The sequence below is a fragment of the Paeniglutamicibacter sp. GQ140 genome (genome assembly GCF_059759235.1).
The window spans coordinates 1-107,216 of the sequence record NZ_JCAXDW010000016.1; the positions used below are offsets into that span (position 1 = coordinate 1).

At 67.4% G+C, this 107,216-nt stretch carries 96 protein-coding genes, 1 tRNA gene and 1 riboswitch; of the genes, 47 read left to right on the forward strand and 50 right to left on the reverse strand.

Translation table 11 applies throughout. The features are described from left to right. Positions 1 to 65: 65 nt before the first annotated feature. Complete coding sequence (gene proC, locus AC6CHY_RS17885; RefSeq protein ID WP_498227646.1) at positions 66 to 926, reverse strand: pyrroline-5-carboxylate reductase; 861 nt, start codon at positions 924 to 926, stop codon at positions 66 to 68. Between the two features lie 113 nt (positions 927 to 1,039). Further along, the gene (locus AC6CHY_RS17890; RefSeq protein ID WP_498227647.1) at positions 1,040 to 1,651 is read right to left on the reverse strand and encodes a TetR/AcrR family transcriptional regulator; all 612 of its coding nucleotides are present in this window, start codon (positions 1,649 to 1,651) and stop codon (positions 1,040 to 1,042) included. Between the two features lie 150 nt (positions 1,652 to 1,801). Between AC6CHY_RS17890 and AC6CHY_RS17895 the strand changes: the two genes are divergently transcribed. From AC6CHY_RS17895 to AC6CHY_RS17910, 4 genes are read left to right on the forward strand one after another with little or no spacing between them, the layout of a single operon-like run. Continuing rightward, the gene (locus AC6CHY_RS17895; protein WP_498227649.1) at positions 1,802 to 3,139 is read left to right on the forward strand and encodes an ABC transporter substrate-binding protein; all 1,338 of its coding nucleotides are present in this window, start codon (positions 1,802 to 1,804) and stop codon (positions 3,137 to 3,139) included. Beyond that, positions 3,136 to 4,113 carry a carbohydrate ABC transporter permease gene (locus AC6CHY_RS17900; protein ID WP_498227651.1) on the forward strand — a complete coding sequence of 326 codons (978 nt, stop codon included), beginning with the start codon at positions 3,136 to 3,138 and terminating at the stop codon, positions 4,111 to 4,113. Before AC6CHY_RS17895 ends, AC6CHY_RS17900 begins: the two co-directional genes overlap by 4 nt. After that, a complete protein-coding gene (locus tag AC6CHY_RS17905; RefSeq protein WP_498227653.1) occupies positions 4,110 to 5,027 on the forward strand; it encodes a carbohydrate ABC transporter permease in 918 nt (305 codons plus the stop codon). The genes AC6CHY_RS17900 and AC6CHY_RS17905 overlap by 4 nt, the downstream gene beginning before the upstream one ends. Then, positions 5,027 to 8,131: a glycoside hydrolase family 2 TIM barrel-domain containing protein gene (locus AC6CHY_RS17910; RefSeq protein WP_498227655.1), complete on the forward strand. Its 3,105-nt coding sequence runs from the start codon at positions 5,027 to 5,029 to the stop codon at positions 8,129 to 8,131. Before AC6CHY_RS17905 ends, AC6CHY_RS17910 begins: the two co-directional genes overlap by 1 nt. Positions 8,132 to 8,403: 272 nt before the next feature. Here the strand turns inward: AC6CHY_RS17910 and AC6CHY_RS17915 are convergent, their stop codons facing one another. The 5 genes from AC6CHY_RS17915 to AC6CHY_RS17935 all read right to left on the reverse strand — a co-directional run bounded on the left by AC6CHY_RS17915 (position 8,404) and on the right by AC6CHY_RS17935 (position 15,585). Next, positions 8,404 to 9,243, reverse strand: a complete 840-nt coding sequence (locus AC6CHY_RS17915; RefSeq protein WP_217390265.1) for a sugar phosphate isomerase/epimerase family protein — start codon at positions 9,241 to 9,243, stop codon at positions 8,404 to 8,406. Positions 9,244 to 9,266: 23 nt separating this feature from the next. Beyond that, the gene (locus AC6CHY_RS17920) at positions 9,267 to 10,292 is read right to left on the reverse strand and encodes a Ppx/GppA family phosphatase (protein ID WP_217390263.1); all 1,026 of its coding nucleotides are present in this window, start codon (positions 10,290 to 10,292) and stop codon (positions 9,267 to 9,269) included. Between the two features lie 47 nt (positions 10,293 to 10,339). Then, positions 10,340 to 13,123: a type I DNA topoisomerase gene (topA, locus tag AC6CHY_RS17925; protein ID WP_217390260.1), complete on the reverse strand. Its 2,784-nt coding sequence runs from the start codon at positions 13,121 to 13,123 to the stop codon at positions 10,340 to 10,342. Between the two features lie 135 nt (positions 13,124 to 13,258). Then, positions 13,259 to 13,903 (reverse strand): ArsR/SmtB family transcription factor, encoded by a 645-nt coding sequence (locus tag AC6CHY_RS17930; RefSeq protein ID WP_217390258.1) that lies wholly within the window; start codon positions 13,901 to 13,903, stop codon positions 13,259 to 13,261. Between the two features lie 11 nt (positions 13,904 to 13,914). Beyond that, positions 13,915 to 15,585 carry a DUF7059 domain-containing protein gene (locus tag AC6CHY_RS17935; protein WP_217390256.1) on the reverse strand — a complete coding sequence of 557 codons (1,671 nt, stop codon included), beginning with the start codon at positions 15,583 to 15,585 and terminating at the stop codon, positions 13,915 to 13,917. On the opposite strand from AC6CHY_RS17935, the gene AC6CHY_RS17940 reads away from it, so the two are divergent. The 3 genes from AC6CHY_RS17940 to AC6CHY_RS17950 all read left to right on the forward strand — a co-directional run bounded on the left by AC6CHY_RS17940 (position 15,584) and on the right by AC6CHY_RS17950 (position 18,113). Beyond that, positions 15,584 to 16,168 carry a GNAT family N-acetyltransferase gene (locus AC6CHY_RS17940; protein WP_254456297.1) on the forward strand — a complete coding sequence of 195 codons (585 nt, stop codon included), beginning with the start codon at positions 15,584 to 15,586 and terminating at the stop codon, positions 16,166 to 16,168. The two genes, AC6CHY_RS17935 and AC6CHY_RS17940, sit on opposite strands and share 2 nt — an antisense overlap. Before the next feature lie 146 nt (positions 16,169 to 16,314). Then, positions 16,315 to 17,433, forward strand: a complete 1,119-nt coding sequence (locus AC6CHY_RS17945) for a hypothetical protein (protein ID WP_254456296.1) — start codon at positions 16,315 to 16,317, stop codon at positions 17,431 to 17,433. After that, a complete protein-coding gene (locus AC6CHY_RS17950) occupies positions 17,421 to 18,113 on the forward strand; it encodes an HNH endonuclease signature motif containing protein (protein ID WP_498227658.1) in 693 nt (230 codons plus the stop codon). The genes AC6CHY_RS17945 and AC6CHY_RS17950 overlap by 13 nt, the downstream gene beginning before the upstream one ends. A 120-nt stretch (positions 18,114 to 18,233) precedes the next feature. Here the strand turns inward: AC6CHY_RS17950 and trhO are convergent, their stop codons facing one another. Beyond that, positions 18,234 to 19,151 carry an oxygen-dependent tRNA uridine(34) hydroxylase TrhO gene (gene trhO / locus AC6CHY_RS17955; protein WP_217390356.1) on the reverse strand — a complete coding sequence of 306 codons (918 nt, stop codon included), beginning with the start codon at positions 19,149 to 19,151 and terminating at the stop codon, positions 18,234 to 18,236. 137 nt (positions 19,152 to 19,288) lie between these two features. Between trhO and AC6CHY_RS17960 the strand changes: the two genes are divergently transcribed. Both AC6CHY_RS17960 and AC6CHY_RS17965 read left to right on the forward strand, forming a co-directional pair. Next, on the forward strand, positions 19,289 to 19,957 hold the full coding sequence (locus tag AC6CHY_RS17960; protein ID WP_217390252.1) for a GNAT family N-acetyltransferase: 669 nt from the start codon (positions 19,289 to 19,291) through the stop codon (positions 19,955 to 19,957). A gap of 103 nt (positions 19,958 to 20,060) precedes the next feature. Further along, complete coding sequence (locus AC6CHY_RS17965; protein ID WP_498227661.1) at positions 20,061 to 22,406, forward strand: DEAD/DEAH box helicase; 2,346 nt, start codon at positions 20,061 to 20,063, stop codon at positions 22,404 to 22,406. A 35-nt stretch (positions 22,407 to 22,441) separates the two neighbouring features. Here AC6CHY_RS17965 and AC6CHY_RS17970 read toward each other — a convergent pair whose 3' ends face one another. The 7 genes from AC6CHY_RS17970 to AC6CHY_RS18000 form a co-directional block, all read right to left on the reverse strand. Then, positions 22,442 to 22,834 carry an Rv3654c family TadE-like protein gene (locus AC6CHY_RS17970; RefSeq protein WP_217390246.1) on the reverse strand — a complete coding sequence of 131 codons (393 nt, stop codon included), beginning with the start codon at positions 22,832 to 22,834 and terminating at the stop codon, positions 22,442 to 22,444. Beyond that, positions 22,831 to 23,175 carry a TadE family type IV pilus minor pilin gene (locus AC6CHY_RS17975; protein WP_217390244.1) on the reverse strand — a complete coding sequence of 115 codons (345 nt, stop codon included), beginning with the start codon at positions 23,173 to 23,175 and terminating at the stop codon, positions 22,831 to 22,833. Before AC6CHY_RS17975 ends, AC6CHY_RS17970 begins: the two co-directional genes overlap by 4 nt. 19 nt (positions 23,176 to 23,194) lie before the next feature. Next, the gene (locus tag AC6CHY_RS17980) at positions 23,195 to 23,416 is read right to left on the reverse strand and encodes a DUF4244 domain-containing protein (RefSeq protein ID WP_498227663.1); all 222 of its coding nucleotides are present in this window, start codon (positions 23,414 to 23,416) and stop codon (positions 23,195 to 23,197) included. Between the two features lie 219 nt (positions 23,417 to 23,635). Then, on the reverse strand, positions 23,636 to 24,181 hold the full coding sequence (locus tag AC6CHY_RS17985) for a type II secretion system F family protein (protein ID WP_498227665.1): 546 nt from the start codon (positions 24,179 to 24,181) through the stop codon (positions 23,636 to 23,638). Further along, complete coding sequence (locus AC6CHY_RS17990; RefSeq protein ID WP_217390238.1) at positions 24,178 to 24,891, reverse strand: type II secretion system F family protein; 714 nt, start codon at positions 24,889 to 24,891, stop codon at positions 24,178 to 24,180. The genes AC6CHY_RS17985 and AC6CHY_RS17990 overlap by 4 nt, the downstream gene beginning before the upstream one ends. Then, positions 24,885 to 26,135: a TadA family conjugal transfer-associated ATPase gene (locus AC6CHY_RS17995; protein WP_217390236.1), complete on the reverse strand. Its 1,251-nt coding sequence runs from the start codon at positions 26,133 to 26,135 to the stop codon at positions 24,885 to 24,887. The genes AC6CHY_RS17990 and AC6CHY_RS17995 overlap by 7 nt, the downstream gene beginning before the upstream one ends. Next, the gene (locus AC6CHY_RS18000) at positions 26,132 to 27,469 is read right to left on the reverse strand and encodes a CpaE-like family protein (RefSeq protein WP_498227668.1); all 1,338 of its coding nucleotides are present in this window, start codon (positions 27,467 to 27,469) and stop codon (positions 26,132 to 26,134) included. The genes AC6CHY_RS17995 and AC6CHY_RS18000 overlap by 4 nt, the downstream gene beginning before the upstream one ends. 152 nt (positions 27,470 to 27,621) lie before the next feature. Between AC6CHY_RS18000 and AC6CHY_RS18005 the strand changes: the two genes are divergently transcribed. Continuing rightward, positions 27,622 to 29,337, forward strand: a complete 1,716-nt coding sequence (locus AC6CHY_RS18005; RefSeq protein WP_498227670.1) for a bifunctional 3'-5' exonuclease/DNA polymerase — start codon at positions 27,622 to 27,624, stop codon at positions 29,335 to 29,337. Positions 29,338 to 29,370: 33 nt separating this feature from the next. Here AC6CHY_RS18005 and AC6CHY_RS18010 read toward each other — a convergent pair whose 3' ends face one another. The 3 genes from AC6CHY_RS18010 to AC6CHY_RS18020 are packed head-to-tail and all read right to left on the reverse strand — an operon-like array spanning position 29,371 to position 32,521. Continuing rightward, positions 29,371 to 30,087, reverse strand: coding sequence for an NUDIX hydrolase (locus AC6CHY_RS18010; protein WP_498227672.1), 717 nt, complete (start codon positions 30,085 to 30,087; stop codon positions 29,371 to 29,373). Next, the gene (gene nth, locus AC6CHY_RS18015) at positions 30,084 to 30,875 is read right to left on the reverse strand and encodes an endonuclease III (RefSeq protein WP_498227737.1); all 792 of its coding nucleotides are present in this window, start codon (positions 30,873 to 30,875) and stop codon (positions 30,084 to 30,086) included. Before nth ends, AC6CHY_RS18010 begins: the two co-directional genes overlap by 4 nt. Further along, complete coding sequence (locus AC6CHY_RS18020; RefSeq protein WP_498227674.1) at positions 30,872 to 32,521, reverse strand: hypothetical protein; 1,650 nt, start codon at positions 32,519 to 32,521, stop codon at positions 30,872 to 30,874. The genes nth and AC6CHY_RS18020 overlap by 4 nt, the downstream gene beginning before the upstream one ends. Before the next feature lie 392 nt (positions 32,522 to 32,913). Here AC6CHY_RS18020 and acs point away from each other — a divergent pair, with 392 nt between their 5' ends. The 3 genes from acs to AC6CHY_RS18035 all read left to right on the forward strand — a co-directional run bounded on the left by acs (position 32,914) and on the right by AC6CHY_RS18035 (position 36,515). Then, positions 32,914 to 34,899, forward strand: a complete 1,986-nt coding sequence (acs, locus tag AC6CHY_RS18025) for an acetate--CoA ligase (RefSeq protein WP_498227676.1) — start codon at positions 32,914 to 32,916, stop codon at positions 34,897 to 34,899. A 122-nt stretch (positions 34,900 to 35,021) separates the two neighbouring features. Then, positions 35,022 to 35,474 carry a type II 3-dehydroquinate dehydratase gene (aroQ, locus tag AC6CHY_RS18030; RefSeq protein WP_217390224.1) on the forward strand — a complete coding sequence of 151 codons (453 nt, stop codon included), beginning with the start codon at positions 35,022 to 35,024 and terminating at the stop codon, positions 35,472 to 35,474. Positions 35,475 to 35,513: 39 nt separating this feature from the next. After that, positions 35,514 to 36,515 carry a DUF2332 domain-containing protein gene (locus tag AC6CHY_RS18035; protein WP_498227678.1) on the forward strand — a complete coding sequence of 334 codons (1,002 nt, stop codon included), beginning with the start codon at positions 35,514 to 35,516 and terminating at the stop codon, positions 36,513 to 36,515. A 31-nt stretch (positions 36,516 to 36,546) separates the two neighbouring features. Here AC6CHY_RS18035 and AC6CHY_RS18040 read toward each other — a convergent pair whose 3' ends face one another. Beyond that, on the reverse strand, positions 36,547 to 37,731 hold the full coding sequence (locus AC6CHY_RS18040) for a MarP family serine protease (RefSeq protein WP_217390220.1): 1,185 nt from the start codon (positions 37,729 to 37,731) through the stop codon (positions 36,547 to 36,549). A 207-nt stretch (positions 37,732 to 37,938) separates the two neighbouring features. Between AC6CHY_RS18040 and AC6CHY_RS18045 the strand changes: the two genes are divergently transcribed. After that, positions 37,939 to 38,616 carry a Crp/Fnr family transcriptional regulator gene (locus AC6CHY_RS18045; RefSeq protein ID WP_217390218.1) on the forward strand — a complete coding sequence of 226 codons (678 nt, stop codon included), beginning with the start codon at positions 37,939 to 37,941 and terminating at the stop codon, positions 38,614 to 38,616. A 116-nt stretch (positions 38,617 to 38,732) separates the two neighbouring features. On the opposite strand, the gene AC6CHY_RS18050 is transcribed toward AC6CHY_RS18045, so the two are convergent. The 3 genes from AC6CHY_RS18050 to sp36 all read right to left on the reverse strand — a co-directional run bounded on the left by AC6CHY_RS18050 (position 38,733) and on the right by sp36 (position 40,359). After that, on the reverse strand, positions 38,733 to 39,608 hold the full coding sequence (locus tag AC6CHY_RS18050) for an NUDIX hydrolase (protein WP_254456319.1): 876 nt from the start codon (positions 39,606 to 39,608) through the stop codon (positions 38,733 to 38,735). 97 nt (positions 39,609 to 39,705) lie between these two features. Next, positions 39,706 to 40,182: a RidA family protein gene (locus AC6CHY_RS18055; protein ID WP_217390216.1), complete on the reverse strand. Its 477-nt coding sequence runs from the start codon at positions 40,180 to 40,182 to the stop codon at positions 39,706 to 39,708. 21 nt (positions 40,183 to 40,203) lie between these two features. Continuing rightward, complete coding sequence (gene sp36 / locus AC6CHY_RS18060; protein WP_181578252.1) at positions 40,204 to 40,359, reverse strand: Sp36 family protein; 156 nt, start codon at positions 40,357 to 40,359, stop codon at positions 40,204 to 40,206. 37 nt (positions 40,360 to 40,396) lie between these two features. Between sp36 and AC6CHY_RS18065 the strand changes: the two genes are divergently transcribed. The 4 genes from AC6CHY_RS18065 to AC6CHY_RS18080 all read left to right on the forward strand — a co-directional run bounded on the left by AC6CHY_RS18065 (position 40,397) and on the right by AC6CHY_RS18080 (position 47,416). Continuing rightward, positions 40,397 to 42,730, forward strand: a complete 2,334-nt coding sequence (locus AC6CHY_RS18065) for a transglycosylase domain-containing protein (protein ID WP_498227681.1) — start codon at positions 40,397 to 40,399, stop codon at positions 42,728 to 42,730. Continuing rightward, positions 42,723 to 43,688, forward strand: coding sequence for a metallophosphoesterase (locus tag AC6CHY_RS18070; protein ID WP_498227683.1), 966 nt, complete (start codon positions 42,723 to 42,725; stop codon positions 43,686 to 43,688). The genes AC6CHY_RS18065 and AC6CHY_RS18070 overlap by 8 nt, the downstream gene beginning before the upstream one ends. Positions 43,689 to 43,778: 90 nt before the next feature. Further along, positions 43,779 to 45,611: an ABC transporter ATP-binding protein gene (locus AC6CHY_RS18075; protein ID WP_498227685.1), complete on the forward strand. Its 1,833-nt coding sequence runs from the start codon at positions 43,779 to 43,781 to the stop codon at positions 45,609 to 45,611. Beyond that, positions 45,608 to 47,416, forward strand: a complete 1,809-nt coding sequence (locus AC6CHY_RS18080; protein WP_498227687.1) for an ABC transporter ATP-binding protein — start codon at positions 45,608 to 45,610, stop codon at positions 47,414 to 47,416. The genes AC6CHY_RS18075 and AC6CHY_RS18080 overlap by 4 nt, the downstream gene beginning before the upstream one ends. A gap of 108 nt (positions 47,417 to 47,524) precedes the next feature. Here the strand turns inward: AC6CHY_RS18080 and AC6CHY_RS18085 are convergent, their stop codons facing one another. Together AC6CHY_RS18085 and purD are read right to left on the reverse strand one after the other, a co-directional pair. After that, the gene (locus AC6CHY_RS18085; RefSeq protein ID WP_217390205.1) at positions 47,525 to 48,430 is read right to left on the reverse strand and encodes a phosphoribosylaminoimidazolesuccinocarboxamide synthase; all 906 of its coding nucleotides are present in this window, start codon (positions 48,428 to 48,430) and stop codon (positions 47,525 to 47,527) included. Then, complete coding sequence (purD, locus tag AC6CHY_RS18090; RefSeq protein ID WP_217390203.1) at positions 48,431 to 49,717, reverse strand: phosphoribosylamine--glycine ligase; 1,287 nt, start codon at positions 49,715 to 49,717, stop codon at positions 48,431 to 48,433. 153 nt (positions 49,718 to 49,870) lie between these two features. Between purD and AC6CHY_RS18095 the strand changes: the two genes are divergently transcribed. The 6 genes from AC6CHY_RS18095 to purM all read left to right on the forward strand — a co-directional run bounded on the left by AC6CHY_RS18095 (position 49,871) and on the right by purM (position 54,999). Beyond that, a complete protein-coding gene (locus AC6CHY_RS18095) occupies positions 49,871 to 50,491 on the forward strand; it encodes a class I SAM-dependent methyltransferase (RefSeq protein ID WP_498227690.1) in 621 nt (206 codons plus the stop codon). 5 nt (positions 50,492 to 50,496) lie between these two features. After that, positions 50,497 to 51,504, forward strand: a complete 1,008-nt coding sequence (locus AC6CHY_RS18100) for an asparaginase (RefSeq protein ID WP_498227692.1) — start codon at positions 50,497 to 50,499, stop codon at positions 51,502 to 51,504. A 6-nt stretch (positions 51,505 to 51,510) separates the two neighbouring features. Continuing rightward, positions 51,511 to 51,885: a sterol carrier family protein gene (locus AC6CHY_RS18105; RefSeq protein WP_498227694.1), complete on the forward strand. Its 375-nt coding sequence runs from the start codon at positions 51,511 to 51,513 to the stop codon at positions 51,883 to 51,885. A 13-nt stretch (positions 51,886 to 51,898) separates the two neighbouring features. Beyond that, a complete protein-coding gene (locus AC6CHY_RS18110; RefSeq protein WP_217390195.1) occupies positions 51,899 to 52,225 on the forward strand; it encodes a hypothetical protein in 327 nt (108 codons plus the stop codon). A gap of 62 nt (positions 52,226 to 52,287) precedes the next feature. Continuing rightward, positions 52,288 to 53,838 (forward strand): amidophosphoribosyltransferase, encoded by a 1,551-nt coding sequence (purF, locus tag AC6CHY_RS18115; protein WP_498227696.1) that lies wholly within the window; start codon positions 52,288 to 52,290, stop codon positions 53,836 to 53,838. Positions 53,839 to 53,856: 18 nt separating this feature from the next. Next, the gene (gene purM / locus AC6CHY_RS18120) at positions 53,857 to 54,999 is read left to right on the forward strand and encodes a phosphoribosylformylglycinamidine cyclo-ligase (RefSeq protein ID WP_498227698.1); all 1,143 of its coding nucleotides are present in this window, start codon (positions 53,857 to 53,859) and stop codon (positions 54,997 to 54,999) included. Positions 55,000 to 55,104: 105 nt separating this feature from the next. Here the strand turns inward: purM and AC6CHY_RS18125 are convergent, their stop codons facing one another. Together AC6CHY_RS18125 and AC6CHY_RS18130 are read right to left on the reverse strand one after the other, a co-directional pair. Beyond that, on the reverse strand, positions 55,105 to 56,058 hold the full coding sequence (locus AC6CHY_RS18125; protein ID WP_498227700.1) for a Sir2 family NAD-dependent protein deacetylase: 954 nt from the start codon (positions 56,056 to 56,058) through the stop codon (positions 55,105 to 55,107). A gap of 143 nt (positions 56,059 to 56,201) precedes the next feature. Continuing rightward, complete coding sequence (locus tag AC6CHY_RS18130; protein ID WP_217390190.1) at positions 56,202 to 56,429, reverse strand: DUF3073 domain-containing protein; 228 nt, start codon at positions 56,427 to 56,429, stop codon at positions 56,202 to 56,204. Positions 56,430 to 56,743: 314 nt separating this feature from the next. Here AC6CHY_RS18130 and AC6CHY_RS18135 point away from each other — a divergent pair, with 314 nt between their 5' ends. Next, a complete protein-coding gene (locus AC6CHY_RS18135; protein ID WP_498227702.1) occupies positions 56,744 to 57,220 on the forward strand; it encodes a hypothetical protein in 477 nt (158 codons plus the stop codon). 78 nt (positions 57,221 to 57,298) lie between these two features. Here AC6CHY_RS18135 and clpB read toward each other — a convergent pair whose 3' ends face one another. From clpB to AC6CHY_RS18155, 4 genes are all read right to left on the reverse strand, one after another. Continuing rightward, on the reverse strand, positions 57,299 to 59,890 hold the full coding sequence (gene clpB, locus AC6CHY_RS18140; RefSeq protein ID WP_217390186.1) for an ATP-dependent chaperone ClpB: 2,592 nt from the start codon (positions 59,888 to 59,890) through the stop codon (positions 57,299 to 57,301). Positions 59,891 to 60,052: 162 nt separating this feature from the next. Then, entirely contained in the window at positions 60,053 to 60,604 is a 552-nt protein-coding gene (locus tag AC6CHY_RS18145; RefSeq protein WP_498227704.1) for a YceI family protein, read from the reverse strand. A gap of 303 nt (positions 60,605 to 60,907) precedes the next feature. Further along, on the reverse strand, positions 60,908 to 61,375 hold the full coding sequence (locus tag AC6CHY_RS18150) for a VOC family protein (RefSeq protein ID WP_498227706.1): 468 nt from the start codon (positions 61,373 to 61,375) through the stop codon (positions 60,908 to 60,910). A 295-nt stretch (positions 61,376 to 61,670) separates the two neighbouring features. After that, complete coding sequence (locus tag AC6CHY_RS18155; RefSeq protein WP_217390181.1) at positions 61,671 to 62,078, reverse strand: YccF domain-containing protein; 408 nt, start codon at positions 62,076 to 62,078, stop codon at positions 61,671 to 61,673. Positions 62,079 to 62,367: 289 nt separating this feature from the next. Here AC6CHY_RS18155 and AC6CHY_RS18160 point away from each other — a divergent pair, with 289 nt between their 5' ends. Beyond that, positions 62,368 to 63,768: a polysaccharide deacetylase family protein gene (locus AC6CHY_RS18160; protein WP_498227708.1), complete on the forward strand. Its 1,401-nt coding sequence runs from the start codon at positions 62,368 to 62,370 to the stop codon at positions 63,766 to 63,768. Between the two features lie 20 nt (positions 63,769 to 63,788). Then, positions 63,789 to 64,646 carry a tRNA (guanosine(46)-N7)-methyltransferase TrmB gene (gene trmB, locus AC6CHY_RS18165; RefSeq protein WP_217390178.1) on the forward strand — a complete coding sequence of 286 codons (858 nt, stop codon included), beginning with the start codon at positions 63,789 to 63,791 and terminating at the stop codon, positions 64,644 to 64,646. A 54-nt stretch (positions 64,647 to 64,700) separates the two neighbouring features. On the opposite strand, the gene AC6CHY_RS18170 is transcribed toward trmB, so the two are convergent. The 8 genes from AC6CHY_RS18170 to AC6CHY_RS18205 form a co-directional block, all read right to left on the reverse strand. Further along, positions 64,701 to 65,603, reverse strand: coding sequence for an alpha/beta hydrolase (locus AC6CHY_RS18170; protein WP_217390176.1), 903 nt, complete (start codon positions 65,601 to 65,603; stop codon positions 64,701 to 64,703). Positions 65,604 to 65,639: 36 nt separating this feature from the next. Further along, entirely contained in the window at positions 65,640 to 66,071 is a 432-nt protein-coding gene (locus AC6CHY_RS18175) for a heat shock protein transcriptional repressor HspR (protein WP_217390174.1), read from the reverse strand. Positions 66,072 to 66,169: 98 nt separating this feature from the next. Beyond that, on the reverse strand, positions 66,170 to 67,132 hold the full coding sequence (locus tag AC6CHY_RS18180) for a DnaJ C-terminal domain-containing protein (protein ID WP_217390173.1): 963 nt from the start codon (positions 67,130 to 67,132) through the stop codon (positions 66,170 to 66,172). A 188-nt stretch (positions 67,133 to 67,320) separates the two neighbouring features. Continuing rightward, positions 67,321 to 67,881, reverse strand: a complete 561-nt coding sequence (locus tag AC6CHY_RS18185; protein ID WP_217390171.1) for a nucleotide exchange factor GrpE — start codon at positions 67,879 to 67,881, stop codon at positions 67,321 to 67,323. A 14-nt stretch (positions 67,882 to 67,895) separates the two neighbouring features. Next, entirely contained in the window at positions 67,896 to 69,752 is a 1,857-nt protein-coding gene (gene dnaK / locus AC6CHY_RS18190) for a molecular chaperone DnaK (protein WP_217390169.1), read from the reverse strand. Between the two features lie 341 nt (positions 69,753 to 70,093). Further along, on the reverse strand, positions 70,094 to 70,567 hold the full coding sequence (locus AC6CHY_RS18195; RefSeq protein WP_217390167.1) for a hypothetical protein: 474 nt from the start codon (positions 70,565 to 70,567) through the stop codon (positions 70,094 to 70,096). A gap of 302 nt (positions 70,568 to 70,869) precedes the next feature. Beyond that, positions 70,870 to 72,636, reverse strand: coding sequence for a DEAD/DEAH box helicase (locus tag AC6CHY_RS18200; protein ID WP_217390165.1), 1,767 nt, complete (start codon positions 72,634 to 72,636; stop codon positions 70,870 to 70,872). A 257-nt stretch (positions 72,637 to 72,893) separates the two neighbouring features. After that, complete coding sequence (locus AC6CHY_RS18205) at positions 72,894 to 74,990, reverse strand: MMPL family transporter (protein WP_498227739.1); 2,097 nt, start codon at positions 74,988 to 74,990, stop codon at positions 72,894 to 72,896. A 158-nt stretch (positions 74,991 to 75,148) separates the two neighbouring features. Between AC6CHY_RS18205 and AC6CHY_RS18210 the strand changes: the two genes are divergently transcribed. The 5 genes from AC6CHY_RS18210 to AC6CHY_RS18230 all read left to right on the forward strand — a co-directional run bounded on the left by AC6CHY_RS18210 (position 75,149) and on the right by AC6CHY_RS18230 (position 80,593). Beyond that, complete coding sequence (locus tag AC6CHY_RS18210; protein WP_498227712.1) at positions 75,149 to 75,613, forward strand: MarR family winged helix-turn-helix transcriptional regulator; 465 nt, start codon at positions 75,149 to 75,151, stop codon at positions 75,611 to 75,613. Between the two features lie 163 nt (positions 75,614 to 75,776). Continuing rightward, positions 75,777 to 77,267 carry a glycoside hydrolase family 1 protein gene (locus AC6CHY_RS18215; RefSeq protein ID WP_217390161.1) on the forward strand — a complete coding sequence of 497 codons (1,491 nt, stop codon included), beginning with the start codon at positions 75,777 to 75,779 and terminating at the stop codon, positions 77,265 to 77,267. A 52-nt stretch (positions 77,268 to 77,319) separates the two neighbouring features. Next, positions 77,320 to 77,940 carry a LysE family transporter gene (locus tag AC6CHY_RS18220; RefSeq protein ID WP_217390159.1) on the forward strand — a complete coding sequence of 207 codons (621 nt, stop codon included), beginning with the start codon at positions 77,320 to 77,322 and terminating at the stop codon, positions 77,938 to 77,940. Positions 77,941 to 78,051: 111 nt separating this feature from the next. Further along, positions 78,052 to 78,561 carry a low molecular weight protein-tyrosine-phosphatase gene (locus AC6CHY_RS18225; protein ID WP_217390152.1) on the forward strand — a complete coding sequence of 170 codons (510 nt, stop codon included), beginning with the start codon at positions 78,052 to 78,054 and terminating at the stop codon, positions 78,559 to 78,561. Then, entirely contained in the window at positions 78,551 to 80,593 is a 2,043-nt protein-coding gene (locus AC6CHY_RS18230; protein ID WP_498227715.1) for a chorismate-binding protein, read from the forward strand. The genes AC6CHY_RS18225 and AC6CHY_RS18230 overlap by 11 nt, the downstream gene beginning before the upstream one ends. Before the next feature lie 38 nt (positions 80,594 to 80,631). Here the strand turns inward: AC6CHY_RS18230 and AC6CHY_RS18235 are convergent, their stop codons facing one another. Both AC6CHY_RS18235 and cls read right to left on the reverse strand, forming a co-directional pair. Further along, positions 80,632 to 81,042 (reverse strand): hypothetical protein, encoded by a 411-nt coding sequence (locus AC6CHY_RS18235; protein WP_498227717.1) that lies wholly within the window; start codon positions 81,040 to 81,042, stop codon positions 80,632 to 80,634. Positions 81,043 to 81,393: 351 nt separating this feature from the next. Then, positions 81,394 to 82,884: a cardiolipin synthase gene (cls, locus tag AC6CHY_RS18240; RefSeq protein WP_217390148.1), complete on the reverse strand. Its 1,491-nt coding sequence runs from the start codon at positions 82,882 to 82,884 to the stop codon at positions 81,394 to 81,396. 100 nt (positions 82,885 to 82,984) lie between these two features. Between cls and AC6CHY_RS18245 the strand changes: the two genes are divergently transcribed. Both AC6CHY_RS18245 and AC6CHY_RS18250 read left to right on the forward strand, forming a co-directional pair. Then, positions 82,985 to 83,860 (forward strand): aminodeoxychorismate lyase, encoded by an 876-nt coding sequence (locus AC6CHY_RS18245; RefSeq protein WP_217390146.1) that lies wholly within the window; start codon positions 82,985 to 82,987, stop codon positions 83,858 to 83,860. Between the two features lie 57 nt (positions 83,861 to 83,917). Next, the gene (locus tag AC6CHY_RS18250) at positions 83,918 to 84,376 is read left to right on the forward strand and encodes an NUDIX domain-containing protein (protein WP_217390144.1); all 459 of its coding nucleotides are present in this window, start codon (positions 83,918 to 83,920) and stop codon (positions 84,374 to 84,376) included. 84 nt (positions 84,377 to 84,460) lie between these two features. On the opposite strand, the gene AC6CHY_RS18255 is transcribed toward AC6CHY_RS18250, so the two are convergent. Both AC6CHY_RS18255 and AC6CHY_RS18260 read right to left on the reverse strand, forming a co-directional pair. Further along, on the reverse strand, positions 84,461 to 86,815 hold the full coding sequence (locus AC6CHY_RS18255) for an ATP-binding cassette domain-containing protein (protein WP_498227741.1): 2,355 nt from the start codon (positions 86,813 to 86,815) through the stop codon (positions 84,461 to 84,463). A gap of 30 nt (positions 86,816 to 86,845) precedes the next feature. Then, positions 86,846 to 87,469, reverse strand: coding sequence for an ECF transporter S component (locus AC6CHY_RS18260; RefSeq protein WP_217390142.1), 624 nt, complete (start codon positions 87,467 to 87,469; stop codon positions 86,846 to 86,848). A 54-nt stretch (positions 87,470 to 87,523) separates the two neighbouring features. Beyond that, positions 87,524 to 87,645, reverse strand: a riboswitch (TPP riboswitch). A 71-nt stretch (positions 87,646 to 87,716) separates the two neighbouring features. On the opposite strand from AC6CHY_RS18260, the gene AC6CHY_RS18265 reads away from it, so the two are divergent. After that, a complete protein-coding gene (locus tag AC6CHY_RS18265) occupies positions 87,717 to 87,977 on the forward strand; it encodes a DUF4235 domain-containing protein (RefSeq protein ID WP_217390141.1) in 261 nt (86 codons plus the stop codon). A gap of 106 nt (positions 87,978 to 88,083) precedes the next feature. Here the strand turns inward: AC6CHY_RS18265 and mnhG are convergent, their stop codons facing one another. From mnhG to AC6CHY_RS18295, 6 genes are read right to left on the reverse strand one after another with little or no spacing between them, the layout of a single operon-like run. Continuing rightward, positions 88,084 to 88,491 (reverse strand): monovalent cation/H(+) antiporter subunit G, encoded by a 408-nt coding sequence (mnhG, locus tag AC6CHY_RS18270; protein WP_217390139.1) that lies wholly within the window; start codon positions 88,489 to 88,491, stop codon positions 88,084 to 88,086. Beyond that, positions 88,491 to 88,754 carry an MrpF/PhaF family protein gene (locus AC6CHY_RS18275; protein WP_217390137.1) on the reverse strand — a complete coding sequence of 88 codons (264 nt, stop codon included), beginning with the start codon at positions 88,752 to 88,754 and terminating at the stop codon, positions 88,491 to 88,493. Before AC6CHY_RS18275 ends, mnhG begins: the two co-directional genes overlap by 1 nt. Next, on the reverse strand, positions 88,751 to 89,365 hold the full coding sequence (locus AC6CHY_RS18280; protein ID WP_217390135.1) for a Na+/H+ antiporter subunit E: 615 nt from the start codon (positions 89,363 to 89,365) through the stop codon (positions 88,751 to 88,753). The genes AC6CHY_RS18275 and AC6CHY_RS18280 overlap by 4 nt, the downstream gene beginning before the upstream one ends. Next, positions 89,362 to 90,990 carry a Na+/H+ antiporter subunit D gene (locus AC6CHY_RS18285; RefSeq protein ID WP_498227721.1) on the reverse strand — a complete coding sequence of 543 codons (1,629 nt, stop codon included), beginning with the start codon at positions 90,988 to 90,990 and terminating at the stop codon, positions 89,362 to 89,364. The genes AC6CHY_RS18280 and AC6CHY_RS18285 overlap by 4 nt, the downstream gene beginning before the upstream one ends. Further along, positions 90,987 to 91,451: a Na(+)/H(+) antiporter subunit C gene (locus tag AC6CHY_RS18290; protein WP_498227723.1), complete on the reverse strand. Its 465-nt coding sequence runs from the start codon at positions 91,449 to 91,451 to the stop codon at positions 90,987 to 90,989. The genes AC6CHY_RS18285 and AC6CHY_RS18290 overlap by 4 nt, the downstream gene beginning before the upstream one ends. Beyond that, positions 91,448 to 94,435, reverse strand: a complete 2,988-nt coding sequence (locus tag AC6CHY_RS18295; protein WP_217390131.1) for a Na+/H+ antiporter subunit A — start codon at positions 94,433 to 94,435, stop codon at positions 91,448 to 91,450. Before AC6CHY_RS18295 ends, AC6CHY_RS18290 begins: the two co-directional genes overlap by 4 nt. A gap of 247 nt (positions 94,436 to 94,682) precedes the next feature. Here AC6CHY_RS18295 and AC6CHY_RS18300 point away from each other — a divergent pair, with 247 nt between their 5' ends. The 3 genes from AC6CHY_RS18300 (at position 94,683) to AC6CHY_RS18310 (ending at position 97,606) form a co-directional block, all read left to right on the forward strand. After that, positions 94,683 to 96,026 carry an MFS transporter gene (locus AC6CHY_RS18300; RefSeq protein ID WP_498227725.1) on the forward strand — a complete coding sequence of 448 codons (1,344 nt, stop codon included), beginning with the start codon at positions 94,683 to 94,685 and terminating at the stop codon, positions 96,024 to 96,026. Between the two features lie 26 nt (positions 96,027 to 96,052). Beyond that, positions 96,053 to 97,081, forward strand: a complete 1,029-nt coding sequence (locus AC6CHY_RS18305) for a malate dehydrogenase (protein WP_498227727.1) — start codon at positions 96,053 to 96,055, stop codon at positions 97,079 to 97,081. A gap of 117 nt (positions 97,082 to 97,198) precedes the next feature. Then, positions 97,199 to 97,606, forward strand: coding sequence for a GNAT family N-acetyltransferase (locus AC6CHY_RS18310; RefSeq protein ID WP_498227743.1), 408 nt, complete (start codon positions 97,199 to 97,201; stop codon positions 97,604 to 97,606). 85 nt (positions 97,607 to 97,691) lie between these two features. Here the strand turns inward: AC6CHY_RS18310 and dcd are convergent, their stop codons facing one another. Then, positions 97,692 to 98,273 carry a dCTP deaminase gene (gene dcd, locus AC6CHY_RS18315; protein WP_217390125.1) on the reverse strand — a complete coding sequence of 194 codons (582 nt, stop codon included), beginning with the start codon at positions 98,271 to 98,273 and terminating at the stop codon, positions 97,692 to 97,694. 176 nt (positions 98,274 to 98,449) lie between these two features. On the opposite strand from dcd, the gene AC6CHY_RS18320 reads away from it, so the two are divergent. Beyond that, on the forward strand, positions 98,450 to 99,283 hold the full coding sequence (locus AC6CHY_RS18320) for a M15 family metallopeptidase (RefSeq protein WP_498227729.1): 834 nt from the start codon (positions 98,450 to 98,452) through the stop codon (positions 99,281 to 99,283). 172 nt (positions 99,284 to 99,455) lie between these two features. Here AC6CHY_RS18320 and AC6CHY_RS18325 read toward each other — a convergent pair whose 3' ends face one another. Next, positions 99,456 to 101,162 carry a fumarate hydratase gene (locus AC6CHY_RS18325; RefSeq protein ID WP_217390121.1) on the reverse strand — a complete coding sequence of 569 codons (1,707 nt, stop codon included), beginning with the start codon at positions 101,160 to 101,162 and terminating at the stop codon, positions 99,456 to 99,458. A gap of 109 nt (positions 101,163 to 101,271) precedes the next feature. Between AC6CHY_RS18325 and AC6CHY_RS18330 the strand changes: the two genes are divergently transcribed. The 8 genes from AC6CHY_RS18330 to AC6CHY_RS18365 all read left to right on the forward strand — a co-directional run. Next, positions 101,272 to 101,775 carry an SseB family protein gene (locus AC6CHY_RS18330; protein ID WP_217390119.1) on the forward strand — a complete coding sequence of 168 codons (504 nt, stop codon included), beginning with the start codon at positions 101,272 to 101,274 and terminating at the stop codon, positions 101,773 to 101,775. Between the two features lie 61 nt (positions 101,776 to 101,836). Beyond that, entirely contained in the window at positions 101,837 to 102,319 is a 483-nt protein-coding gene (locus tag AC6CHY_RS18335) for a cation:proton antiporter regulatory subunit (RefSeq protein ID WP_217390117.1), read from the forward strand. A 17-nt stretch (positions 102,320 to 102,336) separates the two neighbouring features. Continuing rightward, positions 102,337 to 103,524, forward strand: a complete 1,188-nt coding sequence (locus AC6CHY_RS18340; protein WP_217390115.1) for a cation:proton antiporter — start codon at positions 102,337 to 102,339, stop codon at positions 103,522 to 103,524. 88 nt (positions 103,525 to 103,612) lie between these two features. Further along, a tRNA-Gly gene (locus AC6CHY_RS18345) sits at positions 103,613 to 103,683 on the forward strand. A 101-nt stretch (positions 103,684 to 103,784) separates the two neighbouring features. Beyond that, the gene (locus tag AC6CHY_RS18350) at positions 103,785 to 104,711 is read left to right on the forward strand and encodes an AEC family transporter (RefSeq protein WP_498227731.1); all 927 of its coding nucleotides are present in this window, start codon (positions 103,785 to 103,787) and stop codon (positions 104,709 to 104,711) included. A 187-nt stretch (positions 104,712 to 104,898) separates the two neighbouring features. Then, complete coding sequence (locus tag AC6CHY_RS18355) at positions 104,899 to 105,720, forward strand: amino acid ABC transporter substrate-binding protein (RefSeq protein ID WP_217390110.1); 822 nt, start codon at positions 104,899 to 104,901, stop codon at positions 105,718 to 105,720. A 66-nt stretch (positions 105,721 to 105,786) separates the two neighbouring features. Next, positions 105,787 to 106,452 (forward strand): amino acid ABC transporter permease, encoded by a 666-nt coding sequence (locus AC6CHY_RS18360; RefSeq protein WP_498227733.1) that lies wholly within the window; start codon positions 105,787 to 105,789, stop codon positions 106,450 to 106,452. After that, a partial coding sequence (locus AC6CHY_RS18365; protein WP_498227735.1) for an amino acid ABC transporter ATP-binding protein occupies positions 106,439 to 107,216 on the forward strand: 778 nt, incomplete at its 3' end. The genes AC6CHY_RS18360 and AC6CHY_RS18365, both read left to right, overlap by 14 nt.

Consider the following 107,216-nt stretch of genomic DNA (forward strand, 5'->3'; position numbering starts at 1 on the left):
GGGTCCTTGGGCAGCACGAAGTCCCCCCGCAGGCCGCCGGCCTTCCGGGGGGACTTCAGTGTTTGCTAGGCCAGTTCCCTGGTGATCGCCGCGGCGCGGGCGGCGGCGGCCGCGGCCCCGCGGGCGATGATGCCCGGCAGGCCCTCGGCGTCGAAGGTGGCGATGGCCTGTTCGGTGGTGCCCTTGGGGCTGGTCACGCCCTTGCGCAGCGCGGAGGGGTCGGCCTGCGCGTCGGCAAGCATCTTTCCAGCCCCGGCGACCGTGGCGCGGGCCAGGTCGGTGGCCAGCGCCGCATCCAGGCCCAGCTCCACCCCGGCGGCGGCCATGGCCTCGACCAGGTAGAACACGTAGGCGGGTCCGGAGCCGCTGACCGCGGAGACGGCGTCCTGCTGGGATTCGGGGACCACGTGCACCACGCCGGAACCGGCAAACAGGTCCACGACCGCGGCCAGCGCCGCCTCGGAGACGGTTTCCCCCGCGCTGAGGCCCACCGCGCCGGCGCCCACCTTCAGCGGCGTGTTGGGCATGGAGCGCACGACCGGCTGGCCCGGGGCCAGGTGCGCGGCGATCATCTCGATGGTGATGGCGGCGGCCACCGAGACCACCACGGCGGTGGGCTTGAGCACGTCCCTGATCTCGTCGCACAGGGCGGCGATCCCCACGGGCTTGACGCCCAGGAAGACGATGTCGGCGTCCCTGGCTGCCTTGACGTTCGACTCGGGGTCCTGCTCCCCGACCAGCACCGTGACACCGGTTTCGGTGCGCAGGGCCTGGGCCTTGTCGTCGCTGCGCAGGGTTGCCACGATCGCCTCGGGGCTGTAGCCGGTGGCAATGATGCCGCGCAGCACCGCCCCGTTCATGGATCCGGTGCCCAGGAAGGCAAGTCTGTTGGCTGGCAGGGAGGAAGTCGAAAGCACTGAAGTCATCTGCCCATTGTTCCACGGCTGCCCCTCCGCCAACCGGCGAACCGGGTTTCAGGGCCAACGAGGTCAGTCGCCTTCTCACGGTCACGTCAGTCGCTTCGTCGCGGCGTTCGGGCCTATTTGGGGAGGATGACCAGGTCCAGGTAGCTGCGCAGGGATGCCGCCATGTCGACGCTTTCGGGTGACAGCAGCCACTGGGTCTGGATGCCGTCCCAGAGGGCAACCAATGATGCCGCGGCGATTGCCGGCTCCACGCCGGGACGCAACCGCCCCTCCTCGGCCAGCTGGCTGAAGTCACGGGCATATTCCTGCCGCAGCTGCTCAAATCGCGCCGTGAAGTACGCGCGGCCCGGATGGCCTTCCGTGACCGATTCGGCGCAGAGCACCGTATACAACTCGATGACTCCTGGAATCCCCTCGTTGAAGCGGGCCTGGCGGATGACGCCGTCGGCGAGCGCCTCCTCCGGGTCGGGAGGCGTCATGCCATCCCCGGTAATCGAGTCGCGCCAATTGAGCACCGCCAGGAGCAGGTCGCTTTTCGACGGAAAATAATGCAAGAGGCTCGTCTGGCTCATGCCCACGCGGTCGGCCACGTCCTGAAGCGATCCTCCGCGGTACCCGTGGGCGGCGAACACGGCGTGGGCGGCCACAAGGATTGCCTGACGACGTTCGGCCGATTTCGCATAGGGCCCCCGCCGAGAGGACCGGCGCGGTTCGTTTGTGCTCATGGCTTGCCAGTGTACATGCGCGACGGCAGCACGAAACAAAATTCGAGTGAGTGCTCGAATTTTGTGTTAGCCTTTCCCTGTCAAAACCCGGCAGTGCCCCACCTCACATCCGGCGGCATCCCGACCACTACCCGACAAGGCAAAGGCATTATGGCCCGATTCACACGACGACAGCTCTTGGGCGCCGGTCTCGGCGCGGCAGCAGGACTGCTGACCGGCTGCGCAACCCCCGGCACGCGCCCCGTCAATTCCGGTCCGGTCCTGGCCCCGGCGGCAAGCGGCGAGCAGATCACCCTGACCTACTGGACCTGGCTCAAGGACGCCCAGAAGGTCGCCGACATCTGGAACGCCTCGCATCCTCGCGTCCAGGTGCAGACGGTCTGGATCCCGAGCGGTAACAGCGGCGGCTACCAGAAGCTGTATTCGGCCCTGGCCGCAGGTGGCGGGCCCGACCTCGGCCAGGTCGAAATGCGCTCCATTCCCGAGTTCATGCTGGTGAACGGGCTCGTCGACTTGGCTCGGTACGGAGCCAACGACTACGCCCGGCACTACGACCGGACGCTGTGGGGCCAGGTCGGCTTCGCCGGCGGCGTCTACGGCATCCCGCAGGACTCCGGGCCGATGGGGATGTTCCACCAGCCGGCCCTCCTTGAGCAGGTGGGCGGGACAATCCCGGGGACGTGGGACGAATGGGAGATGCTGGCCCGCGAGCTCCGCCGGAAGGACATCTATTTGGATTGCTTCCCGCTCAGCGACGCCTCGGTGTTCACGGCCTTTGCCGCACAGGCGGGTGCCGGTTGGCTTCGTGCAGATGACGAGGGCTGGGTCATCAACATGACCGATGACGCCACGATGAAGGTCGCACGCTTCTTCGACCGGGCAATCAACGACGACCTCGTCAACACGTCGTTCCGCCCCTACTCCCCCGGTTGGTTCGCGGCCGCGGCCGCGGGAACCATAGCCTCCGTCGCCACCGGTAGCTGGGGAGACTCGCTCATCGAAGGAGTCAGCGGCGGAAGCGGCAAATGGCGGGTCGCGCCCCTGCCCACCTGGGGTGGTTCGGGATTCGGTTCCAGCTACCTGGGCGGTTCGACTGCCGCCGTGCTGGCCAACTGCAAGTACCCCCGGGAGGCCCTCGAATTCGCGGTGTGGATGACATCTTCGAAGGAGGGCATCGATGCGGAGATCGACAACTGCGGCATCGGGTGGTCGCCGTCTCCGGACTACATCGGCACTTCCCGGCGGGCCCCTTCCGTGTTCTTCATGGACCAGCGCTACAACGAAGAGATCTTCGTGCCGGCAGCGCAGCAACAGAACCCGGATTGGTCGTGGTGGCCGATCACCCAGCAGTCATTTGAAATCCTCAGCGACGGCTTCCGGAAGAAGGCCTCGGGAACGAGCCTGGTCGACTCCGTGGTGTCGGCCGAGCAACAGATCATGGACGCGTTCAGGAACAAGGGCCTGGGCATTCGAAAGGAAACGGCATGACGACGACCTCCGGCACCGCCGCCAGCGGGCAGGGCCACGCAGCGCAGTCTTCGACCGGGCAAGCCGCCGCGGCGCGGACCCGCCGCACAGACCCGAAAACCGCAGCACGCGCGCCCTGGCTGCTGCTCGCACCGTTCCTGGTGCTCTTTGTGTTGACCTTCATTCTCCCGATCCTCGTCGCTGTCGTCTCGAGCTTCACCAAGGTGACCCGAAGCGGGCTGTTCGGGGAAGCGGGCGTGAGGAATGAATTTGCGGGGTTCGGCAACTATGCCCAGGCCCTGGGCGATGGCAGCTTCCTGGCTTCGATCGGTCGGATGGTGCTGTTCGGCATCGTCCAGGTGCCCATCATGATCGCCCTCTGTACGGTTCTCGCGCTCATACTCGAGTCGGCCTCGGCCAAGTGGCCGGGCTTTTTCCGGGCCGCCTACTTCCTGCCGTACGGCGTACCGGGGGTCATTGCCACCATCCTGTGGTCGTTCCTCTACGTTCCGGGGCTCAGCCCCCTGTTCGACATAGCGGCCCTCGTGGGGATGACGCCCGATTTCCTCGGGGCGAACACCGTCCTGTGGTCAATTGCGAACATTGTCACCTGGACCTATACGGGCTACAACATGCTCATCATCGTGGCCCAGCTCAAGGCCATACCGGTGGAACTGTACGAGGCCGCGAAAGTGGACGGTGCGTCCGCCCTGCGCGTGGCGCTCAACATCCAGCTGCCCCTGATCAAGCCGGCCCTTGTCCTCACCACGGTCTTTTCCATTATCGGGACCCTCCAGCTGTTCGCGGAGGCCGAGGTGCTGAAAAATGTCGCCCCCGCGATCGACAGCCAATACACCCCCAATCTCAGCGCCTATACGACGGCATTCGCCTACAACGACTACAACGCCGCTGCCGCGCAGGCCGTGCTCATCGCGGTGGCAGCATTCGCCCTGTCCTTCGCCTTCCTCAAATTCACGAACAGGAAGTCATCATGACCACAACCGTGACACCTCCCTCGATCAGCGAATCGACCGTCCGCACCTCCGCCGCGGGTCCCGACCGCTCGGCCGGGAAGCGGCGTTCCTCCACCATCGTCGTCACCGCACTGCTCCTGGTGGCGGCCCTGTATTTCCTCGTCCCCGTGTATTGGGTGTTCGTCGCGTCAACGAAATCGACCGGGGATCTCTTTTCCACCAACGGATTCTGGTTCGCGCCGACCTTCGCCCTGTGGGACAACCTCGCCCAAGTGCTTCGCTACGACGACGGCATCTTCCTCCGGTGGTTCCTGAACTCGGTGCTGTATGCCGGCGTCGGCGCGCTCCTGGCCACCTACTTCGCCGCCGCGGGCGGCTACGCCCTGGCGAAGTACGAGTTCCGCGGCCGGAACCTGGTCTTCGCGACCGTCCTGGGCGGGGTGCTGGTTCCGGGAACCGCCACCGCCCTGCCGCTCTTCCTGCTGTTTAGCCAACTCGGCCTGGCGAACACGTATTGGAGCGTGCTGCTGCCGTCGCTGGTCTCCCCCTTTGGCTTGTTTCTGTGCCGGATCTACTCGCAGGCCACCATCGATAACTCGCTCATGGAGGCCGCCCGGCTCGATGGCGCCGGCGAACTCCGGATCTTCCACACGATCGGACTGCGCGTGCTCACGCCCGCGCTTGTCACGGTCTTCCTCTTCCAGCTGGTGGGCATCTGGAACAATTACTTCCTGCCGCTGGTGATGCTTTCCGATTCCCGGCTCTACCCCATTACCCTCGGGCTGAACAACTGGCTGGGCCAGGTCGAGCGCTTGCCCGAATTCTACGAACTGACCACCGGCGGCGTCCTGCTGTCGCTCATCCCGCTCGGTATCGCCATGGTTGTCCTGCAGCGCCTGTGGCGCGGCGGACTCACAGAAGGAGCAGTCAAGTAATGTCACCATCCGATGCGTCCTACATCGTTGACCCCGGCCCCGGATCGGGCAGGCGTGCTGCGGCGCGGTCGTGGCTGCACAGCGACGCGCCCACCCAGTCGCTGAACGGCACCTGGCGGTTCCGTCTCCTCCCCGGCGCCCCCGGAACTCCCGGCGGACGCGGCGTGCTCCCGGCCGGCGAGGCCGTGGAGGACCTTGCCTGGGAAGCCTACGACGACTCGTCCTGGGACGAGATCCCGGTTCCGGCCCACTGGGTCCTGGAAGGCGGGGGCCGATACGGGCGCCCGATCTACACCAACGTCCAGTTCCCGTTCCCCACCGACCCGCCGTTCGTCCCCGATGAAAATCCCACCGGCGACTACCGGCGCAGCTTCGACCTTCCGGAGTCGTGGACCGGGGCCGAACGGATCCTGCTGAGGTTCGACGGCGTCGAATCGCGCTACAAGGTCTGGGTCAACGGGGAGCCCATCGGCGTCGGCACCGGAAGCCGGCTCGCCCAGGAATTCGACGTCACCGCAGCGGTGAGCCCCGGCCCCAACGTGCTGGCGGTGCGCGTGCACCAGTGGTCCGCGGGAAGCTATCTCGAAGACCAGGACCAGTGGTGGCTGCCGGGCATCTTCCGTGATGTGACCCTGCAGGCGCGGCCGGCCGGCGGCCTCGACGACGTCTGGCTGCGCACGGCCTTCAGCGGATCGGCCGATACCGGAGCCGGCACCATCGATCCCGAAATCACCGCAGGCAGCGGCGCCTTCCCGGTGACCCTCCTCGTGCCGGAACTGGGCGTGGACGTCACCTGGGACTCCGCGGCGGACGTCGCCCCGGTGGCGGTCGATGCCGTGGAACCGTGGTCTGCGGAGATCCCGCGGCTCTACGCTGCGACGGTGTCCAGCGCGGCGGAGACGGTGTCCCTGCGCCTGGGCTTCCGCACGGTTGAAATCGCGGGCGACCGCTTCCTGGTCAACGGCCGGCGCGTGGTGTTCCACGGCATGAACCGGCACGAGACCCACCCGGACCGGGGCCGGGTCTTCGACGAGGATTTTTCCCGCGAGGACCTGGCCCTCATGAAACGGTTCAACGTAAACGCCATCCGCACCAGCCACTACCCGCCGCATCCCCGGCTGCTGGACCTGGCGGACGAGATGGGCTTCTGGGTGGTGCTCGAGTGCGACCTCGAGACCCACGGCTTCCATGCCCAGGACTGGGTGGGCAACCCGAGCGACGATCCCGCTTGGCGCGAGGCGTTTGTGGACCGCATGGAGCGGGCAGTCGAACGCGACAAGAACCACCCCTCCATCGTCATGTGGTCCCTGGGCAACGAGGCCGGCACCGGTGCCAACCTCGCGGCCATGGCCGCGTGGGCCCATGCACGCGACGCCGGGCGCCCCGTTCACTACGAAGGCGACTACACCGGCTCCTACACGGACGTCTACTCGCGCATGTACGCCTCGGTGCCCGAGACCGAGGCCATCGGCCGGGAGGATTCCGGGGCGCTGCTGCTGGGCTGCTCCGCCGCCGAGTCGGCACGCCAGCGGAGCAAGCCCTTCATCCTCTGCGAGTATGTGCACGCCATGGGCAACGGCCCCGGCGCCATCGACCAGTACGAAGACCTTGTCGACCGCTATCCCCGGTTGCACGGGGGATTCGCCTGGGAATGGCGCGACCACGGCATCCGCACCCGGACCACGGACGGGACCGAGTTCTTCGCCTACGGCGGCGACTTCGGTGAGGAGATCCACGACGGCAACTTCGTCATGGACGGCATGGTCTTCTCCGATTCGACGCCGAGCCCGGGACTCTTCGAATACAAGCAGATCGTCTCACCCATCCGCCTGGGCCTCGGCACCGCAACGGCCGCCGGAATTGCGCCCGGCGCAGGCGCCATCATCACCGTCTCCAACTTGCGGCACACGGCCGACGCGTCCGACGTCGTGCTGCGGTGGCGGACCGAAGTAGACGGCGTGCGCGGCGAGTCCGGCGAACTGGCGGTGGCCGACGCCTCCGGCACGGCACTGCCCGCAGGAGGATCGATGCGGCTGGAACTGCCTGGATTCGCCGCCCCACTTCCGGGCGAGCACTGGCTCACGGTCGAGGCCGTGCTGCGCCAGGACACCGACTGGGCTCCCGCCGGGCACGTGGTCTCCGCGGCCCAGCTGGCTCTCGGCGCCCCGGCGGCACCGGTGAAGGTGCCGCGCACCCTGGCCCCGGCGGGAAGAACCCGTTCGGGGGTGGCAGCGACACTGGAGCTGGGAACCGCGTTCTTCGAGGAGGGGCGCCTCGTGTCGCTGGGCGGGTTGCCCGTGGCCGGTCCGCGGCTCGAGCTGTGGCGCGCCCCCACCGACAACGACGAAGGGGGCGAACGCGGCAGCTACGAAAAGGTCGACCCCTGGGGGAACAACGGAAACGGGGCACCGGCGCCGTCCTCGGCCGCGGTCTGGCGCAGGGCCGGCCTGGATCGCCTGGCTGCACGCGTCGAGCATGTCGCGGCGGACGCCGAAGGGGTTTTGGTGCGGACCCGCTATGCCGCGGCGGACCGCGCCGAATCCGTGACCGTGGAGGAGCAGTGGCGGCTGGCCGACGGCGCCCTGTGGCTGCGCCTGGACATCGCGCCCAGCGCCGATTGGGACATGGTATGGCCGCGCGTCGGGGTCAGGTTCGACCTGCCCCGCTCGGTCGACGGTGCCTCCTGGTTCGGCACCGGCCCCCGGGAATCCTATCCGGACAGCATGCACTCGGCACTGGTGGGGAGGTTTGCCGCGTCAATTGAGGATCTGGCCGTGCCCTACGCGAAGCCGCAGGAAAACGGCCACCGCAGTGCCGTCCGCTCCCTGGGGCTGGACAACGCCGGCGCACCGTGGCTGACGATCGACACCGTGGCGGATTCCCGCGGCCGCCTGCCCGGTTTCACCCTGGCACGCCACACCGCACAGGAGCTCGGCGCCGCGGCCCATCCCCACGAGTTGCCGCCGGGCAGGCACAGCTACCTCTACCTTGATGCGGCCCAGCACGGCCTGGGATCGAGGGCCTGCGGCCCGGATGTCTGGCCGGAGTACGCGCTGCGCCCCGAGGCCCGGACGCTGACGCTGCGGATCGGAGATGCCCGGTAACCTGCCAGCAGCCATCCATCCGACGCTGCCCGCCCAGACGGTGTTCCGTATTGACGGCTCGTTTGCATGGCATCGTGCCCGGCGGATACCCGGCCGTCCCGGTCCAGCTGGACGGTCGGTCCTCCGCCCCTTCATTCCCGGTGTGGCGTTCCAACGAGTACCGGGAATGGCGGGTATCACGGAAAGGATCCGAACGCGGGGTTATGGCGCGTCCCCGGATGGGCAACGGCTTCTCGACGGGCGCGGCCGGCCGGGTTGCGCGCGCGGTGCGGCTAGATCGAGTAGCGCCCGGATTCGGCGGCCTCGGTGGCAGGGGCAAGGTGCCGGCGGGCGAACTCGAGGGTCTCGCCCAGCCAGGTCTCCCGCTCCCCCGCGCCGCGGGCCTTGCGTGTGGAGACCTCCACCGCCACCACCCCGTCCCAGGCCGAGTCGCGCAGGTATTCGATGGCCTCAATGACCGGCTGCGTGCCGCGGCCGGGGACCAGGTGCTCGTCCTTGCCGTTGTTCATCCCGTCACACAGGTGCACGTGGCTGAGCCTGGAGCCGAGGTCGCGGAAGGCCACCGCGGAGTCCATGTCGGCGATCGCCGAGTGCGAGAAGTCCCAGGTGACGAACTCGTACGGCTCGGGGATCGGGTTCCAGTGCGGCAGGTACATCTTCGCCTCGCGTCCCCGCGCGCGCCACGGGTACATGTTCTCCACCGCGATCTTCACCCCGTACTCCTCCATGATGCGGCGGATGCCGGTGGCGAACTCGGTGGCATAGGTGCCCTGCCAGCGGAAGGGCGGGTGGGCGACCACGACGTCGCAGCCGACCTCCACGGCCATCGCGGCGGCGGACTCGATCTTGTTCCACGCGGTGCCCCAGACCTGCTGGGTCAGCAGCAGCGTGGGGGCGTGGATGGCCATGATGGGCTGCTCGTAGCGCTCGGCCAGCCGGTTCAGGGCCCGTGCATCCTGGGAGATCTGATTCCCGGTGACCAGCACCTCAACCCCGTCGTAGCCCAGGTCGTGGGACACGGCGAAGGCGTCGTGCACGTTCAGCGGGTAGACCGAGGCGCTGGACAGCGCGACGGGAATGGGGGCGTTGTTGTTGTTGCCTGACTCGACCATGGAACGTGCCCCTTGTCTTTGAGCTAAAGAACGTTGCCGCCGTGGGACATCGACATTGCCGAGGACTGGCCCAAAGCGACTTCTCCGACACCCACGCTACTACTGAGCGGGGCGGTGGAGTCAAAAAGTACGTGATCAAAGCGGCGCAGCATCAAACCCTCGCGCAGCGCCCACGGGCAGATGCGCAGGGACTTGACCTTCAGCGCGCTCATGGCCTCCAGGGCGACGATGGCCCCGGCCAGCAGCTGCGGGGCCCGGATGGCCGACACCCCCGGCAGCTCGGCGCGCTCTTCCCAGTTCATCGCGGTGAGCCTGTTGGTCCAGAGCTTCAGCGACTCGGCGCGCAGCACCCGCTTGACGTAGGGGCCCTCCGCGCTGGGAGCCGCCCCGGTGATCCTCGCCAGCGAGCGGAAGGTCTTGGAGGTTCCGGTGACCACGGTGGGCCTCCCGAACTCGGCCAGCTCCGCCACCGGCTCGGCGAGCACCTCGCGCACGTGGTTGCGCAGCGCCTTGACCTGTTTGATGGAGGGCGGATCCTCCGGCAGCCATTCGCGGGTCAGCCGCCCGGCCCCCAGCGGCACCGAGTGGGCGGTGGTGGGGAACTCGTCCACCCCCAGGGCGAGCTCGAAGGAGCCCCCTCCCATGTCCAGGTTCAGGATCCGGTCCGAGCTCCAGCCGAACCAGCGGCGCACCGCGTAGTAGGTCATCCCGGCCTCCTGCTCGCCGGTCAGCTCGGTGAGTTGGACACCGGTCTCGGCCACGACCCTCGCGAGCACTTCCTCGCCGTTGGCCGATTCGCGGATCGCCGAGGTGCAGAAGGCCAAAAGGTCTTCCGCATGGTGGTTGATCGCGAATTGCGCGGCCTCGTGCACGAAGTCCAGCAGCTCGGCCTGCCCGGCCTCGTTGATGGCCCCGTGCTCGTCGAGGTACGCGACGAGCGAGAGCGCCCGCTTGTGCGATGCAAAGGGCACCGGGCGGGCGCCCGGATATGCGTCGACCAGCAATAGGTGAACAGTGTTCGACCCGATATCCAGTACGCCCAGCCTCATGGTGTGTCCTTCACGCGCTTGTCGCTTGTCGCTTGCCGCCGCTGCGGCTACTTGCCGGTCTTCTTGGCCGCCGGCTTTTTGGCCGGCGCCTTCTTCGCGGGTGCCTTCTTGGCAGGCGCCTTGGCGGCGGTCTTGCGCTTGACCGGTCCGCGGGCCCGCTTGTCGGCCAGCAGCTCGATGGCCTTCTCCCGGGTCAGCTCCTCGAGCGTGGTGTCGCGCGGGATCGTGATGTTGGTGACCCCGTCGGTGATGTAGGCACCGAAGCGTCCCTCCTTCACCACGATGTTCTTCTCCGAGACCGGGTCAGGCCCGAACTCGGCCAGCGGCGGCACCGCCGCGCGGGCGCCGCGCTGCTTGGGCTGCGAGTAGATCTCCAGCGCCTCTTCGAGGGTGATCGTGAAGATCTCCTCCTCCGAACCGATGGAGCGCGAGTCGGTGCCCTTCTTCAGGTAGGGCCCGAAGCGGCCGTTCTGCACGGTGATCTCCACGCCCTCGGCATCCACCCCGAGCACGCGCGGCAGCGAGATCAGCCGCAGCGCCTCCTCGAGCGTGACGGACTCCACGGTCATCGACTTGAACAGCGAACCGGTGCGCGGCTTGGCCTTGACGGGCTTCTTCGGCGGCTTCGGCTTGCCGTTCTTGTAGTACTCGACCGGCATGGCGGCCAGTTCCTCGGCCGTGGGCTCCACGATGACCTCGGTGACGTAGGCGCCGTAGCGCCCGTCCTTGGCCACGATGGTGCGCCCGGTCTCCGGGTCGGTGCCGAGCACGTTTTCGCTTGGTCCCTGGTGTTCCATGAGCTCGATGGCCTTCTCGGCGGTGAGCTCGTCGGGGGCAAGGTCCTCGGGAACGTTGGCGCGCTGCGGGTCTGTGCCCTCCGGGGCGTCTGCCGGCAGCGGCTTTTCCAGGTAGGGGCCGAACTTGCCCACGCGCAGCACGATGCCCGGGGCGATGTCGATGGAGTTGATGGCGCGGGCGTCGATGTCGCCCAGGTTGTTGACCACCGATTCCAGGCCGGCCTCGCCGCTTTCCTTGGACCCGAAGTAGAAGTCCTTGAGCCAGGCGGTGCGGCCCTTCTGCCCGTGGGCGATCTCGTCGAGGTCGTCCTCCAGGCGCGCGGTGAAGTCGTAGTCGACGTACTTGCCGAAGTGTTCTTCCAACAAGCGCACCACGGAGAACGCGATCCAGCTCGGGACCAGGGCGCCGCCGCGCTTAGTGACGTAGCCGCGGTCCATGATGGTGGAGATGGTCGGGGCGAAGGTCGACGGGCGGCCGATCTCCCGGGCCTCCAGCTCGGCGACGATCGAGGCCTCGGTGTAGCGGGCCGGCGGGCTCGTGGTGTGGCCGATCGCGTCGATGCCGGTTCCCGCCAGCGGGTCGGCGACCTTCAGCTGCGGAAGCCTTGCCTCTTCGGCGGCCTCGGCTGCCTCTGCCTCGCGGGCGGCGTCGCGGCCCTCCTCGTAGGCGGCCATGAAGCCGCGGAAGGTGATCACGGTGCCGGAGGCGGAGAACTCCGCGACCTGCCCGGTGGTGGCTTCGCCGGCGAGCTTGATGGTCGCGGTGAAGCCCTTGGCGTCGGCCATCTGCGAGGCGACGGTGCGCTTCCAGATCAGCTCGTAGAGCTTGAATTCGTCGGCGGAGAGCTGGGCGCGGACGGTGGCCGGGCGGCGGAAGGAGTCCCCGGCCGGGCGGATGGCCTCGTGGGCCTCCTGCGCGTTGTCGCTCTTGCCCTTGTAGGCGCGCATCTTTGCGGGCACCGAGTCGGCGCCGTAGAGTTCGGCGGCCTGCTTGCGGGCGGCGTTCACTGCCTCGTTGGAGAGGAACACCGAGTCGGTACGCATGTAGGTGATGTAGCCGTTTTCATACAGGCGCTGGGCGACCTGCATGGTGGACTTCGAGCTCCAGCGCAGCTTGCGGGAAGCTTCCTGCTGCAGCGTCGAGGTGGTGAACGGCGCGGCCGGGCGGCGGGTGTAGGGCTTCTCGTCGACCGAGGTGACGGCGAAGTCGGTGTCCTTCAGGCCCTCTGCCAGGGCCGCTGCCTTGGCCTCGTCCAGGTGGGCCACGGCGCCGGACTTGGGCGTCTTCAGCTCTCCGCGGTCGGTGAAGTCGCGGCCGGTGGCAACGCGTGCCCCGTCGACGGAAGAGAGCTTGGCTCCGAAGCTTTCGCCGGCAGTGGTGGCAAAGGTGCCGGTCAAGTCCCAGTAGGAGGCGCTGCGGAAGGCCATGCGTTCGCGTTCGCGCTCGACGACCAGGCGGGTGGCCACCGACTGCACGCGGCCCGCGGACAGGCCGCGGGCCACCTTGCGCCACAGCACCGGGGAAATCTCGTAGCCGTAGAGGCGGTCGAGTACGCGGCGGGTTTCCTGGGCGTTGACCAGGTCGGTGTCCAGCTCGCGGATGTTCTCCATGGCACGGTTGATGCCCTCTTGGGTGATCTCCGTGAAGGCCATGCGGTAAACCGGGACCTTGGGCTTGAGCACCTCGAGCAGGTGCCACGCGATGGCTTCGCCTTCGCGGTCCGCATCGGTTGCGAGGTAGAGCGCGTCGGCGCCCTTGAGCTTGGCCTTGAGTTCGGCGACCCGCTTTTTCTTGTCCGGGTACACCACGTAGTAGGGGTCGAAGTCGTTCTCGACATCCACGGCAAACTTGCCGTAGGGGCCCTTTTTCATTTCCGCGGGCAGATCGGCGGGTTGCGCCAAATCGCGGATATGCCCCACCGAGGCGTCGACTTCAAAGCCCTCGCCCAAGTACTTGGCGATTGACTTGCTTTTTGCCGGAGACTCCACGATGACGAGTTTCATTCCGGTCTTTTCCTTGGCCTTGGCGGGCACAACACTCCTATTAGCAACCAGTGGTGCACCAAAGTGGGCGCACAGCACATTCCCTGCTCTAGGTTAGCCGTATTTTTACGCGCCACGGCAAGCGGCGACCCCAAGACGCGGTTTTCCGCTCCGGGCTACGGTGCTTCAGTGGGCTTGCTCGCCACGGATTTCGGGCAGGAAGGAAAGCATGTAGTAGAGCCTTTCACCGTCGACACCACGTTGCTCGGGTTCGGCCAGGGCTTCGTATTCGTAGAGCAGTCCATAGACCTTGGCGATGAACTCCTTGCGCTGTACCTCGGAGAGGAACACCACGCCGGTGGTCAGCACCGGCGCCCTGTCGGGCTCTGGCTCCTTGCCCACCTTGCGTTCTTTGTCACGGCGCGCGATTTCCGCCGAGAGCCGATCGCGGAACGCGTTGAGCTGCACGTTCAGGTAGGCGTTTTTCGCGCTGGTCGAATCCGAGAGCGAGCCCAGGACAAGCTGGCCGCCGGCGGCCTTCCACCGGCGTTCGCGTCCGTCGCCCTCGCTTGCCGCGCGGACCACGTAGCCATACTTTTCCAGGGCGCGCAGGTGATAGCTCATCGCGCTGGGCGTCAGGTCGCAGCGCGTGGCAAGCTCGGTTGCGGTACGCGTGGATTGCGAGGCAAAGAGTTCCTCGAGGACCGTCAAACGCGCCTCGTGTGCGAGCGCGCGAATGGCTTGCGGGTCGCTGATCGACACCGAGGTGACAGGCATCGGAGACAGGCCACTGCTGGTGGCGCTTGGTCCCGCGGAAGTGTTCTGGCTCATATGAAAAAACTTTAGCGGTTGTTTCGCATCTCCAAAAGGAAGCCACGCTTAATAAGCCGAACAACCCCTTCATGAAGCCGGGAAGAAAACTCCGGATCGCCGCCGCCGATCAGCGACTCCAGGGCACCGACTAGGGACGATACGCTCAAATCCCCGTCGCATGCGGACACGAAGCCGGCAAGGGCGGTATCCAATATTTCCGTTCGCCGCAAACCCGCCCCCTGGCGTAACAAGATCACCCCGGGGTGCTCGGCGCCGGGACGCTGGTGGCGTTCCTCGGTGACGTCCTCGGCCGCCACCAGGTGCAGCTCGCCCACCTCCGTGGCGGCCAGGTCGTCGGCCACCGCAATGTCCCGGGCCAGATACGGGCCGATCGGTTGTTCGATGGGGTATCCGATGGATTCGAAGAGCCTGCCGATGCCTGGGCCATCCGCGGCGGGCCGCCGCAGCCACACCATGCCGAAGCCGATGGCGGCGACGTTGCGGGAGGCAAAATCATCGAGGTAGGCGCCGTACTGCGCGGCGAAGGCCTCCGCATCGCGCCCCTGCGAGGCATCGCGCAGCCAGGTTTCGGCGTACCCGGTGGGGCTGACGACCTCGCGCTGGATGAACCAGGCCTCGGTGTCCCCGGTCAGCCAGGAGCGCGGCCCGGCGCTCCATTCGGGTTCTTCCTCAGGGTTGTCGGTGCCGGTGATTTCCCAGTTGGCGAGCATTTGCGCGGTGCCGCCGGGCTTCAGGATCCCGGGCAAGGTGCGCACGAGGGTTGCGACCAGGGAATCCCCTGGCATGCCGCCGTCGCGGTAGGTGAAGCGCTCGGAGTCGTCCTGGCCGGCCGTGCGCGGCGTGATGACGAAGGGCGGGTTGGAAACCACCAGGTCAAAGTGCTCCCCGGCCACGGGCTCGAGCAGGGAGCCCAGGCGCAGGTCGACACGGGCCGAAAGGTTCCCCGGGTCGATGTCCAGGGCACGGTGGTTCAGCAGCAGGTTGAAGCGGGTGAAGCCCAGCGCCCGGGCGGAGATGTCGGTGGCCACGACCCGTCGGGCGTGCGAGAGCAGATGGAAGGCCTGGATCCCGCAGCCGGTGCCCAGATCCAGGGCGCTCTCGACCTGCGGGCGGACCGTCGTCTGGGCAAGCGTCAGGGAAGCCTGCCCGATCCCCAACACGTGGTCGTGGCGCAGCACGCCGGGACGTTGGTGGGCGCCCAGGTCGCTGGCCACCCAGATCTCGCCGTCCGCATCCGAGGCGTGCGGGCGCAGGTCGATCCGTGCCCGGAGGCTCGCGCTTTCATCGGCATCCTCGACAAGTCCCAGCCGGCGCAGCCCCTCGATTCCCGTCTCGGGGAAGGCGGCGGCAAGCTCGGTCTCGCCGGACACGGCACCCAGCATGAATACCCCGACGATGGTGCCCAGCGCCGTGGGCTCGGGCTGCGCGGCGATGCGGCGCAGTGCCGGGATAAGCTGGTCGCGCATGAGCGCCTCGTGCGCGCTCTCCCCCAGGAACTCCGTGATCGCTTCGTGGACATATTCCGCCCGCCGCAAATCCCCGGCAAGTTGTTCAAGAATCCGGGCATCGTCGCTGCGCGGGGCATCGGGGACCTGGGAAAAGTTTTCGATGGAAGTCACGCTTCCCAGTCTAGCCACCGGGGGAAAACGGAGTTCCGCCCTGCCTATGATTGATTCCATGATCGAGGTCACCACCACTTACTTGCAGCAGCTCTCACCGGGCGATCTTCTCCCTTCTTCCCGCTCCCTGCCGCCCGGAGCACGGATCGAGCGGGTCGCGGCGATCACCCCGGAGTTCAGCAGGTTCCTGTACCGGGGCGTTGGCAGCGGCTGGAACTGGTCCGACCGGCTGTCCCTGACCCGCGCGGCGTGGGAGTCACTGATGCAAACCCCGGGCACCGAGACCCACGTCCTCTATGTCGACGGCGCGCCCGGCGGGTACGTCGAATTGGCCGGTCGCATCGAGGATTCCGGAACCGGGGTGGAAATCAGGTACTTCGGATTGTTCCCGCACTGCATCGGACGCGGACTTGGCGGTGTCCTGCTGACGGAGGGCATTGCTCGCGCGTGGGACCTTGACTCTCGGTTCGGGGGCTTTCCCCCGGTGAGCCGCGTCTGGGTGCACACCTGTTCGCTGGATGGTCCGGCCGCCATCCCCAACTATGAAGCCCGAGGGCTCCGGGTCTTCCGCACCGAGACCGAGCTGGTCGAGCCGGGCGACGGCGCCGCCGGACTTTGGCCCGAGGAATCCCTGGCCTCCTAGCGTCTCGCCCCGCCTGCCGTTCCTGGCTTGCCGGATAGTCCCGGTCTGGCTTCGCCGAGTCCGGTCTGAACGACGTCCGCGGTGTTATCCACAGTTCCCCGCATCGCCCGTCCGCATCGGTGGAATGCGGGTGCATGCTGGTGGGCATGGACACCACCGAGTTCATCGCACTGGCCGCGGGCACCCGCGGCGCCCCGGGACACCCCGTGTCACCGGACGATGAACTGCGCGCCCTGGTCCAGGCCCAGCAAATCACCCGCGAGCTGGCTCGGGCCGTCGCCACACACACCACCTCCCCGACCCGCGCCGCGCTGTTCGCCCGGGTGGCCGAGGACGAGCACCGCGCCGCCGCCCACACCAGGCTGCTGGCCGCCGACACCGCCCGGCGCACCCTGGCCCACGAACTGCCCGAGGACACCTTCGACGCCCTCGCGGCCATCCACCGCGACCCCTCCGGCTACCTCGCCGGCACCACGGCCCTGCCGCAGGACCCCCGCACGGTTCCGACCGGACGACCCGTCTTCCGCGACACCACCGAATTCCTTGCCGGCTTCCTGCACATCGGCTCTTTCGAGGCCCGCGAACGCGTCCACTCCATCGACCGGCTGCTGCCCGGCACCAACATCCACGGCCAACCCGTCCCGCCACGGTTCCCCGTCCTGGCCGGCGACCTCGCCAGCGGCGCCGCCGACCCCGGGCAGATCGGGGCCGCGGCCCGCAAGCTCGAGGCCCTCGCCCCCATCGTCGACGGGCACCCCGACGCCGCCATCCTCGCCGGGACTCTCGAGAACCGGGTCGCCGAGTCCGTACGCCGCGAGGATCCCCGCACCACCGCCAAGCTCCTGGCCGGGATCCAGACATCCCTCGAGAGGGGACCCGAGGACCTGCCCGAGGAGGTGCTGCGCACCCGGACCGGGCTCTTCCACCGCGGGACCACCGGCGGGCTGGGCGAGTTCCTGCTGCGTACCCTGCCGCGGGACACCGAGGCTCTGCTGGCCCTGTGCGCCAGCACCGACAACCCCCGGACCAAGGCCGGGGACCGCGATGGACTCCTGCAACAAGCCCTCGCCGCCAACTCCGTCACCGGCCCCAACGCCTCCAACGCCCAGTCGGCCACCAGCCCCGACGGCAACGGGCCGGCCGCCGGGTTCCCCGACTTCCTCACCGACCCCGCCACCGGCGCCCCGCTCACCGACCCAGAGCCGTCAGGAACCTCTCCCTGGACCCCGACGGAACCGGCTATCCCGCCACCTTGCCCAACGTAAACGGCACGAAGCATGCAGGGAACCCGAACGGTGCCCACAGGTCCGGGTCGCCCGATTCCGGCACCAACGCCACCGCCTACGGCGCCGACGGACTCACCCCGCCCCAACGCCACCTCCAGGGACTGATGAACCTCATCAGGGCCGCCGGGACACCCGCCACCGGGAAAAAGACCACCGGGCTGCCCTCCCCCAAGATCCTCGTCATCGCCACCCTCGACGAGCTCCGCGGACTGGCGGAAAGCCACGGCATCACCACCCACGGCCAACCACTCACCCCCGCCGAACTCCGACAGGCCCTGTGCACCGGAGGCATCCTCCCCCTGGTCATGGGCGGCAAGAGCCAAATCCTGGACCTCGGCCGCGAGGAACGCCTCTTCCCCGACTACATGCGCACCGCGATCATCGGCCTCTACGGCGGCTGCATCTTCCCCGGCTGCACAGTGCCCCCTGAACATTGCGAAATCGACCACGACGACGCATGGGCCAACGGCGGAACCACCAACATCCAAGACGGCCGACCCCTGTGTTCCGGGCACCACCATGCCCGGCACACCGGACTCATCGACGTGGTCCGCGATTCTGACGGGCTCTTCAGCGTCATCCTGCCCATCTTCATGGACCCCGAACAAAAACCGCGGCGCAACGCCCACTGGCGCACCCCTGCACCTCTCTTGTTCTAGTTCTCCGCCCCCGGGCACGAAAAAGGGCGATCCGTCCCAGCAAGAACCGGAGCGAACCGCCCGTGAGGCTTCGCGAACATTGGGTCATGAATCTGGCTGATTCCGAACCCTGGAAACGAGCTACTGCGCCTCGACAAGATCCTTTGCTTCGGCGACGCATTCGGGGCACTGACGCAGTTCGTCGTTGGCGGCACATTCCGCGCAGAAGAGTCGAAGGTTGCGGCAGGACAGGTTGGAGCAATTCTCGAATTTGTTCGTAGGGGCCGAGCAGCACACGCACTTCCCGATGGTCAGGGCATCTTCACTGAATTCCATGTGCATGCGCTTATCGAACACATACAGTGATCCTTCCCACAGACCCTTGTCTCCGTAGGTTTCCCCGTAGCGCACAATGCCGCCCTGCATCTGGTAGACCTCGGTGAAGCCGCGTTTGACCATGAGCGCCGAAAGCACTTCACAGCGGATTCCGCCGGTGCAGTATGTGACGATCGGCTGGTCCTTCATGTCGTCGTACTTGCCCGACTCGATCTCGGCAATGAAGTCATGGGTGGTTTCGACATCAGGCACGATCGCGTTCTTGAACTTGCCGATCTGGGCCTCGAAGGCGTTACGTCCGTCGAAGAACAGAACCTCTTGGCCAGCGGCCTTCTTGGTTTCGACGAGCTCGTGCAGGGCTTCGGGCTTCAGGTGAATTCCGCCGCCCACCACGCCGTTTTCATCAACTTCCAATTCGCCGGGGGCGCCAAAGGAAACAACTTCCTCGCGGACCTTGACCGATATCCGGGGGAAGTCCTCGGCCGAACCCTCCGACCACTTGATGTCCATTTTCTTGAACGCCGGATATTCCCGGGTGGCCTTCACATACGCCTTGACGTCCTTGATCGAACCCCCGACCGTACCGTTGATGCCGTGGCTGGAGATGATGATGCGACCGCGCAGGCCCCACCTCTCCAGCAGGGCTCGCTGCCAGAGGCGCACGACCTCTGGGTCGGCTAGCGGGGTAAAGGCGTAATACAAGACAATTCGGTTCTGCGACACGCTATTAAGGGTATGGCCTAGAATCCACGTGGAGCGCATGAAGTGGCAACCATCACCGGGTGAACGCTGTGTTTCAAGGTTGCAACAGTTCGCCTAAATGCACGGCATGTAGGCAGTTCACGGGGTAGGGTCGGAATATGGGATCTTCTGCAAGCGATGAATTAATTGGTACATGGGTTACGGGCTGGGCTGGTGCAAGAGGCTACGAGAGCAGGCACGAGGGCCGGGTCCATGCCGCCCTGCGCCATGACACCTCGGGTGACTGGGAGTATGTCATTTACGAGCCCTCCAATGAGGAATTGGTGGCCGTTGCCGAGACCCTGCACAAGCACCCCAAGCGTCGACTGACGGCGTTCGCCGACGAAACCACTTCGCTGATCGATGCTGCCAACGCAGCCGGACTCAAGGTACTCAATGCCGATGAGGTCCTGATGGTCACGGAGATGAGCGGCCACGATGTCGAAGAGCCCCGCCCCTACGACGGATTCTCTTTCCAGATCGAACGCGACCAGACCCACGCCTACGTCTCCATCCACCCGGACGAGGATCCCCAAGTCGTGGCCGCCAGCGGTCACGTGTCCGCGGTGAACGGCTACGCCATCTTTGACCGCATCATCACGGCTCCGGATTTCCGCCGCCGTGGCCTGGGCAGCCTGACCATGCGCGCACTGGTCTCCCTGGCCTTGGAACACGATGTCGAGGAAGGGCTGCTGATCGCCAGCATCGACGGGCAACAGCTCTACAAATCCCTCGGTTGGACCGATCTGGGCAACGTCGTACTCTTTGAAGGACGTCAAGAGGCCTAGTCTGCCCCTGCGCCTCGGGAGTGGTGGGCCTCGCTGATGCGAGGCCCACCACTTTCTTTGTGCCCTGGCAACCAGACGTCCCGGGTGATGCCACAATGAAGCAGTGAACGCTTACTCGGAACAGATCGGCCTGCTCGGCCACGGGCCAACACCCCAGGCGCTGCTCCATTCCAGGACCATCGAAGCCAGGGAAGCACTGGCGGGCCCGTGGCCAGACTGGGTGCACCCAGAAGTGCGGACCGCTTTTGAACGCACCGGGGTGGCAACCCCCTGGCTTCACCAGGTGCAGGCCGCCAACCTCGCCCACGAGGGCCATCACACCATCGTCGCGACCGGCACCGCCTCGGGCAAGTCATTGGCTTACCAGCTTCCGTCCCTCAACGCGATCCACACCTCCTCCTTGGAGCACCAGGCCAGCCTCGTCCCGAACGATGCCACGGTGCTCTATCTGGCACCAACCAAGGCATTGGCCGCCGACCAACTCAAGGCCATCGAGGGCTACCGCCTGCCCAGCGTGCGGGCCGCCGCCTACGACGGGGACACCGAGGTCTCGGCGCGGCGCTGGATCCGGGACCACTCGAATTTCATCCTTTCGAACCCCGACATGCTGCATTTCGGGATCCTGCCCAACCACACCTGGTGGGCCCGGGTGTTGCGCCGGCTCAAGTACGTCGTCATCGACGAGGCACATTCATACCGCGGGGTTTTCGGTTCAAACATCGCCAATCTGCTGCGCCGACTTCGCCGGATCTGCGCACACTACGGGGCCGACCCGGTGTTCATCGGCGCCTCGGCAACCAGCGCGGATCCGGCGGCATCATTTTCCCGACTCATCGGTACCGCGGCCCACGAGGTGACCAACGACTTCTCCCCCAAGGGCTCTGTGACCATTGCCCTGTGGGAACCGCCGCTGACGGAGCTGCACGGGGAAAACGGTGCACCGACACGCCGCACTGTCATCGCCGAAACCTCAAACCTGCTGGCCAACCTCGTGTGTTCCCAGGTGCGGACCCTGGCGTTCATCAAGTCCCGCCGCGGCGCAGAGACCATCGCCACGATCACCCGCTCCATGGTGGACCAAGTCCACCCCTCGCTTCCCGACCGGGTGGCAGCGTACCGATCCGGGTACCTGCCCGCCGAGCGCCGGGAACTCGAAAACGCGCTGCGCAACGGGACCCTGCTCGGGGTGGCCTCGACCTCCGCCCTGGAGCTCGGCATTGACGTGGCGGGACTCGACGCCGTGCTGGTGGCCGGCTGGCCCGGGACGCGCGCCTCCTTCTTCCAGCAAATCGGCAGGGCCGGACGCGCCGGCCAGGACTCGCTCGCCGTGCTGGTGGCCAGCGACGACCCCCTGGACACCTACCTGGTCAACCACCCCGAAGCCATTTTCGAGGCCGGCGTCGAGGCCACGGTCTTTGACCCGGAAAACCCCTACGTCCTCTCGGGCCATCTGTGTGCAGCCGCCGAAGAGCTCCCGCTGCGCGTCGAAGACCTTGCAGCCTTCGGACCCACCGCGCAGGGCCTGCTCGAATCCTTGGTGCAGCGCGGATTCCTGCGCCGCCGTCCGGCCGGCTGGTTCTGGACGCACCCCGAGCATGCCGCTTCCATGGTGAACCTGCGTGCCGATGGCGGCGGGCCGGTAAGCATCATCGAAACCGACACCGGCGCGCTGCTGGGCACCATGGACTCTCCGCAAACGCACTACCAGGCCCACAACGGCGCTATCTATGTGCACCAGGGTGCCACCTACGTGGTCGACGAGCTCAACGAAACGGACCACTGCGTCATGGTCACCCGGGCCAACCCCGACTTCTACACCCAGGCCCGGGACATCACCACCGTAGAGGTCATCGAGACCGACCGCTCCGAGGCTTGGGGGCCGATAGCCGCGAATTTCGGGGACGTGGTGGTGACCACCCAGGTGGTTTCCTTCCAGCGCAAGTCGGTCATGAGCAACGAGATCCTTTCCGAGGAGCCACTCGAATTGGAGGCCCGGGACCTTCACACCAAGTCAGTGTGGTTCACCATCCCGGAAAAAAGGTTGTTGGCCGCCGGGATCACCCCCGAGGAGTTCCCGGGCTCCCTGCATGCGGCAGAACATGCCGCGATCGGGCTGCTTCCCCTGGTGGCTTCCAGCGACCGGTGGGACATCGGAGGGGTGTCCACCGCCCTGCACATGGACACCGGGATGCCGACGATTTTCGTCTACGACGGGCACCCCGGCGGCGCCGGTTTTGCCGAGCGCGGCTTCGACAGAGCCCGCACCTGGCTTGGCGCCACACGGGACGCAATCGCCGCCTGCGAATGTGCCACCGGGTGCCCCTCTTGCGTGCAGTCCCCCAAGTGCGGAAACAAGAACAACCCGCTGGACAAGGCCGGTGCCGTTCGCCTCCTCACGGCCATCCTTCAGGAAGCCCAACGGGCGGCCGGGCCTGTCCGAAAGGGATAGGCCCGCACCGCCCGCGGTGGTTCGCCGACGCAGGTTCAGGGCCCGCGCCAGGGTTGCGGCGGCGGTCCGGCCCGTGCCACCGATTTGGCGCGGGTCACCGGCGGCAGCCAGCCCACCGGCGAGACCGCCACATGAACTGCCACCGTCACGATTTCCCCACCGGGTCCCTGCCGCGAACAGCTGGTCAGGGTGGCAGCATTGGCCGTTGCGGTGCTGGCCGCGACACCGCACGGATCCCCCGGCAGCAGCCGGCGGGCGGCGTCTGCCGCTGCAAGGGCCGCCAGGTCAGCGGCCGTGCCTGCCTTCGCGGCGGCCTGGGCAACGGCCGTGAACATCAGCACCACCACCAATGCCAGCGCGGCCACGCACACCACGGACAGCATGAGTACCGTCCCGCTGCCGCGTTCACCGCGCCGGGCCAGGCTCATGGTTGTTGCTCCGTGCGGGCGCGGGCTTCGGCGCGCAGCTGGACCTCGCCAAGCAGCGGCAGATCCACCCCGGAACGAACCACCACATGGCCGTAGCCGCCGCCTTGGCCACAGCTGACGCTGATCCGGCCCCCGGCAATGCGGTGGGCGGTGCCGACGGCCTCACCGGGATCGGAACCGCGCGCCAGTTCCCTGGCCGCGGCGCTGGCCGCCTGCTGAATACGCACCTGCTCACCTCCCACGGCCCCGGCCCCGGCGACCACGGCCAGCAGGATGGCCACGGCCGGCAGCAGCACGGCCACCTCGGCCGTGCTGCTGCCGGCCTGCGAATTCCTGGCCACGGCGTCTACCCCTTTTCGCCTAGAAGGTGAGGGCCTGGCGGATCAGGCCCATCAGCAGTCCCCGTACATCCCCGCTGGAGAGGATGCTCACCAGCAGTCCGGCGAATGCCACGGCGGCCAGGGCGACGATGGCGAATTCGGCGGTGGTGCTGCCTTCCTCGTCGTTGAGCGCGCCGGGTGTCGGCTCGGCGCGGTCTTGCAGGTCGATGTGGCCCGGGGCGGGGGCGATGTAGTTGTCCATGGTGTTGTCCTTTGCTTGTGCTTGGAGTTCTGGTTGCTCCTGGAGGGGGACGGGACTGGCCGCGAGCCCTGAAGTTGGACCGTGGCGGCTCCCGATTCGAGTGTGGGCTTTTGTTCACGGGCCCCGGGAGGGGTCGTGGCCCCGCTGGGGATAAAAGTGGTCGGCGGGGCAGGTCGCCCGGGAAAAGGGCCTGGCCTCGGTGCGGGAAAGAGCCGGCCACTAGAATTGCGGCATCAGGGAGATCACCACCGGCACCACTCCCAGGGCGATGAACGCCGGAAGCGCACACAATCCCAGCGGGACCACCAGCTTGATCCCGAACTCCGCACCGCGCGCCTCCGCCTCCCGCACGCCGCGTTTGCGCGTGGCGGCAGCGGTGGAGCGCAGCAGTGCCGCCGCCGGGGCGCCGGAGAGCTGGGTGAAGCGCAGGGACTGTTCGAGCTCGCCGACCGGCCCGGTGCCCTGTCCCCAGGCCCTCTCCCACCCGACGTTCAGGTCCAGGGCACGCGAGACACGCAACAGCGAGCCGTACCCCGGGACGTTGGTGCCGATGATCTGCAGCACTGCCCGGATCGGGAGCCCCGATTCCAGCAGCGTGGCACACATTTCAAGCACCAGCGGCACTGGTTCCGCGGGCGCCTCCGGGTGCTTCCGGGCAACTGCCGACCTCCTTCCGCGCGGCGGAGCCGAGACACTGACGGGTGCGGTAAAGCCGACCCACACCGCGACCCCGGCCAGCAGCACCGCGACCATGGTCCCGATCACGAGGGCACCTTGTCGGAGATGGCGCGCAGCATCCGCGCGCACCAAAAGCGGTTCCCCAGCCAGAGGCACACCCCGCAAACCAGCGCCACCCTGCCCACTGAATGCGTTGTGAGCACCGCCAGCGGGTTGATGCCCAGCAATTGGCCCAGTCCCAGCCCGATCCCGGGCAGGTAGGTCAGCAGCCTGCTCGTTGCACGCGGTCCGGAGAGCGCGGCATCGAGGGCACGGTGCATGTCTGCGGCGGTCTCGGCCTCCTCGGCCAGCGTGTCAAGCAGGTCCGCGAGCGCTGCGCCCGATTCCTCGCTGACGGCAAAGCACCAGGCCAGGCGCTTCCATAGCCGCCCGTGACTCGCGTTGGCATCCGCGTGTGCCGCCAGTCCCTCCTGCAGGGTTCCGCCGGTGCGCCATTGGGCCAGGGCCCTGGTGCACCCGGTGTGGATGTCGGCTGCCGTGCGGGTGGAACCCGTGGCCCAGATGGTTGCCAGCAACCCGAAGGCAGCTGCCGGGCCGGTGCCGGCGCGCAGCATGGCGGCGAGTTGGCGAACCAGCTTGGCATAGTCCTCGGCGTCGGTGGCCGGGTTTGCCCGCTGGCGGCGCACCCGCTCCGGGCGGCCACCCCCGGCCGGGAGCGTGAGGGTGGGATTTCCGGGCGCCAGCCACAGCCAGGTCGCAGCCCCCAGAAGGACAACCGCACCGGCGAGGATCACCATGGGCTTTCCTCCCCCGCTGCCTTCAGCCGTGTCCTGAACCAGTCAAGGGCTTCGGGGTCGCCGTCCCCCGTTCCGGTTTCCCGGATCATGCGCACGGAAAGCATCCCGGCCTCGGTGAGGACCACCCGGCCCAACTGAACCGGCCTGCGGACGCCGGTGGCAGGATCCCGCCAGACGTGGATGAGCACGTCCAGGGCGCTGGCCGCCTGCAGCGCGGTGGCGGCCGCGTCCATGGATGCAAGCGCCCCCATGGCTGCCAGCCGGGCGGGGACAGCAGTGACGCTGTTGGCATGCACCGTGCCCGCCGCCCCCTCGTGCCCGGTGTTCATCGCGCCGAGGAACTCACGCACCTCCGCTCCCCGGCATTCGCCGACCACCAAGCGGTCCGGGCGCATGCGCAGCGCCTGGCGAACCAGGGTGTCCATCCCGATTTCGCCGGCTCCCTCCACGTTCCCGCCGCGGCTTTGCAGTCCCACCAGGTGCGGGTGCGCCGGTGCGAGTTCTTGGGAGTCCTCGACCACGATGATCCGCTCGTCGCCCGGGACCCGGGCAAGCATGGCGGCAAGCAGCGTGGTCTTCCCTGCCCCGGTGCCCCCGGACACCAGGAAGTTCAGCTTCGCGGCCACGATAGCACCCAGCGCGGCCAGCCAGCCGGGGTCGTCGACGAGTCTCTCCAGCCGCTGGTTGCGGTTGCCCTTGATGCGGATGGACAGCAGCGGGCCGCCGGTGGAGATCGGGGGCAGCACCGCGTGGATGCGGTAGTTGCCCAGCGAGACATCGACGAAGGGCTGGGCGTCGTCCAGACGCCGTCCGCCCGCGGCGGCCAGCCGCACCGCCAGGGCGCGGATTTGTTCGGGGTTGGTGAAGGCGAGTTCCGCAGCGTGCAGCCCGGCGCTTCCGTCCACCCAGACCTGTCCTCCGGCGTCGATGAGGATGTCGGTGGTCCCGGGGACCTGGGCGAGGCGTTCGAGGATCCCCAGCCCGTGGATGTCGTCGCTGAGGCTGCGCAGCATCTCGGTGCTGCTCGCCGCGCCCATGACGCGCCCCGAGGCCCGCACCGCCGAGGCCAGGTCCACCTCGCTGAGCCCGCCGCCCTGCCCCATCGCCCGCAGCCTCACCTCCTCCAGGACCCGGGCGGGGGCGGCCGGTTCCTGTGCCCGGGCCGGCGGCCTGGCTTCCCAGCGCCTCCGCCCCCGTCGCACGTTCCCGGGCAACGGCCCCGGCGACTGCTCTGGCCCGCTCATGCCGCCTGACCCGTTTCCGATTCCGATTCCTGATGCCGGCCGTTGCCCTGTCCCAGCGCCGCCACGTTGCGTCGCAATGAGCGGCGGACCAACACGTTCATCAGCGAACCGTCCGCGGCACCGCGGGCGATGGCACGGCGGGGCGCGAAATACCCGCCGAGCTCGATTCCCGCCCGTTGCGCCAACAAGCGGGTGTCGATCCCGGCGGCGAGCCTGCCCGTGAGGATCAGCCGCCAGTCCCCCGCCCGTTCCCCCAGCCGTCGTCCGGTCCCGGCCCCCGCGTTGCCGGACCTGGCCGCGAGCAACAGCAGCCGGGTGTCCGCCAGCGCCGCCATGGACGCGGGGACACCGGTGACGTGCCCCGCGTCGATGACGATGTGCTCGTAGATGCGCCGTGATGCGGCCAGCACCTCGGCCAGCAGTGCCTCGGACGGCACGAAGCACCCGGGGTTCCGCACCCAGGACAGCACCGCGGTGCCCTGGGACAGCGGCAGGATCTCGGCCAACTGGCCCGGGGAGAGCTGGCCGCGGGAATTTTCCAGGTCCTCCCAGCCCAGACCGTCAGGTTCCCGCGCCTTGAGCACCGGCCACAGCCCGGCAGAATGCGGGTCCGCGTCCAGCAGCAGGGTGCGGGATCCCTCCAGCGTCGAGGTGGCGGCAAGCAGGGCGGCGAAGGTGCTGGTCCCGGCCCCGCCGCCTGCCCCGGCCACGAGCGTGAGGTGGGCGCGTCCGGAGTGCAGCCCCAGCTCCCCCAGGTATTCACCGAGCCAGGCCGCCGCCGCGGGCAACACCGCCACGCGGGCCCCGGGGCAGGTGGCGGCCGCGCGCCAGAGCACGTCCTGGTGTTCCTCGGCCCCGACAAGGATGAGCGTGGAGGCAGCCAGGAGGGAGCCGATTTCCGCCACGGCGTCCTGGCCCACCAGGATCACCTCGTCGCGGTAGGCCGCGGCCTGTTCCACGTCCCGGCAGGGCAGCAGTTGGACCCCTGCCCCCACCGCTATCGAGGCCAGCACCTGGGCCAGTTCCACGTCGCGGCTAAGCAGGATGCAGCGGGCAAGTTCCGCCGGCCTGGACCCCGCACGAACACCCGGGACATCGGCGGAAACCGCGCGCTTCGCCTCGACGACTCCCGGTTCCCGGACCGGTTCCCGCCCGGGTAGCGGTTCCGTCGTCTCGGCGGATTCCGGCGCCGGGCCCGGCAACCGCTCCGGCACCGGGGCAGGCCCCGTCGCCCGGACATCCTGCCTCACGCGGGCGGCCCGCAGTGCCGGAAGCTGCAGGGTACGCTGGCCCGCCGCCGGCAGCCGGGCCACAAATCGCATCTCGTCGTTCATGCCTTCCAGCGTGGTGCCCGGGCGGTTCTTCGGTGAAGTCCCCCGGATGCAGGCGGAGGACAACCACGCGGGAGCCCGGTCGCCCGATGTGCGGGAAAGCGGGACAGGCCGCGCCGGCGGCGGGGCCGGGGAAGAAACTGCGAGAATGGAGCATGCAGCAATTTGCGGTAGTGGCCTCCCACTCCATGTCCCAGCCCGAGTCCGAAGCCGGTTCGGCCACTGCCGTGGTGCAGCTCGTCGATGCCGCGGGCACAGCCCTGCTGCCCCCGGTGCAGGTGTACGGCAATTCCCTGCCGGCCGTGGTGGCGGAGCTGGAGGCCGCCAGGAAGCCGCGCTGGGTCTTCGACTCGGTGCATTCCTGGTATCCGGGGCTGCTGGCCGCCGGGGTGCATATCGAGCGGGTCCACGACCTGGGCCTGGTCCGCGCGATCCTGCGCAATGCGCCCTATGCGGTGCCGGGTGGCTACCTCGAGTCCATCCGCAGCCAGGCTGATCCCTCCGCCGCGGCGCCCGCGCACCTGCTTCCCCCGGCGCGGGTCTCCGAGAACCAGGGAGAGCTGTTTTCCGAGCCGAAGGACCAGTCCGGGGCGCTGGAAAACCTGCTGGCCGAGTTCCTCGCCCAGCGCGCCTGTGTGCCTGACACCGAGCGCGGTGCGAGGCTGGGCCTGTTGCTGGCCGCCGAGTCGGCCGGCGCGCTCATCGGCGCCGAAATGACCCATGCGGGGGTGCCGTGGGACGTGGCGGAGCACCACCGGCTGCTCGCCGAGGCACTGGGCCCGCCGGTTCCGGCCGGGGTGCGCCCGCCGCGGATGGAGGAACTTGCCGCCGAACTGCGCCGGCTGCTCGATGCCCCGACGCTGAACCCCGATTCCCCGGCCGAGCTGCTCAAGGCCATGAACCGCGCGGGCATTGCGGTGTCAAACACCCGCGCCTGGGAACTGACGGAGATCAAGCACCCGGTCATCGAGCCGTTGCTGGCGTACAAGAAGGTCGCCCGGCTGGCCAACGCCAACGGCTACGCGTGGGTGGACCGCTGGGTGCATGACGGGCGCTTCCGCCCCGAGTACATCGTCGGCGGGGTGGTCACCGGGCGCTGGGCCTCCCACGGCGGCGGGGCGCTGCAGATCCCGCACCAGGTGCGCTCGGCGGTGCGCGCGGATCCCGGCAAGGTGCTGGTGGTCGCGGACGCCGCGCAGCTGGAGCCGCGGATCCTCGCCGCCCTGTCCCGCGACGAGGCGCTGGCCGCCGCGGCCCGTGGCCGGGACCTCTACAAGGGCATTGCCGATGCCGGGTTCGGCGGGGACCGGGCCCACGCGAAGATCGCGATGCTCGGGGCGATGTACGGGGCGACGACCGGGGAATCGGGCCGGCTGATGCCCAAGCTCAAGGCCACCTACCCGCGGGCCGTGGGACTGGTGGAGTGGGCGGCGGCGCAGGGGGAAGCAGGCGCTGCCGTCGCCTCGTTCCTGGGCCGCGGCACCCCGCCGGCGCCCGCGCAGTGGCTCAAGGCCAGGTCGCGGGCCTCCTCCGAGGCCGAACAGCGGGCCGTGGAGGCCGAGGGGCGTTCGCGGGGCAGGTTCACCCGCAACTTCATCGTCCAGGGCACCGCGGCGGAGTGGGCGCTGTGCTGGATGGGCGAGCTGCGCCGGCGGCTGAACGCTGGCCGGGAGGCGGGGGTCGATGCCGGGGCGCTGGTGTTCTTCCTGCACGATGAGATCATGCTCCACGTCCCGGCCGCGCAGGCCGACACCGCGGTGGCGCTGGTGCACGAGGCGGCCCGGGCCGCCTCCGCCCTGCTCTTCGGGCAGATCCCGGTGGACTTCCCTGTCACCGCGGTCGTCGTGGATTCCTACGACCAGGCCAAGTAGCGCCCGGGTCCGCCGGCGCCGGGCCGGGCTGCGTCAGGTCGCGCGCCGGTCGCCGACGGCCACCTGCACCTCGCGGCCCGCGTCCCAGGGCAGCGTCCAGCCCAGCTCGTTGAAGATCCGATCCAACAGGATGCCGGTGAAGCCCCAGATGAATCCGCCCGCCACGTCGAAGGCGGGGGCGCAGAAGCGCTGCCCGTCGCGCTCCACGACCGCCGAGACCCGGTTGGCGGGGTCCAGCAGGTCGGCCACCGGGGCGCGGAAGACGGTGGAGGACTCGGCGGTGTCCACCACGAACACCTCCGAGGGCGCGTGCCACCAGCCGATGACGGGGGTGACGATGAAGTTGGTGATGGGCAGCTCCGCGTCGGGCAGCACCCCGAGGATCTCCACGCCGTCCGGGTCCAGCCCGGTTTCCTCGCGGGCCTCGCGCAGCGCCGCGGCGATCGCGTCCTCGTCCTCCGGGTCCACCTTGCCGCCGGGGAAGGCGACCTGGCCGGCATGCTTGCGCAGCGTGTCGGCGCGGGTCACGAAGAGCACGTCAAGGTCCTCGTGGACGGAGGCCACGTCGGTGGCCGCCGGAACGTCGTCGAGCCGGCCGAAGAGGATCAGCACCGCCGCGTGCCGGGCGCTGGCCGGGTCCAGCGGGTTGAAGACCCAGCTCTCGGGCATCTTGGTCGCCAGTTCCGGGCCCCGGCCGGCAAGGTGCGCCTTGGCCTCGATCATGGCCAATAGTTCGCTGCGTACGCTCATGCTTCCAGACCATACCCCTCGGCGCGCAGCTCGCGGCGCGTGGCCCCGGCGCGCATCTTCTCCAGCAGTTCCCCGCGCCCGGGCGCCAGCTCGTACTTGAGCAGCTTGGCGGCCTTCACCTCGTCGGTCTCGCCCTCCCCGTAGGAGGGGCAGAGGGTGGCCAGCGGGCAGGCGCCGCAGGCCGGCTTGCGGGCGTGGCAGACGCGGCGGCCGTGGAAGACCACGCGGTGGCTGAGCATCGTCCAGTCCTTCGGCTCGAAGAGCGCACCGACCTCGTGCTCGATCTTCACCGGGTCGGTTTCCCTGCTCCACCCGAAGCGGCGGGCCAGGCGCATGAAGTGCGTGTCGACGGTGATGCCCGGGACCCCGAAGGCGTTCCCCAGGACCACGTTGGCGGTCTTGCGCCCGACCCCGGCCAGGGTCACCAGGTCCTCGAGCCGCCCGGGTACCACCCCGTCGTACTCGTCGACGATGCGCGTGGACAGCGCCAGCAGCGAGGTCGCCTTGGCCCGGAAGAAGCCGGTGGGCCGGATCAGCTCCTGCAGGGCCTCTGGCTCCGCCTGGCTCATGGCCAGCGGGTCCGGGTACGCGGCAAAGAGCGCCGGGGTGATCGCGTTGACCCGCACATCGGTGGTTTGGGCCGAGAGCACGGTGGCCACCAGCAGCTCGAAGGCGTTGGTGAAGTCGAGCTCAGCGACGGCATACGGGTAGGCCTGCGCCAGGACCCGGTTGATCTTGCGGGCCCGGCGCTTGCGCCCCAGCGGGCTCTCTTCGCTGTGCACGCCTATTTTTCCGGGAACTGCAGGTCGTCCAGGTTGCGCAGCACGGCCGGCCGCCCGTCGGCGAGGTTGATGAGGTATTCGGTGCCGCGGTCCTCCAGGCACAGGATCCAGGTCCCCGGGTTCAGCGTGGAAAGCATCGTGCCGTTGCCCGGGTGGAAGACCGGGCGCGGGTGGTTCAGCGCAAACCAGAAGCTGGCCGCCTCTTCCTCGTGGCCGTCCTGCCCGTGCGCCTCGGCCTTGGCCCCGAAGGAGGATTCCGACTCGGCCTTGGCGCGTTCGACGGCCGCCTGGTGCGCGGCGATGTCAGCCCGCGACAGGGCGGCGGTTGCCTTGATGTCGGTGCCTGCCCGCGGCGTGGCCATGGTGGCCGGGTGCGCGGAATCCTGCGTGCGGTCATCCGGTGCCGGGGCGTCGACATCCGCGGCCTCGGGCGACCCGAGCTCGGGATCCGGAGTGGATTCGGCGGCGGCGTCGACGTTGCCGGCCCGATCCGCCGCGGGCTTCGCGGCGTCCCCGGACCTCGGGGATCGGCCCGGCGCCGAGGATTCCCCTTCGGCGGAAGAGGACGGGGATTCCTGGGCAGGTGCCGGGGTCGACGGCACCGAGCCGGCGTAGGCAGCTTCGGCAGCGGTGCGCGGCTTGGCAGCGGATTCCGGTTCGGACTCCGCTGCATCGGCCGCATCGGCGACCGACTTCCATTCCGTGAGCGGATGCGCCGCGTCCGCCGCGTCCTGGTTGCCGTGGGAGGTCGCGCTTCCGGCCCCCCGGGCGTCCGGCGTCGCGGCTGGGGCCGCGTCCGCGCCCGCTCCGGGTGCCTCGGTGTTCACCCCTGTCGGGGCCGCGTGCTCGGCGCCCCGGGCATCGGGGGTGCCGGAGGCATTGGTTCCCGGTTCCCGGCGCAGCGCAGCTGCGGGGGAAGAATTGTGGGCCGCTCCAGCACCCGCGGCTGCGGCACCGGCACCGGCGGCGGGAGCCGCTGCGGAGGCAGTTTCCCGGCGGCCCTCGGGCTTGCCGGTCACCGGGGTGGCGGGCCGGCCGGCCGATGCGCTGCCGGCGCCACCGGCACTGCTGGCGCCAAAGCCCTCGGATTCCGCATCGGAATCGGCATCGGTTCCGACGGCCTGCGCCGCCGAGGTCTTGGTGGCCCATGCCACCGGGTGCACGTCGGACCCAAGCACCGAGTCGCCGCCGGAGACGAAGTCGCGGCGGAAGATCCCCAGGTAGGTGGCAAGCGTGGTGCCGGCAATCATTGCCAACGCGCCGACCAGCCCGATCAGGTATGCCGGCGACATGGAGGCCACGTAGGAGTTGAAGAAGTAGGCGGCGGCGAACAGCGCCACCACCGACCCGGCCTGGTCCAGGCTCAGCGAGGCAATGCGGACCCGGGTGCGGCCGGTAAGCCGGCGCCACAGGAATCCGGCGGCGATGCCGAGGGGCAACAGCAGCGCGACGAAGAGGTGGAAGGGCAGGCCCGGGAAGATCCACATGTTCACCGAGACGGCCTTGGTCCACGGAATCGGAACCAGCGATCCGACGAGCACCAACAGCCCGCCGACCACGACGAGGGCGTCGCGCATCGTCAGCGGCCCGACGACCGGCTTGAGCGCGTGTCCGGGCTGCGAACCCTGTGCCTTTGAGTGCACCTTATCCATGTGAAGACCCCGCTTCTGCTATGTGTTGCATTCTGTCCCTGCACCGGCAACCGGCATGCGATACCCGCAGCGCCCGTGTATCGGGCGGCCGGTGTCCGGGTTCCGCGGGAATGGCAACGGCTACTGACAACCCTATCCGCGCGACGGTGCCGCTGGCACGTTTTGCCACCCCGGGTCGCTTTTCGCGTTGTCCCGGCCGGTCGGCGCCACATTCGCGGCCGACCCTGCCCCGGGCCCCACACCAGCAACCACTGATCGCGCACGGGGCGCCGCTCGGCGCACAATCACCACCCTCCACTGTCATACTTGTGACGGGCCACACCCCAGCCCTCCGTGCGGCTGTAACCTGAATCACAAGACCCATTTGTTTGTTATTGGAAGGACCGAAACCCGTGTCGGATACCCACACCCCCACGCTTGACAACCTCTCCCATGAAACCCGCGCCTTCGCCCCGAGCGCGGAATTCGTGGCCAACGCCATCGGGAAGCCGGAACAATACGCGGCGGCCCGGGCGGACCGCCTGGGATATTGGGCCGACACCGCCCGGGATGTCCTTTCCTGGGACACCGACTTCACGCAGGTCCTGGACTGGTCGCAGGCCCCGGTGGCAAAGTGGTTCGCCGACGGCAAGGTCAACGCCGCCTACAACGCACTTGACCGCCACGTCGAAAACGGGCTCGGCGACCGCGTCGCCATCCACTTCGAGGGCGAACCGGGCGACACCCGCACCTACACCTACGCGCAGCTCACCACGGCCGTGAAGCAGGCCGCCAACGCCTTCGAGTCCCTCGGCGTGGCCAAGGGCGACCGCGTGGCCGTCTACCTGCCGATGATCCCGGAGGCAGTGATCACGATGCTGGCCTGCGCCCGCATCGGCGCGATCCACTCGGTGGTCTTCGGCGGCTTCTCCGCCGACGCGCTGCGCAGCCGCATCGACGACGCCGAGGCCAAGCTCGTGGTCACCGCCGACGGCACCTGGCGCCGCGGGAAGCCCTCGGCGCTCAAGCCGGCCGTCGACGAGGCGCTGGCCAAGGAGGGCCATACCGTCCAAAACGTGCTCGTGGTCAAGCGGAACGGCCAGGACGTCGCCTGGAACGATTCACTGGACAAGTGGTGGTCCGAGGTCGTGGACACCGCCGACGTCGAGCACACCGCCGTGGGCCACGAGGCCGAGCACCCGCTCTTCGTGCTCTACACCTCCGGCACCACCGGCAAGCCCAAGGGCATCATCCACACCACCGGCGGCTACCTGGTCCAGGCCGCCGCCACCCACCGCGACACCTTCGACCTGCACCCCGAGTCCGACGTCTTCTGGTGCACCGCCGACATCGGCTGGGTCACCGGCCACTCCTACGTCACCTACGCCCCGCTGATCAACGGCGCCACCCAGGTCATGTACGAGGGCACCCCGGATTCCCCGCACCAGGGCCGCTGGTGGGAAATCATCGAAAAGTACGGCGTCACCATCCTGTACACCGCCCCCACCGCGATCCGCACCTTCATGAAGTGGGGCCGGCAGATCCCGGACTCCTACGACCTGTCCTCGCTGCGCGTGCTCGGCTCGGTGGGCGAACCCATCAACCCCGAGGCGTGGATGTGGTACCGCGACGTCATCGGCACCAACAACGGCAAGAACGGGGAACGCAAGGAACACCCGACCCCGATCGTGGACACCTGGTGGCAGACCGAGACCGGCGCGCACATGATCGCCCCGCTGCCCGGCGTCACCGCCACCAAGCCCGGCTCCGCGCAGACACCGGTCCCGGGCATCACCGTGGACGTGGTCGACGAGGCGGGCGAATCGGTGGGCAACGGCGAGGGCGGCTTCCTGGTCATCCGCGACCCGTGGCCGGGGATGCTGCGCGGCATCTGGGGCGACATGGACCGCTACAAGGAGACCTACTGGTCCCGCTTCGAGGGCATGTACTTCGCCGGCGACGGCGCGAAGAAGGACGATGACGGGGACATCTGGCTGCTGGGACGGGTGGACGACGTCATGAACGTCTCCGGGCACCGGCTGTCCACCACCGAGATCGAGTCCTCGCTGGTCGCCCACCCGTACGTGGCCGAGGCCGCGGTGGTCGGGGCGAAGGACGAGACCACCGGCGAGGCAGTGGTCGCGTTCGTGATCCTGCAGATCGAGCCGGAGGCCGGCGAGGACGTGGTGGCCACGCTGCGGGCCCACGTCGGCAAGGACATCGGCCCGATCGCCAAGCCGCGCCACATCCTGGTGGTCCCCGAGCTGCCCAAGACCCGCTCGGGCAAGATCATGCGCCGCCTGCTCAAGGACGTCGCCGAGGGCCGCGAGGTCGGCGACGCCACTACGCTGGCGGACAACACCGTGATGACGCAGATCGCCGATTCGATGCGCAAGTAGCGCTCCGGCGGCAACCACCGGCGGGCGGGGGAAGGCTTCGTGCCCTCCCCCGCCCGAGTCATTTAACGCCAAACCGGCTTGCCGCCTCTTCCCGCACGGCCCCGCCTGCATAAGGTGGAGACATGAGTGAAAAAACACCCGCGCGCATCCTGGTCCTCAACGGCCCGAACCTGAACCTTCTGGGCACCCGCGAACCGGAGGTCTACGGCCACGAAACGCTGGCCGATGTCGAGGAACTCTGCCGCACCGCCGCCGCGGGGGCGGGCTACGAGGTGGAGTTCCTGCAGTCCAACCACGAAGGCGTGCTCCTGGACGCGATCCACGCCGCCCGCGGCCAGGTCGCGGGCATCGTGTTCAACCCCGGCGCGTTCACCCACACCTCCGTCGCCCTGGCCGACGCCATTTCCGGGGTCCAGCTGCCGGTGGTCGAGGTGCACATCTCCAATGTGCACCGCCGCGAGGCCTTCCGCCACCATTCCTACATTTCCCCGGTTGCCGCCTCCATCATTGTGGGCGCGGGCGTCAATGGGTATGTTTTGGGCATCCAGCAACTCATCCACCTCGCCGGGAAGTAGCCCCGCCGGCGGGCATAAACCCTTAAGGGGGCAGTGACGATGGGGACCGAAGCCACACCCGACGTCGGCGTCGCCGAGCTGTACCTGGAATATGCGCACCGCTGGTTCACCGGGAACAGCGAGCTGTACCGGCAATGGGCCGAAGGCGTCGCCGAGAGCGCAACACTGCCGGAACTCATTGCCGGGCTGCCCGCCCCCAAGCGGCAGCCAAACCTGGTCTTTGCCGCGGCACGCTTCCACGGCTGCCCGGACGAGCCGTTTGGGTTCCTGGAGCGCTACCTCCGCACGCACTGGCCGGCGATCCGCTCAATCATCATGGGCCACGCCACGCAGACCAACGAGGCAGGTCGCTGCGCCACGTTGCTGCCAGCCCTGGCCATGGTGGCCGCCCAGGAACAGCGCCCCCTGGCGTTGATCGAGGTCGGCCCCTCGGCGGGCCTGTGCCTGCTGCCCGACCTCTACTCCTACTCCTACGACGGGGCCCCTGCGCTCGGCACCGGCTCCCCGTTGCTGCGCTGCTCCACCACCGGAAATCCCCCGCTCCCGCGGGCGCTGCCCGACATCGCCTGGCGGTCCGGGGTCGACCTGAACCCGCTTGACGGCACTGACCCGGACACCGTGGCGTGGCTGCGGGCGCTGGTCTGGCCGGGACAGGAGGAGCGGCTCGCGCAGCTGGACGCCGCCCTGGCGACCCTGGCCGCGCTGAAGTCCGGCATCCTGGAAGGGGTTGCCGGGCCGCCGCTGCTGCTGGCCGGGGACCTGAACGAACGCGTTGCCGATTTGGTGGATGCGGCCCCGAGACACGCGGTTCCCGTGGTCATGCATTCGGCGGTGCTCGCCTACCTGGACGAGGCGCGGCGCTCCGCCTTTGCGCAGACGATCGCCTCGCTGGGCTGCCGCTGGATTTCCAACGAGTCGTTCTTCATGGATGCCTCGAACCAAACCCGCGGGGGCACCGACGCGAACCGCTTCATCCTGTCGCTGGACGGCGTTCCGCTGGCCCGCACCGGCCAGCACGGCGCGCAGCTCGACTGGCTTTGAGCCGACGCCACCGCCGCCGGCCCGACGGCTTCTAGTGCGGCGAGCAGGCTCCGGTCGGAACCGAATCCCGGGAGCGTTCGGACTTCTCCAGCGCGGCATCGATCTCCTCGAGGGCCAGGGCGTAGCCGACGTCGGCGCCTCCCTTGGCCTTGGCAAAGACCATGCCAACCACGCGGCCCCGGGAATCGAGCATGGGCCCTCCGGAGTTGCCCTGCTCGACCTTGGCGGCCAGCTGGTAGATCCGCAACGGGGTGGGTTCGGCGCCGTAGATGTTCTGGATCGATACGGTGCTCAAGGATTCGACCACCGCTCCCAGGGCGCGGAACGACCCGCCGCCGGGGTAGCCCAGGAATGCGGCGGTGTCGCCGCGGCCAAGGTCGGTGCCGCGCTCCAGCGGCTCCAGGCCAAGTCCGCCAACCTCGAGGACGGCAATGTCCGCGACCGAGTCGAAGTACACGACGCTTCCGGAGAGCACGCGGCCATCCTGCGTTGTCACGGACGGCTCGGTGATGCCGGCAACCACGTGCGCGTTGGTCATCACGCGGTCCGGTGCGAAGACAAAGCCGGAACCGGACTGGTTGACACCGCAGGCGTAGGCGGTGCCAATGATCTTGACGACGGACCCCGCGGCCGCCTCGATCCCGCTCCCAAGGTCCTCCGCCTCGGGAACCTCGACGGCGACCTTGGGGGCGAATGGTTCGAAGAGCTCGGGAAGGGTTTGGCCCATGACCTGGGCGCGTGCCTGGGTGACGAAATTGGTGATCGGTTTCGGGGTCCAGGCCTGGATCGTGGTCAGGACCCGTGAATCGGCGACTTGCTGGGAAACCCAGGGCACGCCCATGGTCGCGGCGGAGAGGGCGATCGCGGAGATCACCAGGGCGGCCATGACGGTGTTGGCAACGCCGCCCAGCAGCCTATCAAAGGACTTCAGGACAGGGAAGTTCAGCCATAAGCGGATTCTGGATCCGATGGCCATGCCGATGCCCTGGCCAATCAGAATAAAGATCAGCCCGGCGGCCACAATCCAGAAGATTCGCCATCCCGGGTTGGTCACCCACGTCGATACCAGCGGGATTCCGTAGAAGGCCGCGGTTCCGCCGGCCAGGAAACCGACGATCGCGCCGAGCGTTACAAAGAAGCCTTTACGCAGGCCAGAAGCCAAAAAGCTGATCAATGAGATGATGAGCAGCAGGTCCAACCATGTCAATCCCAACATTCAGTTTGGACTCCCGCCCTTCATACCGTGTTGACCGGCCCAAATGCGGCCCAAAACACTATTCGATGCCCCGAGTCTAGTCGGGGCAACGGTTCGATGCCCGCGATTCTAACCACATTTAGCCCGATTTGGCGTGTGGAAGCTGTCACATGGGCAAACCGTACGGCACAATTAGATGAGCGCTAACGACAGTTGACAGGAGATTTTATGGACATCGAGGTACTGCGCCGAGCACCACTCTTCGCTTCATTGAGCGACGAGGTGTTCTCTGCACTGACTGAAGAACTATCCGAAGTGGATCTGTCCCGTGGCGCCTCGGTGTTCCGCGAGGGCGACCAGGGCGACCAGCTCTACTTCATCGTTTCGGGCAAGATCAAGCTGGGGCGCACCTCCACGGACGGTCGTGAAAACCTCATTGCCGTTCTCGGCCCGGGCGAATTGTTCGGCGAAATGGCCTTGTTCGACCCAAGCCCGCGCAACGCCACCGCCACCGCCGTCTCCGAGACGCGTCTGGCCGGCCTGCGCCACGAAAACCTGCGCAAGGTCATCCTGACCAGCCCGGAGGTTTCGGTCCAGTTGCTGCAGGCCCTGGCCTCGCGCCTGCGCCGCACCAACGAGTCGCTGGCCGACCTGGTCTTCTCTGATGTTCCGGGCCGTGTCGCCAAGGCGCTGCTGGACCTGGCCGACCGTTTCGGTCGCCCGGCCACCGACGGCATCCTGGTTGCCCACGAACTGACGCAGGAAGAATTGGCCCAGCTGGTGGGCGCCTCGCGCGAAACCGTGAACAAGGCCCTGGCCGAGTTCGTGCAGCGCGGTTGGCTGCGTCTTGAGGCACGCGCCGTCGTGATCCTGGACATCCAGCGTCTGCGCCAGCGTTCCCGCTAAAGCGCAACCGTGCACGAACGGGTGTGGCGGGGTTCCCCTCAGGGGGAACCCCGCCACAGCTGTATTAGGCCCGGGGTGCCGTTCGAGGGCGTGGCCCGAGGCGACGGGAAGGCTGATTAGCGGCCGCGGCCCAGGCCGCCGCCCTCGGCGGCGGTCGTGGTGGTCACGTCGAGATAGAACTTCCCGCCCACCTGGACGAGTTCGGGGTGGTAGCTTTTCAGTTCCCGACGCACCGAGAGGTAGGCGACGGCGCCGCGGGCGGAGGCCATCTTTTCCAGGAAGACCTCCACCGCCGGCGTTGTGATCATGCTCAAAGGCAGGCCCTGGGTGTCCGGTGCCCCCGCCTCGTCTCCCAATGCCGTGGTGGTGCGTTGTTCGATGACCTCGCCGGCCACCTTCCAGGCAGCCCAGACGCCCTTGCCGCGCAGGAGCGAGGGCTCCTGGCGCACCGGCAGTGCGGCGGCAAAGTAGCGGGTGTCGAAGCGGCGCAACGCGAAGTTTGGGGAGATCCAGTGCGACAGCGGGCGCAGCAGATCCGTGCGCAGGCCCAGCCCGCGCTTCATCAGCACGTCCTTCAGGGACTTGTCCTGCCCTGCGACGGCCTCGCGCACGGCCATCCAGTCTTCACTGTCGCAGTTTTCGACCACCGACAACTCGTCGGTGCCGGCCAGCAGCACGCCTGTTTCCTCGAATAGTTCCCGGATGGCGCACACGATGTGCGCCCTGACCAGTCGTTGGTCAAGGATACCCAGGCGCTTTGACCATTCGGCCAGGCTGGGTCCGTACCAAGGTATTTCATTTTCATCGTCGTCTTCGAGGCTGCCCCCGGGGAATGCGACACTCCCGAGCGGCGAACCGCCGGGACGATATCCAAGGTAAGTTTCGACACCTTTTGGGGAGTCGCGAATCAGCACCACCGAGGAGGCCGGGCGCGTCGCCCGCGGGGTGCGGCTTCCGTAGGAAACCCAATTTTCCGCCGCGTCATATTGCATCGGCGGAAGGTCAAAAAGTCGGCGCAGCAGCCCCGTGGACGGATTGCGTGGCTTCGCCACGGGATTCTCGTTCACGGGGCCACCGGTTTCGGAGTTGTTACGCAAACTCGACAATCAGTTCAACCTCGACCGGCGCGTCCAGCGGCAGTGCGGCAACTCCGACGGCCGAACGGGCGTGCAGGCCCTTGTCGCCAAGCACGGCCCCGAGGAATTCGGAGGCACCGTTGATGACGGCAGGCTGGCCGGTGAAGGACGGGTCGGAGGCCACGAAGCCCACGACCTTCACGACGCGGACAATGCGGTCCAGGTCGCCAATGACGCCCTTGATGGCGGCCAGTGCGTTCAGCGCGCAGGCCTGGGCCTGGCCCGCCGCGGCCTCGGCGGAAACAGCCGCCCCGACCTTGCCGGTGACTGTGAGTTCCCCGTTAATAAAAGGCAGCTGACCCGAGGTGTAGACGAGGTTGCCGGTGATGGTGGCCGGCACGTAGGCGGCCACCGGGGCTGCGACGGCGGGCAGTGCGTGGCCGAGCTCGGCCAGGCGTGCCTCAATCGCTGAAGAAGTCTGTTGTTGCATGGGTTTTTCTCGTTTCTCTACTTAGGCCTTGGGACGCTTGAGGTAAGCGACCGGTGCATTTCCATTGGGGCCGGGAACGACGGCTACAAGCTCCCAGCCGTCGTCTCCCCACTGGTCCAGGATCTGCTTCGTGGCGTGAATAATGAGCGGCAAAGTGGCGTACTCCCATTTGGTCATAACCGATACGTTAGCGCGTCCTTGTAAACTAGTGGGTATGGCAGCTAAAAAGTCCCCGTTTTTTGATACGGCTACCACCCTCGGCAAGATCGTTGCCTTCTTTGGGGTGAGCGCCTTGAGTGGCGTCCTTGCGGCAGGGCTCATGGTCCCGATTGCGTCCCTTGCCGGCAGCAGTGCAAACGCCGGCAGCGAGATTTTCGACGCCTTGCCGGCAAGCTTCAAGGGCGAGCCGATTGCGCAGCCCTCGAAGATCCTGGCCAAGGACGGTTCGACGATTGCGACGTTCTACTCGGAAAACCGGCAACCGGTCAAGCTGAAGAACATTTCCAAGGTCATGCAGAAGGCGATCATTTCCATCGAGGATGAGCGCTTTTACGAGCACAACGGGGTCGACGTGCGCGGCATCGCCCGCGCGGCGGTGAACAACTTCACTTCCTCGTCCCAGCAAGGCGCCTCCACGCTGACCCAGCAGTACGTGAACAACCTGCTGGTCAATGCCGACGTCGTCAACGGCGTGGATCGCTCGGAGATGACGATTTCCGGCTCCAAGGACATTGCCGACAAGGCCCGCGAGGCGAAGCTCGCCATCTCCATCGAAAAGGAGATGAGCAAGGACGAGATCCTCGAGGGGTACCTGAACCTCGTGCTCTTCTCCGGGCGCAACTACGGCATCCAGGCCGCGGCCCAGCGCTTCTACTCGGTGGACGCCAAGGACCTGAACCTGCAGCAGGCAGCGATGCTCGCCGGCATGGTCCAGCTGCCCAACGCCTACAACCCGGAGAAGTACCCGGAACGTAGCCTCAAGCGTCGCAACACCGTGCTGGCTGCCATGCTTCGCACCGGTGCCATCGACAAGAAGGCCTACGACAAGGCCGTGAAGTCCCCGCTGGGTGTCAAGCCGAACGAGGTCAAGTCCGGCTGCATCGCCGCCGATTCGGCCGCCTACTTCTGCGACTACGTCACCAAGCTGATCACCACGGATGAGGCATACGGCAAGACCAAGAAGGACCGCGAGAACCTGTTGTACCGCGGCGGCCTGACGATCAAGACCACGCTGGACCCGCGCCTGCAAAAGGAAGCGGAAAAGCAGTCGAAGGCGATGATCCCCGCCGACGACAAGTCGAACATCGGCGCCGCCATCGTGACGGTTGAACCGGGTACCGGCAACATCCTGGCCATGGGCCAGAACAAGACCTATTCCCCGGCCAAGGGCAAGGAATTCACGGAGTACAACTTCGCCGTGGAATCCGCGCTCGGCGGGGCCGGCGGCTTCCAGGGCGGCTCGACCATGAAGCCGTACACCACCATGGCGTGGCTTGAGGCCGGTCGCAACATGTGGGACCGGGTCAGCGCACCCAACAAGAAGAACTACCCTGCCTCATTCCGGTGGAAGGCCTCCTGCCTCCCCCGCGGTTACACCACTGCCGACGACGGCAAGGGCGGCGGCTGGTCGCCGGCCAACGCCGTGACGGGCTACCCGTCCTCGATGACCGTTGACTACGGCCTGTTCAACTCCGTGAACACCGCCACCGTGACCGAGGCCTCTAAGCTGGACCTGTGCGCCATTGCCGAGGGCACCGAACGCCTGGGCCTGATCGACTACGACAACTACTTCGACCTGTCCACCGGCAAGAAGACCACCAGGGCGCAGCCGATTTCCCCGATCAACCCGTCGTTCGTGATCGGTTCCGCACGGATCACCCCGCTGGCGCAGGCCACCGCGTTCGCAACGTGGGCCAACAACGGCGAGTTCTGCGAGAACCGGGCGCTGACCTCGGTCACCGATGCCACCGGCACCGCGTACAAGGTCAAGCCGGTCGCCTGCGAGCAGGCGGTCAGCCCGCAGGTCGTCGCCGACATGAACGGCACCATGACGAAGATCGCCAAGCAGAAGGTGACCAAGGGCGCCATCGGCTACCCGATCGCCGGCAAGACCGGTACCAACAACGATGCCAACTCGACCTGGTTCGTGGGCTACACCACCGGCATGGCCTCCGCGGCATGGGTCGGTCGCTGGGACGAGAACCGCAGCAAGTCCACCCGGGACGTCGAAATCGACGGGATCAGCCGCCGCTGGGTCGACTCCGGCACGTGGGCCTCACCCCTGTGGACCAACTACATGAAGAAGGTCGGGGACCTCTACCCGGCCGAGTCCTTCGGCAAGGCCAAGTCCGCTCCCAAGCCGCCGGCCCCAAAGAAGGTCGAAAAGGAAGAAGAGGACGAATCGGATTCGGCGAGCTCCGAGTCAACGGAGCCCAAGGAAACCGAAAAGCCCAAGGAAACGGAAGCCCCGAAGGCAACCGCGACCCCCAAGCCGAAGGGGAACAGCGGAGACACGCCAAACCCTCCGAAGAAGACCGAAGATGACTAGTTCCTTCGGGATTTCTTCCGCGCTGCCCGAAGCGGTCTCACGCACTGTGCGTGGGGCCGCTTTGGCGGCTGGTGCGGCGGCCGCCGGTGCCGGAATCGCCTTTGGCTACGGATTGGGCCAGACCACGCGCTTCGGCGTGCGCGAGGAATCGCTGGCATTGCTGCCCCCGGGTTCCTCCCCGATCCGGATGCTCCACCTTTCGGACATCCACATGGTTCCGGGCCAGGAACTCAAGCGCCGCTGGCTGGCCTCGCTGGCGGACCTGGAACCGGACCTGGTCATCAACACCGGTGACAACCTGGGCCACATGGACGGGTTGGATGCACTGCTTGAGGCGCTGGGTCCCCTCATGGCGTTCCCCGGGGCCTTCGTGCCCGGGTCGAATTGCTACTTCGGGCCCAAGCCCAAGAACCCCTTCCGCTACCTCGGCAAGCGCGCTGACACGCCGCGCAACTCCCCCCGCTACCAGTTGCCCTGGCAAACAATGCACCGCGCCTTCGGGTCTGCGGGCTGGGTCAACCTGACCAACAGGAACCATTCCATGGCGGTGAAGGGCACGCGCCTGGACTTCACGGGCGTGGACGACCCGCACCTGGACCTGGATCGCTTTGCCGGCTGGCCGGCCGGCTCCGCCAGCTCCGGCGCCGCCCCCCACCTTCGCATCGCGCTCACCCACGCCCCGTACCAGCGCGTCCTGGACAGGTTCACGGAGGCGGGCACCGACCTGATCCTGGCCGGGCACACCCATGGCGGCCAGGTCTGCATCCCGGGCTACGGCGCCCTGGTGACCAATTGCGACCTGCCGACATGGCGGGCGAGCGGGCTCACGCAGTGGGACTTCGCGGGCAAGAGCACGCCGCTGAACGTGTCCGCGGGCATCGGGACATCGCGCTTCGCGCCGGTGCGGATCGCCTGCCCGCCGGAGGCCATCCTGCTCACGCTTACCGCGCAGGGCTAGGGGCGCCGCATCCGATTGAAGAATCCCAACCCCACACTGTAGGGTATTCGCAGAAGCGAAACCATGCGCGGGGATAGGGGTCGGACACCGGTGGCAGTACAACAAGGACACGCCCCCGCGGCGGGAACTCCCTCCCTGGGCAGGACCCTGGCCCGGCTGATTCCCTTCGTCAAGCCCATCCTGCCCCGATTGTTCTTCGGGTTCCTGTGCGCACTGGCCGCCGGCGTCGTCGCCCTGACCATCCCGCAGGTGCTGGCCTGGCTGGTCAACAACGTGCTGCACCCCGAGGGCAGGAGCTCCGAGGTTTGGCTGGCCGTCGGGCTGGTCGCCGCGCTCGGCGCCCTCGAGGCGCTGCTGGTGTTCCTGCGCCGGCAGTTCGTGATCACCCCCGCCGCCCGGCTGGAAACCCAGCTGCGGGTGCGCCTGTACGGCCACCTGCAACAACTCCCCGTGGCATTCCACGAACGCTGGGGCTCCGGCCAGCTGCTCTCGCGGTCCATGGCGGACCTAAGCCTGCTGCGCCGCTGGCTCGCCTTCGGCGCGATGATGCTGGTGGTTTCCACGGTCACCGTGATCGTCGGCCTGACCCTGATGTTCAACTCCAGCTGGGTGCTGGGCACCATCTACCTGGCCGGCGCCATCCCCATCACCATCAAGGCGTTCAAGTTCCGCACCAACTACCGTGCGGCGAGCCGGTTGAGCCAGGACCAGGCCGGGGACCTGGCCACGGCCGTGGAGGAATCGGTCCACGGCATCCGCGTGATCAAGGCCTTTGGCCGCGGCCGCCACATGTACGACGGCTTCAACTCGCGCGCCGAGCAATTGCGCGACACCGAGGTTTCCAAGGCCCGGACCCTGGCCGGCTTCATCCTCTTCGTGGTGGCCATCCCCGAGACCACCCTGGGCCTGGGCCTGGTGGCGGGCCTGTGGCTCACCTCCCAGGGCGAGCTGAGCGTCGGCGCGCTCGTTGCCTTCTTCGCCACCGCCACGGTGCTGGCGGGCCCGGTCGAGAACATGGGCATGCTCATGGGCATGACGCTGACGACCAAGACCGCCCTGGACCGGCACTTCGAGGTCATGGACACGCAGAACACCATCACCTCCCCCGCCTCGCCGGTGTCCCCGCGGGACCCGCGCGGCGACCTGGAATTGCGCGACGTCGCCTTCCGCTTCCCCGACACCCCCGACTCCGCCGCGCCCACCCTGCGCGGCATCAACCTGCACGTTCGCCCCGGGGAAACCATGGCGCTGGTCGGGATGACCGGCACCGGCAAGTCGACCCTGCTTCAGCTGGTCCCCCGGCTCTACGACGCCACCGGCGGGCAGGTGCTCATCGACGGGGTGGATGTGCGCGAGCGCGACCTGGTCGAGCTGCGCCGCGACGTCGCCGTCGCGTTCGAGGACACCATCCTGTTCTCCTCCTCGATCCGCGACAACGTGCTGCTCGGCGCCCCCGAGCTGGAGGGCCCGGAACTTGACGCCCTGCTGGATGACGCCATCGACACCGCGCAGGCCGGATTCGCCCGCACGCTGCCGCAGGGCCTGGACACCGTCATCGGCGAGGAGGGGCTGTCCCTCTCCGGCGGCCAGCGCCAGCGCATCGCCCTGGCCCGGGCGATCGCCGCGCGGCCGCGCGTGCTGGTGCTCGACGACCCGCTCTCCGCCCTGGACGTGCGCACCGAGAAAGCCGTGACGCAGCGGCTGCGCAGCACGCTGGCCGGGACCACCACGCTGATCGTGGCCCACCGGCCCTCCACCGTTGCCCTGGCCGACCGCGTCGCGCTGCTCAAGGACGGGGCCATCGACGACGTCGGCACGCACTCGGACTTGCTGGCACGCAACGAGCACTACCGCTACGTCATCGCCAGCCTCGAGGACGAGGAATCCGACCTGATCCCAAGGCAAGGCGGTCCACTAGCATGAGCCCGAACATCGGCGTTGCCAACGAGGACGCCATCACGCTCTCCAGGGAGGAACGCAAGCGCGTGCGCGCCCGCTCCTGGAAGCTGCTGGCCACCCTGGCACGCAGCCAGAAGCGGATGCTGGTGCTGACCGTGGTCCTGGTGGTCGTCTCCAATGCAGCCCGCGTCGCCTTCCCGCTGATCATCGCCTGGGCCATCGACTGGGGCCTGCCGCAGGTCACCGCGGGCAACTGGGCGGCCCTGGGCATCACCGGAGGCGCCTACGTGCTCTCGGCGATCGCCGCCGGCACCCTGCTGGGCTGGTACATCCTGTGCACCGCCAAGATCTCCCAGGCGATGCTGCTGGACTTGCGGCTGCGCGTCTTCCGGCACACCCAGCGCCTGAGCCTGGAATTCCACGAGAACTACACCTCCGGGCGCATCATCTCCCGCCAGACCTCCGATCTGGAGACGCTGCGGGAACTGCTCGACCAGGGCATCTCCGAGCTGGCCTCGGCGGCGGTCTTCGTGCTCTTCACCCTGGTCTCCATCTTCGTGCTCGACTGGCGCTCGGGCCTGGTGGTCGTCATCGCGGCGGTGCCCATCTGGCTGCTCTTCGGCTGGTACCAGAAGCGCTCCGAACTCGTCTACCGCGAGTCGCGCGTGGTCTCGGCCCGGGTCATCGGCTCCTTCGTGGAAACCATGACCGGCATCCGCGCCGTGAAGGCCTTCCGCAAGGAGCGCGCCAACGACGCTGGCTACGCGCAGGTCGCCGGCGAATACCGCGACAACTCGATCCGCTCCATCAACCTCTTCGGGGTGCTGCAGCCGTCCCTGGTGCTCATCGGCAACCTGTCGGTGGCTGCGGTGCTGGCCTGGGGCGGGTTCCGCATCCTGGACGGCGAGCTGGGCGTGGGCGTGCTGGTGGCGCTGCTGCTGGCCACCAAGCGCGTGTTCCAGCCGGTGGAGAACATTGCGATGTTCTACCAGTCCCTGCAGTCCGCCACCGCGGCGCTGGAAAAGGTCTCCGGGCTGCTCGAGGAGGAACCCACCGTCGTGGAGCCGGCCAAGCCGCGGCCGCTGGAGCAGGTCGCCGGCGCGCTGGAGTTCACCGACGCGGTCTTTGGCTACGGCGACGGCCCGGTCGTCATGGACAGGTTCGACCTGTCCATTCCCGCGGGGCAGACGGTTGCCGTGGTCGGGCAGACCGGTGCCGGCAAGTCCACCCTGGCCAAGCTGATTGCCAGGTTCTACGACCTGCGCTCCGGTTCGCTGACGCTCGATTCGGTGCCCATCGCGGAAATCGCCAACAACGACCTGCGCCGGCACGTGGTCATGGTGACCCAGGAGGCCTTCCTGTTCTCCGGAACCGTCGCCGAGAACATCTCCCTGGGCAAGCCCGGGGCCAGCATCGAGGAGATCATCCTGGCCTCCCGGGCCGTGGGCGCCCACGAATTCATCACCGCGCTGCCCGAGGGCTACGACACCGACGTGAACAAGCGCGGCGGGCGCGTCTCCTCGGGCCAGCGCCAGCTGATCTCCTTCGCCCGGGCGTTCCTGGCCGACCCCGCGGTGCTGATCCTTGACGAGGCGACCAGCTCGCTGGACATCCCCTCCGAACGCGCCGTGCAGCGCGGGCTGCAGACGCTGCTGGGAAACCGCACCGCGCTGATCATCGCGCACCGGCTTTCCACGGTGCAGATCGCGGACCGGGTGCTGGTGGTCCATGACGGAAGGATCGTCGAGGACGGTTCCCCGGCCGAGCTCATCGGCTCCGCGGGCCGCTTCGCCGCCCTGCACAAGGCCTGGCGCGACTCACTGGTCTGATCCCCGCCGAACCCCGGGCGGTACGGCGGCAACGGGACAACGACAACGGCCCCGGAATTCCCCCTCCCGGAGGAGAAGGAATTCCGGGGCCGTTTCCCGCCTGACGGATCAGGCGCTGAAGGCCAGCCCTGTCAGGCGCTCGTAGGCATCGATGTAGCGGGCGCGGGTGCGCTCCACGATCTCCGCCGGCAGCGCCGGCGGTTCCTGGCCGGAGTCCTTGTCCCAGCCCGAGTCCTCGGAGGTGAGCCAGTCGCGGACGAACTGCTTGTCGAAGGACGGCTGCGCCTTCCCGGGCTCGTAGGTCGTCGCATCCCAGAAGCGCGAGGAATCCGGGGTGAGCACCTCGTCGCCCAGGGTGATCTCGCCGTTGGCCGGGTCGATCCCGAACTCGACCTTGGTGTCGGCCAGGATGATGCCGCGGGTGCGGGCGATCTCCTCGGCGCGCGTGTACAGGGCCAGGGTCGCGTCGCGCAGGTCGGCGGCCTGCTGCCCGCCGATGCGGGCGGCGGTCTCCTCGAAGGTGATGTTCTCGTCGTGCTCCCCGACCTCGGCCTTGGCCGAGGGGGTGAAGATCGCCGGTTCCAGCTTGGAGCCGTCCACCATGCCCGCCGGAAGCGGCAGCGCGCACACGGTCTGGCGGTCCTTGTACTCGGCCAGGCCGGAGCCGGTGAGGTAGCCGCGGGCGATGCATTCGATCGGGAACATGTCCAGCTTCTTGCAGACCATGGCCCGGCCCGCGACGGCCTCGGGCACGTCGGTGGAGATGACGTGGTTGGGGAATTGTGAGAGCTTCTCGAACCACCAAAGGCTCAGCTGCGTCAGCACCTTGCCCTTGTCCGGGATCTCGGATTCCAGCACGAAGTCAAAGGCGCTGATCCTGTCGCTGGCAACGACCAGCACGCGGTCGGTCTCCTCGAAGCTGGAGCCCGCCGGGACATAGAGGTCGCGGACCTTGCCCGAGTAGTGGTGCGTCCAACCCGGCAGAACCAGGGTTTCGGTTTGCAGGCCTGACATTTAGTGTGTTCCTTCCGAGACGCTGATCTGGCCGTTGGCGGCCTTCAGCGCAATATCCGTGCGGTGCTGGGCGCCGTCCCAGGAGATGGCTGCCACGCCGGCATAGGCCTTCTCGCGGGCGGCATGGAGGTCGGCGCCCAGGCCAACGACCGCCAGCACGCGGCCGCCGTCGACGACGACCTCGCCCGCGTCGTTGCTGGTGGTTCCGGCGTGCAGCACCGAGACGTCCTCGATGGCCTCGGCGGCGTCAATGCCCTGGATTGCAGCACCCTTGACGGGCGACTCCGGGTAGTTCTCCGCGGCCATGACCACGCCGACGGCGGTCTCGGGGCGCCAATGCAGTTGCTCGGCATCGTCGAGTTCACCCTTGGCGGCCGCCATCAGCAGCCCGCCCAGCGGGGTCTTCAGCCGCGCGAGCACCGCCTGGGTCTCGGGGTCGCCGAAGCGTGCGTTGAACTCGATGACGCGGATCCCGCGGGTGGTGATGGCCAGGCCGCAGTAGAGCACCCCGGTGAAGGGGGTGCCGCGGTGTTCCATGTCGCGCAGCGTCGGGTAGGCGACGCGTTCCATGACCTCGTCCACAAAGCCGGCGGGCAGCCACTGCAGCGGCGAGTAGGCGCCCATGCCGCCGGTGTTCGGGCCCTCGTCGCCGTCGAAGATGCGCTTGAAGTCCTGGGCGGGGGCCAGCGGGACGGCGTGGGTGCCGTCGCAGATGACGAAGAGGGAGACCTCCGGCCCGTCGAGGAACTCCTCGATGACCACGGTGCCGCCTGCCTCGAAGCAGGTCTCGGCGTGGGCCAGGGCCTCGGAGCGGTCGGAGGTGACCACGACTCCCTTGCCGGCTGCCAGGCCGTCGTCCTTGACCACATACGGGGCGCCGAAGGCGTCAAGCGCCTCGGCCGCCTCGGCGGCGTTGGTTGCCACCCTGGCCATCGCGGTGGGCACTTCCGCCTCGGCCATGACGGTCTTGGCGAAGGCCTTGGAGGCCTCCAGCTGGGCCGCTGCCTTGGTGGGACCAAAGACGGGGATCTCGGCGGCGATCAGGGCGTCCGCCACACCTGCCGCCAGGGGTGCCTCGGGGCCGACCACAACCAGGTCCGAACCCAGTTCCCGGGCCAGTGCCACCACAGCTGCGGGGTCCTGGGCATCGATGGGGTGGGTGGTGACATCACGCGAAATCCCGGCATTGCCGGGTGCGCAATGCAGGTCGGTGACGTAGGGATCCGAAGCCAAAGCGCGGATCAGTGCATGTTCGCGGCCGCCGGGGCCAATAACCAGTACCTTCACGAGGCTTAAGCCTACCGGTTCCGGCCCCGACGGCGTCCACCGGAGTCACGGGACCGACGTATTCGCGGCAACGTCGCACGCCGGCCTCCCTCCCATGCCGGCAGTCGGCGTCCGGTCCCCCGGCCGCGGCGCGCTGCGCCTATGCTCATGTACATGGAGAAGGAAACCTTGTGGCAGCGGCAGGCCCGCCAGGACCCGAAGCAGGCCAGGAACTACATCGACCGCTTTGCGCAGCTGCGCGAATCCGGGGCGGACCTTGACGGCGAGGCGCGGTTCGTCGACGCGATGCTCCCGCGCGCCGCGCGCGTGCTCGATGCCGGCTGCGGAACCGGGAGGGTGGGCGGTGCACTGGCGGCGCGCGGCCACCAGGTCACCGGGGTCGACCTGGATGCCGAGCTTCTGGCCGCAGCCCGGGCCGACTTCCCCGGTTCCCGCTGGCTGCAGGGAAACCTGGCATCGTTGGATTTGCGCACGTCCTCCGGTGCCCGCGAGACATTCGACGTCGTCGTCTCCCCGGGAAACGTCCTGGCCTTCGTGGCCCCGGGCACCGCCGGTGAGGTGCTCAAGGCCCTGGCCGACCACCTGGCACCCGGGGGCCGCCTGGTGGTGGGCTTCTCGCTGCTCAGGGACTACGCCCTGACTGACCTCGAGGCCGATGCGGCAGCGGCCGGGCTGGATATCAGTTCCCGCTTCTCCACCTGGGACATGCGGCCGCTGGGCCGGGACTCGGACTTCGTCGTTGCGCTGCTGCAACGCGCCCAGAGCGTAAACTAGCTCACATGCCCGAAACCTTGATTGCCTCCGAAACCGTTGACCTTGTGGTGCTCGAGCGCAACGGCTTCGTGGAATCCCGACACCGCGGCTGCGCCGTGGTCGTCGACGCCGCGGGCGAGGTGCTCACCGCGCTGGGAAACCCCAACACCCTGCTGTACCCGCGCTCCGCGCTCAAGCCCTTCCAGGCACTTGCCTCCATGCAGTGCGGGGTCCCGTTGCGTGGCGCCCAGGTGGCCCTGGCCGCGGCCAGCCACGTGGGTAGCACCGAACACACCGACGTTGTTGAATCCATGCTGGCCAAGGCCGGGCTGAGCGAAGCGGACCTGATGTGCCCCGCCTCCTGGCCCGCACATGCCCCAACACGCACCGAAAGGGTGCGGGCCGGGCTCCAGGAGTCCGCCCTGTCGTTCAATTGCTCGGGGAAGCACGCCGCATTCCTGTGGGCCTGCACCGAAAACGGCTGGGACACCAAGACCTACCTCTCCCCCGACCACCCGCTGCAGCAACGGGTCATCGAGGTCATCGAGGAATACGCCGGGGAAAAGATCGCACACCTGGGCGTGGACGGATGCGGGGCGCCGGTCCCGGTGATCTCCCTGGCCGGCCTTGCCCGCGCGGCATCCAAGCTGGCGCAGGCCCCGGGCAACAAGCACGCAGATGCGCGGGCTGCAACCATCGCCACCGCGATGCTGGACTACCCGTGGGCGGTCCAGGGCCATGGCCTGCCCAACTCCGTGGTGATGGAGGACCTGGGCGTCATTGCCAAGCTCGGCGCCGAGGGCGTGCTGATGCTCGCGGCCCCCAACGGCACGGCGGTGGCCGTGAAGATACAGGACGGTTCGGGCCGCGGCAGCGATTTGCTGGGCCTGACCCTGCTGGCCAACGCCGGCGCCATTTCCACCGGCCAGCTCTCCGATGTGCTGGCCAAGCTCACCAGGCCGATGCTCGGCGGCGGCGCCCCGGTGGGTTCAGTGCGCCTGCCGGCGCAAGTGCTGGACCTGCTGGATTCCTGAGTCCCCATGGCCATCAAGCGACGCATCGACCCGGCCGAAGGTTCCCGCGCCCTCGCCCGGTGGAGCGAGGCCGACGAGGCGGGAGCCGCCAAGCTGCCGCGCCCCCTCATCGCCCTGGCGGTGCGCTACGCGCTCGAGGAACTTGCCAGCCGCGCCGAGGGCAACTCGGTGGAGGTACGCGTTCCGCCGTTCGGGGTGACCCAATGCATTCCCGGCCCGCGGCACACCCGGGGAACTCCCCCGAACGTCATTGAGCTGCCGGCCCAGCTCTGGCTGGCGCTGGCCACCGGCAAGATGGACTGGGAGACGGCCCTGGCCACCGGAAAGGTCACGGCCTCCGGGCTGCGTGCCGACCTGTCGGCCGAACTGCCCCTGGTTTAGTACCCTAGAGGGTATGGAATCCAGCCAGAACCCCGCCAATCCAACCCCCGCCGACAAGCCCAGCGCAGAGGTCGAGGTGGAGGTGTATGCGGCACCCAGGTTCTGGCCGTTTGTGGGCGTCGGGGCCCTCGTCGGCGTCGTCGTCGCCTTCATTTCCGCGTTCACGGGCGAGGAATCGGCCGACTTCTCCCGCGGCTCGATTGCCGGATTCCTGGCGGTCGGTTTTGCGTTCTTCGGCGTTCTGCTCGCCGGCATCGTATATCTGGTTGTGGATCGCATCACACGCAAAAAGGCACGTCGCGCGCTTGCGGTGCCCATGGGTGACCCAGAACACCGGTAGAACCATGCTTGTGGGGCACTTCACGCCGCATCGGCACCCCGGCTCGTGAGAGAATATTTCTTATGGCGCGTGGTGACGGAAACCTAAATCATGATCTTTTGCCCGACGAGAAGGGCCCGCAGGATGAATGCGGTGTCTTCGGTGTTTGGGCTCCCGGCGAAGAAGTGGCGAAACTGACCTATTACGGTCTGTATGCGCTTCAGCATCGCGGGCAGGAATCGGCCGGATTGGCCACGAGTGACGGACAGCGGATCAATGTCTACAAGGACATGGGTCTGGTCTCCCAGGTGTTCGACGAGAACACCCTCAATTCCATGCCCGGGCACCTGGCCATTGGCCACTGCCGCTACTCGACCACCGGGGCAAGCCACTGGGCCAACGCCCAGCCGACCCTGGGCCCCACCGCGGCGGGCACCGTCGCGCTGGCCCACAACGGCAACCTGACCAACTCGGCCGAGCTGATGGACATGGTCAACGACCTCCACGCCGAGTCGGAGGAAAAGGTCCGCGGCGAAATCGCCCAGGGCAACACCACCGACACCGCACTGGTCACCGCGCTGCTCAACGGCACCGAGGGCGAATCGCTGGAGGAGTCGGCCCTGCGCCTGCTGCCCAAGCTCAGTGGCGCCTTCTGTTTCGTCTTCATGGACGAGCACACCCTTTACGCGGCCCGCGACACCTACGGTGTGCGCCCGCTGGTCCTCGGCCGCCTCGAGCGCGGATGGGTCGTGGCCTCCGAGCAGGCCGCACTGGCCACCGTGGGCGCCAGCTTCATCCGCGAGATCGAACCGGGCGAATTCATCGCCATCGACGAGGACGGCGTGCGTTCCCAGCGCTTCGGCGAGGCCACCCCGAAGGGCTGCGTCTTCGAGTACGTCTACCTGGCCCGCCCGGACGCAGCCATCAACGGCCGCTCGGTGTACGAGTCCCGCGTGGAAATGGGCCGCCAGCTGGCCCGCGAAAACGCCGCCGAGGCCGACATCGTCATCCCGGTCCCCGAATCCGGGACCCCCGCCGCCATTGGCTACGCCGAGGAGTCGGGCATTCCCTTTGCCCACGGCTTCGTGAAGAACGCCTACGTGGGACGCACCTTCATCCAGCCCTCGCAGACGCTGCGCCAGCTGGGCATCAAGCTCAAGCTCAATGCCCTGGTGCCGGTCATCAAGGGGAAGCGCGTCGTGGTCGTGGACGACTCCATCGTGCGCGGCAACACCCAGCGCGCCGTGGTGCGCATGCTGCGCGAGGCCGGCGCCGCCGAGGTCCACGTGAAGATCTCCTCCCCGCCGGTGAAATGGCCCTGCTTCTACGGCATCGACTTCGCCACCCGTGCCGAGCTCGTGGCCAACGGGGCGGCAGTGGACGAGATCGGCAAGTCCATCGGCGCCGACTCGCTGGCCTACATTTCCGAGGACGGCATGATCGATGCCACCGAGCAGCCGCGCGAACGCCTGTGCACCGCATGCTTCACCGGGGACTACCCGATTGCCCTGCCGGGTTCGGACCGTATCGGCAAGAACCTGCTTGAACGAAGCAACCAGGCGGGATGTGAGCCGGGCCCGGATGCCGAATTCGAGTCGGCACTCACCGCCGCAGACAAAACACCGCGCAACTAAGTAAAGGACACATCAGAGATGACAAGTGCCACCCCTGAGAATTCCGGAATCACCTATGCTTCGGCCGGTGTCGATGTCGAGGCCGGTGACCGCGCCGTTGAGTTGATGAAGGGCGCCATCAAGGCCACCCACAACGCCAACGTCCTGGGCGGGGTGGGCGGCTTCGCAGGCCTCTACGACGCCTCGAAGTTCCTTTCCTACAAGAAGCCCCTGCTGGCCACCTCTACCGACGGCGTGGGCACCAAGGTCGCCATCGCCCAGGCCATGGACATCCACCACACCATCGGCCACGACCTGGTCGGCATGGTCGTCGATGACATCGTCGTGGTGGGTGCCGAGCCGCTGTTCATGACCGACTACATTGCCTGCGGCAAGGTCGTACCCGAGCGCATCGCGGACATCGTCCGCGGCATCGCCGAGGGCTGCCAGATCGCCGGCACCGCGCTGGTCGGCGGGGAAACCGCCGAGCACCCGGGCCTGCTGGGCGAACACGAATACGATGTCGCGGGTGCCGCCACCGGCATCGTCGAGGCCGACGGCCTGCTGGGCCCCGAGCGGGTCAAGGACGGGGACGTCATCATCGGCATGGCCGCCTCCGGCATCCACTCCAACGGCTACTCGCTGGTCCGCAGCGTCGTGGCGCACGCCGGCTGGGCGCTCGACCGCCACGTGCCGGAATTCGGCCGCACCCTGGGCGAGGAACTGCTGGAGCCGACCCGCATCTACACCATGGACTGCCTGGACCTGATCCGCGCGTTCAACGTCAACGGAGCCATCGACATCCACGGCTTCAGCCACGTCACCGGCGGCGGCCTGGCAGCCAACCTGGCGCGCGTGCTGCCGCAGGGCCTGATGGCCACCGTGGAGCGCTCCACCTGGGCCCTTCCGCCGGTCTTCAAGGTCGTCGCCGAGCTCGGCGCGGTGCCGCAGCCGGACCTGGAGCGCACGCTGAACCTGGGCGTGGGCATGGTCGCCATCGTCGACGCCTCGGTCGCCGACGCGGCCCTCGCCCGCCTGAACGCCCGCGGCATGACCTCGTGGGTCATGGGCAAGGTCGGATCCGTCACCGACGAGGCCAAGGCCTCCGGACTGGACTACGTCCAGGGCGCCAAGGGCGTCGACGGCGGCGCGGTGCTGATGCGCGGCAACTTCGCCGGCTAGCTTCCGCCGGGATTAACAGCGTGAAGGACCGTACCCATGGGGTGCGGTCCTTCACTGGTTTAACTCCGCCGGCAGGATTCAATCCAGGCAAACGGGGGCCCGCTGCTACATGGGCCGGCGCACGGCCCCGTCGACCGGAGCCTCCAGGATGGCCAGGGCCTCGGCGATGTTGCTTCGCCACCGGTAGTCGGCCTTGGCATCCCCCCGGGTGGGGCCGCCGTTGATCAGCCCGACCGGCTTGCCCGCGCTGCGGGCATCCAGGAGCAGCTTGTAGCCACTCATGACCGCCAGCGAGGAGCCGATCACCAACAGCGAGGTGGAGCGGGACTCGAGCTCCTTGAGCCGCACCTTGCGCTCGGGAGGGACGTTCTCGCCGAAGTAGACCACGTTGGGCTTCAGTTTCTGCGATCCGCAGACCAGGCAGCCGACCATGTGGAAATCGGCCACGTGGGCCTCATCCAGGGATACGTCGCCGTCGGGGTTCACCAGTGACGGGTCCAGGTCGATGCGTTCAAGGTATCCGGGATTTGCCTCGTGCAGCCTCGCGTCGAGGCTCTGCCGGTTTTCCAGGGCGCCGCAGTCCAGGCAGCTGATCTGTTCCAGGTCACCATGCAGGGCGATGACATTGAGCGACCCGGCAGAGACGTGCAGCCCGTCGACATTCTGCGTGACGATCCCGCTGATCTTTCCCGTGGCCTCCCAGCGGGCCAGGCTGCGGTGGATAGGGTTCGGCGACGCCATGGCCATGTGCCTCCAACCCACGAAGCTGCGGGCCCAATAGCGGTGCCGGGCGCTGGGCTCGTGCAGGAATTCCTGGTAGGTCATCGGCCGGTGGCGCAACAGCGAACCCTTGGGTCCGCGGTAGTCGGGGATTCCCGAATCGGTGGAGACCCCGGCGCCCGTGAGCACCAGCACGGAGCCGTTCTCCAGCATCCGGCGGATGCCGGCGGAGGCAATGGCCGAATCCTGCAGCGGGGCATTTTCCCCGACCACGCGTTCGATTGAACGAATGGCCGCGCGGTGCGCCATCTGGATTCCGAGCCGTCCCTCGTGGAGCATCGGCGTCTACCTCGTTTTCCCGGGCATGGCAAAGGCCGCGGTCACCAACGCATCTTCTGCGTGGTGGCCACGGCTGCCGTTTTCACGTACTGGAAAAACCATAACCGCCGGTTTCCCGGCGGTCACTTCAGGGAGTCGGCGCATCAGCTGATGCGCCGTTGGTCGTCCTCGTCGTCATCGTCTGCGTACTTGTCTTCGTAATCCGAATAATCGGATTCGTAAGGTACGTCGACAGGGCTTGGTATCGAGGTGCTATGACCACGACTCTTCCCAAGCTCGCGTTCCAAGGCGGACAAATCAGTGGCCGGGGAGAAATACTTCATGTCCCTGGCCTGTCGTGTCGCTTTTGCCTTCTGACGGCCGCGCCCCATGGCGTGACCCCCTTTTTTCAGTAGATCTGGAGGTGGTCCACCTGTGTCAGGTGGAGGCCCCAGAATATGTGACTAATTCTTTCGTATTTCAAGGTTAACATGATTCGGCGGCGAGTGCCTGCCCGGAACCACCGTTCCGCCGGTAGAGTATTATTTTGTCCACCAAGTCGACTGCCAACCGCCCGGGAGCTTGCTTGCCTGATCCGCCACTGCCAGAGCCGAGGCCCGCGCTTCCGGCTCTTAGTGCCAAGTCACAGACGCGTTCGTGGTGGCGTGCCCCGGCATTTTGGGCCCTGATCGGGGCACTGGGAATCATGCTGATTGTCATCTATGGCGCCGGCAGGTTTTTCGCCCCGGACACGGCACCGGCGCCCACCACCGAGGTGAGCCGAAACGCATCGCCCGGGCTGGACGGAATCATTGCAACCGACGTCCCGGCCGACCAGTTGAGGGTCGGCGATTGCCTCCAGGGATTCACCGGCCCGCTGCAGACCTCGACCGTGGTGACCTGCCAAACAGCCCACAACGCCCAGCTCATCGGGACCTTCGCGATCGACGGGGAGACCTACCCCGGACCGGACGGAATCCTCGACCGCTCCGAGGAACTGTGCAAGTCGGTCCCGCTGGACCCGGCAGCTCCGCTGGACACCGGCTGGTCGTATCACTTCTCCCGCCCTTCCGAGTCGACCTGGGCGACCGGGGACCGGCTGGTGGCCTGCTTCCTGGCGCTGAACGAGGGAAGCGTGCGCCAGTCCATGCTTCCTGCCGAAACCGCCGCGCTGAACACCTGACGCCGGCCTCGGACACGGCGCTGCCGGCACCCGCAGCCGTGGTGGCGGCCCCGGGTGCCGGCAGGTTCCGCACCGGTGCTATCCCCGGCGCGAGGTGATGTTGAGCCCGTCGGCGGACTCGTTGACGCCAACCACCACCGTGTCCCCGTCCTGGATGGTTCCGGCCAGGAGCTCGCGCGCCAACCGATCCCCGATCTCGCGCTGCACCAGGCGGCGCAGCGGACGGGCGCCGAACGCCGGATCGAATCCGGTGAAGGCCAGCCAGTCGCGGGCGTCCTCGTCCACCTCGAGGGCCAGCCGGCGAGAGGCCAGCCGCCGGGCCAGGGCCTCGACCTGCAGGGCCACGATGGATCCCAGTTCCTCCAGGGAGAGCGCGTCGAACATGATCACGTCGTCCAGCCGGTTCAGGAACTCGGGCTTGAACGAGGCATTGACGAGGTTCATCACGGCCTCGCGCTTCGTGTCCTCCGCCAGCGTCTGGTCGACCATGAACTGGGACCCGAGGTTCGAGGTCATGATCAGGATGACGTTGCGGAAGTCAACGGTGCGGCCCTGCCCGTCGGTGAGGCGCCCGTCGTCCAGGACCTGCAGCAGGATGTCGAAGACCTCCGGATGGGCCTTTTCGACCTCGTCGAGCAGCACCACCGAGTAGGGACGGCGTCGCACCGCCTCGGTGAGCTGACCGCCCTCCTCGTAGCCGACGTATCCCGGCGGGGCGCCAACCAGGCGGGCCACGGTGTGCTTCTCCGAGTACTCGCTCATGTCGATGCGCACCATGGCACGCTCGTCGTCGAAGAGGAAATCGGCCAGGGCCTTGGCCAGCTCGGTCTTGCCCACGCCCGTGGGGCCCAGGAACAGGAAGGAACCTGTCGGGCGGTCCGGATCCGAGATCCCGGCCCGCGCACGGCGCACCGCGTCGGACACCGAGACGACGGCCTTGCGTTGGCCGATGAGCCGGCTGCCCAGGAACTCTTCCATGTGCAGCAGCTTCTGGCTTTCACCCTGCAGCATGCGGCCGGCGGGGATGCCGGTCCAGGCGGAGATGACCTCGGCAATGTCGTCGGCGGTGACTTCCTCGGCCACCATCAGCTCCTTGGCATCGCCTGCCTCCTCGGCCTGGTCGGCGTCGGCCATCTCCTTTTCAAGGGCCGGGATCTCCCCGTAGAGCAGGCGCGAGGCACCCTCGAGATCGCCCTCGCGCTGCATCTTCTCGGCGCGCGAGCGCAACTCGTCCAGGCGCACCTTGAGGTCGCCCACGCGGTTCAGTCCGGCCTTCTCCGATTCCCAGCGCGCATTGAGCGCATCGAGCTCTTCCTTCTTGTCGGCCATGTCGGCGCGCAGCGCCTCCAGGCGCTCGCGGGACCCCGGGTCGGTTTCACCCGCCAGGGCGAGTTCCTCCATGGTCAGGCGGTCCACCGAGCGGCGCAGGGCATCGATTTCCTCGGGGGCCGAGTCGATTTCCATGCGCAGCCGGCTCGCGGCCTCGTCGACGAGGTCGATGGCCTTGTCCGGCAGCTGTCGCCCGGCGATGTAACGGTCGGACAGGCCCGCGGCGGCCACCAGCGCCGAGTCGGCAATCGTCACCTTGTGGTGGGCCTCGTAGCGCTGCTTGAGCCCGCGCAGGATCGCGATGGTGTCATCGACGCTCGGCTCCCCCACATACACCTGGGCGAAGCGGCGCTCCAGCGCCGGGTCCTTCTCGATGTTCTGGCGGTATTCGTCCAGCGTGGTGGCGCCGATCAGGCGCAGCTCGCCGCGGGCCAGCATGGGCTTGAGCATGTTGCCGGCGTCCATTGCGCCGTCGGACGCGCCGGCACCCACGACGGTATGGATCTCGTCGATGAAGGTGACGATCTGCCCGTCGGATGCCTTGATCTCCTCCAGGACGGCCTTGAGCCGCTCCTCGAACTCGCCGCGGTACTTGGCGCCGGCAACCATGGAAGCCAGGTCCAAGGCGATCAGCGTCTTGCCGCGCAGGGACTCGGGCACGTCGCCTGCGACCATGCGCTGGGCCAGGCCCTCGACCACCGCGGTCTTGCCCACACCGGGTTCGCCGATGAGCACCGGGTTGTTCTTGGTGCGGCGGGAAAGCACCTGGACGACGCGGCGGATCTCGGCGTCTCGCCCGATGACGGGATCGAGCTTGCCGGAACGCGCGATGGCGGTCATGTCGGTGCCGAACTTCTCCAGGGCCTGGAAGGTGTTTTCGGGATCCGGGTTGTTGACCTTGCGGTCTCCGCGGATCGTGGGCAGAGCGGCATCCAGGGCCTGACGGGTGGCACCGGCCTCGCGCAGTGCCTTCCCGGCCGCGCCGGTGTCCTCGCTCAACCCCAGCAGTAAGTGCTCGGTGGAGACGTAGTCGTCCCCCAGCGCCGCCGCCGCCTGCTGGGCACCCGTGATGGCCTGCAGGATGCCGCGGGAATACTGGGCCTGCGCGACGCTGCTCCCCGACGAGGTTGGCAGGGCCTTGATGGCGGCGCTGGCCAGGACCGAGACCTGGTCCGGGTCGATACCGGCGGCCTTGAGCAATGCCACGGCCACCGATTCGCGTTGATCAACGAGCGCCTTGAGCAAATGCGCCGGTTCCACCTGCGGGTTTCCCGCGGTGGAGGCGTTCATTCCCGACGCGGAGAGGGCTTCCTGGCTTTTGGTCGTCAATTTGGTGTCCACGCTCGTCCTTTCGTTGTTGGCTAATCACTCAAACTTGAGTCTACCTCACTCAACTATGCGTGCATGAAAATTATTCCTCCGTACACAACGCAGCGCCGGCAACTCCCGGAGGGTCGCCGGCGCTCTGCCTTGCGGATCGGTCACGGGCACCTTCCGCCCGGCCTAGGTGTCCTTGATGGCCGAGATCTCGAATTCGAGCAACACCCGCTCGGACACCAGGACCCCGCCGGAATCGAGCGCCTTGTTCCAGCTAACGCCGTACTCGCGGCGATCAATGCGGCGGCTGCCCTCAAAGCCCGCGCGCAGGTTCCCGAACGGATCGGTCTCGACTCCGGTAAATTCCATGGGCACGGCAATCTCCCGGGTGGTGTCCTTGATGGTCAGCTCGCCGTTGACGATGAAGCTGTTCTCGTCCACCTGGTCGATGCGCGTCGAGCGGAAGACGATGTCGGGGTATTTTGGCGCATCGAAGAAGTCGTTGGTGCGCAAGTGCTGGTCGCGGTCCGCATTGCGCGTGTCCACGCTGGCCACTTTCACCGTCATCTCAACGCTGCTCTTGCCGACATCCTCAGGGTCGACGTGGATGCTTCCCTCCACCTCGTTGAAGGCGCCGCGCACCTTCGTCACCATCGCATGGCGGGCGTTAAAGCCGATGCGGGTGTGCCCGGGATCAAATCTCCACGTCCCCGCGTAGGCTGGATCGAGCTGGGTCATCATTCCCCCTCGGGTGCAGTACGAGTCGCCTAGTCCCCCCGGCTGATGCTTACACTACCAATGCATTGGCCAGCAGTCTCCAGTAGCACCTGATGATTTTTGGTGCATTTGCAGCTCATTCCCGGCAGCCCGGCAACCGGCGGCGTTGCCGCGGCCCCATGTGGCAGGCCATAGCTCCATCCAGGCATTACACGGCCGTGCGAGGTCGCCGCGACACGCTTCGGAAAGGACACCGACTGAGATACCCGGGGCGAGCTATTGAACGGGATGACCGTCGGCTCCACCGACTCGACGCATGCGCGGCTATCCCCTGGCGGCGGCTTCAAGGACTGCGATATCCAGCTTCTTCATGGGCATGAATGCCTCGGTCACGCGACGGGAAACCTCCGGATCTGGATCGCCGAGCAATTCGACCATGCGCACCGGAACCACCTGCCAGGACACGCCAAAGCGGTCTTTCAGCCATCCGCACTGGCTTTCCTCTCCCCCGGCGGTGAGCTTGTCCCAGAAGTAGTCGACCTCAACCTGGTCCTCGCACATGATCTGGAACGAGATGGCCTCGTTGAACTTGAACAGGGGCCCGCCGTTCAGGGCAACGAAAGGGCGCCCGTCGAGATTGAATTCCACGGTGAGCGGCTCGTTCGTCGGGTTCCCCTCCGTGTCCAGGTCGAGTTGGGAGACAATTCGGGAATTCGGAAAAATTCCTGTGTAGAACCGGGCTGCTTCCAGCCCCTGTCCGTCAAACCACAGGCAGTTAATCAGGTCTTTCATAAGGTGGCCTCATCCGGTAGGCGTTTGGCATTGACTCCGACACCCAAAGACTAGAAATCGCTCGGCCAAGATGCAAGGTTTCGATGAGACCCAACAAAAGGGCCTTGCCGGCAGGCAGGGAATGGCGGGTATCTTCCATATGGGGCACCACCCCTGTTTCACGGGCGCTTTGGATGAGGCATTGCCCCGGATGACGCGGGCACCTTGACGGCAATGCGGGCGGCACGGATATTCGGGGTGAAAACCCGCCGTCCCATGGCAGTGGACCTCGGCAATGGCAGGCCGCGCGATCGGCCTAGCGTGACATTGGCATGTATTGGCTGCTCGGAACGATTTCCTTGCCCAGCGGCATGAGGGAAATCGGGATCATCTTCAGGTTGGCGAGGCCCAGCGGGATGCCCACGATGCTCACGAACATGGGGATTGCGGTCAGCACATGGCCGATGGCGATCCAGATGCCGGCCACCAGGACCCAGATGACATTTCCTATGGTTGAAAACGCACCTACTCTGCCGCGGTCCACCACGGTGCGCCCGAACGGCCAGAGCGCGTAAAGGGCAATGCGGAATGATGCAATTCCGAAGGGGATCGTGACAATGAGCAGGCAGCAAATGATGCCGGCCAGTACATAACCGGCGGCCAGCCAGATGCCGCCAAAAACAAGCCAGATGACGTTCAGGACCACGGAGAGAGTGTTTCGCATACCTCAAGTCTCTCCCACGGACCGGGGGCGCACCATGGGGTATCACCCTGAGCGAGCCCCCAGATGTTTGATAACGCTTTCTAACGATTCGTGCAGAAGCCCCCGGGGATTCGATTGGCGCACGCCAAACGGGCAAGATTATTGGATGCCGTCTGCGTTAGGTCAAAAATCTTCACTGCTCATCTCCGGAATCCTCTGCACCGTTTTCCTGGCAGGCTGCGCACCGATACCCGGATCGCCCCAATTCCCGTCGGCCCCGTCTCACGATTCCGGCGCCGCTTCTTCCGCGATGGACCGCCAGAACACCGACTCGCTGCCAATTTCGCTGGTGCCTGATTTGGAGGTTGTGGCGCAATCCGACGAACACCGGCGCATCTACACAAGGCATTTCGAGGTGCCCTCGGTCCCGGAGGCAACCCGGGTTCAGCGAGAACTGGTGAAGGACGAAGTCGAAGCCTTCAAGGGCGCAAACGTTCCAGACGTATCCACCGGCACTTTCCCCGTGGCGGAACTGAATTTGCGCAGCCACCTCACTGCCCTTTCCGGCCAGGTAATGGCCATCAGGGTCAATACCTACGAGTCATCGGGCACCGGCGGCGGGACGAGATACCTGACGCAGTGGTTCGCTCTGGGCGGCCCACGCGTCCTGGGAACCAGGGACCTGTTCGACAGCGACGATGACTGGGCGGAATTCAAGGAATTCGTTCTCCAGGCCGCGACCAGCGACACACTGGTCCTCACCGGGAGCCTCCGCGAGCTGGACGATTCCCTGCTGGACTCGGTGAACTTTGATGCGCAGGGCAACGCGTTGGTTGAGTTCGACGACAACAGTCTGGGCGCGGGCACCATCGGTCCCGTCACCGTGACGGTTGCGGCCGAACAGGTCTCGGCCCTGCTCTCGGACTTCGGCGCGTTGGCCCGCACCGCGTCGATGTCCCCGAGCCCACGGATCCAGCCGGGCCAATCGCAGGACGCCGTTGCACCCGAGGCCGGACGCTCCCGGTCCCAAGAGCCCGGCCCTCCATCGTCACGACGCGGCATCGACTGCCGGACGGAAAAATGTGTTGCCCTGACATTTGACGACGGACCGGGCCCGAAGACCGGGGCATTGCTCGATTCCCTGCGGCGGGGGGACGCGCCCTCCACGTTCTTTGTCACCGGCCCCAATGCCATGCTCCGCCCTGACATGCTGCAGCGCATGGCGTCCGAGGGACACGAGATCGGCAACCACACCTGGAACCACCGTTCGCTTACCTCACTGTCCTCGGCCCAGATCAGGAGTGAGATTGACCGCACCAACGACATGATCTCCCGGGCCGTCAACCAGCCGGCGACGTTGATGCGCCCTCCCTTCGGTGCGCACAATTCCATTAGCGACAGGCTGGCCAGCACCCCGGTCATCCTGTGGGACGTCGACACCTTGGACTGGAAGCACCGCAACACCGAAAAAGTGGTGGACGCCGCGATTAAGCAGACCAGGCCGGGGTCGATCGTGCTGATGCACGACATCCACCCCAGCACCGTCGCCGCCGTGCCGAGGATCCTTTCGGGCCTGAAGGACAAGGGATACACCTTTGTCACCGTCACCGAGCTCATGGGGCCCGCAGGTCTCGAGGCCGGGGAATCCTATGCCCACGCGCCGCGGCCGGCGAAGCCGGACAACTGGGAGACAGGGAAAGCCGGACGCTGAAGTTCGCTAACCTTAACTGCATGAGCCTTCCCCCAGAGCGCAAGATGCCGATTAGCGGCCGCGCCGTCGACGACCTCAGCTTTTACCAATCCGAACCCGTGTCTTTTGTTCGCCGCGGGAGCCGCTTGCACGGTCGTCGCGCCGACGCCTGGGAGCGGACGGCCAGCAAGTACATTATCGATCCCCCGCGGGACCGGACCGACACCTCGGTGGGCGAAGGCTTCACCTTCGATCCCCAGGAGATCTACGGCCGCCGGGCACCGCTGATCGTTGAGATCGGCTCGGGGCTGGGCGAGGCCATGGCCTTTGCCGCCAGCCGGAACCGTGAGACGGATTTCCTCGCGGTGGAGGTGTACCGACCCGGGCTGGCAGCGCTGATGGTGCGCGTGGAAAACAACGAACTGACCAACGTGCGCGCGGTGCAGGCAAACGCACCGGAGGCCCTGGACTCCATGCTCCCGGCAGGCTCCGCCTCCGAGATCTGGATCTTCTTCTCCGATCCGTGGCACAAGATCCGCCATCACAAGCGCCGGCTCATCAAGGACACGTTCCTGCCCAAGCTTGAACGAGTCCTGGAGCCCGGTGGGGTTGTTCGACTGGCCACCGACTGGTCCAACTACGCGGAGCAGATGCGCGATGTCTTTGACGCGTCACCCGCATTCACCAACCTGCACCCGGGCGAGCTGTCCGGCGAGGACAGCAATCTCACCAAGGTTCGCCGCCTGGGCCTGGAAAAAGACGACAAGGACCCGGGATTCATCGACGAACTCGGTGGCTGGGCACCGCGCTTCGAGGGCCGCACCCTGACCAGCTTCGAGGGCAAGGCGCTGAAAGCCGGACGCCTGATCTTTGACCTGGCGTACCGCAAGGCCCTGTAGGCACAACGATCGGCGGGGCGGTGTCGGGCCAGGGCACGGCGCCGCCCCGGGCCATTAAGGCAGGGGCGGCTGTCCGGTGGTGATCAGCGCAAGGTTGCGCAGCGAAAGCGTGCCGGGGTCCCGGTAGCCCCACGCCGGGGACAAGACATCGTCCCGGAACCGGGAGGTGTTGTGGCCCGTGGCCGCATGCAGTCCCAGCGCCGGTTCCGCGCCGACATTGAACCCGTGGCCGGAAAGCAGTTTGCGTCCGGAGAGCGTGCGACCGATCCACGCCAGGCAATCCCCCGCGGCGATGGCCTCGTAGATGTTCGGCTCCGGCACGTTGAGCCGGCCCGGCTCCCGGGAGACGTGCCGGGGAATCCCGGCCGAGCCGATCATGGCCAGCGCCTGCGCCCGGAGGCCGTACCCGGATTCCGCATCAAGCACCTGCGCTGCCAGCGTCGCCGCATAGGAGTGGGCCTCCACGGCCAGGTGGGGATTGTCGGGTCGCAGTCGGGCGAACGTGGCCAGGTCGTGCGCCAGCCGGTGCATGCCGCGCCGCGCGGCATGGTTCAGCAGGGCGCCTGCAAGGTTCGGGGTCCGATACCCCAGCCAGGCGACCACGGCGGGGTCGGGGACGCCGACCTTCCGCTGCTCCAGGTACAGCTGCCCGGCCTCGCGCACGCTGCCCCACAGGGCATTGCGGGCCCGGATCCCGGTCCCGGAGAGCTGGAACGTGACGTGGGTGGCGGTGTCCAGGTCGCCGACGGCTATGGCTGCCAGCGGCTCACGGGCGGAAAGGTCGAGGTAGAGCAATCGGCGGGCTGGGATGGCCGGATCCATGGAGCCGGGGCGCAGCGCATGTGCGGTGCCGTCCAGGCCCTGGCGGTGGGTCCTGCCCAGCCTGCCGCGGATTGCACACAATGCCTCGAAGCGGTCGTGTGCCTCGGCGGCGAGCCGGGCGTAGCCCTCACCCATGGGTCTTGATGCTTCCACGTGGGGGGTTCACGGCGGCTATTTGCCCCGCGGCTTCCACACCACCACGGCCTGGCTGCGGCCGCGCGGTCGTTGGCCCCGGGCCAGGGACACCACATCGCCGGTGCTGCCGGCGGCAAAGACTCGTCCGAGCCCGGCGGCCTGGTGGGCGCTGCGCAGGGCGAAGACCTCGTTGCTCAGTTCCCCGACCCGGGAACGCAGCGCGGCGACCTGGTTTTCCAGAGCCAGGATGCGCTTGATGCCCTCCAGGGAGACCCCGTCCTTGGACAGCCGCTGGATTTCACGTAGCAGCTCCACGTCGTGTTCCGAGTACCTGCGCTGCTTGCCGCCTTGGCGCGAGGGCGAGACCAGACCCAGGCGGTCATATTGGCGCAGCGTCTGGGGGTGCATGTCGGCCAGATCGGCTGCCACTGAAATGACGAAGATCGGCCTTAGTCGGTCATTGCCCATGATCCCTGCCTTTCAATCGTTTTCATCCACCGTAGCCAACTTCTTGGTAAGCCGAAGCGCCCCGTGCCGCTGGTGGGCGGCACGGGGCGTCACGGTGATTAGAGCGTTGCGCGCGCGAGCAGTCCCTCGCGCGGGTTCTCTGCCTTGGTTGCCTCCGCGAACGCCTCGACGGCCGCCTTGGCTTCCTTGGAGAGGTTCTGCGGAACCACCACGTCCAGGGTTACCAGCAGGTCACCCGTGGCCTTGGAGGTTTTCACGCCGCGTCCCTTCAGGCGCAGGGTGCGGCCATGTGAGGAGCCGGCCGGGACCTTCAGCTTGACGCTCTCGCCGGTCAGCGTGGGAACCTCGATCTGCCCGCCGAGGGCTGCCTCGTCAAAAGTCACCGGCACATGGATCCGGATGTTGTTGTCCTCGCGGATGAAGAACGGGTGCGGCTTGACGCTGACCTTGACGATCAGGTCCCCGGCGCCGGCGGCACCGGGCGCACCCTTCCCGCGGACGCGGACCGATTGCCCGTCCTTGATCCCTGCCGGAATCCGCACGTCGATGACCTCGCCGTTGGCCTCGCGCAGGCCGATGGTGGTTCCCTTCATGGAACCGGCGAAGGAGATCGTGGTGCTGGCTGTCCGGTCGGCGCCCTTGCGCGGTGTCTGCTGGCCAAAGCCGCCGAAACCGCCGCCCCCGAAGAGGTCTGCAAAATCCGGTGGCATCTGGCTGCCGCCGCCGCGGCGAGAGCCCCCGGTGTTGAAAAGGTTGGAGAAGACATCCTCGAAGCCGCCGTTGTCCGGTGCTCCGCCGTGACCGCCGGCACTGAACCGGGCCCCCGAGCCCATGGCGCGGATGGCGTCATACTGCTGGCGGTCCTCCGGGTCCGAAAGCACCGAATGTGCCTCGGTGATGTCCTTGAACCTTCGCTCGGACTCGGAATCGCCGGAGTTGGTGTCCGGGTGGTACTTGCGCGCCATCTTCCGGTACGCCTTCTTGATGTCCGCGTCGCTGGCGTCCTTGGAGACGCCAAGAATGGCGTAGAAATCTTTGTCGACCCAGTCCTGGCTTGCCACCGGGCGCCTCCTTTGCTGTAAAAATCCTTGTGGCTCACCCGCCGATCTGTCGTGGCGGGGAGAAATCCGTGATGTGGTGTCCACCAAGTATGCGGCGGATCGCCGGTTCCATCACTGGAAACGCTGCGAGCCGCCGCACCTTGGTGGGGGTGCGGCACCTGCATTTCTGCAGGTGCCGCCGTTGGTGACTATTCCCCGAGGGAGACGATCACCTGGGCCGCGCGGAGGATGCGCTCACCCTTCTTGAACCCCGGGCGCAGGACCTGCGCCACGTGGTCCGCCGGGATCTCGGCGTGCGGCTGCTGGATCAGTGCCTCATGCACGTTCGGGTCGAACTCCACGCCGGCCTCGTTGATGCGCTGAAGGCCGAGGCCCTCGAGCACCGCGTCGAGCTTGTTCGCGATCGAGGCGAACGGCCCGTCGACCAGGTCGCCGTGCAGGCGGGCCGCGTCGATGTCATCGAGGACCGGCAGCAGGTTGGTGATGACCGACTGGACGGCGACCTCGCGCGCCACGTCCCGGTCGCGCTCGACGCGCTTGCGGTAGTTGACGTATTCGGCCTGCAGGCGCAACAGGTCGTCGCGCAATTCGGCTTCCTTGTCGCTGACCGGGGTTTCTTCCCCGGCCTCGCTGCCTGCCTCGTTGAGGATGGCTTCGGCCTGGCTCAACGCGTCACCCGAGTCGTGGGCTTCGTCAACGGGAGTGACCTCTTCCTTGGAGGCACCCTCGTCGTGAGTTTCCTCTGACATGGTCGATGCGCCCCTTACTTCTTGACGTTTTCGTCGTCTTCGTCGATGACCTCGGCGTCGACGATGTCTTCGTCGGCGTTCGGTGCCTCGGCGTCGTCGGCCGCTGCTGCGCCCTCGGACTGCGCCTGCGAGTAGATTGCCTCGCCCAGCTTGGTCTGCGATGCCTGCAGCTTCTCGAACGCGGCCTTGACCTCGTCGTCGTTGTCCTGCTTCTCCAGGGCTGCCTTTAGCGCGTCGACGTCGGCCTGGACCTCGGTCTTGACCTCCTCGGGCAGCTTGTCGGCGTTGTCCTTGATGAGCTTGTCGACCGAGTAGGCGGACTGCTCGGCGGCGTTGCGGGTTTCGGCTGCCTCGCGGCGGGCCTTGTCCTCGGAGGCGTGCTCCTCGGCTTCACGGACCATGCGCTCGATGTCGTCCTTGGACAGAGCGGTGCCGCCGGTGATGGTCATCGACTGCTCAACCCCGGTGCCCTTGTCCTTGGCCGAAACGTGGACGATGCCGTTGGCGTCGATGTCGAAGGTGACCTCGACCTGCGGGATGCCGCGCGGCGCCGGGGCGATGCCAGTCAGCTCGAAGGTGCCCAGCGGCTTGTTGTCGCGGGTGAACTCGCGCTCGCCCTGGAAGACCTGGATGGAAACCGAGGGCTGGTTGTCCTCGGCGGTGGTGAAGGTCTCCGAGCGCTTGGTCGGGATGGCCGTGTTGCGCTCGATCAGCTTGGTCATCACACCGCCCTTGGTCTCGATGCCCAGGGACAGCGGGGTGACGTCGATGAGCAGCACGTCCTTGCGCTCGCCCTTCAGCACGCCGGCCTGCAGTGCAGCGCCCACGGCGACGACCTCGTCCGGGTTCACGCCCTTGTTGGCGTCCTTGCCGGCCAGTTCTTTGACCAGGTCGACTACTGCGGGCATGCGGGTGGAGCCGCCGACGAGGATCACGTGTGCGATGTCCGCGACCTTCACGCCGGCTTCGGCGATGACGTCCTTGAACGGCTTGCGGGTGCGCTCGAGCAGGTCGTTGGTCAGTTCCTGGAACTTGGCGCGGGAAAGGTGCTCGTCCAGGTGGACCGGGCCGTCGGCGGTGACCGAGAGGTACTGCAGGGAGATGTTGGTGGAGGTGGCCGAGGAGAGTTCCTTCTTGGCCTGCTCCGCTGCTTCCTTCAGGCGCTGCAGGGCGATCTTGTCCTTGGACAGGTCGGCGCCCTTCTGCTTGGCCTGGGCCAGCAGCCAGTCAACGACGCGCTGGTCCCAGTCGTCGCCGCCGAGGCGGTTGTCGCCCGAGGTGGCGCGCACCTGGATGGTGGAGAAGTCGTCCTCGTCCTTGCCGACTTCCAGCAGGGAGACGTCGAAGGTTCCGCCGCCGAGGTCGAAGACCAGGATGAGCTCGTCTTCCTTGCCCTTGTCCAGGCCGTAGGCCAGGGCCGCTGCGGTCGGCTCGTTGACGATGCGCAGGACGTTCAGGCCAGCGATCTCGCCGGCCTCCTTCGTGGCCTGGCGCTCGGCGTCGTTGAAGTAGGCCGGAACGGTGATGACCGCGTCGGTGACCTTTTCGCCCAGGTAGGACTCGGCGTCGGTCTTGAGCTTCATCAGGGTACGTGCGGAGATTTCCTGCGCGGTGTACTTCTTGTCGTCGATGGCGACCGACCAGTCGGTGCCCATGTGGCGCTTGACCGAGGCGATGGTGCGATCGATGTTGTTCACGGCCTGGCGCTTGGCGATGTCGCCAACCAGGACCTCGCCGCTCTTGGCGAAGGCGACGACGGACGGGGTGGTGCGGTTGCCTTCGGCGTTTGCGATGACGGTGGGCTCGCCACCTTCGAGGACGGATACAACGGAGTTGGTGGTTCCGAGGTCAATACCTACGGCACGTGACATGGGGTGCTCCTTCATTACCTTGGGAAAATGAACCAACGTCCAAACCGGATTCAACCGGTTGAGCGTTCTGGACTCAAGTTTACTCGGCGGCAAATCGATGTCAATTCAAAGTTGAGTGGATATGGCTCAACTTTGCAAGAGAAGCGCTGATTGATGTCCGAAAAGCAGGAAAGTTCCCCGGAATTACGGGGAACTTGGAGTTTTCTGTGAAAGCCGTTCGCTGATAGAGATCGGCCGGTTCGGGCCTCATACTCCGCCGTGCCCCCCTCGAGGCGCCGGTCCCGTGCGGGTATCGGCACCCGTGGTCGCCGGGGGCCCTCGACACCCCCGCGGCGGGCGGGTCAGCCGCCCAGGACCAGGTCCACTCCCAGGAAGGCGAGCAAGCCGAAGGTGGCGCCCCACAGGATGATGGAAATGATTTGCCAGAAGACGACTTTCTCCTTGGCGGCGCCGAAGGACACCAGCGCGGCGGAGGTGATCTGGCTGGGCAGGATGGTCTGCCCCAGGAGGCTGACGCCGGCGATGCCGTACTTCTCAAAGGCCGCGCGCAGCTTTACGTACTTCAGCGACGGGACCTCCCGTTCCCTGGCGATCTTCCGGCGCACGAGGTGGGCTCCGTTGACCAGCAGGAGCATGGAAGCAACGTTGCCCACGATCGCTGCGAGGATGGCGATCACCGGGTTAATGCCGATGACAACGCCGAGCGCCGCGCCGAAGTAGGACTCGATGAACGGAACGGCAGCCGCCAGCATCACGGCCAGCCACTGCAGGGCGGGAGGAAAATTGGACGTGAACTCCTGCAGTGATTCAATCAAGGCTGTCTCCAAGGTCGTGGGTGTAGTTGCCGCGCGTGCGGGCGTCCTCGGCGACAGGTAATTCGAGTCTTTCGGATCCTGCCGCGCTGATTCCCCAAGGTTATTGGACAGTCCCGCCGCCCCCGCGGATCCTAGGGATGATCTCCCGGGAACCGCAACCCGCCGGATTCAGACGAAGGGATGAAGCCGAAGGGATCCCCCTCATCCCTTAAAGCAGGCTGGGCCCGGGCCCACAACATTCGTTGTGAACCCGGACCCAGCCAATGGCTCAAGCCCTGCCGCGCGCGGCGGCGGGAATGGCCTTAGAAGTTGCGGCCGTTCGAGGCCGGCGACGAGGCGCGGCGCTGACCGCGTCCACGGCCTGCCCCGGTTGCTGCCTCGACCTTGGAAGCTCCCAGCGCTTCGGCGATGGTGTTGCCGCCGCGGGGGCGGGAACCGGCGCCGGAACCCTGGCGCTGGCCCGAGTTGTTGCGGGCCGCTGCCGAACCGCGGTTGGGTACTGCGCTGCGGCGGGCCACGTCGCGGTCGTCCTGGCGCACGTCGGTGCGGCGGTCGGCACGGTTGTCGGTGCGGCGTTCGCCACCGCGCGGAGCCGAGGCGCCGGCACCGCGGTTGTCGTTGCGGCGTTCCCCGCCACGGCCACCGGCAGCGGCGTAGCCACGGCCCTCGCCGCGGTTCTCGGTGCGGCGCTCTCCGCCGCGTCCGGCCGGGGCGTTGCCGCCACGGTTCTCGGTGCGACGCTCGCCGCGGTTTTCCTCGCGGCGCTGTCCCTCGCCTCCGGCGCTCTTGGCGGTGCCGCGGCCGCCGCGGCGGCGGCCGCGGCCGCCTGCTGCGTCCGAGTCGTTCAAGGTGTCCTTGCGGACGGTGGCGGTGCTGCGCAGCTGCGGTGCAACGTACGCAACCGGCTCGGCCCGCTCGCCGACGACGTCGGAAACGACCTGTGCGTTCGGGGTGACCTTGACCATCGGCACCTTCAGGCCCGCGGCCTTGAGCAGCGACTTCACGTCGCCCTGCTGGTCCGGGGTGGCGATGGTGACAACGGTGCCATCCGAACCGGCACGGGCGGTGCGGCCCGAGCGGTGCAGGTAGGCCTTGTGCTCTGCCGGCGGGTCGATGTGGACGACGAGCTCGACGCCGTCGACGTGCACGCCGCGGGCGGCGACGTCGGTGGCCACCAGCACGCGGGCGTCCCCGGCCGAGAACGCGGCCAGGTTGCGGTCGCGGGCGTTCTGGCTCAGGTTGCCGTGCAGGTCGACGGTCGGGATGCCGCACTTGGACAGCCACACGGCCATCTTCTTGGCGTGGTGCTTGGTGCGCATGAACATGATGCGGCGCCCGGCGCCCGAGGCCAGGGTGCGGACCAGTTCCTTCTTGTCGTCGTTGGACACCAGGAACACGTGGTGCTCCATGGTGTTCACGGCGGCGGTCGGGGCGTCGACCGAGTGAACGGTCGGGTTCTCGAGGTAGCGCTGGACAAGCTTGTCCACGCCGTTGTCGAGGGTGGCGGAGAAGAGCATGTGCTGGATGCCGCGGGGGGCCTGGTCCAGGATGCGCTTGACGACCGGCAGGAAGCCGAGGTCGGCCATGTGGTCGGCCTCGTCCAGCACGGAGATTTCCACGCGGGACAGGTCGGCGACGCGCTGCTTGAGCAGGTCCTCGAGGCGACCCGGGCAGGCGATGAGGATGTCAACGCCGGCGTTCAGGTCTTTTTCCTGGCGCAGCTGCGAGACGCCGCCGAAGACGACGGCCACGCGCAGGTCCACGGCCTTGGCCAGCGGCTCAACGACCTTGGCGATCTGGGTGGCCAGTTCGCGGGTGGGTGCCATGATCAGGGCACGCGGGAAGCGGGCCTTGCGCGGCTTGGGGTTGGCGGCCAGGCGGGCGACCACCGGAAGGGAGAAGGCAAGGGTCTTGCCCGAGCCGGTCTGGCCGCGGCCGAGCACGTCTCCGCCGTTCAGGGTGGTGGGAAGGGTGGCTTCCTGGATGGGGAATGCGCTCTCGATTCCCTGCGACGCGAGGACGTCGGCGAAGGTTGCGGGCACGCCAAGGGAAGTGAATGAAGGACTCACGTGGTACTTTCTCTCAAAGCTTCGCACGACGGTTTCGGCGCGCGTGGTCGCCGAAGAAAGAGAGAGCCAAGATGGCGCTAGGCGCACATCGACCGGCCGCAAGTGTCTCCCGCGAGGGGAAACGGATCAGGCGGCGGATCGGGAAATCCAGTCTGTCGACGCATAGACCCTCGGATTGCAAGCAGAGTGCTCGCACCTTACCGATCTACAAGTATCCAGCTTAGCAGTACCCGGCCCGCCGCCGAACGAGAGATCCGTTACCTTGTGCGTCCCAGCTTGCTTGGCCACCAAACCTTCGGGCCGATGTCGCGGACCAGCGCCGGAACCAGCAGGGACCGCACGACCAGGGTGTCGAGCAGCACGCCGAACGCCACGATGAAGCCCAGCTGCACCAGGAACATGATGGGGATGATGCCCAGGGCCGCGAAGGTGGCTGCCAGCACCACGCCCGCGGAGGTGATCACCCCTCCGGTGACGGCCAGACCGCGCAGGACCCCCGAACGCGTCCCGTGGTCCAGGGATTCCTCCCTGACCCGGGTCATCAGGAAGATGTTGTAGTCCACACCCAGCGCCACCAGGAACACGAAGCCAAAGAGCGGAACCGAGGGGTCTGCTCCGACGAAGTTGAAGATGCCGTTGAAGACCCAGGCCGAGACGCCCATGGCCGTCCCGTAGGACAGCAGGGTCGTGGCCACCAAGAGCACCGGGGCCAGGATCGAACGCAGCAACAACATCAGGATGAGTAGGATGGCGCCGAGGATCAGCGGGATGATCTTGACCAGGTCCGCCTGCGCGGTGGTCGCGGTGTCGCTCAGGGTGGCGGTGGTTCCGCCGACCAATGACGCGGCGTCCTGCTGGTGCAGCAGCTCCCGCAGGTCAACCAGCGTGGCCTTGGCCGCATCGGAGTCGGCGGCGTCGTCCAGGGTGATTGACATCAGGATGCGGCCCTCGACGACCTGGGGATCCCGGCCGGCTTGTGACAGCGCGGGCCCGCCGTCCGCGGCCTGGAGGTAGGCCGAGGCCACCCCGTCGGCATCCCCGACGGTGTCCAGGAGTCCGCTCGCCTTGGCTTCATCGACGACGGCAAACAAGGGGCTTCCGGTTCCTCCCGGGAAGTGTTCTCCCAGGACGACCTGCCCGTCGCGGGAATCGGTTTGGCCCAGGACCAATTCGCTCTGCGGCACACCCGAGGCCTTGAGCTGGGTCATGCCCAGCGCCCCGGCGGCCAGCACCAGCGCGGTGAGCACCCAGATGGGTCGGGGATGGCGGCCGACAAATCCGGCGACGCGTCCCCACAGGCCAGCGGGCAACGCCTCGGGGGCCAGCTGGAGCTCCGGCTTGGGCATGAATGGCCAGTAGGCCTTCCTGCCCAGCAGCGCCAACGCGGCTGGCAGGAAACTCAGGGCGGCAATGATGGAGAAAACGATGCCGCTGGCTCCGATGGGCCCCAGCGCCTTGTTGGAATTGAGGTCCGAGAAGAGCAGGCACAGCAGGCCGACCGTCACGGTGCCGCCGGATGCCAGGATCGGTTCCACGGAGCGCTTCCACGCCGTTGCGGCAGCCGCCCAGCGGTCCTGCCCGCCGGAGAGGGCTTCCCGGTGCCTGGCCACCAGCAGCAGCGAATAGTCGGTCGCCGCACCGATGACCAGGATGGACAGGATGCCCTGACTTTGCCCGTCGAGGCGGATCCATCCCTCCTTGGCCATGAAGTAGACGGCCAGGATCGCCGCACAGAGCGCGGCAACGGCAGTGAACAATACCGTGAGCGGCAGCAGGACCGACCGATAGACCAGCAGCAGGATCAGGAAGACCGCACCGAGGGCCACGCCCAGCAGCACGCCGTCGATTCCGCCAAAGGCCTCGACCAGGTCGGCACTGAAGCCGGCCGGGCCGGTGACATGGGCGCGGGTGCCGTCGGGGACGAGGGAGTCGAGCTCTGCCCGCAGGGCCTTGACGGCGTCCTCGACCTCGCCGCTGCCATCCAGCGGAACGAGCAACTGGGCGGCCAGTCCGTCTTCGGAGGCGAAGGGGCCGACAATGTCGCCGTCCAGTCCGTCCAGGTTCTTCAGCGATGCCGCCAGTGCCTTGATTTCCCCTTGGTCGATCGCCGATTCGCCGGCTATCACCACCACGGCGGGGATGGCGTCGGAGGTGCGGAATTTCGACTGCCATTCAAGGGCCCGGGTCGCCTCGGCAGTGGCCGGCAGGAACGCCGCCTGGTCGTTGGTCTGCACCTCGCCGAGTTTGCCGAAGGTCGGCCCGCCAACTCCGGCGACGCCCAGCCAGAGGGCGACCAGCACCACGGCAAGCACCGCGCGGAAGACTGCCTTGCCCGTTCCGGGCCGGGGATTCATTCCCCGCCGGGCCGGGCCCGTCCCGGCCTCCATGACTTGATTTCCCACGATCCAACCCCTCGTTGTGCGGGCGGCCTTGCGCCCACCTGCCATTACGTCTCCATCAAAGAGTATTTCCATAATGGAACTATTTCAAGTGGCGGCATAGAATGTTCACCATGGATCCCGCCGCCGCCTTCGAACTCGTCCTGCTACTTCAGCAGTTCGGCCAGGCATCGGACCGCTACGTCGAATCCACCGGGACCCGGCACAAGACCCACCGCACGGATATGAACGCCCTGGCCGTCATCATGCGCTTCGAACGTGCAGGAAACCCTCCGACCCCGGGCGACCTCTCGCGGACCCTGCAACTTAGTTCGCCGGCCACCAGCGCCATGCTGGACCGGCTCGAGCGCGTGGGCCACATCGAGCGCCTGCGCATCGACAGGGACCGCCGCGTGGTCCGGATCAAGATGACCCCGAAGGCGCAGGCCGACGGGCGTGCCATGTTCGCGCCCCTGGCGGCGAGCATGATGGAGGTCATTTCCACCTACACCGACGAGGAAGTGAAGCTGGTTTCCCGCTTCATGGCCGACGCGGCGGCCGGCGTGGACAGGGCACGGAACGCCGCGGAACACCCCTAGCCGCGCTCCCCGGCGAGCGCGGCACGGGCGCAGGTCCCGGAAAGGGCTCCTCCCCCCGGCCCTGCCCGCCGCCTCTGGCCCACAGCGGCGATTCGCACTAGGCTCGTGGCAACCGTCGGCCGAACGCTGGTGCGTTCATGATCGTTGAGGACCAGTCCCCGCCATGACCGAACTCCCCACCACGGGCACGCCCCGTTCCCTTGCCGCCGGATTCGATTCAACGCGCACCCTGGAGTTTCCGCCCGGATTCCGCTTCGGCTCCGCCACCGCGGCGTTCCAGATCGAGGGCGCCGCCCACGAGGAGGGCCGCGAGGATTCCATCTGGGATGCGTTTTGCCGGGTGCCCGGCGCCGTCTTCGGGGGGCACGACGGATCGATTGCCGCGGACCACTATCACCGGATGCCGCAGGATGTGGCGCTCATGGCCGAGCTCGGACTGGACACCTACAGGTTCTCCACTTCCTGGGCGCGCATCAAGCCCGGGGACCGGGCACTGAACCCGCGGGGACTGGACTTCTACTCCCGGCTGGTCGACGAGCTGCTGGGGGCCGGGATCGCCCCGTGGCTCACCCTCTACCACTGGGACCTGCCCCAGGCCCTGCAGGAACGCGGCGGATGGGCGAACCGCGACACCGCCTACCGCTTCGCCGACTACGCCCTGGAGGTGTTCGAGCACCTGAAGGACCGCGTCGGCCAGTGGACCACGCTGAACGAACCGTGGTGCTCGTCCTTCCTCTCCTATGCCGGCGGCGAGCATGCCCCCGGGCACACGGACCCGGCCGAGGCGGTGGCGGCCGCGCACCACCTGCTGCTGGGGCACGGGCTGGCCACCACCGCCATGCGGGAGGTTGCGGGCAAGGAACACCGGCTGGGGATCACGCTGAACTTCACCGTGGCCGACCCGGCGGACCCCGCGAGCGGGTCCGATGTCGATGCCGCCCGGCGGGTGGACGGCGCCTTCAACCGCATCTTCCTCGATCCGATTTTCCACGGCCAATACCCGGCGGACGTGCTCGAGGACATGGCCGGGGCAGGCCTGGAGCGGCACATCCGGGGCAACGACCTGGAGGTCATCGCGGCCCCCCTCGACGTGCTGGGCGTGAACTACTACAACGGGGAACTGGTCGCCTCGGGCGCGCTGCCGCCGGCGACCGCCGCGCCGCTGGTGTTCGCCTCAGAGCGGGGCCTGCCCCGCCGCTCCCCGATCGTGGGCGGCGAGCACGTCAGCAGGGTCTCGCGCGGGCTGCCGCGCACGGCCATGGACTGGGAGGTGCAGCCCGAGGGGCTGGAACGGTTGCTGCTGCGCCTGCAGGAGCTGTACACCGGCCCGGCCGGCATCCCCATGGTGATCACGGAGAACGGGGCCGCCTACGACGACGTTGCGGACGCGGCGGGCTTCGTGGATGACTCGGCGGACCGGCTGGCATTCATCGATGCCCACCTGCGCGCCACCCACCGGGCCATGGAGAAGGGCGCGGATGTGCGCGGGTACCTGGTGTGGTCGCTCATGGACAATTTCGAGTGGGCCTTCGGCTACGACAAGCGCTTCGGGATCGTGCGGGTCGACTACGACACCCAGGCCCGCATCCCCAAGGCCTCCGCCCGCTGGTATGCGCAGGTTGCGGCCTCGCACCGCCTGCCGGCCCGTCCCTAGCGTCGGTTTCCGCATGCTCCCGGCTGCCGCCGGGCTGCCCTAAACTTGAGCGGTGACTCTTTCCCTCTGGCTCTCGCTCCTTGGCGCCTCGACGCTGATCAGTTTCACCCCGGGCGCCGGGGCAATCAACACCATGACCAACTCGCTGAACTCCGGCTTCCGCCGCTCCATGTGGGGAATCCTGGGCCAGCAGGCGGCGCTTCTGGTGCACGTGGTCGTCGTCGCGGCAGGCGTCGGGCTGCTGGTCTCCCGTTCGCCGATGGCCTTTACCGCGATCCGCTACGCCGGCGCCGCGTACCTGGTGTACCTGGGCGTGCGGCTGATCCTGGCCAGGCCGCAGGGGGCGGAGGAGATCGATGTGAAGGGCCGCGAATCGGCGCTCGCGATGTTCCGGCGCGGACTGTGGGTCAACCTGCTCAACCCCAAGGCCATCGTGTTCTTCCTGGCCTTCACCCCGCAGTTCATCCGGCTCGATGCGCCCGCGCTGCCGCAATACCTCATCTTCATCGGAACCATTGTGGCGGTGGACATCGTGGTGATGTGGCTGTTCTTTGCCGCCTCGGCCAAGAGCTTCAGCCGCTTCACGGCCACCGCCCGCGGCCAGCGGATCCTGAACCTCGTCTTCGGCACGCTGTTCATCTTCGTCGCGGCCTTGCTGGTCTTCATCCACTAGGCCCCGCCCCCACACCGGTGGCACGCGCGCCCAAGGGCACAATCCGGTAACCATCGCCGCGAACCGTGTTTGGGCCTGTCACTAGGTGCGTAAGGGCCCTAGACTAAAACCATGTTCCGGATATTGACAGTGTGCACGGGAAACATCTGCCGCTCCCCCATGGCCGAGTACATGATTCGCACCGCCCTGGGCGATGCAGGAATCCTCGACGTCCTGGTCGAGTCCGCCGGCACCAGCGACGGCGAGGCCGGCCACGGGATCGACCCGCGGGCCGCCGCCATCCTGCAGTCCCACGGCATCAACGCCGAGGAGCACGTGGCGCGGGTCCTGGACGCCGACATGGTGACCGGCGCCGACCTGTTGCTGGCCATGGACCAGGAGCACCTCGCGGCGCTGGCCAAGATGCTGCCGGCCGATCCCTCGGCACCCCGCCCCGACCTGCGCATGATGCGATCCTTCGACACGACCCTGGCCTCGGCCCCGGTCGAGGGCCAGGGAATCTACGATCCGTGGTTTGGCGATTCGGCCGACTTCCGCCTGTGCTGGCAAATGGTCAACGCCGCCATCCCGGGAGTCCTCGACTACGTGCGCGCACACACCATGCCCCAACGTGGCAACTAGCCCCGTACTGGTCCTTGGCATCGACGGACGGTCCGGAGCGGGGAAGAGCACGCTGGCGGCGGAACTTGCCACCGCGCTGCGCCGCCACCGCGAAGTGGCCCTCTTCCACCTCGAGGACATCTACCCCGGCTGGGACGGCCTGCAGGCCGGCACGCACTCCTACGTCACCGACGTCCTGGCTCCCCTGTCCCGCGGCGAGGCAGCCGACTGGACCGGCTGGGACTGGGCGGCAGGCGCCCCCGGTCCGCGCGCCACGCTCGCCCCTGCCCCCGTGGTCATCATCGAGGGCGTAGGCGCAGGCTGCGCCGCCGCCCGCGGGTTGCTCGACGCCCTGGTGTGGGTCCAGGTGCCGGACGAAACGCGCAAGTCCCGGGCACTTGAACGCGACGGCGAGGTCTTTGCCGCGCACTGGGACCGCTGGGCGGCCCAGGAAGGGACCTACCTCGATGCCGATGACGTACCCGGGCACGCCGATGTGACCGTGGAAAACCGGGCCGACGGCAGCGCCCCGCACCACGTGCTGCGCGCGCTGATGTCGCTGTCCCGGTGCGCCTCGGCACTGGCCCCCGAACGCACCGAGTCGGCGGCCCAGGCGCCGGTGCACACGGCGCTGCCCGCGGCACCCGACGCCGCCGCGCTCTTCGAGGCGCTGTATGCCGGGAACGACCACGCGGTCCTGCTCGAATCCAGCAACCTGGGGTTCGCCGACCCGCGCCAACGCAACCGCTACTCGATCATGGCCGCTGCCACCACCGATCACTGCGCGGTCTATGAACACCGCGGCGGGGCGGGGACCCTGCGCGAGGGCACCGCGACCGCCAGGCTCACCGGCGGCTTCTTCGACTGGCTCGCCCGCAGCTGGGACGCCGCGGGCTTCCTGCCGGCGCAGGGCGAGCTTCCCTATGTTCCCGGCTGGCTGGGCTACCTGGGCTACGAGCTCAAGCGGGAAACCGGCGGCAGCGACGTCCCTCCCGCGCCGGGGGCTCCGGCAGCACCGGCGGATGCCGCGCTGATCAGGCCCTCCCAGGTGGTCGTCGTTGACCACCAGGCCTCCACGGTGCACCTGCTGGCCACCGCGGCCGCTGACGCCGAGGGCTTCTTCGACCGGGTCCGTCAGCTGCTGCCGCAGCTTCCCGCCGCCGTCCCCGTGCCCGCGCACCTGGAACCCGCCGCTGCCTTCACCCCGCACGATGACCGCCCCGCCTACCTGGGCAAGGTCCGTGCCGCGCAGGAACAGATCCGCCTGGGCAACAGCTACGAGGTCTGCCTGACCACGTCCCTGCGTGCGGAGGCGGTGCCCTGCGACCCGTGGGAAAACTACCTGAGGCTGCGCGCGGCGAATCCCGCACCCTTCGCGCACTACCTGCGCTTTGGCGACATGGCCGCGGCCAGCACCTCCCCCGAGAGGTTCATGTCGATCGGTTCCGACGGCTGGATGCGTGCCGAGCCCATCAAGGGGACCAGGCCGCGCGGGGCAACGCCCGAAGCTGACCAGGCATTGATCGAGGAGCTGGCGTCCTCGCCCAAGGACCGCGCCGAAAACATCATGATCGTTGACCTGCTGCGCAACGACCTGTCGCATTTCGCCGATCCCCGCACCCTCTCGGTGCCGCGGCTGTGCGCGATCGAAAGCTATGCGACCGTTCACCAGATGGTCTCCACCATCGACGCCAGGTTGCGTCCCGGTGCACCGCGCGCCGAGGCCATTGCCGCGGCGTTCCCCGCCGGGTCCATGACCGGGGCGCCGAAGGTCTCCACCATGGAGATCCTCGATACCCTGGAGGACGGGGCAGCCCGCGGGCTGTATTCCGGTGCCGTCGGGTACTTTTCCGCCACCGGCGCCGCCGACCTTTCGGTCGTCATCCGCACCCTGGTCATGGTTCGCGGAGAGATCTCCGGGCGCTGGGACCTGTCCCTGGGCGTGGGCGGTGCGATCACCGCCGATTCCTCGCCCCAGGAGGAATGGGACGAGGTCCGCACCAAGGCCTTCGGTGTCCTCTCGGCCCTCGGCAGCGTCTTCCCCGGCAGCTAGCCGGCGCCCGACGGCGGGGGGCTCCCCGGGTGGCCGGACTAGCTGACGGCCTTCTTCAGCAGCTCCACCAGGCGCTTTTGGTCGGCGGCCGCCAGCTTGGTCACGGCAAAGGAGCTCGGCCAGAAATTGCCCTCGTCGAGGTTCGCGTCCGGCTGGAACCCGATGGTGGCGTACCGCACCTTGAACTTGGCGGCACTCTGGAAGAACACCACGACCTTGCCGTCGGCATTGGTGTAGGCCGGCATGCCGTACCAGGTCTTGGCACCCAGGGACGTGTGCTTCTTGACCAGCGCGTGCAGGGTCTCGGCCAGTTCCTTGTCCGTGCCCGTCATTTCCCCGATGGCCGCAAGGCACGCCGCCTCAAGGTCGGCGCCGATCTTCGCGGCCTTTGCCTCGGCGGCGGCCGCCCGCATGGCTGCCTTTTCCTCTTTGCTGAAGGTCGTGTTCACGGCTTGTTCCTTTCGGTCCTCTGGTTTACGTCTCCCACTCTAGGCGGAGCCTCCGGGGAGTACTTCTTGAATCCTGTTTGACTTGGCCGGCCTGCGATCCGGGCGGCTGGGAGTCCGCCGACAGCTCCCCTGCCCCCAAGGCGCGGGACGCCGGCATCGTGGCCGCCAGGGGGCATCGCTTGCCCCGATGGATGAAATCGGCTGAGGGATCATGCGGGTGTTGTTCATCGGCGCGCTGCGCTCCGGCGGCGATGACATCCCCGGTGCCGCGGCCGACCGCGAGGAGACCTGGCGCCCGGCGGGAGTCAAGTCCGAAGCCGACGGGCGGTGGTGGGCATCGGGCCCGCGGGCCTATTGCAGCGTCGCCGAAAGCCGTGCCACGTTGTCGATCCACCGGTTCACCGGGGTGCGCCGGCTCCACTGCTCCAGGGTCAGCTCGGTCGAATTCGCCCGGTAGCTGTCCTGCACCTTCATCAGCTCGTTGACCAGGTCCGGGCCCAGGAGCATGAGCGTGATCTCGAGGTTCAGCGAGAAGGAGCGCATGTCCATGTTGGAGGATCCCATCACCACCACGTCGTCGTCCACCGCCATGCACTTTGAATGCAGCACCGCCGGGGCCTTGTAGAGGTAGATCCGCACCCCGGCCCGCAGCAGGGCCTCGTAGTAGGACTGCTGGGCATGCTGCACCAGGGCCTGGTCGCCCTTCTCGCAGACGAAGAGTTCCACCGCCACCCCGCGCTGGGCGGCGGTGGTGATGGCGTAGAGCAGCGAGTCGTCGGGAACGAAGTAGGGGCTGGTGATGGAGAGGCGCTCGGTGGCCGAATAGATCAGCGTGTTGAACAGCCTCAGGTTGTTTTCCGCCTCGAAACCCGGCCCGCTGGGCACCACCTGCCCGAGGTCCTCCCCCGCATCCGGCGCCTCGACCATCGCCTCTTCCACCGCGGCCAGGTCGTGGAGCAGGTCCCCGTCGGACTCCTGCGACCAGTCGGTTGCGAAGACCACGTCCAGGCTGGTCACCAGCGGGCCGTGGACCTTGACCATGAGCTCGACCCATTCCCGGCCGATCTTGTGTGCGGAGGCCCGCTTGTATCCGGGCTCGATGAGGTTCTGGCTGCCGGTGAAGGCCACCTGCCCGTCCACCACCACGATCTTGCGGTGGTTGCGCAGATCCGGGCGCCGCCACCGTCGTTGGAAGGGCGCCAGCGGAAGCATCCGCCGCCAGTTGATGCCCGCGTCGCTCATCCTGCGAATCAGCGAGAAATAGCCCTTGACGCGCAGCGACCCCAGGTGGTCGAAGAGCACCCTGACCTTGACCCCGCGGGCGACCGCGCGTTCCAGGGCGTCCAGGAGCGGGGCGACGTACTGTTCGTCGTCGCCGATGATGTAGAACTGCACGTGCACGTAGCGCCGGGCCCTGTCGATTTCCAGGCGCATCGCCTCGAGGGATTCCTTGTAGCCGGTGATGAACTCCACCGCGTTGCCGGCCTGCAGCGGCAGCGCGCCCAGCCTCCGGTTCAACTCGACCGCCGAGAGCACCCAGTCGGGGGCGTCGGGGGCCCAGGTGCCCCCGGTCAGGTGCTGGGTGGCCTCGAGGATCGATTCGTTGACCCTCCGCTGGCGTTCGATGCGCCGCCTCGACAGCTTGATGTTGGCGAAGAGCAGGTAGAGCAGCAGGCCCGCCACCGGCAGGAAGAAGATGGCCAGCAGCCAGGCCATCGCGGTGGTGGGGCGGCGGTTGCCCGGAACGATTCCGACCATGGTGATGCGGATGGTGAGCTCGATGCCCACGGCGATCGACCACAGGGCGGCGCCAAGGGTCAGCGCGTCGCTGCCTGCCTCCATGGATCCCTCCTTGCCAGAGCCCGTTTCCCGGCCATACCCCAGACTACCGCCCGCACGGCGCTAGCCGGAGAACCACTTTCGCGGCGGTAATCTGGTACCCATGACTGCACTTGTGTTCCTTGACCGCGATTATCCCGCCGGCCGCGTCGCCGATGCCGCCACCGCACAGCTCTCGGTCCTTGACCAGGGGGTGACGCGCGGGGACGGGATCTTCGAATCCGCGCTGTACACCAACGGGATCGTGCGCAAGCTCGATGCCCACCTGGCGCGGCTGCGGGTCTCGGCCTCGACCTGCGACCTGCTGGTCCCGCACGAGGAGGCCTGGCGCGCGGCGATCGCGACCGCCGTGGCTGCATTCGATGCCGCCAACCCCTCCGAGGAAGCCGTCGTGAAGCTCGTGGCCACCCGCGGCACCGAGGGGCAGGACCACGGCACCTCCTGGGTCATGGTCTCCGCCGCCCCCGAGCTGGGACGCCGCCAGCGCCAGAGCGGGGTCTCGGTGATCTTCCTGGACCGCGGCTACGACTCGAGGGTCGCCGAGCGCGCGCCCTGGCTGCTGATGGGTGCCAAGACGCTGTCCTACGCGGTGAACATGGCGGCCCTGCGCCACGCCAAGAAGATGGGCGCCGACGACGTCATCTTCCTTTCCAGCGACGGAATCGTGCTGGAGGGCCCGACCTCCACGGTGCTGATCGCGCACCGCGACGGGGACACCAAGCGGCTGATCACCCCGACCCTGGAAACCGGCATCCTGCCGGGCACCACCCAGGGCGCCATCTTTGCCGCCGCGAGGGAGGCAGGGTGGGAGCTTGGCTACGGGCCGCTGACGCCGGAGAACCTGATGGATGCCGAGGGCGTCTGGCTGGTGTCCAGCGTCCGGCTGCTCACCCCGGTGAACTCGATCGACGGCACCGCCATTGCCCGCGACGGGCAGCTACATGCCGAACTCACCGCCATGGTCGACGCCATCCAATAAACGCGCTTTTCGCATCCGCTCCCCCGGCGGATGCCGGAGAAGATTCGAGGTTTCCCCATGCAGGAACTGTTCCAGTTGGTGCCCGCCGCCTACGTGGTGCTGCGCCGCGGCGGCCAGGTGCTGTTGCAGCTGCGCCAGAACACCGGTTTCATGGACGGGCACTGGGCCTGCGCCGCGGCCGGGCACGTGGAGCCGGGGGAATCGGTGGATGCCGCCGCGGTGCGCGAGGCGGCCGAGGAGCTGGGGCTGCGACTGGATCCGCGGGACCTGCTCCCGCTGTCCACCTTGCACCGCACCAACGGCGGGGATGCCCCGCGCGCCCAGCGCGTGGATTTCTTCTTCGCGGCCAACCGCTGGGACGGGGAGCCGAGAATCATGGAGCCGGAGAAGTGCGCAGCCATCGAATGGTTCGACCTGGACAGGCTGCCTGCTCCCATGCCGGAACACGAACGCTACGTGCTGGAAAACCTTGCCGCCGGGACCTTGCCGGCCATCGCCTCGCTGGGCTTCCCCTAGCCGGCGGCACCGCGTAAAACTGGCGGGTTCCGGTCCCGATGCATCTTGCGATGCACCGGGACCGGGACCCGCCCGTGCGTTGGCCTAGGTCCAGACCAGGTTCCACGTTCCCAGCGCGAGCGCGGCCCAGGTGGCGGCGGCGCCCAGCAAGAGCCCCGCTGCCACGATGGCCGCATCCCGCCGCCCGTACGCCGAGGTCCTGAGCCAGGTGCGCGCATTGGTCCCGAAGCCCTTGGCCTCCATGGTGATCGCCAGCCGCGAGGCCCGCCGAATGGCCTGCACCAGCAGGCCGAAGACCTGCCCGAGGTTGGCGCGCATCCGCTGCCCCACCGAACCCCGGCTGCCCACGCCGCGGGCGCGCCGGGCCATGCCCAGGGTGGTCCATTCCTCGATCAGCAACCCGAGCAGGCGCATGCCCGCCAGCGCGCCGAGCACAAAGCGGTGCGGAAGCCGCGCCTTTTGCGCCAGCGCGTTGGCCAGGTCGGTGGGGTCGGTCGTGAAGAGCACCAGCACCGCGGGGATCGCCACGGCGAAGGCACGCATGCCGGTGGCGGCACCGGCCGCCAGCGAGCCCTCGGTGATGTCGAAGATGCCCAGGTCCAGCAGCACCGCACCGGAGTCGTTGCCCACCAGCGCGGTTCCCCAGGCCCCGAAGAGCGCGGCGAGAAGCAGTGGCCAGCCCCGGGCCAGGAAACGCGGGATCGACAGCCCTGCCAGCGGCAGCGCCAGGATCGTCGCCAGGACCACCAGGGAGCTGCTGACCCAGTCCATCGAGGCCACCAGCGGGATCGTTGCCAGCGCCACCGCGGCCAGCTTGGCCAGCGGGTTCGCCCGGCCCAGGAAACTGGCCCCGCCGCGGGCATCGGCCTGCAGCAACCCGGGGCGGGCCCCGGTCTCCGGGTTCCCGTCCCGGCCGCCGGGGGCATCGAGGACGAACTCGTTGGCGCCCAGGGCGCGGGCGAAATCCGCGTCGTGGGTCACGGCAATGATCGCCGTGCCATGCGCCAGTTCCTCGCGCAGCAACAGTGCCAGCTCCCGCCAGGTATTGGCGTCCTGGCCAAAGGTCGGCTCGTCGAGGATCAGGACCTGCGGGGACGAGGCCAGGACCGTGGCCACCGAGAGCCGGCGCTTTTCCCCGCCCGAAAGGGTGAAGGGGTTTGCCTCGGCCAGGTGCCCCAGCCGCAGCCGGGCCAGCAACGACTCGACCCGCGACTCGATCTCCGGCTGCGTGAACAGCGGTTCCCGGGTGCCGGGCTTGACCGCGTGCGCCGGGCCAAAGGCCAGCTCCTCGGCCACCGTGTTGGTGACGAATTGGTGTTCGGGTTCCTGGAACACCGAACCGATCCGGCCCACCAGCTCGGTGGCCCGCCAGTGGTAGGGGCGCGCCTCGGATCCGGCGGCCAGTTCCGCGGTGGCCAGCACCGTGCCGGAGGCCTGGGGCAACAGGCCCCCCAGGGTCAGGGCGAAGGTCGACTTGCCCGAGCCGTTGGCCCCGCGCACGCTCCAGGCCTCGCCCGCCGCGACCCGCATCTCAAGCCCGCCGGCGGCGACCGGGCCGCCGCGCTTCCGGGCGACGGCCAGGGAACCGGCCTCGAGCAGCAGTGCTCCGCTGCTCCCTGTGTTCGGCCTGGCCTCGATGGCCGGGGTGTATCCGGGCACCCAGACCCCGGCGGAAATCAGTTCCCCGCGGACGGCGCCGGGCCCGAACAGCTCGTCCGGGGTTCCCTCGTGGGCGATGCCCCCGCCCGGTTCCAGCACGATGACCCGGTCCATGTGCGGCGCCCAGGCCTCCAGCCGGTGTTCGACGATCAGCAGGGTCGCCCCGGTGGCGTCGAGTGCACGGATCACCGCGTCGCGGACCTCCAGCACGCCGGCCGGGTCGAGGTTCGCCGTCGGCTCGTCCAGCAGGACGAGTCCCGGGCCCATGGCCAGGATCCCGGCCAGGGCCAGGCGTTGTTTTTGCCCGCCCGAGAGCGCCGCGGTGGGGTGCTCCAGGGGGACGTCGAGTCCCACGGCGTCCAGGGCGTCGACGATGCGCCGGGCGATCTCCTCCGGCGGCACGGAGAGGTTTTCGGCGCCGAAGGCCACATCGTCACCGACCCGGGCCTGGACGACCTGGGTTTCGGGATCCTGCTGCATGAGCCCGACCAGGCCGCGGCCCTGGGCCACGGGCGTTCCGTCCAGCAGGAGCTCGCCGGAGGAATAGGCCTCGTCGTCCTCGTGCAGGACCCCTGCCAGCGCGTAGAGCAGTGTGGACTTGCCCGCGCCCGAGGGCCCGGCCAGCAGGACCCGCTCCCCGGCGCGGATGTCCAGGTCAAGGCCCCACAGGGCCGGTTGGGCGCGGTCCGCATGCCGCCAACCCCAGTTGCGGGCGCTGACGGACACGGGCGCGGAGAGCCGGCGGGCCTGCCCCGGGGCGTCGGCCTCACGGTGCAGCATCGAAGGTGAAGACATGATGGCGGCCGCGTCCTAGAGGATGGGTTCGGTGGCCGCCTTGCGGCTGGCTAGGGCGCCCAGGGCGCCGGTCTTGGCCAGGGCGCGGGTGGCCAGGAAGGACAGCAGCCCGGCGATGACGATGCCCGAGATGGTCATGAACGCGATGTAGGCGAAAAGCATGCCGGTGGTGTATTCGGGGTACCAGCGGAAGATGAAGGTGTCGTTGACGCTGCCGAAGAGCCCGGCGCCTGCACCGGCCAGCAAGGCCACGGGCAGGTTGAACTTGCGGTAGCGGAACGCGGCGAAGACCGCCTCGGCGCCCAGGCCCTGGATCAGGCCGGAGGTCAGCACCGTCAGCCCGAATTCGGACCCCATCAGCGCGGACACCATGGCCGCCACCAGTTCGCAGAACAGGGCCGCGCCGGGCTTGCGGATGACCAAGGCGCCGAGCACCGCGGGAAAGAGCCACATGCCCGAGACCAGTGCGGTCGAGGGCGGGAAGGCCAGGAACAGGAAGTCAAGCAGGTGGTGGGTGCTGTTCCAGGCCCAGAAGATGACGCCCGAGGACACGGCGATGACCGCTGCAATGACGATGTCGACGACGCGCCAGGACGTGGTTGCCGTTTTGGGCCCGGCGGGCTGGTTGGTGGTGCTCATGATCGTGATCCTCCTTGGATACAAGGAGGGGAGGGAAAACGTTTGTTTCAACGCACCCCTGAGAACTCGACTTCCTTCGCCGGTACTAGCCGGGGCAGGTTCGAGGGTCTGCGGTTCTCCGCACTCTCAGCGCCTTGGTGCGAATTGCTTCGCACGACGCTCCCCTGTCGTGATTGTTTCAGTCCTATGATGCTACCTCAGGCTATGCTGGGGCAGGTACCGTTGCCCGCAACATTTGGGAGTCCCCATGAACAGTTTGATGAAACTTATCGGCCCAGTTATTTCCATTGCCGCAGGATTCTTGGGCGGGAAGATCGTCGACAAGGCATGGCTTGGCTTCACCGGCCAGCAACCGCCCAAGCGAGGCAACAAGGAAGCACAGGCCGAGGCCAGCATGCGCCAGGCGATTGCCTTCGCCGTCCTTTCTGCCACGACCGCCGCCCTGATCCAGGTGCTCACCGACCGCGGCACCCAAAGGGCCCTGGCCCGGTTCGCCAAAAAGGCCTAAGCCACCAATGACTCGGGGGCCCACGGATTTCCCGTGGGCCCCCGAGTCGTTTCCGGCGCTGCCGCCGGCTCCGGGACACGGGTTACGGACCCGGGCCCCGCGGAGTCTAGTCGATGAAGTCGGTGCGGTCCCGCGGCCTGTCGCGGCCGATTTCGTGTTCCTCCCGCTGCTCGGCGGCCTCGACGACCGCCGCCAGCTCATCGGCAACGAGGGTCTCGCGCTTGAGGTGCCGCGTCCGGTATCCGGCGCGTCCGACCATGTGTGCCGAGACCGGCGCGGTGAGCAGCTGCAGCAACCAGGCCAGCACGAGCACCGGCAGCACCGCCCAGGAGCGCAGTTCCAGCCCGAGCGCCGCCAGCAGCAGGAACAGGCCCAGCACCTGCGGCTTGGTCGCGGCGTGCAGGCGCGAGAGCAGGTCGGGGAAGCGAAGCATGCCGATTCCCGCGGCCAGGGACATCAGGCAGCCGACGATCATGAACGTCCCGGCAACGATGTCGATGAGCGTGTCAAGCATCAGGCGTTCCTCCGATCCGTGACGAAGCGGGAAACCGTGACCGACCCGACGAACCCGACCAGGCAGGCCAGCAGCACAAAGACCAGGTTGTTGGCGTGCTGGTTGACGGTCATCTCGATGCAGAGCGCCGCGGAGATGATCAGGAGCAGCACGTCGGTGGCGATGACGCGCTCCAGGATGGACGGGCCCTTGGCCAGCCTGACGATGGCCAGGCAGGCCGCAATCGAGAGCGTGATTCCGCAAATCCACAGGACGATGTTCATGAAGGTGCTCCGTGTTCCTTGCTTGGTTCCGTCTTCTCGGCGTTCAGCGCCGCAAGTTCCTCGGCGGTGCCCATCATCCGGATCAGCCGTTCCTCGATCAGCAGGACCGATGCCCGGGCCTTTTCCACGCCCGCCTGGTCGTTGACGTTGAGCACGTGCAGGTACAGCGTGGAGGACCGTCGGTCCACCTCGACGACGTAGGATCCGGGCACCAGCGTCAGCACGTGGCCGACGAAGGTGACCAGCAGGTCAGACTCGGTGCGCAGCGTGACGGTGATGACCGCGCTGGTGGTCCGCGGCCCGCGGAACACCGCCAGGTACATGACCTCGAAGCTGGCCCGCGTCACGTCCCGCAGGAACGCCCCGATGAAGACCACGGCACGCCAGATGTTGAAACGCCCCGAAAGGATGATCGGCGGCAGGCGGAAGACCCGCACCAGCAGCAGCGAGATCAGCAGCCCGAACACCAGGTTTCCGATGGCAAAGTCCTGCCAGAGCGCGCCCCACACCAGCATCATCCCTACCAGCAGCGGAATCTCCTGGCGCAGCGTGGATCGCTGGCGCTGCCCGCTCTCGTCCTTGGCGTCGGCCAGACGTTGTTCCCTGCTCATCGTGCTTGCCCCTCTCCGGCTCCGAGGACGGCCTCGATGTAGTTGCCCTCATCGAGCATCTGTCCGGCCACCCTGTCGCTGAAGTCGAAGAGCGGCCCGGCAAACACCGTCAACGCCACGCCCACCAGCACCAGGGCGGCGGTCATGGCCAACATGCCGTTGGGCAGCAGGGCCGCGTTTCCGCGGTCGCTGTAGCGGCTGGCCGGTTCGTCGGCGACGATGTCGTAGGTGGCCCCGCGCGCCGCGGAAACGCCAACGAGCAGCAGCGGGTCCGGGTCCGAGGCGTCCTCGGCATCGCGCCAGAACGCCCTGTTCCAGATGCGGGCCACGGCCAGCAGGGTCAGCAGCGAGGTCAGCAGCGACACCGCCACCAGCACCCAGGCCATCGGGGTGCCCAGCTCGGCGCCGCCCTGGACCAGGCCGAGCTTGCCCAGGAACCCGGAGAACGGCGGGATGCCGCCCAGGTTCATGGCCGGGACGAAGAAGAGCAGCGCCAGCAACGGCGAAAGCTTGGCCAGCGAACCGAGCCGGTCGATGTTCGAGGTGCCGGCGCGGCGCTCGATGAGGCCCGCGACCAGGAACAGCGAGGTCTGCACCACGATGTGGTGGGCCACGTAGTAGATGGTCGCCCCGAGGCCCAGCTGGTTGCCCACGGCGACGCCGAAGATCAGGAAGCCGATGTGGCTGGTCAGCGTGAAGGAAAGCATGCGCTTGATGTCCGTCTGTGCCACGGCGCCGAGGATTCCCACCAGCATGGTCAGCCCGGCCACGACCATCAGCGCATCCGAGAGCCGGTTCCCGGGGAACAGCAGGGTCTCGGTGCGGATGATGGCATAGACGCCGACCTTGGTCAGCAGCCCGGCGAACACCGCGGTGACGGGGGCAGGGGCCGTCGGGTAGGAGTCGGGGAGCCAGAAGGACAGCGGGAAGACCGCGGCCTTGATCCCGAATGCCACCAGCAGCATCACGTGCAGCACCGTCTGGGTGCCTTCGGAGATCTGCGGCAGCTTCACCGCCAGGTCGGCCATGTTCACGGTGCCCACGGCCGCGTAGATCATGCCGATGGAGATGAGGAACAGCAGCGAGGAGGCCACCGAGACCACCACGTAGGTGGTTCCGGCGCGGATGCGCGCGGTGGTCCCGCCGAGCGTCAACAGCACGTAGGAGGCCGTCAGCAGGATCTCGAAGCCCACGTAGAGGTTGAACAGGTCCCCGGCCAGGAAGGCGTTGGACACGCCCGCCACCAGGATCAGGTAGGCCGGGTGGAAGATCGACACCGGCCCGTCCTCGTCCCCGTCGGCCAGGCCCTGGCTGGTGGCGTAGAGCAGCACGGCCAGGGAGACGATGGTGGAGACCACCAGCATGAAGGCGGAGAAGCCGTCAACGACCATGGAGATGCCGAAGGGCGGTGCCCAGCCGCCGAGGGTGACCGAGTAGGTCCCGCCGTCCCAGACCGTGGCCAGCATCCAGGCCTCGAGGCACAGGGTGATCACCAGCACGCCAATGGTGACCGCGCGCTGGGTGCGCCGCTTGCGGCGCAGGATGAAGGCAAGTGCCGCGCCGAAGATCGGCAGGGCCACCGCCAGCGGGGCGAATGAAACGGCGCTCAGTGGTGCATCGATCATGCGCTGGGCCCCGCTTCCTTGGTGTTCCCTGCAGGCACTGACTCGTCCCCCTCGAATTCGGTGGTGTCCTCCGGGACCGGGGAGTCTTCCTCGAAGTCGAAGGTCGACTGCTGCGAGACGCGAAGGTCCTCGTCGTCGTCGGCGACCACGTCGGCCCGGGAGATCACCCAGGAGCGGTAGATGATCCCCAGCATGAACGCTGTCACCGCGAAGGTGATCACGATGGCCGTGAGGATCAGTGCCTGGGGCAGCGGGTCGCTGTATTCCTGCGCGTCAAGCGCCGACTGGTACAGCGGGGCCTCGCCGCGGCGCCCGCCGGCCGAGAGGATCAGCAGGTTCACCCCGTTGCCCAGCACCACGATGCCCAGCAGCACCCGGGTGAGGGAACGTTCGAGCAGGAGGTAGATCCCCACGGCAAAAAGGATGCCCATCACTATGAGCAAGGTGATATTGGTGCTCAACGTCCCACTCCCGTCTCCGCGTCGGAAACCATGTCATGCGTGTCGGTGGGGCTGCGGCCCTCGGACCGGTCGTCGATCTCCGAGCCCAGGGAGCGCAGCACGTCGATGACCAGTCCGACCACCACCAGGTAGACCCCGATGTCGAAGATCGTCGAGGTCACGAACTTGTGCTCCCCGAAGAGCGGCCAGGTGAATTCGATGGCGGCGGAGGTGAACATCTGCGCGCCGAAGAACAGCGGCACCGCCGCCGTGAGCGCCGCGAGCCCCAGCCCGGTGCCCATCAGCGTCCCCGGGCTCACCGGGGTGGCCTCGGCCAGTTCCACCCGGCCACCGGCCAGGTAGCGGATGGTCAGCGCCAGCCCGGCCAGCAGGCCGCCGGCAAAGCCGCCGCCGGGGGTGTTGTGCCCCGCCAGCAGCAGGTACACGGAGGCCAGCAGGATGGTGTGGAAGAGCAGCCGGGTGACCACCTCGAAGGTGATGGACCGGCGCTCGGGCGCCAGCGTGTGGCCGGCCACCAGCCAGGAGTCGCGGGCGGAGGCAGCGAACGTCCTTGCCACTTTCAGCCCGGCGCGGCTCGGGTTCTTGCCGCCGATGGCCTCGGAGCCGTGGTCCACCGATCCGGAGGGCACCGCGGCGACGCGCAGCCGCTTGTCGCCGCGCCCGCGCACGAAGATCAGCGAGGCGACGCCGGTGGCGGCGGCCGCCAGCACCGTGATCTCGCCGAAGGTGTCCCAGGCGCGCATGTCCACCAGGGTCACGTTCACGATGTTCTTGCCCGCCCCGCCGGTGTAGGCAAGCTCCGGGTAGGCCAGCGAAATGGGGTCGGCCACGCGCGAGGCCATGGAGGTGGCGGCAATGTAGATCATCGACGCACCGAAGCCGATGCCGATCAGCGCACGGCCCAGCCGGTGTCCCGTGGGGTTCTTGGCCCACAGTTCCACGGGCAGCGCGCGCAGGGCCAGCACGAAGGCCACCAACACAATGGTTTCCACCAGGAGCTGGGTGACGGCCAGGTCGGGGGCGCCCTGCAGGGCGAAGATCGCCGCCATCCCGTAGCCGCTGACCGAAACCATCAACACGGCCAGGAAGCGCCGGTTGGCCTGCACCGCCCCGATGGCACCCACGACCATGATGAGCCCGATGACCAGCTGGGCGGGGTGGTCGAAGGCAATGAAGTTTCCCGGGGCGGGGGTGTTGAGCAAGATCGCGGTGGTCGCCGGAAGCACCAGCGCCACCGTCAGGATCACCACGAGGTAGAAGGACAGGGAACCGCGCTGGGTCCGGCCGGTGAGCCAGATCGCCAGGTTGTCCAGGATGGTGATCAGGAACTTGTAATCGCGTTCGGCATCGAAGACCGGCGGGACCCTGGACTGGAAGGCAAAGATCCTTTTGCGGCCCAGGAAGAGCAGCGCGCCGATGACCATGGTCAGAATGCTCAGGCCCAGCGCCGGGGTGAACCCGTGCCAGAGCCCCAGGTGGATGGGGTCCTCTGCGGGGCCGAACAGCCCGATGTACGGTGCGATGGCCCCCTCGAGCACCTGCGGGATCCAGGCGAAGACCACGGTGGCGGCGGTGAGCACGAGCAGCGGCGTGAGGAACAGCAGCGGCACTTTCGGGAAGGTGGTGGTCTTCATGCCTGCCTTGGCGGCAAAGCCGCCCCAGAGGAAACGCGCGGAGTAGGCGAAGGTCATCATGGCCCCGATGACCACGCCAATGAGCAGCACCACGCCGGTGGCGCCATTGCCCCGGGCATGTTCCAGCAGGGACTCGAAAACCGCTTCCTTGGCCACGAAGCCGAAGACCGGCGGGAATCCGGCCATGGAGGCCGCGGCAATGGCGGCAACGACAAACAGCAGCGGCGAGGACTTGTAGAGCCCGGAGAGCTGGTGGATGTCACGGGTGCCGGATTTGTGGTCGATGATCCCCACGATCAGGAAGAGCGTCGCCTTGAAGAAACCGTGGGCCAGCATCATCGCCAGGCCCGCCAGGTAGGCGTTGGGGGTGCCCATGCCAAGGATCAAGATCAGGAAGCCCAGCTGGGAGACCGTGCCGTAGGCCAGCAGCAGCTTGAGGTCGTGTTGCCGCAGCGCCCGCCAGCCGCCGATCAGCATGGTGGCCAGGCCGACCCACAGCAGCATGGGTTGCCAGAAGGCGGTCTGGTCGAAGCCGGGGGCAAGGCGGGCGACCAGGTAGATGCCTGCCTTGACCATGGCGGCCGCGTGCAGGTAGGCCGAGACCGGCGTCGGGGCGGCCATGGCACCGGGAAGCCAGAAGTGGAACGGGACCAACGCGGACTTGGAAATCGCACCGATCAGCACCAGGGCGATGGCCACGTCGATGTAGGTGCCCAGGGCGGTCAGTTCCGGGGCCATCGCCATGATCTCGGAGATGCGGTAGGTGCCGGCGGCGTGGCCGAGCATGATCAGGCCCGCCAGCATCGTCAGGCCGCCAAAGGTCGTGACCATCAGCGCGGTCAGGGCCGAACGCCGGGCACTCATGCGGGTGCGGTTGAACCCGATCAACAGGAACGACAGGATCGTGGTCAGTTCCCAGAAGATGAACAGCAGGAGCATGTCGTCGGCGGTCACCAGGCCGAACATTGACGCGGCGAAGGCCAGCAACTGGGCGCCGAAGGCGCCGGTGTGGGGATCCTCGTTCTTGAAATACCGTGCGCAGTAGAACAGCACCAGGGCACCGACCCCGAGCACCAGGAGGCACAACACCGCGGAAAGTGCATCCATCCGGAAATCCAGATGGGCATTCAGCGGGCCGATCCAGCTATAGAGCTCGGATGGGGGCGCGTTCGGCCCTCCGCTGGCAATGGACTGGTCGGTCCCGGTAAAGCTCGAAAAATTCGCCACAAGCCAGACAAAGGCCAACGCCGGGACGGCCGCCAAAACGTAGAACGTCGAACGGCCCAGAACTCGAAAAATGAATGGCGCAATTCCGGCAACGGCAAAAAGCGCAATCAGGACAAGGAGCACACGTATCTCCTATGGTCGGCGGGCCAGTGCCCTGGCGGCAAAACGGTCAAAAAGGCAGCTTTCAGCTTATCAGCCGACATCTCCCGCCAAGTGATTTGACCCGGGATTCAGCTGATGAAATGTTGGGGAATAATTCTTCTTTTCGGATTGTTTAAGACCCGTCCGGAAAAGGACATTCCGGCGGCACGCCGGGATGCATTATTTCGCTGCTTCCCCGTTGTTGGTTCGATGCGGCTACGATGCACCCATGAGCGAGTTTCCTGCGGCACCGTCGGCCTCGACCGACCGGCAGAGAATTATCACCAAACCAGTCATGGCGTGGGCTTCCTGGGACTGGGGGTCGGCCGCCATCAACGCCGTGATGACGACCTTTGTCTTCACGGTCTACCTGACCAGCGACCTCTTCGGGGACAAGGACGCCAACTCGGTGGTGCTGGGCAACGGGCTGGCGATCGCCGGGGTGGCAATCGCGCTGCTGGCCCCGGTGACCGGGCTGCGTTCGGATGCCGGGGGGCGCCGCCGCTTCTGGCTGGGTGTGAACACGGTGATCGTTGCGGTGCTCACCGCCGCCTGCTTCTTCGTCTTCCCCGAGCCGCGGTTCCTGGTCCTCGGCGTGACACTCATCGCGCTGGCCTCGGTCTTTTCCGAGTTTGCGACGGTGAACTACAACGCCATGCTGCCGCAGATCTCCACCCCCTCCACCATCGGCAAGGTCTCGGGCTTCGGCTGGGGCATGGGCTACCTCGGCGGCATCCTGGCCCTGGCCATCGTCCTGTTCACCCTGGTGACCCCGCTCTTCGACTGGGCGGGCGCTTCGGAGGCCGGTGCCCTGAACCTGCGACTTGTCGCGGTGTTCTCCGCGGTCTGGTTCCTGGGATTCGGCCTGCCGGTGCTCTTCGCGGTCCCCGAGATCCCTGGCGAATCGGGCGGGCCGCGCTTCACCATCCTGCAGTCCTACGCCGAGCTGTGGCGCCGGGTCGTCGCCCTGGCCCGCAAGGACCGCCATACCGTCTTCTTCCTTCTGGCCAGCGCGGTCTTCCGAGACGGGCTGGCCGCGGTGTTCACCTTCGGCGGGATCATCGCCGCGGGAACCTTCGGGTTCCCGCTGCAGCAGGTGATCATCTTCGCCATTGTCGGAAACGTCGTCGCGGCCCTCGGCGCCATGGTCGGAGGGCTGCTCGACGACAGGATCGGCCCCAAGCGCGTGATCATCGGCTCGCTGGTCGGGTTGCTGGTCGCCGGCCTGGGCGTCTTCCTCTCCCCCGGTGCCGCGGGCTTCTGGATCTTTGGTTTGCTGCTGTGCCTGTTCGTCGGCCCGGCCCAGTCATCCAGCCGGGCGTTCCTGGCCCGGCTGGCGCCGGTCGGTCAGGAGGGCGAGCTCTTCGGGCTCTACGCCACCACCGGCCGCGCCGTCAGCTTCCTGGCCCCCGCCCTCTTTGCCGCGGCCATCGCGCTGGCGTCCCCGCACGTGGCCGAGGCCCAGCGCTACGGCATCCTGGGCATCCTGGCGGTCCTGCTGCTCGGACTGCTCCTGCTGATCCCGGTGCGGGCACCGCGCCACGGCCCGACGCCGCTGGAACGTGGCCTTTGACCGGCGTTGGTGGTTCCATGGGAGCCATGGGCATCAATGAACCCGTGACAGTGACCGTGACCGGCGCCGGAGGACAGATTGGGTATGCGTTGCTCTTCCGCATCGCCTCGGGAGCCATGTTCGGGCCTGCGACCCCTGTCAGGCTGCGCTTGCTGGAGATCCCGGCCGGGCTGAAATCCGCCGAGGGCACCGCCCTCGAGCTGCAGGATTGTGCGTTCTCCAACCTGGATTCGATCGAGGTCACCGGCAATGCCGAGCGGGCCTTCGACGGCACCAATGTTGCGCTGCTGGTTGGTGCCCGGCCGCGTGGTCCGGGCATGGAGCGCGGGGACCTCCTCGCGGCCAATGGCGCCATCTTCGGCCCGCAGGGCGCCGCCATCAACGTCGGCGCCGCCGATGACGTGAGGGTCCTGGTGGTGGGCAATCCGGCGAACACCAACGCGTTGATCGCCGCCGCCCATGCACCGGATGTCCCGGCCGAGCGCTTCACCGCCATGACCCGCCTGGACCACAACCGGGCGCTCGGCCTGCTGGCCGGCACCCTGGATGTCGGGGTGGCCTCGATCGGCAACGTCATCATCTGGGGCAACCACTCGGCAACCCAGGTCCCCGACATCTCCCACGCCATCCTCACCGGCGCCGACGGCTCCCAACGCCCGCTGCCGGACGCCCTGGCCGAAGCCCTCGGCGGCACGGACAAGGTGGCGGCGTGGCTCGAGGGGACGTTCATTCCGCGGGTGGCCGGACGCGGGGCCGAGATCATCGAGGTCCGTGGGTCCTCCTCGGCGGCTTCGGCGGCCGCTGCGGCAATCGACCATGTCCACGACTGGGTCCTGGGAACCTCCGGTTCCTGGACGTCGGCGGCGGTACTTTCCGACGGGTCCTATGGCGTGCCGCGGGGACTGGTCAGTTCCTTCCCGGTGCATTCCCGCAACGGCGCCTGGGAGATCCAGCAGGGACTTTCGGTGGCCGCGGACGTGCGGGCCCGGATCGACAGCTCCCTCAAGGAGCTTGAAGCGGAACGCGACATGGTCAAGTCCCTGGGGCTCATCTAACGGGTTTTCCCGTGAAAAGGAAGTTTTTTCGTGGAGCGGAGCACTGTTTTGCAGCTGGACGGGCAGGAGGTTGCGGTGCGTGATGCGGTCCGGGGCGACCTTCCCGCGCTCCTGGCGATGCTCGCCGACGACCCCCTCGGGGCGTCGCGCGACCCGGTTGCCGACGCCGACGTGGACGTGGAGCCCTACCTCGCTGCCTTTGCCGCCATCGACAAGGATCCGGCACACCGGCTGCTGGTGTGCGAGAGCGCCGGACGCGTTGTCGCCATGCTGCAGCTGTCCTTCATTCCAGGTCTTTCCCGCCGCGGGGCCTGGCGCGCCCAGATCGAGGCGGTGCGCACCCACGCGGATTTCCGGGGGCTCGGCCTGGGCAGGGGCTTCATCCAGTGGGCCATCGAGCTGGCGCGCGACGGCGGCTGCTCACTGGTGCAATTGACCACCGACAAGAGCCGCTCCGATGCCCACCGCTTCTATGAACGGCTGGGGTTCGAGGCAAGCCACGAGGGCATGAAGCTGGTGCTCTAGGCTGGACCGGGCCAGGGCGACGCCTGGAACACGGGTGCGGGCCGGCGGAATCCTCCGCCGGCCCGCACCCGCATTTAGCTTTTGCCTAGTTTTCCAGCGTGGTCTTGTGGAAGTTCAGGTGGCTGCGCGACGCCGTGGGGCCGCGCTGTCCCTGGTAGCGGTTCCCGTAGGCTCCGGAACCGTAGGGGTGCTCGGCCGGGGAGGAGAGCTTGAAGAAGCACAGCTGCCCGATCTTCGATCCCGGCCACAGCTTGATGGGCAGGGTCGCCATGTTCGACAGTTCCAGGGTCACGTGTCCGGAGAACCCGGGGTCGATGAAGCCGGCCGTGGAGTGGGTCAACAGGCCAAGGCGGCCCAGCGAGCTCTTGCCCTCGAGGCGTGCGGCGATATCCGTGGGCAGCGTAACCGTTTCATAGGTCGAACCCAGGACGAATTCGCCGGGGTGCAGGATGAACGGCTCGTCCGGGTCGACTTCCACCAGCCTGGTCAGTTCCGGCTGGTCCAGCGCCGGATCGATGTGGGCGTATTTGTGGTTGTCGAAGAGCCGGAAGAACCGGTCAATCCTCACGTCCACGCTTGCCGGCTGGATCATCGCCGGGTCGAAGGGGTCCAACTTAATACGTTCGGAGGCCAGCTCGCGTCGAATATCACCATCAGAAATCAGCACAGTACCCAAAATATCCCATTTGGCGCGTGGTTCCGGCATCGGAGTCCTGGGTGGATGGGTGGCGACCGGCCGAGCGCGGGCTGCCTACGGGAATATGCACCCGCTTGGCATGGGCGGAATCACGCGGTCTGCGGTTATCCTGAAAGGGCTCCATCCAGTTTTCCCGAAGGGACATCGTGTCTTTGTTTCGTGCCGGCCTTCCCGCCATCCTGTTGGGCTCCGCCCTCGTGCTGGCGGCCCCGCTCGCCGCGCAGGCCGCCCCCGTGGACGCCGCGGCCATGAAGGTGCGCGCCGAAACGCGGTTGAAGGCACCGACCACCGATGAACTGACGAAGGACCAGGATTCCTACCTCGCCCTGGTGAGCAGGGACCATCCCTTGGATCCCGCGAACTACAAGCCGAAGGACCTGCGGACGGTGTCCGGCACCGGGATGGAATTGCGCAAGGATGCGGCAACGGCACTCGAGAAACTGCTCAAGGCCTCTCGCAAGGACGCCCAGTCGCTGAGCGTGCTCAGCGCGTACCGTTCCTACGACCGGCAGATCGCCCTGTTCAACGGATACAAGGCGCGCTACGGCACCGACTACGCCACCCGGATTTCCGCCCCGGCCGGAACCAGTGAACACCAGCTCGGACTGGCTGCGGACCTGGGGCTCAGCAGTGGCGTGTGCGACCTCAAGGCCTGCTTCGGCGAAACCGATGGCGGAAAATGGCTGGCTGCGAACGCGGCTGACTTTGGCTTCATCATTCGATACCCGTCCGACGGCGAAAAGGTGACAGGCTACAAGTACGAGCCGTGGCATCTGCGCTTTATCGGGGTCGACCAGGCAAAGGCCATGGAGAAGTCCAAGGCCGAGACCTTCGAGGCCTTCCACGCTGCCCTCGTCAAGGCGTCCAAGGTCAAGCCGCCCACCGCGGCCGAGATCAAGAAACAGCGCGAATCGCTGCTGATCCTGCGGTTCCTGCCGCCCTATCGCGACTGGTCGATCGGCTTCGACTTCGCGCGCTAGCGAGTAGCCCCGGCACCCCACCCGAATTCCGGCCACGGTGTGCGCCGCAATTCACGTAGTATGGCGCCCCGACGACGGGCCCAAGGCACGGCACGACGCAGCAAAAAGGCATCGGATGATGCGGGTTTGCGCCCGCATCATCCGATGCCTTGGGGATTTTTCCTGCCGCGGCCTACTTGGCGCGGACCGGGATGCCGGTGAAGGTCGGCTTCAGGGTCTCGGCGAAGAAGTCCTCGCCCTTGTTGTCAACCACGATGAACGCCGGGAAGTCCTCGACCTCGATCTTCCAGATTGCTTCCATGCCGAGTTCCTCGTATTCGACGACCTCGACCTTTTTGATGCAGTCCAGGGCCAGGCGTGCCGCAGGTCCGCCGATGGAACCCAGGTAGAAGCCGCCGTGGGCGTTGCATGCGTCGGTAACCTGCTTGGAACGGTTGCCCTTGGCCAGCATGACCATGGAACCGCCGGCCGCCTGGAACTGGTCCACGTAGGAGTCCATGCGTCCGGCAGTGGTGGGCCCGAAGGAACCCGAGGCCATGCCTTCGGGGGTCTTGGCCGGACCTGCATAGTAGACCGGGTGGTCCTTGAGGTACTGGGGCATCTCCTCGCCGGCATCCAGGCGTTCCTTGATCTTGGCGTGTGCGATGTCGCGGGCCACGACCAGCGGGCCGGACAGCGACAGGCGGGTCTTGACCGGGTGCTTGTCCAGCTCGGCAAGGATCTGCGCCATCGGCTGGTTCAGGTCGATCTTGACCACCGAGGATCCACCGGTGCCGGTGACGCCGTCGGTCTCCTCGTCGTGGGCTGCCAGCGCCGGGTGCGATGCCTCGGGCATGAAGCGCGCCGGATCGGTCTCCAGCTGCTCCACGAACACGCCGTCGGCGGTGATCTTGGCCAGCATCTGCCTATCGGCGGAGCAGGAGACCGCAATGGCCACCGGCAGCGAGGCACCGTGGCGCGGCAAACGAACAACACGCACGTCGTGGCAGAAGTACTTGCCGCCGAACTGGGCACCGATGCCGAAGTGGCGGGTCAGCTCAAGGACCTTTTCCTCCAGGTCGATGTCGCGGAAGCCGCGTCCGGTCATGGCGCCGGTCGTGGGCAGGTTGTCCAGGTACTTGGCCGAACCGTACTTGGCGGTCTTCAGCGCGAACTCGGCGGAGGTGCCGCCGATGACGATGGAGAGATGGTACGGCGGGCAGGCGGCCGTGCCCAGCGAGCGCAGCTTCTCGTCGAGGAACTTCAGCATGGCGTTCTCATTGAGGATCGCCTTGGTTTCCTGGTAGAGGAAGGACTTGTTGGCCGAGCCGCCGCCCTTGGCCATGAACAGGAACTTGTACTGGTTCTCGTGTCCCGGCTCGGTGTCGGCGTAAAGCTCGATCTGCGCGGGCAGGTTGTTGCCCGTGGACTTTTCTTCCCACGTGGTCAGCGGGGCCAGCTGCGAGTAGCGCAGGTTCAGCGTGGTGTAGGCGTCGTAGATGCCCTTGGACAGGGCCTTTTCGTCCGTGCCGGCGGTCAGCACGTGCTGGCCGCGCTTGCCCATGACGATTGCCGTTCCGGTGTCCTGGCACATCGGCAGGATGCCGCCGGCTGCGATGTTGGCGTTCTTCAGCAGGTCCAGCGCGACGAACTTGTCGTTCGGGCTGGCGTCCTCGTCGTCGAGGATGTTGCGCAGCTGCTGCAGGTGCGCCGGGCGCAGGTAGTGGGAGATGTCGTGAAGTGCGGTGGTGGCCAGGTTTTCCAGCGCCTCCGGATCCACTTCGAGGAAGGTCCGGCCGCCGGGGCCCTCGACGGTGCGCACGCCATCGGTGGAAATCTGGCGGTAGGTGGTCTCGTCCGCCCCGATGGGCAGGATGTCTTCATACTGGAATTCGGGCATGGGCTTCCTTGCAAAAGATTCAATTCGTTTCCCCCTAGTTTAGGACGGTTGGGCGAACAACCAGACATCGGGTTGCGCCGACGGGCGCAATGTAGACATGCTTGGGTGCATGAGTGAAGAGAACCAGCAAGCCAAGTCCACCGCAGGCACCGACGACATCCAGGCTGCCTTGGGCATCGAGCCGACGGTTACCGGCAATGAACCGGCCACCCATTTTGAAATGATGATCCGTGCCGCACAGAACGACCCCGCCCTCAACGGCCAAGTCATCGCCTCGTTGATGAACTCGGAAGTATATTTCCTCAGTCGCGAGGAGGTCGCCGGCGAGGCCACGAATGCCCAGCCGATGATCTTGCAGAACGCCTCGGGCGAACCGGTGATCGCCCTGTTCACGCATCTGGCCCGGATCCCCGGCGCCTACATTGACGTCGCCCCGTATGGCGTCCAGGTGCTCGGCGGGACAGTCGTCCGCTCGCTGCAGGACACCGGGCTGGTCATCAACCCCGGGCATGAGCTGTGCTTTGAAATCGATGCCGCCGGGGTGAGGACCATCCGGGAGGAATTCAACCTCGACGGAACGCTGAAGAAGCCCTCCGGCGAGGGAAACAAGTAACCCTGCCCCGTCGCCGTATCCGCGCCTCCGTTTTGCGTGTCCTGCGGACTAGAGTGGGAGCATGGATTTTGAAGATACGTCGTTGCCCGGGCTCGGCGTCCGTCGCGAAATAATCCTCGCGTCAGGGCGCCGGGTGGGCGTGGTGATCCTGCGTGATGGAACCATGCAGTTGATCATTTCCCAGCGCGATGACCCCGACGCCTGCGCCGCGTCCATTCCGTTGAGCGTTGAGGAAGCCGGCGCCATCGGTGCCATGCTCGGCGCCCCGCAGCTGGTGACCCAGCTGACGGACCAACATCGCGACCTGCCCGGGGTCAACACCCAGCAATTCGTCCTGAGCCACGAGAGCCCCTACGTCAACCAGACCCTGGGCGACACCCGCCTGCGGACCCGTACGGGAACCTCTGTTGTCGCCATTTCCCGCAGCGGAAAGGTGTTCCCCTCCCCCACACCCGATTTTGAGCTCAATGGGGGGGACGTCCTGATCATTGTCGGCACCTCCGCAGGGCTGGAAAACGCAGCGCACCTGATCAACGACGGCTAAGGGGAGGTGCACGGTTCATGCACGGCACTGCGCTAATACTCGTTGAGCTCGGCGCCGTTTTCTTGGGGCTTGGCCTGCTGGGACGCCTGGCAGCACGAATCGGGATGTCACCGGTTCCGTTGTATCTGCTCGGCGGCCTGCTCTTTGGCAGCGGTGGCGTGGTCAACCTGGCCGGGGTTTCGGAGTTCGGGGAGATCGCCAGCGAAATCGGGGTGATCCTGCTCCTGCTCATGCTGGGGCTGGAATACACCGCCCGCGAGCTTGTCACTGGGCTGAAAAGTTCGTGGCTCGCGGGAGTCGTTGACCTGGTCCTGAATTTCACCCCGGGAGCCGGGCTGGCACTGATCATGGGCTGGGGCGTCACCGGGGCCTTGGTCCTTGGCGGCGTCACCTACGTGTCGTCCTCCGGCATCATCGCCAAGGTGCTCTCCGACCTGGGCAGGCTGGGCAACCGCGAGACCCCGGTGGTGCTTTCCATCCTGGTGCTCGAGGACCTCGCCATGGCCATCTACCTGCCGGTGCTCACCGCCACCCTGGCCGGGCTCGGATTTCTGGGCGGTTTGCGTGCGGTGGGCATTGCGATGGGCACCATCACGCTGGTGCTGTTGGCCGCGTTGCGCTTCGGGCCGCAGATTTCGCGGCTGATCCATTCCTCGGACCGGGAAAACTTCCTGCTCAAGCTCATCGGGGCGGCGTTGCTGGTCGCGGGGCTGGCATCGGCGCTGCAGGTCTCCGCGGCGGTGGGCGCCTTCATGCTCGGCATTGCCATTTCCGGGTCGACCGCGCACTCGGCAACCAAGGTGCTTGAACCGCTGAGGGACCTTTTTGCCGCCATGTTCTTTGTGGTCTTCGGGCTGAACACCGATCCGACCAGCATTCCCGCGGTCCTGCCGATGGCCATCTTGTTGGCCATCGTCACCTCGTTGACGAAGGTCGCCACCGGGGTCTGGGCGGCAAAGCGGGCCGGCATCGGGATACCGGGACGGGTCCGCGCCGGTGTCGCGCTGATCGCCCGCGGCGAGTTTTCCATTGTCATTGCCGGACTGGCCGTGGCCTCCGGTGCCATCACCGGCGAACTTGCCGCGCTGGCAACGGCCTACGTGCTGCTGTTGGCGGTCCTGGGGCCGGTGGCGGCCCGCCTGGCCGAGCCGCTGGCCAGGCCGTTCATGCCCAAGGCGTCGCCGGCACCCGACGTCGCTTTTTGACGCGCCGGGATTCCCGATTAGGTTTTGGCACCCCACTTTGGGATATGCTGTTTTTTGCCCGGGACGCCAATAGGCTTCCCGGAGCACTGCGGGCGTAGCTCAATGGTAGAGCGCCAGCTTCCCAAGCTGGACACGCGGGTTCGATTCCCGTCGCCCGCTCGCTATGAAATTGGGACCCGGCCTGCGGCCGGGTCCCAATGCGTTAAGGGGCACCCCTCGGTGCGGTGCGCCGAATAGGGGAAAGTGGGAATCCGAGTCCAATGAATGGCGTACTCTCTGGTTTTGCCGTGGTGTGGACGGTCATCGTCGTGGGTTACTTCGTCGGTCGAAGCGGCGTGCTGGGGGAAAACGCCCGGTATGTGCTGAACCGCCTGACCTTCTTCGTGGCCAGCCCCGCATTGTTGTTCACCACCCTGGCGGAGTCGGATCCCGCTTCGGTGCTTGGCCCCTTCCTGGGAGTTGCGGCGATGTCGTCCCTGGCCACGGCCGTCGTCTTCGTGCTGGTTACCCGATGGTGGCTGCGCCGCGACCTGACCGAGTCGACCATTGGCGCGATGAGTGCCTCCACCGTGAACTCGGCAAACCTCGGACTGCCCATCGCCCTCTATGTCCTGGGTGACATGGCACATGCTGCGCCGGTGATCCTGTGGCAACTGGCGTTGTTCTCCCCGGTGTGCCTGGCCATCCTGGACGCCAGCACCTCCAGGCACCGCACCACCGTGTTTTCCATGTTGGTCCAGACGCTGAAGAACCCGATGATCGTCGGTTCCCTGGCCGGCCTGGTGTGCGCGCTGTTCGATTTGACGCTCCCCCAGCCGCTGGCCGACCCGATCGAGTTGATCGCCGGCGCCTCCATTCCGGCCATGCTCATTGCCTTCGGCATTTCCCTGGTTGGATCCAAGCCCTTGGAGGCCTCGGGCGGGCGGCGAGCCGACACGCTGCTGGCCACGGGCATGAAACTGTTTTTCCAGCCCGTCGTTGCCTGGGCCCTGTCGGTTTGGCTCTTCCGGCTGGATAGAGACGCCGTGTTTGTCGCGGTGATCATGGCGGCACTTCCCACCGCCCAAAACATCTTCGTGACCGCCTCGCGCTACGAGCGCGGCGTGGTGCTCGCCAAGGACACCGTCCTGCTCACCACCATCGTCGCCGTCCCGGCCATGATGTTCATTCCCCTGCTGCTGGCCTGAGCGATACGGATCGGCCGGTTTGGACGGCCCTTCGACGCACGGGGGAATAAAAGGCTTATGCCAGCCCCACCTCCGTGTTAGCGTCTGATCAGGATTCATTTGGCCACGCGGAACGCGGCCCCTTGCCCCAAGGGACCCGCTCCCCCCGCCGGCGCTTGAACAATCGCCACCGAAAGGACCGTTTCCCATGAAACGTCAAATCATCGCCTTAATGACAACGGCAGTGCTCGCCCTGGCTGCCACCGGATGCGGCGGCTCGACCGAGCCCTCGGGATCGCCGGCGGCCACCGGAACCGCCACCGGCCTGACCCTGAAGCAGGTCCAGGACGCGGGTGTCCTGAAGGTCGGCACCGAAGGCACCTACAAGCCGTTCTCCTTCCACGAGGGCGGGACCGGCGCATTGACCGGCTTCGACGTGGAAATCGTGACTGCCGTGGCCCAAAAGCTCGGCGTTGAGCCCAAGTTCGAGGAATCCCAGTGGGACGCGATCTTTGCCGGGCTGGAGGCGGGACGCTTCGACGTCATCGCCAACCAGGTCTCCATAACCCCGGAGCGTGAGGCCAAGTACGAATTCTCCAAGCCCTACACCGTGAGCACCGGCGTCATCGTGACCGAGGCCGGGAACAGCGATATTTCCTCCTTCGCGGACCTGAAGGGCAAGACCACCGCCCAGTCGCTGACGAGCAACTGGAACACGCTGGCCAAGGACTCGGGGGCCAATGTCGAAGCCGTGGAAGGGTGGGCCCAGGCCATCACGCTGCTGAAGCAAGGTCGCGTGGATGCCACCATCAACGACAAGCTGACTTACCTGGATTCGCAGAAGACCAAGCAGGACGACGGCATCAAGATCGCCGCAGAAACCACCGACAAGTCACTCAGTGCCGTGACATTCCGCCAGGGCAGCGACGACCTGGTCAAGGCCGTGGACAAGGCCCTGGACGAGCTCGCCGCGGACGGCACCCTGGCCAAGATCTCCGAGAAGTACTTCGGGGCCGACGTCACCAAGTAGTACCCGGCATCGCCGCGGGCCGCATCCCTGCGGCCCGCGACCCCACCTTGCAAAGGAGTACTGCCCATGGATGTCGATTGGGAGCTTGTCGGCAGTTCGCTTTGGCCCATCGTCCAGGGAGGGCTGGTCGGGACCATTCCCCTGTCGCTGCTGAGCTTCGCCATCGGCCTGGCGATCGCGCTGGTCGTGGCGCTGATGCGGCTGAGCCGCAACCCGGTGGTCTCGTTCATCGCCCGCGCCTACATCTCTGTGATCCGCGGGACCCCGCTGCTGGTGCAGCTTTTCGTGATCTTCTTCGGTTTGCCGTCCATCGGGGTGACCCTGGACCCCTGGCCCAGCGCCGTCATCGCCTTCTCGCTGAACGTGGGCGGCTACGCGGCCGAAGTGATCCGCGCGGCCATCCTCGCGGTGGCCAAGGGCCAGTGGGAGGCCGGCTACACCATCGGCATGTCGCGCACCACCACGCTGCGCCGGGTGATCCTGCCGCAGGCCGCAAGGGTGTCGGTGCCCCCGCTGTCGAACACCTTCATCTCCCTGGTCAAGGACACCTCCCTGGCCTCGCTGATCCTGTTCACCGAGCTGTTCCGCAGGGCCCAGGAAATCGCCGCCTTCAGCCAGGAATTCCTGCTGGTGTACATCGAGGCGGCCGTGGTCTATTGGGTGGTCTGCCTGGTGCTTTCCGCCGGCCAGACACGACTGGAAAGAAGGCTTGACCGCTATGTCGCACACTAGCCCCGGCACGAATGCCCCCGCGCTGCTGAAGGTGACCGACCTGCAGAAGAGCTTCGGGGACCACCAGGTCCTCAAGTCCATCGACCTGCAAATCGGCAAGGGACAGGTGCTTGCGCTGATCGGCCCCTCGGGCTCCGGCAAGACGACGGTGCTGCGCTGCCTGAACGGCTTGGAGATCCCGGACGGCGGCGAGGTTGCCTTCAGCGACGGGCCCGCCGTGGCCTTCGATCGCGGGACGACTCAAAAGCAGGCGCAGGTCCTGCGCACCCGCAGCGCCATGGTCTTCCAGAACTACAATCTCTTTCCCCACATGACGGTGCTGGAGAACGTGATAGAGGGCCCTGTCCAGGTGCAGCGGCGCAAGCGCAAGGAGGCGGTTGCCGAAGCGGAGGTGCTGCTGGCGCGGGTCGGGCTGGAAGCCAAGCGCGACCAGTACCCGCACCAGCTCTCCGGCGGGCAGCAGCAGCGGGTCGGCATTGTCCGGGCGCTGGCCCTCCGGCCCTCGCTGCTGCTCTTTGACGAGCCGACCTCGGCGTTGGACCCGGAACTGGTCGGAGACGTGCTGAAGGTGATCAAGGAGTTGGCCGACGAGGGCTGGACCATGGTCCTGGTGACCCACGAGCTGGCCTTTGCCCGCGAGGTCGCCGACGAGGTCGTCTTCATGGACCAGGGCGTGGTGGTCGAGCGCGGCCACCCCGAGGTCGTGTTGCGGGCTCCGCAAAACGAACGCACCCAGCAATTCGTGCACCGCCTGCTCAACCCGT

What these genes read in the sequence shown, in the direction of transcription:
- proC (WP_498227646.1), bottom strand. Translation starts at nt 926, where the DNA reads ATGACTTCAGTGCTTTCGACTTCCTCCCTGCCAGCCAACAGACTTGCC.
- AC6CHY_RS17890 (WP_498227647.1), bottom strand. Translation starts at nt 1,651, where the DNA reads ATGAGCACAAACGAACCGCGCCGGTCCTCTCGGCGGGGGCCCTATGCG.
- AC6CHY_RS17895 (WP_498227649.1), top strand. Translation starts at nt 1,802, where the DNA reads ATGGCCCGATTCACACGACGACAGCTCTTGGGCGCCGGTCTCGGCGCG.
- AC6CHY_RS17900 (WP_498227651.1), top strand. Translation starts at nt 3,136, where the DNA reads ATGACGACGACCTCCGGCACCGCCGCCAGCGGGCAGGGCCACGCAGCG.
- AC6CHY_RS17905 (WP_498227653.1), top strand. Translation starts at nt 4,110, where the DNA reads ATGACCACAACCGTGACACCTCCCTCGATCAGCGAATCGACCGTCCGC.
- AC6CHY_RS17910 (WP_498227655.1), top strand. Translation starts at nt 5,027, where the DNA reads ATGTCACCATCCGATGCGTCCTACATCGTTGACCCCGGCCCCGGATCG.
- AC6CHY_RS17915 (WP_217390265.1), bottom strand. Translation starts at nt 9,243, where the DNA reads ATGGTCGAGTCAGGCAACAACAACAACGCCCCCATTCCCGTCGCGCTG.
- AC6CHY_RS17920 (WP_217390263.1), bottom strand. Translation starts at nt 10,292, where the DNA reads ATGAGGCTGGGCGTACTGGATATCGGGTCGAACACTGTTCACCTATTG.
- AC6CHY_RS17930 (WP_217390258.1), bottom strand. Translation starts at nt 13,903, where the DNA reads ATGAGCCAGAACACTTCCGCGGGACCAAGCGCCACCAGCAGTGGCCTG.
- AC6CHY_RS17940 (WP_254456297.1), top strand. Translation starts at nt 15,584, where the DNA reads ATGATCGAGGTCACCACCACTTACTTGCAGCAGCTCTCACCGGGCGAT.
- AC6CHY_RS17935 (WP_217390256.1), bottom strand. Translation starts at nt 15,585, where the DNA reads ATGGAATCAATCATAGGCAGGGCGGAACTCCGTTTTCCCCCGGTGGCT.
- AC6CHY_RS17945 (WP_254456296.1), top strand. Translation starts at nt 16,315, where the DNA reads ATGGACACCACCGAGTTCATCGCACTGGCCGCGGGCACCCGCGGCGCC.
- AC6CHY_RS17960 (WP_217390252.1), top strand. Translation starts at nt 19,289, where the DNA reads ATGGGATCTTCTGCAAGCGATGAATTAATTGGTACATGGGTTACGGGC.
- AC6CHY_RS17970 (WP_217390246.1), bottom strand. Translation starts at nt 22,834, where the DNA reads ATGAGCCTGGCCCGGCGCGGTGAACGCGGCAGCGGGACGGTACTCATG.
- AC6CHY_RS17980 (WP_498227663.1), bottom strand. Translation starts at nt 23,416, where the DNA reads ATGGACAACTACATCGCCCCCGCCCCGGGCCACATCGACCTGCAAGAC.
- AC6CHY_RS17990 (WP_217390238.1), bottom strand. Translation starts at nt 24,891, where the DNA reads ATGGTGATCCTCGCCGGTGCGGTTGTCCTTCTGGGGGCTGCGACCTGG.
- AC6CHY_RS17995 (WP_217390236.1), bottom strand. Translation starts at nt 26,135, where the DNA reads ATGAGCGGGCCAGAGCAGTCGCCGGGGCCGTTGCCCGGGAACGTGCGA.
- AC6CHY_RS18000 (WP_498227668.1), bottom strand. Translation starts at nt 27,469, where the DNA reads ATGAACGACGAGATGCGATTTGTGGCCCGGCTGCCGGCGGCGGGCCAG.
- AC6CHY_RS18005 (WP_498227670.1), top strand. Translation starts at nt 27,622, where the DNA reads ATGCAGCAATTTGCGGTAGTGGCCTCCCACTCCATGTCCCAGCCCGAG.
- AC6CHY_RS18010 (WP_498227672.1), bottom strand. Translation starts at nt 30,087, where the DNA reads ATGAGCGTACGCAGCGAACTATTGGCCATGATCGAGGCCAAGGCGCAC.
- AC6CHY_RS18020 (WP_498227674.1), bottom strand. Translation starts at nt 32,521, where the DNA reads ATGGATAAGGTGCACTCAAAGGCACAGGGTTCGCAGCCCGGACACGCG.
- aroQ (WP_217390224.1), top strand. Translation starts at nt 35,022, where the DNA reads ATGAGTGAAAAAACACCCGCGCGCATCCTGGTCCTCAACGGCCCGAAC.
- AC6CHY_RS18035 (WP_498227678.1), top strand. Translation starts at nt 35,514, where the DNA reads ATGGGGACCGAAGCCACACCCGACGTCGGCGTCGCCGAGCTGTACCTG.
- AC6CHY_RS18040 (WP_217390220.1), bottom strand. Translation starts at nt 37,731, where the DNA reads ATGTTGGGATTGACATGGTTGGACCTGCTGCTCATCATCTCATTGATC.
- AC6CHY_RS18045 (WP_217390218.1), top strand. Translation starts at nt 37,939, where the DNA reads ATGGACATCGAGGTACTGCGCCGAGCACCACTCTTCGCTTCATTGAGC.
- AC6CHY_RS18050 (WP_254456319.1), bottom strand. Translation starts at nt 39,608, where the DNA reads ATGCAATATGACGCGGCGGAAAATTGGGTTTCCTACGGAAGCCGCACC.
- AC6CHY_RS18055 (WP_217390216.1), bottom strand. Translation starts at nt 40,182, where the DNA reads ATGCAACAACAGACTTCTTCAGCGATTGAGGCACGCCTGGCCGAGCTC.
- sp36 (WP_181578252.1), bottom strand. Translation starts at nt 40,359, where the DNA reads ATGACCAAATGGGAGTACGCCACTTTGCCGCTCATTATTCACGCCACG.
- AC6CHY_RS18065 (WP_498227681.1), top strand. Translation starts at nt 40,397, where the DNA reads ATGGCAGCTAAAAAGTCCCCGTTTTTTGATACGGCTACCACCCTCGGC.
- AC6CHY_RS18070 (WP_498227683.1), top strand. Translation starts at nt 42,723, where the DNA reads ATGACTAGTTCCTTCGGGATTTCTTCCGCGCTGCCCGAAGCGGTCTCA.
- AC6CHY_RS18080 (WP_498227687.1), top strand. Translation starts at nt 45,608, where the DNA reads ATGAGCCCGAACATCGGCGTTGCCAACGAGGACGCCATCACGCTCTCC.
- AC6CHY_RS18085 (WP_217390205.1), bottom strand. Translation starts at nt 48,430, where the DNA reads ATGTCAGGCCTGCAAACCGAAACCCTGGTTCTGCCGGGTTGGACGCAC.
- AC6CHY_RS18095 (WP_498227690.1), top strand. Translation starts at nt 49,871, where the DNA reads ATGGAGAAGGAAACCTTGTGGCAGCGGCAGGCCCGCCAGGACCCGAAG.
- AC6CHY_RS18100 (WP_498227692.1), top strand. Translation starts at nt 50,497, where the DNA reads ATGCCCGAAACCTTGATTGCCTCCGAAACCGTTGACCTTGTGGTGCTC.
- AC6CHY_RS18105 (WP_498227694.1), top strand. Translation starts at nt 51,511, where the DNA reads ATGGCCATCAAGCGACGCATCGACCCGGCCGAAGGTTCCCGCGCCCTC.
- AC6CHY_RS18110 (WP_217390195.1), top strand. Translation starts at nt 51,899, where the DNA reads ATGGAATCCAGCCAGAACCCCGCCAATCCAACCCCCGCCGACAAGCCC.
- purF (WP_498227696.1), top strand. Translation starts at nt 52,288, where the DNA reads ATGGCGCGTGGTGACGGAAACCTAAATCATGATCTTTTGCCCGACGAG.
- purM (WP_498227698.1), top strand. Translation starts at nt 53,857, where the DNA reads ATGACAAGTGCCACCCCTGAGAATTCCGGAATCACCTATGCTTCGGCC.
- AC6CHY_RS18125 (WP_498227700.1), bottom strand. Translation starts at nt 56,058, where the DNA reads ATGCTCCACGAGGGACGGCTCGGAATCCAGATGGCGCACCGCGCGGCC.
- AC6CHY_RS18130 (WP_217390190.1), bottom strand. Translation starts at nt 56,429, where the DNA reads ATGGGGCGCGGCCGTCAGAAGGCAAAAGCGACACGACAGGCCAGGGAC.
- AC6CHY_RS18135 (WP_498227702.1), top strand. Translation starts at nt 56,744, where the DNA reads ATGCTGATTGTCATCTATGGCGCCGGCAGGTTTTTCGCCCCGGACACG.
- AC6CHY_RS18145 (WP_498227704.1), bottom strand. Translation starts at nt 60,604, where the DNA reads ATGACCCAGCTCGATCCAGCCTACGCGGGGACGTGGAGATTTGATCCC.
- AC6CHY_RS18150 (WP_498227706.1), bottom strand. Translation starts at nt 61,375, where the DNA reads ATGAAAGACCTGATTAACTGCCTGTGGTTTGACGGACAGGGGCTGGAA.
- AC6CHY_RS18155 (WP_217390181.1), bottom strand. Translation starts at nt 62,078, where the DNA reads ATGCGAAACACTCTCTCCGTGGTCCTGAACGTCATCTGGCTTGTTTTT.
- AC6CHY_RS18160 (WP_498227708.1), top strand. Translation starts at nt 62,368, where the DNA reads ATGGACCGCCAGAACACCGACTCGCTGCCAATTTCGCTGGTGCCTGAT.
- trmB (WP_217390178.1), top strand. Translation starts at nt 63,789, where the DNA reads ATGAGCCTTCCCCCAGAGCGCAAGATGCCGATTAGCGGCCGCGCCGTC.
- AC6CHY_RS18170 (WP_217390176.1), bottom strand. Translation starts at nt 65,603, where the DNA reads ATGGGTGAGGGCTACGCCCGGCTCGCCGCCGAGGCACACGACCGCTTC.
- AC6CHY_RS18175 (WP_217390174.1), bottom strand. Translation starts at nt 66,071, where the DNA reads ATGGGCAATGACCGACTAAGGCCGATCTTCGTCATTTCAGTGGCAGCC.
- AC6CHY_RS18185 (WP_217390171.1), bottom strand. Translation starts at nt 67,881, where the DNA reads ATGTCAGAGGAAACTCACGACGAGGGTGCCTCCAAGGAAGAGGTCACT.
- dnaK (WP_217390169.1), bottom strand. Translation starts at nt 69,752, where the DNA reads ATGTCACGTGCCGTAGGTATTGACCTCGGAACCACCAACTCCGTTGTA.
- AC6CHY_RS18205 (WP_498227739.1), bottom strand. Translation starts at nt 74,990, where the DNA reads ATGAATCCCCGGCCCGGAACGGGCAAGGCAGTCTTCCGCGCGGTGCTT.
- AC6CHY_RS18210 (WP_498227712.1), top strand. Translation starts at nt 75,149, where the DNA reads ATGGATCCCGCCGCCGCCTTCGAACTCGTCCTGCTACTTCAGCAGTTC.
- AC6CHY_RS18215 (WP_217390161.1), top strand. Translation starts at nt 75,777, where the DNA reads ATGACCGAACTCCCCACCACGGGCACGCCCCGTTCCCTTGCCGCCGGA.
- AC6CHY_RS18225 (WP_217390152.1), top strand. Translation starts at nt 78,052, where the DNA reads ATGTTCCGGATATTGACAGTGTGCACGGGAAACATCTGCCGCTCCCCC.
- cls (WP_217390148.1), bottom strand. Translation starts at nt 82,884, where the DNA reads ATGGAGGCAGGCAGCGACGCGCTGACCCTTGGCGCCGCCCTGTGGTCG.
- AC6CHY_RS18245 (WP_217390146.1), top strand. Translation starts at nt 82,985, where the DNA reads ATGACTGCACTTGTGTTCCTTGACCGCGATTATCCCGCCGGCCGCGTC.
- AC6CHY_RS18250 (WP_217390144.1), top strand. Translation starts at nt 83,918, where the DNA reads ATGCAGGAACTGTTCCAGTTGGTGCCCGCCGCCTACGTGGTGCTGCGC.
- AC6CHY_RS18255 (WP_498227741.1), bottom strand. Translation starts at nt 86,815, where the DNA reads ATGCTGCACCGTGAGGCCGACGCCCCGGGGCAGGCCCGCCGGCTCTCC.
- AC6CHY_RS18260 (WP_217390142.1), bottom strand. Translation starts at nt 87,469, where the DNA reads ATGAGCACCACCAACCAGCCCGCCGGGCCCAAAACGGCAACCACGTCC.
- AC6CHY_RS18265 (WP_217390141.1), top strand. Translation starts at nt 87,717, where the DNA reads ATGAACAGTTTGATGAAACTTATCGGCCCAGTTATTTCCATTGCCGCA.
- mnhG (WP_217390139.1), bottom strand. Translation starts at nt 88,491, where the DNA reads ATGCTTGACACGCTCATCGACATCGTTGCCGGGACGTTCATGATCGTC.
- AC6CHY_RS18275 (WP_217390137.1), bottom strand. Translation starts at nt 88,754, where the DNA reads ATGAACATCGTCCTGTGGATTTGCGGAATCACGCTCTCGATTGCGGCC.
- AC6CHY_RS18280 (WP_217390135.1), bottom strand. Translation starts at nt 89,365, where the DNA reads ATGAGCAGGGAACAACGTCTGGCCGACGCCAAGGACGAGAGCGGGCAG.
- AC6CHY_RS18285 (WP_498227721.1), bottom strand. Translation starts at nt 90,990, where the DNA reads ATGATCGATGCACCACTGAGCGCCGTTTCATTCGCCCCGCTGGCGGTG.
- AC6CHY_RS18300 (WP_498227725.1), top strand. Translation starts at nt 94,683, where the DNA reads ATGAGCGAGTTTCCTGCGGCACCGTCGGCCTCGACCGACCGGCAGAGA.
- AC6CHY_RS18305 (WP_498227727.1), top strand. Translation starts at nt 96,053, where the DNA reads ATGGGCATCAATGAACCCGTGACAGTGACCGTGACCGGCGCCGGAGGA.
- AC6CHY_RS18310 (WP_498227743.1), top strand. Translation starts at nt 97,199, where the DNA reads ATGCTCGCCGACGACCCCCTCGGGGCGTCGCGCGACCCGGTTGCCGAC.
- AC6CHY_RS18325 (WP_217390121.1), bottom strand. Translation starts at nt 101,162, where the DNA reads ATGCCCGAATTCCAGTATGAAGACATCCTGCCCATCGGGGCGGACGAG.
- AC6CHY_RS18330 (WP_217390119.1), top strand. Translation starts at nt 101,272, where the DNA reads ATGAGTGAAGAGAACCAGCAAGCCAAGTCCACCGCAGGCACCGACGAC.
- AC6CHY_RS18335 (WP_217390117.1), top strand. Translation starts at nt 101,837, where the DNA reads ATGGATTTTGAAGATACGTCGTTGCCCGGGCTCGGCGTCCGTCGCGAA.
- AC6CHY_RS18340 (WP_217390115.1), top strand. Translation starts at nt 102,337, where the DNA reads ATGCACGGCACTGCGCTAATACTCGTTGAGCTCGGCGCCGTTTTCTTG.
- AC6CHY_RS18350 (WP_498227731.1), top strand. Translation starts at nt 103,785, where the DNA reads ATGAATGGCGTACTCTCTGGTTTTGCCGTGGTGTGGACGGTCATCGTC.
- AC6CHY_RS18355 (WP_217390110.1), top strand. Translation starts at nt 104,899, where the DNA reads ATGAAACGTCAAATCATCGCCTTAATGACAACGGCAGTGCTCGCCCTG.
- AC6CHY_RS18360 (WP_498227733.1), top strand. Translation starts at nt 105,787, where the DNA reads ATGGATGTCGATTGGGAGCTTGTCGGCAGTTCGCTTTGGCCCATCGTC.